The sequence below is a fragment of the Verrucomicrobiia bacterium genome (assembly GCA_036405135.1).
Classification (GTDB): domain Bacteria; phylum Verrucomicrobiota; class Verrucomicrobiia; order Limisphaerales; family JAEYXS01; genus JAEYXS01.
This window is the reverse complement of record DASWYF010000035.1, coordinates 115343-206502: the sequence shown is the minus strand read 5'-3', so window position 1 is coordinate 206502 and position 91160 is coordinate 115343. Positions and strand designations below refer to the sequence as shown.

The 91160-nt window shown below is 57.0% G+C and carries 59 protein-coding genes (1 of these 59 cut by a window edge); 26 read left to right on the top strand and 33 right to left on the bottom strand.

What is annotated here, in order from left to right; translation table 11 throughout:
* Positions 1-29: 29 nt before the first annotated feature.
* On the bottom strand, positions 30-1103 hold the full coding sequence (locus VGH19_17390) for an ISL3 family transposase (GenBank protein ID HEY1173147.1): 1074 nt from the start codon (positions 1101-1103) through the stop codon (positions 30-32).
* On the opposite strand from VGH19_17390, the gene VGH19_17385 reads away from it, so the two are divergent.
* The 3 genes from VGH19_17385 (at position 1017) to VGH19_17375 (ending at position 6027) form a co-directional block, all read left to right on the top strand.
* Positions 1017-1262 (top strand): hypothetical protein, encoded by a 246-nt coding sequence (locus VGH19_17385; GenBank protein HEY1173146.1) that lies wholly within the window; start codon positions 1017-1019, stop codon positions 1260-1262. The genes VGH19_17390 and VGH19_17385 overlap by 87 nt on opposite strands.
* Before the next feature lie 619 nt (positions 1263-1881).
* Entirely contained in the window at positions 1882-4716 is a 2835-nt protein-coding gene (locus tag VGH19_17380; GenBank protein ID HEY1173145.1) for a DUF1553 domain-containing protein, read from the top strand.
* A gap of 9 nt (positions 4717-4725) precedes the next feature.
* Positions 4726-6027 carry a DUF1501 domain-containing protein gene (locus VGH19_17375; protein HEY1173144.1) on the top strand — a complete coding sequence of 434 codons (1302 nt, stop codon included), beginning with the start codon at positions 4726-4728 and terminating at the stop codon, positions 6025-6027.
* Here VGH19_17375 and VGH19_17370 read toward each other — a convergent pair.
* From VGH19_17370 to VGH19_17360, 3 genes are read right to left on the bottom strand one after another with little or no spacing between them, the layout of a single operon-like run.
* Entirely contained in the window at positions 6016-8280 is a 2265-nt protein-coding gene (locus VGH19_17370; GenBank protein HEY1173143.1) for a PQQ-binding-like beta-propeller repeat protein, read from the bottom strand. The genes VGH19_17375 and VGH19_17370 overlap by 12 nt on opposite strands.
* 10 nt (positions 8281-8290) lie before the next feature.
* Positions 8291-9754, bottom strand: coding sequence for a DUF1501 domain-containing protein (locus tag VGH19_17365; protein HEY1173142.1), 1464 nt, complete (start codon positions 9752-9754; stop codon positions 8291-8293).
* Positions 9747-12836, bottom strand: a complete 3090-nt coding sequence (locus VGH19_17360; GenBank protein HEY1173141.1) for a PSD1 and planctomycete cytochrome C domain-containing protein — start codon at positions 12834-12836, stop codon at positions 9747-9749. The genes VGH19_17365 and VGH19_17360 overlap by 8 nt, the downstream gene beginning before the upstream one ends.
* A gap of 72 nt (positions 12837-12908) precedes the next feature.
* On the opposite strand from VGH19_17360, the gene VGH19_17355 reads away from it, so the two are divergent.
* Complete coding sequence (locus VGH19_17355; GenBank protein ID HEY1173140.1) at positions 12909-13781, top strand: AraC family transcriptional regulator; 873 nt, start codon at positions 12909-12911, stop codon at positions 13779-13781.
* Positions 13782-13792: 11 nt separating this feature from the next.
* Here the strand turns inward: VGH19_17355 and VGH19_17350 are convergent, their stop codons facing one another.
* Positions 13793-16321: a discoidin domain-containing protein gene (locus VGH19_17350; GenBank protein ID HEY1173139.1), complete on the bottom strand. Its 2529-nt coding sequence runs from the start codon at positions 16319-16321 to the stop codon at positions 13793-13795.
* Between the two features lie 240 nt (positions 16322-16561).
* On the opposite strand from VGH19_17350, the gene VGH19_17345 reads away from it, so the two are divergent.
* On the top strand, positions 16562-16963 hold the full coding sequence (locus VGH19_17345) for a response regulator (protein HEY1173138.1): 402 nt from the start codon (positions 16562-16564) through the stop codon (positions 16961-16963).
* A 255-nt stretch (positions 16964-17218) separates the two neighbouring features.
* Here the strand turns inward: VGH19_17345 and VGH19_17340 are convergent, their stop codons facing one another.
* From VGH19_17340 to VGH19_17310, 7 genes are all read right to left on the bottom strand, one after another.
* The gene (locus VGH19_17340) at positions 17219-17686 is read right to left on the bottom strand and encodes a response regulator (protein ID HEY1173137.1); all 468 of its coding nucleotides are present in this window, start codon (positions 17684-17686) and stop codon (positions 17219-17221) included.
* 4 nt (positions 17687-17690) lie between these two features.
* Entirely contained in the window at positions 17691-19274 is a 1584-nt protein-coding gene (locus VGH19_17335) for a methyl-accepting chemotaxis protein (protein ID HEY1173136.1), read from the bottom strand.
* Positions 19275-19300: 26 nt separating this feature from the next.
* Positions 19301-19852 (bottom strand): hypothetical protein, encoded by a 552-nt coding sequence (locus tag VGH19_17330; GenBank protein HEY1173135.1) that lies wholly within the window; start codon positions 19850-19852, stop codon positions 19301-19303.
* A gap of 176 nt (positions 19853-20028) precedes the next feature.
* Positions 20029-21498: an alginate export family protein gene (locus VGH19_17325; GenBank protein ID HEY1173134.1), complete on the bottom strand. Its 1470-nt coding sequence runs from the start codon at positions 21496-21498 to the stop codon at positions 20029-20031.
* A 43-nt stretch (positions 21499-21541) separates the two neighbouring features.
* Complete coding sequence (locus VGH19_17320) at positions 21542-23158, bottom strand: methyl-accepting chemotaxis protein (protein ID HEY1173133.1); 1617 nt, start codon at positions 23156-23158, stop codon at positions 21542-21544.
* A gap of 23 nt (positions 23159-23181) precedes the next feature.
* Entirely contained in the window at positions 23182-23994 is an 813-nt protein-coding gene (locus tag VGH19_17315) for a transporter (protein ID HEY1173132.1), read from the bottom strand.
* A 178-nt stretch (positions 23995-24172) separates the two neighbouring features.
* Positions 24173-29866: an Ig-like domain-containing protein gene (locus VGH19_17310; GenBank protein ID HEY1173131.1), complete on the bottom strand. Its 5694-nt coding sequence runs from the start codon at positions 29864-29866 to the stop codon at positions 24173-24175.
* A 108-nt stretch (positions 29867-29974) separates the two neighbouring features.
* On the opposite strand from VGH19_17310, the gene VGH19_17305 reads away from it, so the two are divergent.
* Positions 29975-30700 (top strand): ECF-type sigma factor, encoded by a 726-nt coding sequence (locus VGH19_17305; protein ID HEY1173130.1) that lies wholly within the window; start codon positions 29975-29977, stop codon positions 30698-30700.
* A 2-nt stretch (positions 30701-30702) separates the two neighbouring features.
* On the top strand, positions 30703-31479 hold the full coding sequence (locus tag VGH19_17300) for a hypothetical protein (GenBank protein ID HEY1173129.1): 777 nt from the start codon (positions 30703-30705) through the stop codon (positions 31477-31479).
* A 12-nt stretch (positions 31480-31491) separates the two neighbouring features.
* On the opposite strand, the gene VGH19_17295 is transcribed toward VGH19_17300, so the two are convergent.
* The 8 genes from VGH19_17295 to VGH19_17260 all read right to left on the bottom strand — a co-directional run bounded on the left by VGH19_17295 (position 31492) and on the right by VGH19_17260 (position 44603).
* Entirely contained in the window at positions 31492-32607 is a 1116-nt protein-coding gene (locus VGH19_17295) for a twin-arginine translocation signal domain-containing protein (GenBank protein HEY1173128.1), read from the bottom strand.
* Between the two features lie 195 nt (positions 32608-32802).
* The gene (locus VGH19_17290; GenBank protein HEY1173127.1) at positions 32803-35745 is read right to left on the bottom strand and encodes an ankyrin repeat domain-containing protein; all 2943 of its coding nucleotides are present in this window, start codon (positions 35743-35745) and stop codon (positions 32803-32805) included.
* A gap of 195 nt (positions 35746-35940) precedes the next feature.
* A complete protein-coding gene (locus VGH19_17285; GenBank protein HEY1173126.1) occupies positions 35941-36687 on the bottom strand; it encodes a response regulator transcription factor in 747 nt (248 codons plus the stop codon).
* Positions 36688-36827: 140 nt separating this feature from the next.
* Positions 36828-38819: an ATP-binding protein gene (locus VGH19_17280; GenBank protein ID HEY1173125.1), complete on the bottom strand. Its 1992-nt coding sequence runs from the start codon at positions 38817-38819 to the stop codon at positions 36828-36830.
* 156 nt (positions 38820-38975) lie between these two features.
* Positions 38976-41072 carry an FAD-dependent oxidoreductase gene (locus VGH19_17275; GenBank protein HEY1173124.1) on the bottom strand — a complete coding sequence of 699 codons (2097 nt, stop codon included), beginning with the start codon at positions 41070-41072 and terminating at the stop codon, positions 38976-38978.
* Between the two features lie 277 nt (positions 41073-41349).
* Positions 41350-41745: a hypothetical protein gene (locus VGH19_17270; GenBank protein HEY1173123.1), complete on the bottom strand. Its 396-nt coding sequence runs from the start codon at positions 41743-41745 to the stop codon at positions 41350-41352.
* 71 nt (positions 41746-41816) lie between these two features.
* Positions 41817-42446 carry a response regulator transcription factor gene (locus tag VGH19_17265; protein ID HEY1173122.1) on the bottom strand — a complete coding sequence of 210 codons (630 nt, stop codon included), beginning with the start codon at positions 42444-42446 and terminating at the stop codon, positions 41817-41819.
* Positions 42447-42449: 3 nt separating this feature from the next.
* Positions 42450-44603: a histidine kinase gene (locus VGH19_17260; protein ID HEY1173121.1), complete on the bottom strand. Its 2154-nt coding sequence runs from the start codon at positions 44601-44603 to the stop codon at positions 42450-42452.
* Positions 44604-44810: 207 nt separating this feature from the next.
* Here VGH19_17260 and VGH19_17255 point away from each other — a divergent pair, with 207 nt between their 5' ends.
* Complete coding sequence (locus tag VGH19_17255; GenBank protein HEY1173120.1) at positions 44811-45878, top strand: alcohol dehydrogenase catalytic domain-containing protein; 1068 nt, start codon at positions 44811-44813, stop codon at positions 45876-45878.
* A 153-nt stretch (positions 45879-46031) separates the two neighbouring features.
* Here the strand turns inward: VGH19_17255 and pabC are convergent, their stop codons facing one another.
* Genes pabC through VGH19_17235 form a run of 4 tightly spaced genes read right to left on the bottom strand, consistent with a single transcriptional unit; the run spans position 46032 to position 50330 of the window.
* Entirely contained in the window at positions 46032-46877 is an 846-nt protein-coding gene (pabC, locus tag VGH19_17250) for an aminodeoxychorismate lyase (protein ID HEY1173119.1), read from the bottom strand.
* A complete protein-coding gene (pabB, locus tag VGH19_17245; GenBank protein ID HEY1173118.1) occupies positions 46874-48319 on the bottom strand; it encodes an aminodeoxychorismate synthase component I in 1446 nt (481 codons plus the stop codon). The genes pabC and pabB overlap by 4 nt, the downstream gene beginning before the upstream one ends.
* A 46-nt stretch (positions 48320-48365) precedes the next feature.
* Positions 48366-49628, bottom strand: coding sequence for a pitrilysin family protein (locus VGH19_17240; protein ID HEY1173117.1), 1263 nt, complete (start codon positions 49626-49628; stop codon positions 48366-48368).
* A 12-nt stretch (positions 49629-49640) separates the two neighbouring features.
* On the bottom strand, positions 49641-50330 hold the full coding sequence (locus tag VGH19_17235; protein ID HEY1173116.1) for a TIGR00730 family Rossman fold protein: 690 nt from the start codon (positions 50328-50330) through the stop codon (positions 49641-49643).
* A gap of 140 nt (positions 50331-50470) precedes the next feature.
* Here VGH19_17235 and VGH19_17230 point away from each other — a divergent pair, with 140 nt between their 5' ends.
* From VGH19_17230 to VGH19_17195, 8 genes are all read left to right on the top strand, one after another.
* A complete protein-coding gene (locus tag VGH19_17230) occupies positions 50471-51880 on the top strand; it encodes an O-antigen ligase family protein (protein ID HEY1173115.1) in 1410 nt (469 codons plus the stop codon).
* Between the two features lie 17 nt (positions 51881-51897).
* Positions 51898-52335 (top strand): type II 3-dehydroquinate dehydratase, encoded by a 438-nt coding sequence (aroQ, locus tag VGH19_17225; protein ID HEY1173114.1) that lies wholly within the window; start codon positions 51898-51900, stop codon positions 52333-52335.
* A 220-nt stretch (positions 52336-52555) separates the two neighbouring features.
* Positions 52556-53017, top strand: a complete 462-nt coding sequence (gene accB, locus VGH19_17220; GenBank protein ID HEY1173113.1) for an acetyl-CoA carboxylase biotin carboxyl carrier protein — start codon at positions 52556-52558, stop codon at positions 53015-53017.
* Positions 53018-53064: 47 nt separating this feature from the next.
* Positions 53065-54447, top strand: coding sequence for an acetyl-CoA carboxylase biotin carboxylase subunit (accC, locus tag VGH19_17215; GenBank protein HEY1173112.1), 1383 nt, complete (start codon positions 53065-53067; stop codon positions 54445-54447).
* 56 nt (positions 54448-54503) lie between these two features.
* A complete protein-coding gene (locus tag VGH19_17210; protein ID HEY1173111.1) occupies positions 54504-55586 on the top strand; it encodes an adenylate/guanylate cyclase domain-containing protein in 1083 nt (360 codons plus the stop codon).
* Between the two features lie 234 nt (positions 55587-55820).
* Positions 55821-58103, top strand: coding sequence for a response regulator (locus VGH19_17205; GenBank protein HEY1173110.1), 2283 nt, complete (start codon positions 55821-55823; stop codon positions 58101-58103).
* Positions 58104-58212: 109 nt separating this feature from the next.
* The gene (gene thiE / locus VGH19_17200; protein HEY1173109.1) at positions 58213-58863 is read left to right on the top strand and encodes a thiamine phosphate synthase; all 651 of its coding nucleotides are present in this window, start codon (positions 58213-58215) and stop codon (positions 58861-58863) included.
* A 12-nt stretch (positions 58864-58875) separates the two neighbouring features.
* Positions 58876-59775 (top strand): PfkB family carbohydrate kinase, encoded by a 900-nt coding sequence (locus VGH19_17195; GenBank protein ID HEY1173108.1) that lies wholly within the window; start codon positions 58876-58878, stop codon positions 59773-59775.
* 73 nt (positions 59776-59848) lie between these two features.
* On the opposite strand, the gene VGH19_17190 is transcribed toward VGH19_17195, so the two are convergent.
* On the bottom strand, positions 59849-60355 hold the full coding sequence (locus VGH19_17190) for a DUF456 domain-containing protein (GenBank protein ID HEY1173107.1): 507 nt from the start codon (positions 60353-60355) through the stop codon (positions 59849-59851).
* Between the two features lie 83 nt (positions 60356-60438).
* Between VGH19_17190 and VGH19_17185 the strand changes: the two genes are divergently transcribed.
* The 7 genes from VGH19_17185 to VGH19_17155 all read left to right on the top strand — a co-directional run bounded on the left by VGH19_17185 (position 60439) and on the right by VGH19_17155 (position 73375).
* Positions 60439-60702, top strand: coding sequence for a hypothetical protein (locus VGH19_17185; protein ID HEY1173106.1), 264 nt, complete (start codon positions 60439-60441; stop codon positions 60700-60702).
* Positions 60703-60902: 200 nt separating this feature from the next.
* Complete coding sequence (locus VGH19_17180; protein HEY1173105.1) at positions 60903-63914, top strand: DUF4132 domain-containing protein; 3012 nt, start codon at positions 60903-60905, stop codon at positions 63912-63914.
* Positions 63915-63921: 7 nt separating this feature from the next.
* Complete coding sequence (locus VGH19_17175; GenBank protein HEY1173104.1) at positions 63922-66570, top strand: DUF4132 domain-containing protein; 2649 nt, start codon at positions 63922-63924, stop codon at positions 66568-66570.
* 16 nt (positions 66571-66586) lie between these two features.
* A complete protein-coding gene (locus VGH19_17170; protein HEY1173103.1) occupies positions 66587-67738 on the top strand; it encodes an AAA family ATPase in 1152 nt (383 codons plus the stop codon).
* A complete protein-coding gene (locus VGH19_17165; protein HEY1173102.1) occupies positions 67723-70212 on the top strand; it encodes a DUF5682 family protein in 2490 nt (829 codons plus the stop codon). Before VGH19_17170 ends, VGH19_17165 begins: the two co-directional genes overlap by 16 nt.
* Positions 70209-71330 (top strand): VWA domain-containing protein, encoded by a 1122-nt coding sequence (locus VGH19_17160; protein HEY1173101.1) that lies wholly within the window; start codon positions 70209-70211, stop codon positions 71328-71330. The genes VGH19_17165 and VGH19_17160 overlap by 4 nt, the downstream gene beginning before the upstream one ends.
* On the top strand, positions 71327-73375 hold the full coding sequence (locus VGH19_17155) for a hypothetical protein (protein HEY1173100.1): 2049 nt from the start codon (positions 71327-71329) through the stop codon (positions 73373-73375). The genes VGH19_17160 and VGH19_17155 overlap by 4 nt, the downstream gene beginning before the upstream one ends.
* A 19-nt stretch (positions 73376-73394) precedes the next feature.
* Here VGH19_17155 and VGH19_17150 read toward each other — a convergent pair whose 3' ends face one another.
* The 5 genes from VGH19_17150 to VGH19_17130 form a co-directional block, all read right to left on the bottom strand.
* Positions 73395-74348: an RluA family pseudouridine synthase gene (locus tag VGH19_17150; protein HEY1173099.1), complete on the bottom strand. Its 954-nt coding sequence runs from the start codon at positions 74346-74348 to the stop codon at positions 73395-73397.
* A gap of 2 nt (positions 74349-74350) precedes the next feature.
* Complete coding sequence (lgt, locus tag VGH19_17145; protein HEY1173098.1) at positions 74351-75166, bottom strand: prolipoprotein diacylglyceryl transferase; 816 nt, start codon at positions 75164-75166, stop codon at positions 74351-74353.
* 12 nt (positions 75167-75178) lie between these two features.
* Positions 75179-78121, bottom strand: coding sequence for a fused MFS/spermidine synthase (locus tag VGH19_17140; protein ID HEY1173097.1), 2943 nt, complete (start codon positions 78119-78121; stop codon positions 75179-75181).
* Between the two features lie 1632 nt (positions 78122-79753).
* Positions 79754-85162 carry a M56 family metallopeptidase gene (locus VGH19_17135; GenBank protein HEY1173096.1) on the bottom strand — a complete coding sequence of 1803 codons (5409 nt, stop codon included), beginning with the start codon at positions 85160-85162 and terminating at the stop codon, positions 79754-79756.
* Entirely contained in the window at positions 85159-85545 is a 387-nt protein-coding gene (locus VGH19_17130) for a BlaI/MecI/CopY family transcriptional regulator (GenBank protein HEY1173095.1), read from the bottom strand. The genes VGH19_17135 and VGH19_17130 overlap by 4 nt, the downstream gene beginning before the upstream one ends.
* Before the next feature lie 319 nt (positions 85546-85864).
* Here VGH19_17130 and VGH19_17125 point away from each other — a divergent pair, with 319 nt between their 5' ends.
* Genes VGH19_17125 through VGH19_17115 form a run of 3 tightly spaced genes read left to right on the top strand, consistent with a single transcriptional unit; the run spans position 85865 to position 89260 of the window.
* Positions 85865-87133 (top strand): hypothetical protein, encoded by a 1269-nt coding sequence (locus VGH19_17125; protein ID HEY1173094.1) that lies wholly within the window; start codon positions 85865-85867, stop codon positions 87131-87133.
* A 34-nt stretch (positions 87134-87167) separates the two neighbouring features.
* A complete protein-coding gene (locus VGH19_17120; GenBank protein ID HEY1173093.1) occupies positions 87168-88232 on the top strand; it encodes a putative zinc-binding metallopeptidase in 1065 nt (354 codons plus the stop codon).
* Positions 88229-89260, top strand: a complete 1032-nt coding sequence (locus VGH19_17115; GenBank protein HEY1173092.1) for a D-alanine--D-alanine ligase — start codon at positions 88229-88231, stop codon at positions 89258-89260. The genes VGH19_17120 and VGH19_17115 overlap by 4 nt, the downstream gene beginning before the upstream one ends.
* A 195-nt stretch (positions 89261-89455) precedes the next feature.
* On the opposite strand, the gene VGH19_17110 is transcribed toward VGH19_17115, so the two are convergent.
* The 3 genes in view from VGH19_17110 to VGH19_17100 are tightly spaced (at most 51 nt apart) and all read right to left on the bottom strand, a layout consistent with a single transcriptional unit that may run on beyond the window.
* Positions 89456-90229, bottom strand: a complete 774-nt coding sequence (locus VGH19_17110; protein HEY1173091.1) for a succinate dehydrogenase/fumarate reductase iron-sulfur subunit — start codon at positions 90227-90229, stop codon at positions 89456-89458.
* 26 nt (positions 90230-90255) lie between these two features.
* Positions 90256-90615 carry a four helix bundle protein gene (locus VGH19_17105; protein ID HEY1173090.1) on the bottom strand — a complete coding sequence of 120 codons (360 nt, stop codon included), beginning with the start codon at positions 90613-90615 and terminating at the stop codon, positions 90256-90258.
* A gap of 51 nt (positions 90616-90666) precedes the next feature.
* Positions 90667-91160: the end of a fumarate reductase/succinate dehydrogenase flavoprotein subunit gene (locus VGH19_17100; protein HEY1173089.1), read on the bottom strand. Its footprint extends 1501 nt past the window's final position; the window shows 494 of its 1995 coding nt (coding positions 1502-1995); its start codon lies off the right edge, out of view; its stop codon occupies positions 90667-90669.

Below are 91160 nucleotides of genomic sequence, written 5' to 3'. Positions count from 1 at the left end.
GGTTCTTCGCTGTTTTCAGTGGAATGGGTTCAGTGCTGGGGCAGGCGGAGTTTGCCTGCGAGGAAGTAGAGCATGGTGATGAGGTAGGTGGAGGAGCGGTAACCACGCGCTTTGCGGCGGGTGGCGCTGAAGACGCTGTTCAAGCCTTCCATGAAGGCGTTGGTCAGGCCCCATTTCCAATGGGCGAGGATGCCCGGCAGATGGTTTTCCACCAGCTTGGCCAGCTTTAGCATTGGCGCAAACACGCGGTTTTTGACGTGGCGGGCCACCCAGCGGACCCACCGGCACCAGACGCGCAGCCGTGGTTTGGCCACGCTGGCTGAAGCACTCCGGTAAATGTCCTGCAAAACCAGCCGCAGCTGATAGGCCTTGGCGGTCCATAGGCTTTTCTGGTCGATGCCCGCCAGCCGCGCCTGCTCCTTGGGCGTCAGGTTCTCGGGATTCTTGCGCCACAACCAGCGGCTTTTCTGCAACGCCCGCCAGACGCCTGCCTCCCGTGTCGTCCGCACTTCGGCCCGGCGCACCTCATCCACCGCCGCGTTGGCGTTCTGCAGGACGTGGAACTTGTCGAACACGACTTGGGCATTGCGGCAATGCTCGGCCAACCCCGCCTGATAGGCCCGGCTCATGTCCATGCTGGCCTGTGTGATCGCATGCCGGTGGCCATGGTGTGCTTCCAGCGACGTGATAAAGCGCGTCCACGTCGTCTGGTCCTTGCCCTCCGTGGCAAAGAGCACCCGTCGTTTGACCAGATCGGCGAACACACTCACATACTCATGGCCCTTGCGTACCGCCAGTTCGTCCACGCCCACGCAGCAGACCTGGCTGAAGTCGGCCTCGGCGTAAGCCGCCGCCACCTGCCGGAAGAGCAATCGCCACAGCCGGGTGTCCGTTTCGCCCGTCAGGGCGGCCACCCGCTTGACGGGCATCTCCCGCAGCAACACCAGGGCAAACGCCTCGAACTCCTTGGTGAAGTGCGTGCTCAGCCCCTCCCACGGCGGGCGCACCCGGAAGACATGCCCGCACTGGCGGCACTTGCCTCGGGGCAGCCGGCAGGTGATCTGGCAGCGATGCTCGAACACATTGAGATGCCGCCACGTCAGTTCCTCGGTGTGGTCATAACAGAAGACCGCTCCGCCGTCCTGCGGACAGCGCTCCGCCGCCCACAACCCGGACGTCTCGGCCAGCTCCAGTTCGACCAATCCGTCGTCCCGGTCAAACCGGCTCGCCTTCACCTCCCAGTTCATCCCCAAGCCCAATAACTCATGAAACAGTCGCTCTGGTGTCATCTCCTCCTCCTACCAAATCCCCATTCCACTGAAAACAGCGAAGAACCTGTTTTCCACGCAAACCACAAATTATTTTCATACGATTTCAAGAAACACACACTTTGCATGTTGTTATAGCGCAATCTTTTTCATTAAAAGCGCAATTTATTTAAAATATCTATTGCAGTTTTTAAATTCTGCTGTATTTTCACCAGTGATGAGCAAGGAGGCGGTTATGACAGCAACAGGAAAAAGTGCGGAGACGCGCTCTCGGAAGATCATTTTCAGAATTTTACCAGCAGCTTGGCAGCAGGATCAGGAGATGTTCTGTGGAAAGGGTGTTTCAGGAGGATTACCCGAAAGTGGTAGTGAAGGCTCCCACCATTGCGTTCGTGACGGGAGGGAGATGTCCACTACACTGAATGAGTCACCGAAACTCATGGAACGTCTGAAACGTCATTTTAGCTGGATGGAAGAAATGGAAAGCCAAAAGGCATTCATCGGAAACATCCAACATCGAACATCGAACTCCGAACATCGAGAGGGAGGAATACGCCTCGGTATTCGTCTATCGTGGCTCTGGTGTTCGCTGGCATTGGGATGTTTGAATTTAATGGCGGCGGAACCGGTGCGGGTGGAGGTGATCACGGCGGGGGTGCCGGGGAATCGTGCGTGGCCGACGAATGAGTTGACGAAAGTGGAGGATAGCTACACTGAACCGGCGTTCGCATTTTTTCATCTGCCATGGGAATACACATCTACGGGTGTGCGGGCGGAGCGTGGTGGTCCTTTGCTCGTTCGGGCAACGGCGACGTTCAAGCTGCCTGCCGGAAAGTATGATCTGCTGCTGCGGGCGCGGAGTGGTGCGCGCTTGAGCGTGGATGGTAAAGCCGTGGTGTCCCTCCCCTTCCCCGCGCCCATCGCGGATGGGCATGATCTGGTGCGGACGAATTTCCTGAGCCTCGGTGCGTTCACGCGTCAGCGTGCGCCGGGTGATTATGAGGTGCTAACGAATTTTACGGCGACGGGCAAGGCGCAGACGTTTGCATTCGAGACGTTGCTGGGTGGATTACGCGGGAAGGATCTGATCCGCGTGGAACCGGGTGAGACGGTGATCGCTTTGTCACGAGCGGGAGCCAATGAATTTCACATCTTGTCACCGAAGCTCGATGTGCCGCTGACGGATGCGGGTTGGGTGGCGTATCGCGCAACGCGTGAGGCGGTGTATGATGAGATGGAATCGACGCGACGGGCGGAAGCGCGGGCGAAGCATGCGGATTACTGGAAGATGCGGCATGAGGCGGCGCGTGAATACGTGAAGGCGAATCCGGTGGCGCAACCGCCAATCACTTCTCTCGCGGCGAATAATGCGCTGGATCAATTCCTCAATGTGCGCATCGAGCGGGCGCAGGCGAGTGCGAAGGCGCAGATGGGCACGGTGCAGTTTCATCGCGATGTGTTGCCGATCTTGGAAAAGAATTGTCTCTCCTGCCATAGCGCGAAACCTAAGGGTGGCTTGCGCCTGGATAGCTTGAGCGCGGCGCTTAAGGGTGGTGATTCGGAGGAGGCGGGCATTGTGATCGGTCATCCGGAGAAGAGTCCGTTTATCCAACGACTGAATCCGAAGGATGCGGATGAGATCATGCCACCGAAGGGCGATCGCCTGACGGCGGCGCAGATCGAAATACTTGCGCGTTGGGTGAAGGAAGGCGCGGTGTGGCCGGAGGAAGCGCCGGTAGCGAAGCTCGAAGTGGCGGCCCTCACGACGGATGGGGAATTCATCCGGCGCGTGACGCTGGATACGATCGGGCTCTTTCCCACGGCGGATGAGGTGCGTGAATTCATCGCGGACAAGCGCAAGGATAAGCGCGCGCGGTTGATCGAGCGGTTGCTGGCGGACAAGCGCTGGGCGGATCATTGGGTGGGTTTCTGGCAGGATTTGCTGGGGGAAAATCCGAACCTGGTGAACGCGACACTGAACAACACGGGGCCGTTCCGTTGGTGGATCTATGAATCGTTCCGCGATAACAAGCCGATGGACATGTTCATCACGGAACTGGTGCGCATGGAAGGTGGCGCGTATGAGGGCGGACCGGCGGGCTTCTCGCTCGCGGCGTTTAATGATTCGCCGATGGTAGCGAAGGCGGGCATCATCAGTTCAGCACTGCTCGCCACCGAGATGAAATGTGCGAGGTGCCACGATGCGCCGTATCACCGCAGCACGCAGGCGGACTTATTCCACCTTGGCGCGATGCTGGCGAAGCAATCGGTGGAGGTGCCGAAGACGAGCACGGTGGCGCTGGATAAACTGCCGACGGGTCGCAAGCCGCTCATCCAAGTGACGCTAAAACCGGGTGAAAAGCTGGCACCGGAATGGACTCTGAAGAATCTGATGGATGAGGAATTGCCGGGCGGGTTTGTGGAGGCGAATGCGGATTCACGCACGCGTCTCGCGGCACTCATCACCACGCCTCAGAACGAGCGTTTCGCCGAGGTGATGGTGAACCGCGTGTGGCATCGCTATTTCGGGCGCGGGATCGTGGAGCCGCTGCATGATTGGGAGAACGCGAAGCCATCGCATCCAGAATTGCTGAAGTGGCTGGCGCGAGAATTCGTGAGCCATGATTACGATCTGAAACATATAGTTCGGCTCATCGTGAATTCACAGGCGTATCAACGGCAGTCTCGCACTGATGCGGATGCGAACCGTCTTTTCGCTGCGCCGATCAAACGGCGTTTGAGCGCGGAGCAGTTGGTGGATTCGCTGTTCTCAGCTTACGGAAAAGATTTCGATACAGGCTTGGTATGTATCGATGTGGACAGCGGACGCACACCGCGTCTGGCGCTGAACTTCGGCGAACCGAAACGCGCGTGGCAATTCGTTTACACGGCGAATGATCGCGACCGGCCTAGTTTGAATCTGCCACGGGCGCAAGTGATCACTGAGCTGATGACGGCGTTTGGATGGGATGGTAACCGGCAGGAGCCGATCTCGGTGCGTAAGAATGAAGCGAATCCGCTGCAACCGGCGTTGCTCGCCAACGGCACAGCGAGCTTGTGGCTCACGCGGCTTTCAGAAGATTCAGAGATGACGGAACTGGCGTTGAAGAAGCAGTCCGCCGAGAAACTGGTGGAGGAAGTTTTCTTGCGCGTTCTAGGGCGTTTACCGAAAGAAACAGAGCGCGCGAAATTCGTCAACTTGCTCAAGCCGGGATATGAGAAGCGCGTGTTATCGAAGGATTTCGCGCTCATCCCGCACGCGCCGAAACCTTACGTAAGCTGGGGAAATCATATCGTGCCAGAGGCGAATGTGTTGCGTCAGGTAGAAGAAAATGAAGCGAAGAGAGGACCAGCGCCCACGAGTCGACTGGAAGCTGATTGGCGCGCGCGCATGGAGGATTTTCTCTGGGCCTTGCTGAATGCGCCGGAAACGATTTATATTCCTTAACGAGCCATGATGTCTGGATTGAACAAAAACTTATCGCGTCGCGAATTCTTGGGATTGGGCGGAAAAGCGGCGGCGACGGCATCGATGATGAATCTGCTGCCGAACGTGATGGCGTCACCCTCGGCGAATTTCCCGAAAGGCAAGGCGGAGCATTGCATCTTCCTGTGGCTGGGCGGCGGGATGTCGCAGATCGATACGTTCGATCCAAAGAAGCGCGGTAATCCGAAGACGAAACAAGCGGGTACAGATTACAATGTGATTGATACCGCAGTGCCAGGCGTGAAGGTGACGGAGCATCTCTCGCATATGGCGAAGGTGATGGACCGATTCACGCTCTTGCGCACATGCACGCATTCCACGGTGGATGAACACGCAACGGCGACACACTTCGTGCACACGGCGCGGCCGTTCAGCGAGACGATCCGGTATCCGAGCATCGGCAGCATCGTGGCGCATGAGCTGGGGCAGACTTCGCCAGCGACACCAGGGTATGTGGTGATCGGCTACCCGAACACGTCACGTGATCCGGGATTTCTCGGGCCGAAGCATGGTTACCTGTATCTCACGGATACGGAGGCGGGACCGAATGGTTTCGTACGGCACTCGGGCGTGGATAATGTGCGGCAGGCGCGCCGGGAACAACTGCTCGCAGAGGTCCGCCAATCCACGCCAGATGATGCGGCCACTCGTCAATATAACGAAGTGATCGAGCAGAGCTTGAAACTGGCGGGACCGGATTTCATGCGGCTGTTTCAATTGAAGGAAGAGCGCGCGGAGTTGCGGAATCAATACGGCAGTGAGTTTGGCCAACGTTGTTTGCTGGCACGTCGATTGGTGGAGGCAGGAGTGCGATTCGTCGAGGTGTCGCACAATTTGAATTTCGTGAACGGCACAGGCTGGGATACGCACAACGAGGGGCAGCTCAAGCAATACATGCTCATCCAGGAACTGGATCGCGCACTGGCAACGCTGGCAATGGATCTGGAACAGCGCAAGATGCTGGATAAAACGCTCGTGGTGGTGGGCACGGAATTCGGGCGTCCGCCGGAATTCGATTCTGGTGGTGGGCGCGGACACCAATCGAAGTGCTTCACGCTGGTGATGGCGGGAGGCGGCTTGAAGCACGGGCGTGCATATGGCGAATCCGACGAACTCTCGAAAAAAGTTCTGACGAATCCCGTCACGATGCCGGACTTTCACGCGACGATTTGCGCTGCACTGGGGATCAATCCGGCCAAGGAACTCTACGACGCGAGCCGTCCAGTGCCGATCACGGATGGCGGCAAACCGGTGGCGGCGTTATTCGCCTGATGTGTTGAGCGCCACTTTCTTCGTGGCTCCATCGATGCAATAGAGTTTGGTATTAGTGCGGATGAAGAGCTGGCCTTGGGAGGCTACGACTACGGAACGGGTGTTGTTGTCTCCTGCTTCACCCATGGGAATCGTGCTGAGGATTTTGCCATCAGCAGCATTCACCACCGTTACATCGCCGAGGAAATTGATGATGTAGATTTTGCCATCCGCACCCGTAGGCGAACCTTCATGCTTAGAGCGGCCCGGAGTTGCTACGGTCCATTTCACCTTGCCGGTCTTGGGCTCGACGCGGGAGATGGAGGAAGTCACGTCGCTCAACACGAAGAAGTCACCTTCATAGAAAAGCGGTGTCGGCACATCGGAGGAAACTTCGCGCGCCTCACTTGTCCACAACCACGGGACGTTGCCGCTCGCACCCGCTTTCACCGCATACACCGGACTCTTCTTCGGTGCGCAACCGAGGATGACTCCATCTCCAGCCACGGGTGAAGGCACCAAGCGCCAATGTCCGATCTTTGTAGGATTCCATGAACCTGAGCGCCACAGTTCCTTCCCTGTCACTGGATCATGCCCCGTCAGACAATCACCACCCGCGATTAGCAATTCCTTCCTGCCATTGTTCGCGAACGGCACAGGCGTGGTGAATGCCTCCAACGATTCAGCCGCCGCATCCGATGGCCGGATGTGCTTCCAGATATCTTTCCCCGTCTGCGGATCAATCGCGAGGAGATAGGATTCAATACCGCTCGGCTTCGCACCACGACCATTCACCGGCACATCGCGCTGCAAGACCTGCATGTAGAGTTTACCTTCGAAGAGCAACGGACTTGTCGAGAAAGTCCATTGAAACGCAAAGTCACCGTTGTCCTTCTGCAGATTGCGTTGCCACAATTTCTTGCCTGAGAAATCAAAAGCAACGAGATCACCATTCCCGTAAAAGAACACCACCAGCTTGCCATCCGTAGCGGGAGAAGGTGCGGCATAATTGGACCGCTCATCGCGCGAATCCCCTGCCCCGACGGTGTGCTGCCAGAGCACCTTACCAGTTTTGCGATCAATCGCCATCGCCACCGTGGAGCGCGTGCGCTTATCCGTGGAAGAGACGAACACATGATCGTCCCACACGATCGGCGTTGCTGCGCCTGTGCCCGGCATATCCACACTCCAAGCCACCTTTTCCGTCTTAGACCATTGAGTCGGCAGATTTTTCTCCGTGGAGGAACCATTGAACTCTGGTCCACGGAACTGCGGCCAATTCGCAGCAAAAGCTGAAGAAGTTCCGAGCAATACACCCAAGGCAAGCAATGCGGATTTCATGGTGCGATACTTTAACCGCAATCGCGCAAATGCAAAGCCCTTAGTGACGAGAACGCTCATGGTTTTACTGCCTCCGCATAGCCACGCAACCGCAGCCAATCCAAAGCGCACCGGCCAATCCGTCGGCCCTGTTGCACCCTCACGCGGACGCATGCCGAAACCATGTCCTCCCTTTTCATAAATATGAATCTCCGCCGGTGTTTTACGATTGATCAAATCCAGACACAGCAATGTGCTGCCCTGTGGAAGAGAAGCCGTGTCATCTCCCGCTTGCGCGATGAACGTCGGCGGCAAACCGGCTTCCAGCTTGATATCTGCGCGCAAAGCTTTCGTCGCCTTGTCGTAAATCTGGTAAGGATAGATGAGCAGCAGGAAGTCCGGCTTCACGATTCCATTGGCACCCAGAAACCTCGGCTCATTTGTCGCCGCAATCAGCGCCACCTGTCCGCCCGCTGAAAATCCCAGCACACCAATCTTCTTCGCATCCACGCCGAACTCCGCCGCCAACTTCCGCACCTCGATCAACGCCTTCTGCACATCTTGCACTGGGCCTGCATGAGGCTCAGTCTGTTTGTTCGTGGGAGTGCGATACGCGAGTTGAAACGCCACGATGCCATTCTTCGCCAACCACTCGCACGCATCCGAGCCTTCATGCTCATCCGCCAATCTGCCGAAGCCACCGCCCGGCACCACGATCACGCCTGCTCCGCTCTTCTTAACACCCGCAGGCGGCTCATGCACAAAGAGACGCGGCTGCGAAACATTCGAGCGACGCGAGATACCATCTGGCCCCTTCACCACGGCTTCTGCCGGGTCGGTTGGTACAATAGGTTCCGGCATCCCTTGCGGCCACAGTTTGATTTCACGTTTTTCTGCCGCGCGAACCTGAACTACCACCATCAATAAAAGCACCCATGAAAGCAGTCGTTTCATAAGCATCTCCTCAAACTAATATATCTTTCACAATCTTCGCTGGCTCCACACCGGTCAGTTTGAAGTCCAGTCCCTGATGTCGATACGTGAGCCGTTCATGGTCAATGCCTAACAACTTCAGCACCGTCGCATGCAGATCATGCACGTGCACCGGCTTGTCCGCTACGTTGTAGCTGAAGTCATCCGTGGCTCCGTATGTGATGCCCGATTTCACACCGCCACCCGCAAGCCACATCGTGAAGCAGCGCGGATGATGATCGCGCCCGGCCTCGATGCTGTCCCACTTGCCCTGCCCCGCCACACCGCGACCGAATTCACCGCCCCAGATCACCAGCGTGTCATCGAGCATACCGCGCTGTTTCAAATCTTTGATCAAGGCCGCACTCGCCTGATCCGTATCCCGGCAACGCGCCAAGCACCACGATGGCAAGCGGCTGTGATGATCCCAATCTGGATGAAACAATTGGATGAAACGCACCCCACGTTCCGCCAACCTTCGTGCTTGGATACAATTCGCCGCATAACTCCCCGCCCGCCGCGAATCCGGACCATACAGTTCAAATGTCGATTCCGGTTCATCACTCAGATCCGTCAGTTCCGGGATGCTCGTCTGCATGCGATACGCCATCTCGTATTGCCGGATGCGTGTCGCGATCTCCGGGTCGCCCGTTTCCTTGAGCCGCATCTGATTCAGTTCGCCGAGGCCATCCAACATTCCACGCCGCACCTCACGCGGCAGCCCTTCTGGATCGCGCAAATACAGCACCGGATCCTTAGAGTTCCGCAGCTTCACACCTTGGAAACGCGACGGCAAAAACCCGCTGCCCCAGTAGTGATCATAGAGCGGCTGGTCGCTGGGTCGCTGCATCTTCGAGATCATCACCATGTAATCCGGCATGTTGCGATTCTCACTGCCGAGACCATAGCTCACCCAAGCGCCCATGCTCGGGCGACCCGCGAGTTGATTTCCCGTTAGAAACTGCGTCATCGCGGGCGCATGGTTGATTTGGTCCGTGTGCATGGACTTGATGAAACACAGATCATCCGCCACCTCGCGCAAGTGCGGCAACCACTCGCCGATCGTCGCGCCACTGCGTCCACACCGCTTGAACTCCGTGCGCGCTGGCATGACAAGCTGCTTCTGATTCGACGTCATCGTCGTCAGCCGTTGCCCATTGCGGATCGTGTCCGGCAATTCAATGCCCGCCCACTTCTTCAAGCCCGGCTTGTCATCGAACAACTCGATCTGCGAAGGCCCGCCCGATTGCGTCAGGAATATCACCCGCTTCGCCTTCGGTGCGAAGTGCGGCAAATCCGTCAATCCGCCGATGCTATTGCGCATAGGCTCCACCGCCATCGCCTGCTGGATCATCTGTCCTAGTGCCATCGCGCCCAATCCAAGGCCAGTGCATTGGCCCAAGAAATAACGGCGCGTCGTGAGCAGACCTGGATTGTTTACGTCTTGGTTATTCATGGGTGATAGCCTCATCAAGGTTCAGGATCATGCTCGCGACCACGGCGTAAGCTGCGACATCAGCTGCCGCCAAATTCGTTTCAATTTGCAACTGTCCACTCGCCACAAACTTCTTCGCATCCTCTGGATGCACCTTGTAATACGCCTGAGCCCTTTCCAGTTCGCGTTTCAATACGGCCGCTTCCTTGCTGGAAGGCGCGCGTGAGACCATCCGCTTCATCATGTCCGTGATTCGATCCTCTGGCTTGCCGGTCGCTTGCACCGCTTTGATCGCCAATGCGCGCCCTGCTTCCAGATAGCTTTGATCATTGAGCAACGTGAGTGCCTGCAACGGCGTATTCGTTCGAGGCGTCCTCACTTCACACACACGACGTTGCGCGGAATCGAACAGGAACGTTGGCGCGATGGAACGACGCCAAAACGCATAAAGCGTGCGTCGATACTGCGCCGCCCCTTCGCTCGGTTCATAACGGAAACGCCCCATGAAAATCTCCTCCCACACACCATCCGGCTGATATGGCCGCACGGGCGGACCACCGAGCGATTCATTCATCAAGCCACTGCCGCGAAGAGCCGCATCACGCAACATCCAGCTCGGCAGACGGAAGCGTGCACCACGCGCCAACAACTTGTTCTCCGGATCACGCGTGAGCATGTCTTCGTTCACCACGGAGCTTTGCCGATACGTCGTGCTCGTAGCCATCACCTCCAGCATGTGCTTCACATCCCAGCCGCTCTCCATGAATTCCACCGCCAGCCAGTCCAGTAATTCTGGATGCGTCGGCCGCTCACCCTGCAAACCGAAATCCTCCGGCGTCCGCACCAGTCCGGCACCGAATAGCATCTGCCACAGATTGTTCACCATCACGCGTGCCGTGAGTGGGTTGTCGCGGGAGACGAGCCAGTTCGCCAATCCTAGCCGCGTCTTCTCTTCGTTCGCGGGCCAGTCCGCCACTGCCGCTGGCACACCACGTTGCACTTTCTCGCCTTTGTTATCCCACACCCCGCGGATCAGCACATGCGTATCACGAGCTTCTTTGCGTTCGCCTAACACCATTACGTTAAGTTTACCTGCTGCGGATTTCACCTCGCTCAATTGTTTGTTCGCCCGCTCCAACAATTTCTTCTCCACCTGATACGGCGCATGGTCGGCAAGGAATTGCTCGAACAGTTTTTCCCGTAGCTTTACATCCAGTTTAGCAAGGTCATCCAATTTCGCCTTCGCCAATTGCTCCAAAGGCGCTGGCTCCACACTACGAACAGCCGAACCCGCCTGATCCGTCACCGACACGCGGAAGTAGCCGATGTTCGCATCACCCAGAGTCGAACGCTGTCGCAGCTCGAACACGATCTCCTCATCCGCTTCCAACACCAACGGCTCCGCGAGGGCGAATACCGCCGTGCGTGCCTCTTTCTGGTCTAGCCCCTTCGTCGTCCAGCCATTGCGCGGATCATCATCCAGCACACCTTTGATGCTGCCGTATTCGCGCGCCTGCTTTTGATCCGTCTCAGCGGATGCCACGGCTTCACCCACCAAGATGTCACGGATTTGCGAACTGCCCGTCCGACGCACCTGCACCTTGATATCCGTCAAAATGAACTCACCCGATTGCCCACGCGACACGCCACCGCTTGTATTCGAGGAGTGCGGCAACACTTCCAGTTTGATACCCGTCACTCGTGATAACTTTACCGGTGCCATGATGCGATAGTCGTCATGATTCGGATTCGGCCCGCTCGCCAGCACCGCCCCATTTGCCTCCTGCGCCAGCTTTGTGCCCTCGATGGATTCCAATTCCGTCGCTTTCAAGACATGCCAGGCATTGAAACCGTTCTTCACGAGTGCTGACTGATCCTTCAGCCATTTCGCGAACGGCTCTTCCGCTATCTTCTTCGACTGAGCTTCGCGAGGCTTGCGTGCATCTACTAGTTGTTGCGCCTCCTTCACCGCACGTTCGGCCATCGGTGATTGATACGCCAGATAAGGCTTCGCCGCTTTGCCCGCCTTGCCGTCCTCGTCGATGCTGTTGAAGAACGCGGTCAGTTGATAATAGTCAGCATGCGAGATGGGGTCATACTTGTGCGTGTGGCATTGCGTGCAGCCAAGTGTCAAGCCCAGCCACACCGTGCCGGTGGTGTTCACCCGATCCAACACGTAATCGACACGAGATTCTTCGGGATCACGACCACCTTCACCGTTCGTCATGTGATTGCGATGAAACGCCGTTGCAAGAATTTGCTCCGGCTTCGCGTTCGGCAACAGATCGCCCGCAAACTGCTCCCGCGTGAATTGGTCGAACGGCATGTTGCTATTGAACGCACCCACCACCCAATCACGCCAAGGCCAGTTCGTGCGCGTATCATCGGATTGAAAACCATCCGTGTCCGAATAACGCGCCGCATCCAGCCACCACATCGCCATGCGCTCACCGAAATGTTCCGAGGCCAAAAGCCGCTTCACCACTTTTTGGAACGCATCCGGTGAACGATCCTTCACGAACGCATCCACTTCTTCCGGCGTGGGAGGCAAGCCGGTCAGATCGAATGAGACACGACGGATCAACGTATGCTTCGCCGCCTCAGGAGAAGGCTTCACTTTTTGCGCCGCTAATTTTTGCAGCACGAAACCATCTACCGGATGTTTCGCTCCCTTGGGCGCCGCCGCTTTCACCGGTTTCTCGAGAGCCCAGTGCTTGCCCCACACCGCACCTTGCTCGATCCACCGTTCCAAGACCTTCACCTGCTCCGGCGTGAGTCGCGCCTTGTGAGAACTCGGCGGCGGCATCAGATCATCCTCATCCTTCGTGAGGATACGTGCGATCAGTTCGCTCTCCTTCACTTTCCCCGGCGTGATCGCAACTTCACCGGACTTCGCTGGCTTCGTCACGCTATCCCGTTGATCCAACCGTAAACCGCCCTTCGCCTGTGTCGCATCAGGCCCATGGCAGGCGAAGCATTTATCCGAGAGAATCGGAAGCACATCCCGGCTGAAGCTCACCGCTTCCGCCGCCTGTGCCGACGTGTGCGCACAACAGGTCCACAGCGCGAGCAAAGCAGCGATACGTTTACGGCGTGAATTCATCGTGTCCAATCTGACGTCCTGACATCGAAAAATAAATGGAGCGTCCCGTCGTTAAAGTTGTATTATCCAACTATGCGCTCCACACGGCGAAAAAGCAGCTTTCCCATATCTCTCTTCGCGACACCGAATCCGGTGCATCAGGATGTGTTTTATACCGTCCCTCGCGCCGGCCATCTCATCGGCGGACCAGACCACCGGATTCAGCGCAATCACTTCCCCGGTCATGAGCTTATCCTTTGTTTAAAGGGTCGAGGTTATGTTCGTGTGGCTGGCAATACGCACAGCGTAAAACCCAGCCAGTTCGTCTGGATCAACTGTCATCACCCTCATGAACATGGAGCCATGAAAGAAGACCCCTGGGAAGTTTACTGGGTGCGCATCGAAGGTCCCCGCCTCGCCCGGATGTGTGACATTCTCTCAGTGACGGAAGCTCCCGTTTTTTCCGGCTTTGACCTCAGAGCTGCTCAACCGCTCTATGAAGAAATCTTTCAGTTGATGCCCGACAATGCCCCAGAAGCTCCGGCTCTGGTCCACGCTGCTATCGGCCAGTTGATCGCCCTCGCCTTCTGTGCTCGCTTACGCGATCCCGAGCCTCAAACACCCAGTATCCCCCCGACACTGCGTGCTCCGGTGGAGCGCATGAAACTCTTCTACTTCGAGCGTCATCGGGTAGAAGAACTTGCGAAGCTCGCGGGCATGAGCGCTTCTCATTTCAGTCGCGTGTTTAAAGCCGCTTTCGGCACCAGCCCCATCGACTGGCTTCGCCGCGAACGCATCAACCAGGCGAAACGCCGTCTCGCAGAAACCACGGATGCGATAAAAGAGATCGCCGAGCAGGTCGGCTACGCCGACCGCTTCTTCTTCAGCAAAGATTTCAAGCAGCTCACCGGCGTGACTCCGCGGGAATTTCGCCACCGCGAATCCACCGGCTCGCACGAAGGGTGAAACAGATCACCTCACTCGAAGCCGCCGGTTTCTTTCTTGGCGGTCGCTTTGATTGTCTTCGGGCTCGGTGGTTCAAGGATATCCAGCTCGTGGATGCTCCAGAAAAGGCCCTTCACTTCACCCGTCTGGTCGATGCGGATGAACTTCGCCTTCGTTGGTTTAAACTCGATCTCCGTCATCGCTGTCGTCCCTTTGCCTGTCGCCACAGCTTTGCCCCATTCCTTCCCATCGAGCGAAACATGCACTTCGTAGCCACGCGGATAATCCCCCGCTGAACCGGCCGTATCCAGCACCAGTCCGGCGATATCCGTCTCCTTCGGCAATTCCACCTGAAGCCACATACCCGGCACTTGGAACGCACTCGTGTCCCAACGCGACGTGGGATTTCCGTCCAAAGCCTTGTCCAGATTTTTCACGTTATGGCTCGCCGTGAGCTTCCACTTGTTACGACCGCCTAAAGGCGCTTGCGGCAGGACGGCGTGCAATTCCTCGATCGTCCACGGCTCCATCCGCACCTTGGAGGCAGCGCGCACCTTCGCCACTTCCTGCGGCGTCACCGTGCTGGAACGATTGCCGAAACTGTTGCGCACATAGGATGCGATAGCCGCGATCCATTCGTCATCATTGCTCTCCATCGGCACCATGAGTGATTCATAAGTCTTGCCATTCACCGGCCCGGTCAACCCCTTCAACAACACATGGATCAATCCATCCTTATGCCCCGTGACCGTGCGTGAACCAGCCAACGGCGGGGCCATAGTCAGTCCTTGCTTGCCCTCGATCGGCGTGCCTTTGCCATCGGGATTATGGCAGGCGAAGCACAGTTCCTTGAATATCTCATCACCGCGCTCCAGTGACTTCTTCTGCGCGCCTGTATATTCATTGCCCCAGCTGCGCACTGGCGCGAGCATCTGGATAGCGATCTCCCGCAAGCCCGGCGTTGCATTCGTGCTCATCGCTGTCGACTGGACCATCGCTTTTGCTTCCGGATAGTTCAGCAACTTGGCCGTGCCAAGCGCCTGGATGGCCACCGTCGTATCCGCATCACGGAGCAATGCGGCGACATCTTTGTCCAAGGACTTTTCACCGGCCTTATACAAACCTTCACTCGCACGGATGGCTGCTGAACGCACCTGTGGATTGGTGTCCTTCAATTTCTCGCGCACCAGTTCCGGCGTGAGTGCATTCAAGCCCTCAAGCGTCCACAACGCATGGATACGCGCCAATGGATTCGTGCTTTCCTTCACCAGCTTGGTCAGTGCAGGCACCACGGACTTGTCATCCTTCAAGATGATCAGCTTCTGTGCCTGATCCCGCCACCATCCGTTCGGATGCGACAGATGCGCGACCAACTGCGCCGGCGTCTCCGAATACATCTTGGGCTGCGGTCCCGGCTTAAAATCCTTGTGCGTGATGCGCCAGACACGCCCCTTGCCGATGTTTTTTTCCAAGCCATGCTTGAGGATGGCTCCGCGTAAATAGCTCCCCTCCTTCGTCCAATCACCCTCCTGGATGATGCCGCGATACATATCCACCAGATACAGCGTGCCATCCGGCGCCGTGTTCGCATTGATCACGCGGAAGTTCGGATCCGAGGATCGAAGGAACTCAGACTTTGGATACGGATTGCTCAGATAAGTAAGACCATCCTTCACCTCGATCTTCGTGCTGCGAACCAAACGCCCAACCGGCTCGCCAAAGATAAGATTTCCGCGTATCTCTGCCGGCAATCGGTCACCCCGAAAGATCTCCTGCCCGCACGTGGCTGAAAAATGGTTCAGCGTATTATCTTCGGGACGGAACCGACCTTTCCCACCCTGCACATCCGCCAATCCCACCAACGGCCACACCGCCGCATAATCATCCACGAACTGGTTCTTCACCTCGAAATTCCCGTAGATGAAATGCGTCTGGAAATTCAGCGGTCCGCGTTCCCCTCCCGCATTCACAAACCACGCCTTGCCATTATCATCCTGGGTCAATCCCCATTGGCCGCCATTACCATAGGTGGACTCCTTCAGCGGCGGCTGGTCATAGCCCTGCCAGCGCAGACGCCAGTTGTTCACCGCCATGTACATCCAGTTATCCAGACCCCAGATCAGCCCGCTCTGCTGATGCTCCATGTTTCCCCCACGCGTCCCGCCCGCATACCACAGCTTCTTCTCATCCGCCACGCCGTCACCGTTCTTATCGCGATAGAGATAGATATCCTGCGTATGCGTCTCATTCACCAGCAGCTCACCCGGCCCCAACGGCAGTATCATGCGCGGCAAGAGCAGCTTGTCGATGAACACAGTGTGTTTGTCGAATTTCCCATCCCCTTTGCTCGACCAGTGCAATGAAATCTGGCTGATCGGATTATCTTTGCCCGTGGCATCAATATCCTGCATGTAGGACCGCATCTCCGCCACGAACATGCGCCCATTGCCATCAAAGGCCGCCACGACCGGCTCCTTGATATCCGGCTCGGACAGCACCAGCTCTATCTTGTACCCCTCGGGCAGTTGGACTGTCTTCAACACTCCGGCGGGTGAAAGCATAGGGACCGGTCCTGAAGCAGCTGGGGCATTTTGTGCCAAAACGGCCAAAACTAGGGACAGAAAGGCGGCTGTCTTTTTCATGAATTAGGCAGCCAGACTAAAACTTAAACACTCTCCGTCAAGCCGCCTCCGGCCTGGTACACATATTGCATTATTTTGCTAAAGCCATCTCCGTTAGTGCCGATAGAAGGACGGGGAAATCCTTTCCCATTACAGGCAAAGGCACGAATCGCAGACAGGATGAGCGCAGCAATCGAGAACAACGTAAGATCCATTTTGGTAGTCGACGATGATCCGACACTCCGACGCTCTTATGCGATCGCTTTGGCACGTGCAGGACATCAGGTGCAGGAAGCACCGTCTGGTGAAGCGGCCGTCCGGCTTTGTGAACAGCAGAAGTTTTCCCTGCTCATCACTGACATGATCATGCCGGATATGGACGGTCTCGAGACCATACGACGCGTGCGCGTGATACAACCGGAGATCAAGATCATCGCCATGTCTGGAGGAGGCCGCATGGAGGCGATCAACTATCTTATGCTCGCGGTCAAACTGGGCGCTCACCGCGCCATGCAAAAGCCGTTTGGTGTAAGCGAAATGCAGAACATGGTCGCGAACGTATTCACGGAACCCAATTTCTAGAGCGTCTCAAAAAATACTGTAGACGATTGCTTCGCTAATTTTTGGGCTCTGTCGAGGCTTTGGCGAAGGAGCAGGTTCCAATAAGACCCTGTGACTGAGCCGAAACGACCCCAGCCCCCCCAAAAAAAACTCCCGCTTCGCTCCCCAGACCATCGGCTACCGTATTTTTTGAACCGCTCTAGGCACCAAACTCTTGACCAAGTTCGCTAAGAGCCGATTCGCCAACTTCGCCAGAAAGGAAGTCAGCAGGTTTAGTTATTGCTCAACAACAGCTGGAGCGGCCTCGGCGGCGGGAACAGCCTCAACAGAAGGCGCCACGGGTTTAGACTTTTCAGACTGTATCTGAGCCTGCAACAGAGTCTCTTTTACATTCCTTACTTGCGTCAAAACGAGGGCCTCGGTGTAAGGTTTGACAATATAGTATTTCACCGCCAGGGCGGCAGCCTGAACTATCACATTGCGATCACTCACGGCGGTGCAAAGAATGACTGGAATCGCTTGCAGATGTTTATCAGCCCGCATTTTCTGAAGCAATTCGAGACCGCTCATGGCGGGCATCCTGATATCAAATATGCACAGATCGGGGAGTTTTGCCTCATTCAGGCAGGCCCATGCGTCCTCTCCGTTCATGGCTTCAACGACGCTGCAATCTGGCTCATTCCTTAGGATTCTGGCCAGCAGAACGCGTGAAGTGCGGTCATCGTCAGCGATCAATATTCTCATGCGTCTAGAAATCTTTAAAGGCATCTTCCATTGGAAGGGAAACATGATGTTTGCCATTATCGCCATTCTGAGCTGGCATCATGGGCTGAGACGCTGAAGATTTCGTTTTTGCAGCAGTTGCAGGGCGCAACACTTTTGCACCCGTGCTGTACGGAACCGTCTTGGGTTTGCTTGCTATTTCTGCCTCTGCTTTCGCACCGACCAATGCCTGCAACTGTTCCACGGCTCCCCTTAATGCCGCTGCTTGGGCGTGCAATTCTTCAGCAGCAGCCGCACTTTCCTCGGCGCTTGCGGCATTGCCTTGCGTCACTTTGTCCATCTGCGTCATAGCCTCATTGACCTGGCTGATGCCTGTGCTCTGCTCCCGCGAAGCTCCGGCAATCTCTCCTACCAGATCATCTACCTGACGGGCTTTCCCGACGATCTCGTCCAGGCTCTTGGACACCTTGCCGCTTAACTCCACGCCTTGCTGGCTTTTGCGGATCGCATCTGCAATCTTCTCCCCGGTTTCACGGGCGGCTGTAGCGCTTCTCTGTGCAAGATTGCGGACTTCGTCTGCCACCACCGCAAATCCCATGCCGGCCTCACCGGCTCGAGCAGCTTCCACAGCGGCGTTCAATGCCAGTATGTTAGTTTGAAATGCTATCTCGTCGATCGTCTTGATGATTGCAGCGATGTTGTCACTGGCTCCTTTGATGTCATCCATAGCACGGCTCATCGCTCCCATGTCCTCTGCAGCGATATCAGCAGCCAGTTTTGTTTGATTTGCGAGATCTTTCGCCCGTTGAGCATGTTCGGCATTCCTCTTGGTCATTGATGACATCTCTTCCAGGCTGGCGCTCGTCTCTTCCAAACTGGCCGCCTGCTGGCTCGCCCCTTCAGCCAGGCTTTGGCTTGATCCAGCTATTTGTTCCGAGGCCAGATCCACCTGCTTGCTCATCACTGCCATTTGCTCTGAGAGCCATTGCAAGGCACGTGTGATATGAGATTTGAGATTCCAGCCGAAAACCATCAACCCGATCATCACTGCGAAAGTGATGATTCCGCGGATATAAACTTTCCTATGAATCGCCTGTGATTGCGCCGCGAAATCCGTCGCCGCCAGTTCACGCGCCTTGTTCTGTGAATCTTCGAGTTCATTCAGCAAGCCCTCATAAACGGCACAAGTTTCACCAAGGAAAACTTCATTCGCATCGCTGTATTTGCCGAGCAGCAACGCATCCAGGGACTTCTGCTGCGCGATGACCAGTGTTTCATAAGATTGAGAAACTTTAGCCAGAACCTGTCCGTCGTCCTTGATCGTTTTGCGAACCTCAGCCCGCATGTCCTCAAGGAGTTTGATGCCTTTCTCGATATCGTCCGCGTCTTTCATGCGCAACAATCGCTGCAGCTGGCTTTGCCCCGAGCCCAGCACTTCGAGCAAGTGATAGCTGCGGTCGAATTCTTCAGTCGACTTGCTGACTGATCTTTCGGCATGGCCGAGAGAATCGCGCAGCAACACACCAAGCGCCGCACACAAAATGAGACTCACCGCGCCAAAAGCCACGATGAACACCATCATCTGGCGCGGGATGCTGAATTTTTTCATAAGTTTTCGAACCTGAAACAGGCCGCTTACTTCTCCAACTTGGAGAGCACCAAACCAACTACAAGAGAACCCGCTGGCTTGCCATCAGCGAGCACAGGCACGGAGACTTGGACTTGCTGCAGCCCAGTGGACTCATCCAGCTCGACCTTGCCCTGCCAAATTTTGCCAGTCATCGGAACTTCGTGTTTGGGGTTGCCTTTATGACTCCAGCTCGATGTCTTGGAGAGGAAACCGACCTTAAGACCGTTCGCATCCGAGATGAATGCTTCAGAAACGGTGTCCGTCTTTTTGGTTTTGAGGAATGCCCCGGCTTCATTCTTGGAGAAGGAACGGACGAAAGGGTCCAAGATCGTAGCCACCTTCCACTTATCCTGTGTCATGGCTGAATAATCCGCCGGAAGGGTGGCATTCTGGGCCGATACCGCTTTCACGATTGCGGGGTTGGAGGCCCATTGCTGAATGTCCATTACAGCAGCATCCACCCTGGCCTGAGCGGCCGGATCAAGCTGCGCCTGCGCTGTTAGCCGGGTGAAAAGCAAGATGAGAGTTGCGAACGTGATGCAGATCGGCTGGTTCATATTTTTATTTAAATCGGATTGGAGTGCATTCTCGGGAAACTCCCGAAGCCAGTATTGCCTAAATATCGGCAGTTATATCCTGGACTTTAGTGACAGGTTGTTACGGAGATGAGTCCATAAAACAGGCGCCCGGGAATGCACGCCCGGGCGCCTGCGGAGGAACGAACGGAGAAGCGTCAGAACTTGAATACCGTCTGGACGTAACCCCAGTCCGAATCGGCAGCGCGGTTGCCCGCGGCTGAAAGCGAATCTTTGATATAACTTCCCGCAAAGAAATGACCATAACCGAACTCGAGATTCCACCATGGCTTGATGGTGTAAGCTGCGGTCAGGTTGATCTCGGAACCGATGAACTTGCTGTATTGCGTATTGCGACCGTAACCGTTCGCAGCGCGTCCGCCACCCGATTGCGGGTAGAAGAAGTCGCGGTCATTCGCCAGCCAGAACATGTGGTAATCCAAGCTGACCTTCCACGCCTTCGCAGGCTTCAGGTTCAGGCTCAGCGTCGGGTTATGGGTGTTACGCAGACCCGTGAAATCCATCAGACCATAGAGGCCGTGATTCGTACCGAACAATGTCTCAAGCGTTTCGCTCTTGCCGTCCGTCGGGTTGTTGTCGCCTGAGGAATAGTTGTAGAGGAATCCGACACGAGGTTCGGCGAACACCTCCTTGAACGTATAACCGCCACCGAGTGAAGCGGCGAAGGCGTCTTGTTTGATGCGGCCTTGCGCACCACCGACATTCACGCTGCCGAATTGTTGGATGAATTCAGCGCTGTAATCCCAGCCCTTGAATTCACCGGGCAACGATTTCACGCGAAAGCCAAGGCTGTAGATGTCACGTGCGGAAGGACCGCCTGCGGTCGGAGCACCCGTCGTGGCCGTAGGAGAACCCACCGAGGCATTGCGGGAGAGGAAATAGACTTCCGTTTCCTGCTTGGGGATCAATGTCTTCGTGCCTGCGTAGACGCCGGAGAAAAGATCGTAATCATTCGATACGTTGAACTCGTTGTCATCCGTCAGCACGACACGGCTCATGAAAGCATCCACCCAGATATCCTTGGCTTCGTAGCGCAGTTTGAAGGCATCGAAAGAGCGATCCACGTTGCTCCAGTTCGACTGGCCGACGTAGCGCTGATCGCCGTAGGACAGAACCTGACGACCGATGCGTGCTGTCAGTGGGAATTCCTTCTTGTTACCCAAGTCCACGTAGGCTTGGAACACATCGACAAAATCCTCACCGGGATTCGCTGCCTGATCATCACCGCCGGTGGCGCTGTAACGCCCCTGCACATAGAAGCCCAGCCAATCCGCTGCCTTGTAGCCCAAGTGGACTTTCTGGCGGAAGTAGAGCACGGCGTCGTCGTTATCAATGCCATCGATAAAATGGCGCGAGACACCGGCAGCAGAGCTGTCCGTGCTCAAGCCGTTTTGGAACATCTCGTAGCGCAGACGGGTTTCAGCTCCGATATCGAAAGCCTTGAACGCATCATCCTGTTTGCGCAACCAGTCGTTGACCAGGCCAGCGCTTGCTGGAGCCTTTGCCGGTGCAGGCTTGGCCGGAGCCGTTTGCGCGAGGGCTGGAGTTACCGCGAGAGCCACACCGACCACGGCGGGCAGAACTTTGATGATGTTTTTCTGGTTCATGAAGAATCTTCGAAATAACTGTGTGCTGTATTAACTGCGGGTTTTAAAAGTCTTTGAAGGCCTCTTCCATGGGAAGCGGGTCTTGATGCTTGCCGTTGTGACCGTTGGCGCCATTGGTTGCCAAACTCGGCTTGGATGCGGAAGCTTTCGTGACAGTCGGGCGCAACACTTTGCTCCCACTTGCTGATTTCGCGACGGCTGCTGGTTTCGCGTGATTTACCGTAACGGCTGCTTCACCTTTCCCTCCCACCAGCGCCTGCAACTGCTCCACAGCTCCCTTCAGTGCGGCAGCCTGTGCGTGCAGTTCTTCCGCTGCCGCCGCACTCTCCTCGGCACTCGCCGCATTGCCCTGCGTCACTTTGTCCATCTGCGTCACCGCTTCGTTCACCTGGCTGATGCCCGTGCTCTGCTCTCGGGAAGCTCCGGCGATCTCCCCCACCAATTCATCCACTTGACGGGCCTTCCCTACGATCTCTTCCAAACTCTTCGCCACCTTCCCGCTCAACTCCACGCCTTGCTGGCTCTTGCGGATCGCATCGGCGATCTTCTCGCCCGTCTCACGCGCGGCAGTCGCACTTCGCTGCGCCAGGTTGCGGACTTCGTCCGCCACCACGGCGAAGCCCATGCCGGCTTCACCCGCTCGCGCGGCTTCCACCGCGGCGTTCAAAGCCAAAATATTCGTCTGGAAAGCAATCTCATCGATCGTCTTGATGATGGCCGCGATGTTATCACTGGCTCCCTTGATCTCATCCATTGCACGCGTCATCGCTCCCATGTCCGTCGCCCCAACATCCGCTGCTTGACGGGTCTGGTTCGCCAGATCTTTCGCCCGCTGCGCGTGCTCGGCATTGCGGCGGGTCATCGACGACATCTCTTCCAGACTCGCGCTCGTCTCCTCAAGACTCGCGGCCTGCTGGCTCGCTCCTTCGGCCAACCCTTGGCTGGCTCCGGCAATTTGACCTGAAGCCGTGTCCACTGCCCGGGCCATCTCCGCCATCTGATTGGTCAATGTCTGGAACGGTTTCGGAATGCTGCGAGCTACTGCGATCGCAACAACAATCAAAACGATCACACCCAGCACGACCGTGGCGATCAAGCGCGTATAAAAGGCCTGGCAGAGCTCTTCGTTCAATTTGGCATAGGCTTCACTGCCTGCCTCGATGACATCGCTCACCTTCTCCATCGCTTCTTCGAGATCAGTAAATGATTTCGTGAAAGCGGGCATCAATGCGTCAGCTTCGGCGGGATTCGCTCCACCTGCGGCGAGAACTTTTTCTGCCTGCTGGACATAGGCATCCAATGGACCGCTCACAGCTTTGATCGCACTGTGGGTTTCCTCGGTCAGGCTCATCGCATCGTTTTCTTTGAAACGATTCCGGATAGTTTGGGAATGATCGGTGAGAGCAGCCTTTGCCTGTTGCAATTCCGCTGCCTCCTTCCGGCTGCTGGCGCGCAAGGCGGCGAGCACATCCGAGCGGATGGCATCGTGCATCATGTCCGCCTCCAGTTGATTGCGCAGGGCGGAGTTGGCCTCGCTCATCTTTTCCTGGTTCGCGATCATCTGTCGCAGCTGGTGCACAGCACCGGCACCGACGATGAAGATAAGCAGTGCACCCACCGCACTGATGCTCAACACTTTTGTCCGCAGGCTGATTTGCATGATTAAACGTCGAAAAAATTGAATTAGTAGCGGAAGGTGAAGCCGAGGAACGGATTCATGTCTTCAGCAGCGCGGGTGACGCCGAAGTTGATGCCGCAATCGAGCTGCATGTTCTTGGTGATCCCCCACGTGATACCGCAATCCACCGTGCCGATCCACGGTGTGCCGCGTTCCGCACTCACCGCACTGAAGAATTCCAGATACGCCGAGACTTCACCGAAAATGGGACGGCTCACCGTGATGCTGTTGATGAACTCTGGATGATAACCGGAACTGGCGGTGTCCTTGATGATGTCGAACTCCGTCATCAGACCGAGGCTCCAATTTTCTGAAAGAGCGATGCCCAGAGGGACAATCAAGCCGCCTTCGTAATCTTTATTGCCCAAGGCATCGGTATTCGAAGGAAACTTCACGAACGGCATCACGGCGAGAGCTGTATCACCGCTGTCATTGCCCCAGAGATTTACCTTCAGGCGAGCCACGAGGTCACCGAAACCAGATTGCTTTGTGAGCGTTCCAGCCACTTGATCATCCGTGCGAACATGGTTCCAGCTTGGCACGACCAACTGCAGATCCGAACGGTTGTTGAGCCCAACCTTGAGATTCAACGTTCCCAGCGACCAGCTACGCGTGCGGATGTCTGCTCCCGCAGCGGTGTCGTGGTCGTAGGAAAAATTCGCGATATCCGACTCCACCTGAAAATGGCCGGCATCCACGGTGTAGGGACTTTCCGTCTTGTCCGGACGATCCGTGCTCATCTCACGCATCTGCTCCGACGGCGTGGGGTTGAACAGATGATAGCTGCTTTTATTTGCAACGGATTCCGCTGCGTTCAAAGCAGTTACAGTGGCAAAACATGACAGACCAAGTATCAGGATTCGTTTCATTGAAATCACGCAAGGGAAGTCATTGCCATCCCCTGCTCGCCTTCCTATCGGCAGATACTTGCTGGTCCTTAAACAAAAATTGCCCGCCATCCGGTGTGGATGACGGGCAATGTAACAAAGCATGAGTTTATGGTGTCTCACTAGATAATCTGAAACGAAGAAATCCACGACTCGAACCGCTCACTGGAGCTGGCCAACGGAAGCTCGCCCACTGATAACCAAGAGGTGGCGTTGGCAAGTTCTCAAGATTGGCGATGCCTATTGGTGCGAGTTCCCACCAGTCGAGATCTTCACTGCCCGTCACCTCATAAATCGCTCCAGCATTCGCGTAGGCGGTGGAGTTCGTCACACCACCAATCAAACGCAGATGCGATAGCACCAGCCATGTTTGCCCGGCATCTGTGTAGGTGGAGGTCACAATCGCTGGAGCATCACCCGCATCGGCAGGATTAGTGCCGCCCAACGCCCACTCAGCAAAGTTCGATTGCCCGTCCCCATCCGCATCCGCTAACGGATTCGCGACAACCCCCGCCGAGCTGGCGAACAACGCGAACGGCTTGGCACCACCCGGCAAGGCAGTGATGAAGGGCACATTCACACCATCGCCCAAAGTCGAATTCAACGCAGTGCCACTCAGCCAACGCGTCTCCCCATTCAATGGAACATTCAGCAAGGCCTGTTCGCTCAAGCCATCCGGTGGACGTTGGAACCGGAAGTAGTCCGCATCAACTACTAGATCGGGATTCGCCGCATAACCATTGGCAGTGCTGATGACATTGCGATTGTGATGATACGCAGTTTGATAATCGAAACGTTGCGTGAGGAAACCACCGGCCACCGCATTCGCATGATCCGTGAAACCGAACAATCCCACCTGCACTGTCGCAGGCATGTCTGGCCGCGTATGCCGTTCGGTGACGATCCATTCGCCGCCATCATGACGGCGCAGCAGCATAATGGTGTTTCCGATACGCACCGCTTGGAATGTGACCCAACTGCTGCTTAGCGGCACATCGTTCGTGCTCCAGCTTATTGATGTCTCACCATTCACCGTGGACCGCGAGCTCACCGCCCATTGATTCGGATTCGGATTCATCCAGTTGTAAGGAGAGCCCAGCGAGATGCCGATGTCGTTCTCACCATCGGGCGTCCAATCCGTCGCATAGCCCGCTGGCGGCCATGCAAGGCGTGTATTCAATGGTGCTGAAGGTGAAGGTCCGGCTGCAGTGATATTACGCGGCGTGCGGATCATCAACCCACCGAAGGACCATGAGGTTTCCGGCCGCCCCGGCAGGCCATTGCGACGCTGCACTTGCAGACGTAGTGTCGCCACGAAATCCCCCGTGATCTCCTTATACACCAGCGGCCCTTGATTGTTCATGTACCACGACACCGTGTGCGGCATGAACCGCATGTGCCCTGCGCGCGTCGCATTCACATCCAACGCTTCCAATTGATTCACACCCCAACCTTCTGTCTGGTTCAGGCTGTGCCAGTTCGTCAGGGAACTCGTGTGATCAAACTCATCGCTCAGAGTCACGAGATCATCCACCAACGGCTGCCATTGCACCGCAACCAAGGGGCTGACTGCATTGGCAATGCCCGCTCCATCCTGCACCGCTCCCGTCAGCACTTGCAGTTGAATGACACCGCTCTTCAACATATCCGCGATCTCCACGCGATAGCTGCGACCCGGATTCAACTCCACCAACGTCAACGCCTGAGCCCCCGTGGTGCCGCTCAAAGCCAAGTCAGCAACCGTCAATCCGCTTACCGGCCGACTAAACTGTAGATTGTAACGCACCGGTGTTTGCTGGCTGAATCCGTTTTGCAAAGCATCGATCGGCGCTTGCAACGTGATGGCTGGCGGCGCTGCAGGACCATTCTCCACCAGGCTGCCATCCAGTTCGCGCAAGTAAGCAAGCAGTTGCGCACGCTCCTGAGCCGTCAGCGATTGCACCTGGCGATGCGCGTGTGCTTGCTGCAAGTGATTCGTCGTGGATACGAGCATTTCATCCACGCTCAAGGTAGAGAACCCGGAAGTAACAAGCTCCACGACATTGTTTTCTCCTGCGAACAACGCAACACCTTCAACTCGCTGCGTCATCCACACCGTATGCCTCCATACCGGATAATTCCCTACGAAGGGAAGATTCACCACCTGATCGACGCCATTCACGCGAAGGGTCAACGGCACTGGACTGCTGTTGCTGTAGCGGATCTCGATCGCTCCCACGCCACCTGTGCCACCATCGACCTGATCGAAACGTAACGAACTGTTTTGCACCAGCGTCACCATCGCACGCCCACGCACCGTGGCGTCATAGTTGTTCGCGATATCGCCTGCGTTGGAATGCAGCTCAGCCTGACCGCCACGCACGCCTGTCTCCGCCGGATACATCCGGCCACCAGCGACGCTGAATACATCTTCCAACGTCGGCGCAGAACCATCATGCAGATACGGCGCATTCGCCCAAAGCCCTCGAAGTGTCGGTGTCTCAATCCCCGTCAGCGGCAAACCCAGACGGCGACCCGATGTAGCGCGCAATGTTCCAACATTGTGAAATGCCTCATCGGTCATCGTCGGCCCAGCATGGCAGGAGTTGCAATTCAGTGTGGTGAACACAGCACGACCGGCCAAGCCATCCGCAGTATGTGAACCATTGCTCATGCGATACGGACTGCGCGGCAATTGCTGATTGCCCAAGCTGGCCACATACGCAGCCAACGCATCGAGGTCTTCGTTCAATCCCGCCTTGCTCGCGCCCAACGGATCGTTCGTCTGGAAGAACTGTTCATTCGTCAGGAAGCCGGAACCGCCGAAGGCATTGCGGATATCGTGTTCGAAATCCTGAATCTCATCGAAGTTACCGCTCCAGTGAACGTTTCCATGCGCCATACCAGAACGACCGCGCAACGTGATCGTACGGCGCAGACCTTCGCCGCGCCCGGTGAAATCCCACACCTGCCCATCCTGCCCGCCATCATTATGGCACGTCGCACAGGAGATGTAGCCCTCAGCACTCATGCGCGTATCCGAGGCATCGTAGAAGAGCTGCTTGCCACGTAGCACAGCGGGAGACAACGCTTCCGTGACAATCGTCTGAACCGTATTCGTCGGAATATTCAACGCACCCGTGGCAAGAAACTGATCCACCTCCAGTACCGATACCGAACGCGCCATGAAATTACTCACAAAAGCACGACGCGTGACGGGATCAACAGCGACACCTTGCGGCGCACGCCCCACACCATGACGCGTGATCAAACCGCCTAGACCCGCTTCACTGTTCACCGCCAGGCGATCAAAGATGGCAACTTCATTATTTCCCTGCAAGGTGACGAAAAAGTAATCGCCCAACGGCGAGAACGTGACGGCGCTCGAGGAATCGCTGTTATCAATGTCGAGCGAATCCGTCACCTGCCCACTTGCCGTATTCATCACCACCACGATATTGCGCACGGTGTTATCTTGAGTGAGTTCAGAGTCTGTAAGCACGCCGCGATCCGTGTTCATCTTGTTGCCGGTGATGAAGAGTTGCGTGCCATCAGGCGAAAGCGCGATGCCGGCCAAAGTGTTCGCGATGCCCTTGCCTTCCGCCGTGCCATCGCGATGTGATTCCCCGCCGAACTTGGGAATTGCCAGAGTGCGATTCACTGACATCGCACCCGTCGTATCCACCGCCCACACTTCCCCGCGATGCCGTGGCGAGATGAATCGCGTGACATAAAGACGGCTGCCATCAGCGTTCAAAGCCATCGCGCGTGGAGTCGGTCCCACTGAAAGAACGCCCGATGAAGTGCGCGTGCCCGTATTGAAGCGCATCACTTGCCCGCTGCCATGCAAGGAAACGTAAGCGATCAACCCATCCGAACTCATCACAATGCCGAAAGGCGCGCTGCCGTAGAGCAAGGGAATCGTCTGAAAAGCACCAGCAGGACTGATAATATCGATGCGATCCGCATCATGGCACGTAACCCAGGCATTACCATTGGCATCAACCGCCACATTGCGTGGATCAGCACCCACAGTGATCTCAGGTCCAGCCACCAGCGTGTCTGCATGGAAGGAGCGCACGGAATTATTATCCGGATTCACCGTCCAGACTGTGCGACGTGCCGTATCAACCACGACCTGCGAACTGTGTGTGGGACGATTGCCCGCAGGAAGTTCCGGCATCACGGTCACAGTTGTCGCACGGGTGGTGATGACACCCGAGTTATCGCGCACTTGCACCTTCGCCTGGTAGTGACCGGCATTCGCGTAGGAATGTGTCGCAGTCGTCACTCCACTCCAATCTGTCCTCACCGAACCATCACCGAAATCAAAACGATAGGACAACGCATTGCCTTCTGGATCGCTGCCTGCGGCTTGAAAAGAAATCTCCATCAACGGCTGTGCGGGATACGGCGTGGCGGTGAAACTTGTGACCGTTGGCGGTAGATTGCCATTCACGCTGTTACCCGTTGAGAATGTGAACGAGTAACCTTCAATGCCATTGCCCGCCGCATCACGAATGCCACCTGCGGGAATGACCACTTCATACGTGGTGTCGGCTTGCAGCGGCTGATTGGGCGTGAATGTCAGGATGTCATCAAATGCAAACGTCACCGTTCCTGAGATGCTTGCTCCACCAACTGGCCGCACGATGAAGTTTTCACCCACCGTGATCGTGTGCGTTTCCAACGTTTCATGGATCAACAAGGTGATTGGCAGACCGGCGGGATAATTCGTCTGTCCTGCGCGTGGAATATGATAGCCGACGGACGGCCCACGCGTATCCGGTGCCGCTTGATGTGCCCAGATGGCCATGCCTTGAAATTCACCCACGCCACCGGTCACGAGCAGATTGCCCAAAGGCAACGCGAACTGGCTCGCATCCACGCCTTGTGCAGCCGTATTGAAGGTCAGCACGGATTGCAGCGAACGCATGTCCACCTTGTGACTGCCGATGAAGGCGTATTCATCTTGGAATTGCGCATACATCGGCTCATCACCGGGCAACGGCACATCTGCGAGAAAACGGAGATTCGCCGGATCAGTCACATCCACCACGCGCATGCCGCGACCATTCTCGCGATAGGGAAACACGACGTAGAGCTTGCCATCACCACCCCACAACTCCGGCCAGTAACCGCCGGGCCCACCGGTTTTCAATACATCCAGCAAACGCGGATTCGCCGGATCGCTGATGTCATACGTGGCCACGCCCGTGCGGCTTTGATCGGAGGCGAAGATGAGCAGATTTCCCACGATGAACGGATGACCGATCACGCCCGTAAGTCCAAGGTGATCCCAGCTCGAAAGCACCTGACCGCGCAACGACAACTCCGCATTCCCCTCCACCGCGTTGTAGCTCCAGTAAGTCGGACCGATGAACCACGGATAGAAGAGCGAACCGCGCACCCCCACATTGCCCAAACCCGCCATCGGCCCGCGCTCATTCACACCGGGTGAAGCCGCACGAAATGTCCAGCTGCTGCCCGCGTTATTCGGACCGAGCACGAGACGGTCGCCGACATTGAAATAGCCATGGGCATTCACCGCTTGCGGCGAGACACCCAGCACTTCCTCCACATAAACATTCCCTAGGTTCGAGATATTCCAGCGTCGTGCCTGAATGTCCGAACCGGCCAAGCTGTCCGGCGATTCTGGCGAGGTGTAGAGCCAGCCATTGTGATAGGCGATAATCGCCATGCGCCCGTTATTCGTTCCTACCAAGGGAGTTAGACGTGCTCCCGCCGTTTGCGGAACATTCGGAAAACCCTGTCCAAGACCGCTTTGGGCCAGCAAAAGCCCCAGCACAACAACCACCATCATTACGACTCTATTTTTCATCTCACCCTCTACTTGCCGGTTTTTTGACACCGGTTGCAGAAAAAGTGATTTTTCTTTTGGCCGCTGATTTGCTGGGGCAAAATTGTTCCAATGGTTGAGGAGCCGAACAGCAATGCCGCCTTTGTGACCACGCGCTGGAGCGTGGTGGCGCAAGCGCGTGGTGACGACCCCACAGCGCACCAGGCGCTGGAGGAGTTGTGCCGGGCGTACTGGTTTCCGCTGTATGCGTTTGCCCGTCGATCGGGTTTTGCTTCGGCAGATGCGAAAGACCTCGTGCAAGGTTTCTTCATCCAAGTGCTGGAGAAAGACCTGTTCAGTCGCGCCGATGCGGAAAAAGGCAAGTTGCGCACCTTTCTGCTCACGGCGTTCAAGCGGCACATCGGCCACGAGGCGCGGCGTGAATCTTCGCAGAAACGCGGTGGCGGCACGGAGGCGGTTTCCTTTGATGTCATCGAGGCCGAAAGCTGGTATGCGGAGCAGCTCATCACTGGTGAATCGGCGGACAAGATGTATGACCGTCAATGGGCGTTGACGCTCTTGGAGAACGTCATCACTGACCTCGGCAAAGATTGGGCTGAAAAAGAGCGTGGCGATATTTTCGATGTCCTGCGTCCTTATCTCACCTCCCAACCGGAGACGGACGACTACGCTCGTGCAGAAGAAGCGCTGAACATGAGCCGCCCCGCGATCAAATCCGCCGTACACCGCCTGCGCACGCAATACCGCGACAAGCTCATCCGCAAAGTGCGTGAGACGCAGCTCGACGAGAACGATTTTCAGGACGAGATCCGGCTCTTGCTGGAAGCCGTGGGCTGAACATGTCTCAAGACCAGAAACCAACGTCACGGCGTCCCGTCCTGAAAGGACTGGATGCCAAAGCGTTGCTCGCCGCTGGTCTTGAAGACATTGAAACTCCAAAGCCAGCACCACCTCCGCCTCCATCATCATCTCCCTCTCGCTACTCAAAACTCTTCCTCCTCTTCGTCTCCGGCGGCATCCTATTTGCCGCTCTCATCATGTGGTTTTTCTCCGCTCCACCACAGTCTCCCGAGTGGACCAACCTCATCGCCACCACTGATCCCGCTACCGCGCTTCATCGTGGCGACTGGGAAAAATCCGCCGGTTCACTCACCTCACTTCATGATGCCCAGTCCGCGCTGCTCGCCATTCCCGTAAAAAATCTCGGCACCAGTTACGATATCCGCGTTGCCCTCACCCGTCTCGGTGGCACCCAATCCATCGCGCTCTTTTTCCGCACCACTCAAGGCATGGGCGCGCTGGAATTCGATGCCTGGGAACATCCCGGCCTCAGCGGCGTGCAGATGTTCGATGGTCAAGACCTCCGTTCTCAAGGCTCATTCCATTTCCCCCTCGTGAATGGTCAAAATTACGAATTCCTGCTCCAAGTCCGTCCCAACGTCATTCACGTTTATCATCAGGACAAACTTCTCCAAACCTACCCGCTCACCGGGCGGCACTTGGAGATCACGCCGCCCTGGGACTGGTCCGGTGATTGGACCAATACCCACCTCACCCTCGCCTCCTGGCGTTCCCCCACCCGCTTCACCAAACTGGAAGTGAAGCAGGTGCGTTAACCTGGTTCACACTCACCCCACCTTGCGCAACAGCGTGATGCGCCCCGTGTTCACCCATTCCGCCACCAAAATATTTCCTTTCGCATCAAAGCACGCATCGTGCGGATGCAGGAACTTCCCGCTCACCCAGCTCTTACCATCGGCTTCCGCCCGCATCGCGCGATTATTCGCCATCACCGCTTTTCGCCACTCCGGATCTTCCCCCAGATGCACGATCACCTTGTCGTCCTTGTCCAGCAACGTGATGCGCGCGCTCAAGTCCGGCACCAGCAACACATCCTTGTAAGTATCCACATTCGCCGGCATGTAAAAGCCCGTCATCGTCTTGATATGCTTTCCGTCCAGCGTCATCCATTGAAGACGTGCGTTCGAGCGATCGCAGATCACCAATGACTTCTCGCGACCGACGCGATTATCGAAACAGATTCCGTGCGGCAGATTGAATTGCCCATCCGCCTTGCCCGGTGCACCGAACATGCTCCTCCAGTTCGCATCCTTGTCATACTTGTGGATGCGATACGAGCCATACCCGTCCGCCAGATAAAAGCTCCCATCTGGCATGAATGCAAAATTTGTCGGCAGGAACGCATCCAATCCCCAGCGCTTTATCGGTTTGGTATCCTCATCCTTCAGATAAACGCCCGACTCCATCGGCGCACGCTTCTCCCACACCATTTCGCCCTTCAACGTCAGCTTCGCAAAACTCTTCACCTGCTGATACGCTGTCACATACACGAACTGCTCCTTGCCCTCCGTGATGATCTCCAACCCATGTCCGCCACCCTGAAATTGTTTACCAAACGCCCGGATGAATTTTCCCTTCTCATCGAAAACAAAAATCGATGGATGATCCTTCTGATCCTCACGCCCCTCATGGATCACATAGATGTTCCCGTCCTTGTCCACCGCCACATTATGCGTCGTCTGCCACGTATACTTGTCCGGCAACTGCACATGATTATGGATCACCTCATACGTATGCTCCCCACTGCCCACCGTCGGGCGTTTGGCGTCCGATTTCTGCGCCGTCAACACTCGCGGCATGGCAAGCGCGGCAGTGGCGATGGCAGTAGTCTGGAGAAAACGACGACGGGATGACGTGACTGGGGTACGAGATGGCTTATTCATGCGCACAACGTTTTGCGTTAGGGATTCCCAGATATTTACCTGCTCAATCCCTCCTGCGCAACCCCTCATGTGCTTTCTCTCCATCATCACACTCCTCTTCATAACCTTCCTTCCAATCAATCCACCGAGCTCAAGTCCATTTTCTTCTTTCACTCCCATTCATAATTCATAACTCATAATTCATCCTTTCCCCTCTTACTCCTTCTCCGGCACCTCGATCACATCCCCATCCCGCAGCCACAGGTCGTTCGGTGTGTTTTGGATCTCACCGACATTATACAGCATTTCTTTTTTCTCCCCCGACTTGGACACTGCCCGCGTCACCTTCACCCGTTTGGGATCCGAGCTGGCCAGCAACGCCTTGGAATCGAAAACCACACTGCTCAACCTCATGCTGCCCAGGTTCGTATACACCACCGTCCTCATTGGCGGAATAGCAGCTCCCGGCGGAACTGTCCCCGGCATCAGCGGCACTCCTGGTGGGACAAGAAAATGGAGCATCGGTTTCAAGGTCAGCCCATAGGTGTTCCCTTTCACCGTCAGAACCACTTTCCGCTGGTTGCAAGTGACCAGCGTATTCCGTAATGACGCTGGCAATCCCCCCCAGGGTTCCGTCAGGTTATGATCCGCTTCCGGTATCTCGACGATATCTCCCCATTCCAGCCAGAGATCTCCTGCGCAATCTCCACTCTCCAGCGCCGAGGCGATGTTCACCGTCCGGTTTTTCACTCCGCTTCCTTCAAGTCGGCTGATCGTGATGCGGGTGAAATCCGGAAATACCAGCCGGTTGAAAGGGCTGGAGTACTGGGTAGCCAGCAACTCGTACAAACTATAACGGTTGATACCAGCAGCATCCTTCCGGAAGATTGGTTCGGCCGTTTCCAAGTTTCGTCCCACGGCGATCACCGCCCGCCGCCGGAAAAACTCATCCCCACCATGCTCCACCAGCAGCTTCACGATTTGCTCAAACCCCGCCTTGATCTCGCTCTCGCTCAGCCTCCCGCCGAAAGGCTGCGTGGAACTTCTGATCGCACTGGGCACATTAGGAGACGTTGGCCGTCCTGCCGTTTTGTTCGGGTTGTCCAGATCCACGATCCTCCCCGCCTGTGCCAATGTCATCGGCGTTTCCCCACTGCCCGGATGCACCGCATTCGGATCGGCCTTGTGCTTCACCAGCAACTCCACCATCGGCCCATTCATCGTCGCCACTGCGTAATGCAACGAAGTATACCCCTTGTCATTCGTCACGGACAGGTCCACCCCCCGGTCGAGCAACACTTGCATTATCTCGATCTCGTCGTGCTTCGCGGCAGCCACCACCGGGTGCTGCCAGACCGGTGCCTCCGGTAACCTTACCGCTTTCGCCCCGTTGGTCAGCAGCAGCCGCACCATGTCCGCATTTTTTGCCGAGATGGCGAGCATCAATGGTGTCATGGCGTGCTGTGACATAACATTCGGTTCCGCCCCATTCTTCAACAACAACTCCACCACTTCCAGTTTCCCCGCCCCCACGGCAGCGGCTAATGGCGTCCACCCCTCCCTTCCCTTACCGTTCACGTCCGCTCCCGCCTTCACCACTTCCCTGACCAGTTCTGGCGTCGTGTATTTCCCGATGTAGTGCAACACCGAACTCCCATCGATGTTCCTCGCCGCCACATCCGCCTTGGCCTCGATAAGTCTCTTCAATATCTCCACATTACCCTGCGAGAACGCCCCGAACAAAGGCGTTTGCCCGATGGCATCTCTCGCCTTCACATCCGCTCCAGCCGCCAGCAGCGCGTCGATCAAAACCAGGCTGTTCGTTCTCGCCGCCAGATGCAGGGCGGTTGCCTTATCCCCCGATCTGCCAGCCCACGTTTTATCTCCCAGCTTCAATCCCGGATCCGCTTTCGCCTTCAGCAATTGTCTGGCCATCTCATGATCTCCGGCCATCGCCGCATAATGCAGCGCCGTATACCCCCCGCCATCCTGCGCATTGACGTTCGCCCCCGCTTCGATCAACTCGCCCACCACTGCCCGATAGCCTTTGCTGGCGGCTGCGATCAATGGCGTCACCTTCTGTGTGTCCATCGCCTCCTTGTCCGCCCCTTGCTTCAGCAGCAGTTCCACCATCCCTTTGTGTCCGTTGTAAGCCGCGGCAAGCAAAGGCGTCCATACCATCCCATCAGACTTTTTATTGATGTCCGCTCCATTCTTGACGAGAAATTCCGCCACTGCCGTCTGCCCCAACCCCGCCGCCTTGTGCAAAGGTATCTGCTGCCCCTCCACCTTCGCATTGATCAGATCCGGGCTGTTCTTCAGCATCGCCCGCAAGCGCTCGATCTCCACCTGTTCCTCCACAGGTATCGCGGGCTCCACAGTTCCGGCAGAGACTCGTAAGGGCCTTGTCGGAATACTTCGCGTGGTATTCGCCACCGTCGTCCCATTCACCTGCTCACCCAACAACCTGACCCGCTCCTCCATCTGCCCCATGATGATCCCCACCAGTTCAGCTATCATCCTGTCGTTCTCTTTTAATGCCGCATCAGACCGCACGATCTCCGGATGCTCCGGTGAAAGGTCTTTCAGTTTCACCGCCCGTTGCAACCTCAGTTCATCGCCAGATTTCAACAGGCTGTTCAATTGGTCATTGTACTGCCATTGCATCAAAGCCATCGGCAAACTCTCTGCCTTCAGCTTCTTCAAGGAAGCCAGTTGCGCCTCTCGCATTCTCAATTCGCTCAACAGCAGTTTCCGCTGCGCATCATCGCCAGGACTGGTCGTCGTTACCGACGCTGGCACCGCTGCCCTCCCAAAATCCGCCTGCATCTGCTTCATCGCCGCGCCCGCCAGTGCTGACTGGTCGGCGAACTCGAACAACACCCGCTCATACTGCGCCCGCGCCTCATTCGTCCGCCCCAGCTTGCGATACGTCTCCCCCAGGCGGAACACCGCCGTCGCCGCCGCCTGCCGATTCGTATCATACACCGCCACCGCCGCCTGATACGCCTTCAACGCCGTGGCATAATCCCGGTGCACCTCCTCCGCCAGCAATCCCTTCTGCAATTGCAGGCTAAGCTCATCCGCCGCCCGCACCTGCCCTGACCAAGCCAGCGTCAGGGCCAGCCCCACCACCAGCACCTTCAAAATTAAGCTCATCTGAAAATTCTTTTTCATACATTCCATCTCCCCGGCGTCTGCCGCCATTTCATTTAACACCTTCACTCTGCCAAAATCTCTCAGCTCCAATTGTCACACTTTTGTCATAACTCAAAGTGCTGCCGGAATCTTGCCGGCAGTCCTTCACTTGGCGGACACCTCCGCCACTAACCCTCCCCGTTGGACGTTGTATGTTCAATGTTTCCCCATCTTTGGCCCGCCGGTGCAACCGGCTTCGTCATTGGTCATTTTCAACCGGTATCCCACCCCATGCACCGTCTTGATCCACTGCGGCATTTCCGGATTCACCTCCACCTTCACCCGCAAAGCTGCGATGTGATTATCCACCGTTCGCGTCGTCGGAAATGCCCCATACCCCCACACCACATCCAGAAACCTCTCCCGCGTCACCGGCTCACCTTCCGCCTCCGCCAGCAATCGCAACATCGCGAACTCTCTCGCCGACATCTCCACCACCTTGCGCCCCTTCACTGCCGTCTGTTTGATCAAATCCACCTGCACCGGTCCAAGCCGCAACAGCGTCACTCCCTTCGCTTTTCGCTGCACGCGACGCAACAAAGCCCGCACTCGCGCCAGTAATTCCTCCGTGCTGAACGGCTTCACCAGATAATCATCCGCGCCCACATCCAACCCGTTCACACGATCCTCCACCAGTCCCTTCGCCGTCAGCATCAGCACCGGCGTGTCCACCCCTGTGCGACGCAACTCCGCGCACACCGCGTAGCCATCCCGCTTCGGCATCATCACATCCAGCAGCACCAGATCTGGCTTCTCCTCCAATATCCGTTTCAACCCCTCCTCCCCATCCGCCGCCGCGATCACCCGATACCCCTCCGCCCGCAGGCAATCCTCCAGCCCGCGCCGCATCGCATACTCATCCTCCACGATGAGCACCCGCTCCTTCATTTCATCCTTTTTCATGCATCCTCGTCGTCGTCCTCGATTTCCTCATTCCTATCTTCGCGCCCTTGGTGCCCTTCTGTAAAAAAAACTGCCCCTCTCGCTGTCCGACGTCTTCACATCTCCTTTGGAGTTTTGATTCGGAGTTTCTTCATCTGTGTCTATCTATGTTCATCTGTGGTTAACTTTCCCTTCTTCATCGGCAATACGATCACAAAAAAACTCCCCGGCGACTTCGTCTCCGCCACCGTCACACTCCCCTCATGTGCCTCGACCACATGCTTCACGATGCTCAACCCGATCCCCACCCCCTGCGTCTCCCGTCGCAACTCTTGCCCGCTCCGGTAAAACCGCTCGAAGATCCGTTCCCGTTCCCACCGCGGAATCCCAGGTCCCTCATCTCGAACCCCGACGCACAGAAACTTCCCGTCAAACTCCATCGACACCCGCACCTCTTTGTTCTCCGGTGAATACTTCACCGCATTATCGATGAGATTGATCATCGCCTGCTGCATCGCCTGCCCGTCCATCTCCATCTCCGGCACCTCGCCCTCGATCGCCAGCTTCAGCGTCACCTTCCGCTCCGCCGCATACGCCTCCATCCCCTTCACCGTATGCTGCATCAGCATCACCACATCCGTCGGCTCCATCTGATACTGCTTCCGCCCCTGGTCCATCCGCGCGAAATCCAGCACATTCTCGATCAACGCCGTCAACCGCCGGCACTCCCGCCCGATCAATTGAAAATACTCCTGCCGCTTCTCCTCCCCTGGCACCTTCCCCCGCTCCAGGCTCTCCGCCATCAATCGCACCGAAGCCAGCGGTGCCCGCAATTCATGCGACACGCTCGAAACGAAATTGCTCTTCATCTCCGAGAGCTGCCACTGCTGCTGGAACGTCCGCCATGCCGAGATCAATCCCACCAGCGCTGCCACCACCGCCAAAGCGATCACTCCGCCCAACGTCCAAATTCGCTGATCCTGTTTTGCCTGGTAAGCGGTGTGTTTCCACAGATAGGTCGTCACCTCTACCGCCAGACCTTTCTCTGTCGTTGCCGAGATGGCCAGGACTTCCGTTTCAGCCGGCATATTGATCCGATGCCTCTCCGATATCTCACTATCCAGAAAAGCATCCAGCAACACCTTGTCAGCAACTTTGACCTGATAAACCATGGACCGTGCCGTCACATAACTGAACGCCATTTCCTCGCGCAGTTGCTTTTGTATTGTCTTCCAGGAAATACCGACGACCTTGCCTCCTTCTTTTCGCTGCAACAAAAACCAGTTGTCCCATTCAGCTTCCACCCACTTCGCCTCCCGCCCTTGCCCCTCCGTATCCTTGGAAACCCATAAGTTTGGATAGCTCGCATGAATCTTCCGGACCACCTCATCTCGTCGCCATTCTCTCATCCAATGTGTTACCCTCGTCGGCACCGCTTGTTTGAACTGCAAAGTCCCGGCCACCAAGTCCGGTGTCAAAACGCTTGGATAAGCCACCGCATTGGAGCAAAACAAATCCACCATCTCTCCCGTCACCAGATTGCTGTTCATCTGCATCCACCGCCATTGCGCGATCGGCACCAGCGGCAACCCGCTCTCTAGCTGCACCCTTACTGGCTTCATGAAAACCTCCTTTAACAATCCTGAAGCTTCTTCCGGCTTCTGCTCCACGAGGGTCAGCGCCAGATGATACTGCGCCAGTGCCCGCCACTCCTCCACTGGTGCCTTCGCCAGAAACGCTCCCCACGCATTCGAGCGCACCGTCATCGTGTCGCCCGCTTCCGCCTCCATCGCCTGCTCCCACAGCTTGCGCAGGTCCGCATTCAGGCTGGTGATGGGATAAGGCCGCGGCACCGGCAATCGGTCACGTGGCTCCGGCGAAAGCAACCGGCCATCCTCCGTAAGTGTGAATTCGATCCGCTCCTTCACCTCATTGCTGCGTCCCGGCTCAGAAAGATGGACCAACCGCTCCTGAATCCGCCGCACACTCTCCTTGCTCGAAAGCTTCGCCACTTCCCGTGCCGATTCCAGCACCGTCAATCGGTCCTGTCGCAACCATAGCACCGCCATCGCCGTCAGCAGGACCAGCGGTAGCAACACCAGCACGCCATGGACCAAAAACCGGCGCCCGGGAGTGACCCTCACCTCGCTCATCTCAGCCACATCCTACCAAACCCCACCCCCACAATTGTCACACTTTTGTCATAAGTGCAGACTCGCCCTCGAATCCGTAGCCGCCGTCGTGAGACGGCGCTAACTCATTCGTCCCATTAGCCCCAGAAGTCCTATTCCCGCTGAAAACTCATCACCTCACTTCTTCTCCACGATTTGAATGGCATCAATGATCACATACCCATCCGTCTCCTTGTTCGAGATCTCCACGCTATACTCGGCGCCCGCCTTGAACTCGAACTGCCCCACCGGCTGCCAGATCTTGTCGATCTCCGCCACCTTCTTCTGGTTCAGTTTGATGTCTGCCGTGCCACTCGCGTGCACGATCTTCACCGGCACATTCGTTGCGCGATTCGCATTCTGCGTATACGCGATCCGAACCTCATACTTACCGTCTTTCGGTACCTTCACCGGGAACACCGCGCTCTGCTGCCCCTTCTCTTCGTTTGCATCATGGCGATAACCCGTAGCCACATACGGCGAGATCGTATGGCCCGTCATGCCAAAACCCTCCAGCTTCGCCTGTTCATCATCGATGATCACGCCTTCCAGAGACTTCGGATCAAGCCCTGCCGCACCACCATGTTCCGCTGAGCGCTTCGGCCCCGTCCACACCAGCACCTGCTTGTCCGCCGCCAGCTTGTCATGCAGCTTCTGATAATCGATCTCCTGCACGGACTTCTTCTCATCGATGGCATGCGCCGCTGCCGTCGCTGCCGATTGACCGAGCACCATGAACACCGGTTCCATGCGGATCGACCCATAAGCGATATGCGTCGCCGAGAGACAGATCGGCACCAAAAGATTCGCGCACTGCTTCGCCGATGGCACGATGGACTTGTAGCTGATCGGATACGGCGAGAACCCGCCCACCTGAACATCGCCCTCGTTCCGCACGTGACCGTTCGCATCCACATAACGCTGCTGATTATGTGAATCCATCGTGTACGCTGCCAGGCCCACCGGATCCTTCGGCTCCGTCTTGCCCTGACAATCGCTCTGCGCCATCACGTAATCGCTCACCATGCGACGCGCCTCGCGCACATAGATCTGCTCCTGCCAGCCATTGCCTTCCACGAATTCATCCTTGCTCATACCCCAGCGCGAGACTTCCTTGCGCACATTCTCCGGCACGCGCGGGTGATTCGCCAGCGTCCACATCAAGCCCTGCTGATACAGGCGATGCTCCGCCACGATCTTCTCGCGCTCCGCATAAGACGCCTCGGGATACGCATAATTCTGCCCGATGAAATCTGTGGAGAAACCCAACTTGTTGTTCGTATCTGTCTTGCGATTCGGCATGGAAGAATTGATCCATGGCACCCCTCGCTCGCCCGCCTCGAAATTGCGGAACAAAACCTCATACCACAGCTCGTTGTAACCATCTGGCTTGTGGAACGGGATGCGATTCTCCGGATGATCCGTCAGGCACATACGGAAGCAATACGCCTGCACGCGCTTATCCGCGCCACCTTCCTCGCCCGGCCCCTTCGGATCGATATGCGGCAGCAACCCGCTGCTCGCCTCACCCTTCTTCACATACGGATCGATGCCCTTGAAAAGCTGGTGCGACTTCGCCTGCTTAACCTGCACACCATTCAACGTCTCGCCATACTGCGCATTCGCTTCACGCCCCACCGTGTAACTCACATTCGCCACCGCCATCAGATCTCCCTCATACGTCGCATCGATGAACATCTTCCCCTTGAACGTCTTCCCCGACTCCATCTTGATCGACATGATCCGCCACGGAATCGACTTCGTCATCGCCGCACCCGCCTTGCGATCCAACCGCTCGCCATAAACCACCTCGATGTTGTTCGCCTTCACCCAATCATTGAACACCCCCAACGCCGCGCTCGGCTCGAACGTCCACATCGCCGGTTCACCCTCTGCCGTGCGCGTCTGGCCATCGTCCTTGTAGATCTTGCGCTCCTGCCACTTCCACGCCGTCGGCTCATTGTAGTGCTTGCGGATGCCCTGATAAAATTCCAACGCGATCCCCCCGATCGCCGCCTTGTTGCCAATGTCAGTCTGCCCCAAGCCACCACTGCTCAACCCGCCCAATCGCTTCGTCGGCTCGATCACCACCACCGTCTTCCCCATCCGCTTCGCCTGCACCGCCGCGGCCACGCCTGCGGAGGAGCCGCCATAAACCACCAGATCATACTCCTCCGCCGCCCGCAAAGAGCCGACGCAAAACACACTGAGAGCCAGTAAGGATAAAATTTTCATGCCGCGCATAGGGTTCAATGACATTGTTCCAAAACAAACCACCTGAGCAAGCGCCATGTGGTTCATCACTAAAGTCCTGTTGATACGATTTTGGACATTCCTTCGTTCCATTTAGCAGCCGCCGACGTCAGTCTGCGCTGCCTCTCCTTCCTTTCTGCACCCATGCTACTCCTCCACCTCCGCCCCGCATAATATTACTTTCCGATATCACTTATCGTTTTTTCCGATAATGCCATTACGCTCCCACAGGACAAGGGATGCCTGCCCAATTCTCAACTCACTGATTATTAGTCCTATTCACCCAAACAGGCGGCTTATCCATGGCAACCGTTGTCAGATCGAACCTGACTGCCACATAACAATTTGTTCCATAATACAGAACGGCCACTTCGGTCACCACCGCAACTTCATTGGTAGTAGCCGCATCATACAACTGCCAGTCCGGATTCAATAGCAGACGTTTATCTACCCCATGCATTTTCAACGAATCTGGATTCTCCCGCTTCACGATAACCAATGCCTCACCTAAGTTACTCGCCTTCTTTTCAAACTTGATTTGCGATACATGTCCAAGTAGCTGCCGCATCTTGTTCTTATTCGCTTCATACTGCATTGCAGGCTCGCTCCTTCGACATCCGACCATTGAAACGAGCATCACCACCAGCAATGACACGGACAGCCTCATTATATTTAGGTCATTGCTCATTCCTTCGTCATTCGGATTTCGTCATTGGTCATTCCACCTCAATCGAGATGAATAAACCCCCTCCGGATCGCCTCCGCCGTCGCCTGCGCCCGATCATTCACCTTCAGCTTCACGAACAGATTGCTGATATGCCGCTTCACCGTGTCCTCGGAGATAAACAGCTTGGCCCCGATCTCCTTATTACTCAGCCCCCGCCCCAATAGCTGAAGAATCTCCAGCTCCCGCGGACTCAGATCCGGCCCCGCCACCCGCGCCGCCAGGCGCGATGAGATCGCCGCCGTCATATACCGCTCCCCCTTCGCCAATGCCCGGATCGCTGCCAACAATTCCTCACGCGGCGATGACTTCAACAGATACCCGAACGCCCCCGCCTGCGTCGCCCGATAGATATCCTCATCCCCATCATACGTCGTAAAAATCAAAACCCGTGCCCCCGGAAACTCCTTCGTCAGCAAAGCCGTCGTCTCAATGCCATTCTTCCCCGGCAACCGCAGGTCCATGATCACCACGTCCGGCTTCTTTTCGCGATACAGCGTCAGCGATTGCTCGCCCGTCTCCGCCTCCGCGACCACTTCCAGATCATCCTCCAGCGCCAGCGACGCCACCACGCCACTCCGCACCACGAAGTGATCATCCACCACCAGCAACCGGATCCGTTTATTGCTCATGCGTCATCCTTTGACTCCCAGCGGCGCGATAAATTCGACCGCTGTTCCCTTGCCGATCTCACTGCCCAACCGCAATTCCCCGCCCGCCTTCTTCGCCCGCTCCTGCATCCCCTGCAGGCCAAAATGCCCCGGCTTCGCCGCACTCCCCTTGTTCACATCGAACCCTTTACCATCATCCTTCACCACCAATCGCACTCGCGTATCTTGCACCTCGATCAAAACAGCAACCGCCTTTGCCTCCGCATGCTTCACCGCATTCGCCATCGCCTCCTGCGCGATTCGTAAAACCGGATGCGCCAAACTCTGCGGAATCCGCGCCAAGTCCCCTTGCACTTCCACAAAGATTTTCACGCCGCCATCCGATTGCCCACCGGCACAGGATGCTTGAGCGTTACCATCCTTCTCCCCTCGGAGGGGAGAAGGACTAAGGATGAGGGGTGCCCCTTCCCCTGAAATGTCCGCTGCACTCCTCTCCAATAATTGCCTCAGCAACGCCGGGTCCACCTCCGACCCGCGCAAGTTCCACACAAACTCCCTCGCCTCCACTTGCAATCTCCCCACCAGCTTCCGCGTTGATTCCACCAAACCCCGCGCCTTCGGTTCCTCCACGCGCGGCACCACCGCATCCAATCGCAATGAAAGCCCCACCAATTCCTGCTCCAACGTATCATGAAACTCGCGCGCAATCCGCTGCCGCTCCTCCAGCGCCGCTGCCTTCTCCACGCCTTGCCGGATGACCTCCGTCTGCACTTTCACCCGCGCATTCAACTGCAACGCCCACATCAACGCGAGGAACGCCAGCAACAACACAATGCCCACCGCATACGCCAGCCGCTGCGGCGTCCACCATGGCGGCTGCGTCAGCACCACCACATCCGCCGGTGAACGTAATAACAGCTCGAACGTCCGCGGACTGCTGTTGAAATTCATCGAGAACGAATTCACCTGTTCCGTCAGGCAAACCCCCGTGGCTTTGATCTTCGTCCCCGCTTCCAAAGACAAAGACTCCTCTCCCTCAGTCCGCTCCAACCGTGCGCGAAACACCTCGTTACTGCTCTGCAACACCAGCCCGATCTCCGTGCGCCCCGCGAGAAATTCCAACACCGTCGCCTCAATTGAAACCAAGTTCGCGTCCAGCGTCCCGCGCATGATCTGCCTTACATTCGTCACCACTGGCTCCGGCGCATTCGTCCGCGCCACGCGCCGATACACCGCATCCTCCAGCACCGCGCTGAACGTCCCCATCGCCGGAAACCCCGCCACCTCCACCACATCTCCCGGCTCCAACCTCCGCACATCCCTCGCCAGCACGCGCAACCCCCGATCCTCATCCCGCAGATAAAGCGCGTTCCCCGTCTCACTCGCCGTCACCACGCCCTGCACCTTCACGCGATGCCCGTTGAACCCATCCGGCGTGAACCGCAGCAAGGAATTCAACGGCGACAACATGCGCTCAAACGGATCCTTCGGAGCCGCCTCCAGCACCTCGATATCCTCCATGCGCTGGATGCGGATATGCGGTGCCACCAGTTGCCGCTTGTCATTGATGAACCCTGCCGCCAAGCCCTGCACCTTCACCCGCGCATCCACCAGTTTCTCATGCGCCGCATTCATCGGCTCCGCCGCCTGCACCTCGATCCGGCGCCCACCCACCGCGAGCAATAATGTCGTGCGATCCTTCGGCACACCCACCACCTGACGCCCTATACCCTCCAGCTCCACCCATTCGTAATTAAACCGCCCCGCCGCCAGATCATCGAAGCTCACCTTGCGCGGCTTCGGCAACACCCCGCGCTCTAGTACATCCACGTGATCCGCATCGATGCCTGGCACATACAATCCCGGAAACGTCTTCCCCCGCACCCTGATCCGCAACCCCGGTTGCAACCCCGAACTCGTCGCAGCTCCTTTGAAAAAAGTCCCGCCCGTCTCATCCTGCAAAAACACTGTGCGCCCGAAATCCACCAACGTCACCACGCCCACGACCTCTACGGGAACTCCATTCGTCGCCACCTCCGCCGATACCCGCCGCACCTCGATTGCCGTCCGCAACACCGGCATCTCCTGCGCCCCCAACTCGCCTAACCCAAGACAAAGCACCACCGCCATCACCCAAGCATGGATGACTGCCACACCGCTCTGTCTCCGCCAAATCATGTGAACCCACCACCATTAAAACGCCCACGCACAAATTGCGAGGCAATCTACGCTCGCGCTCATCTTCTCTCCGTCATCCTTAATCTTCTTCCTAACCCGTGGCCGCCTAGGAAAACCCGGCTCCAACTTTTCCAGATCGAAAGAACATTATCACCCCATCGCCACGAAGATTTGAAACCTTTCCCGTTTTCCAGTATCTCCAATGCTGTGACTGACAAATTGCCGAAGACGATGCGCGCCGTAGTCTATCGCGGAGTGAAAGACCTCCGGGTGGAAGAAGTCCCCGTGCCCAGCATCGGCGCGAATGAGATTCTCGTGAAGGTCGCCGTCTGCGGTGTCTGCCCCACGGACATCAAGAAGATCCATTACGGCACCGTACCGCCGCCGCGCATCTTCGGTCATGAGACGGCAGGGACCATTGTGAAAGCAGGCGCAAGCGTGCGCGGCCTGAAGGTCGGCGACCGGGTAGCTTTGCATCATCATGTGCCATGCTTGAAATGCCATGCCTGCCGTCATCAAGCCTTTGCGCAATGCCCGCAATACAAACGCACCGGCATCACCGCCGGTTTCGAACCCGCTGGCGGCGGCTACGCCGAATACGTCCGTGTGATGTCCTTCTGCCTGCCGGGTGTCGTGAAGATTCCAGCGAAGAATACTTTCGAAGAAGGCGCGATGCTGGAACCCGTGAACACTGTGCTGAAAGGTGTGAAACGCCTGAACCTCTTGAAAGGTGATGCCGTGCTCGTCGCCGGGCAAGGTCCCATCGGCCTTATGTTCACCCGCCTCCTCGCCTTGCGCGGTATCAATGTCGTAGCCACCGATCTGCTGGATACTCGTCTGAAGCTCGCTAAAAAACTCGGTGCCAAACTGGCCATCCGTGGAGATGCCGCTGACATGGCTAATCAAGTGGCCAAGCTCACCAAATCACGTGGCCTAGATGCCGCCGTCATTGCTACTCCGGTGGATGCCGTCCTGAAACAAGCCATGGGATTACTGCGCGGTGCCGGCCAGGTTCTTTTGTTCGCGCACACCAAGCGAGGCGCGCTTACGGACATTGATCTCTCAACGGTTTGCGTGGATGAAAAGGATTTGATCGGCAGCTATTCCTCCGATGTGACTCTGCAACCAGAAGTGGCCAAGCTGGTGTTCTCGCGCAAGCTGGATGTGCGTGGTTTGATCACGCACCGCTATCCATTGGCACAAACTGCAGAAGCAGTGGAACTGGCAGCTAAGCCAACGCCGGAGTCATTGAAGGTAGTGGTAACGCAACTCTGACGGAGCGCGGGTCTCCGACCCGCAGCAAAGTGAAATGCTGCAAGCGGCTTCCAGAAATTTGAACAAGTGGGAAATCAATTCACACTTCAGACTTGGTGCGAGACTAACCCGTCTTTGCTTACGCCAGTTGCTGCGATTCGGAGAGTCGCGCTCCTACGATCTCGTCTCCCGCTCTAACACTTCGCGATACACGTCCTGCAAAGCTTTTACGAGCGATGAGGTCGGCAGGGCAAATCCGTCCAGATGCGTGGCTTCCACGATGCCCAGCGTACTCAGAGTAAGAAATATGCCACGGCACTCTCGTAATTGCTCAGGGAAGACACTTCGCTCCTGACAGTCGAAATCCAGTTCGCGACAGAGTTCAAAGACCAGGGATCGCGTCACTCCGCCTAATGCACCACTCACCAGCGGCGGCGTGCAGATGTGATTTGCTTGGATAAAAAAGAGGTTTGCACTCGCAGCTTCCACGACTTCGCCAGCAGTGTTCAGCAGCATTGCTTCGTCCGCCCCCTGCTCTTGCGCCTCCTGCTTGGCCAGCACGTGAAGCAGACGGTTCGCATGCTTGTATTGCGTCAGCGGACTTCCAATCGGCAGCCGATGCGATGATGTGGCCAACTGCCAGCGTGGCGGCACTTTGAAATCATTCGTCACCGGATGCGTGGTGAGGATTAACACCGGCTTGTCCGCGCCTCTGGGAGAGTAACCGCGTGTGCCCACCCCACGTGAAAGATGCAAGCGCAACACGCCTTCCCTCATTCCATTCCGCTGGATCAGCTCTTCCGCTTGGGACAGCAACGCTGTGGAGACAAAAGGAATCGCCATCTTCAATGCCCCAGCACCTAGTGACAATCTCTCCCAGTGATGTGCCCAGCGGAACACCTTCCCGTTGTGCACGCGCATCGTCTCGAACAACCCGTCACCGTAGAGAAAGCTGCGGTCGGACACCGAGACTTTCGCCTCCGCTTCCGGCACAAACTCGCCATTGAGAAAAATAATCATGATGCGCTCGTAGTGGCGGGACGATACTCCGATTGCGCCTGAAGCTGCAATGCGGTGAGAAACCCACCCGCCTTCGCCAGTGTCTCATCATACTCCGCTGCGGGGATGGAATCCGCTACAATGCCCGCTCCCACATGGAAGTGAACCTTGTCCCCTTGGCACACTGCCGTGCGGATGGTGATGTTCAACTGGCTTTCGCGATTGAATCCCAGATAGCCGATGCAGCCCGTGTAAGGTCCACGTGCGACATTCTCCAGTTCATCGATGATCTCCATCGCGCGGATCTTCGGCGCACCGGTGATACTGCCGCCTGGAAAGCACGAGGCGAACGCCGCGAAGTGTGTGACATCCTCGCGCAAGCGCCCTTCCACCGTAGAGACGAGATGTTGCACTTGCGCGTAGCGCTCCAATCGAACGAGTTCAGGCACTTGCACGGAGCCGTATTCGCACACGCGCCCAAGATCGTTGCGCAAAAGGTCCGTGATCATCACCAGTTCCGCCATTTCCTTCGGACTGGTCTGCAGCTCGTAAGTAAGCTGAGCATCACGCACCGGATCGTGCGCACGCGGGCGTGTGCCTTTGATAGGACGCGTGGTGATGTGCGAACCGCTCAGGCGCAAAAACAATTCAGGCGAAGAAGAGGCCAGGGCGAAATCGCCGCAGTCGATATACGCTGCGAACGGTGCGGGTGAAACTTCCGCCAAACGCTCAAAGAAATTCCAAGGCGTATCATTGAGCGGCGCACTGAGCCGCTGAGCGAGATTCACCTGATAAATATCCCCGCTCCAGATGTAGCGTTGCGCACGCTCCACTTTCGCGATGAATTGTTCGCGGGTGAAACAGGAGGTGACGCTGGCTGTTAGATGTTGTTTTTCAGATGCAGGATTAACCTGCTCTTCAGATGCCGCCCCCAGTTTCTCTTGCCACCAGATTGCTGATTCATTGGCGGATTCTTCACTGCGCGAACCATCCACATTCAGCCCGGTGACAATGAGCCAGGCCTTGCCGAGACGATGATCGAAGACCACGACGCTGTCGTAGAAACCCACGTGGCAATCGGGCAGCTCCAGATCATTGACCGCATTGCGGGTGAGCTTGGGCTCCACGAAATTCTTGAGGTCATAACCCCAGTAGCCAAAGCAACCACCGACAGGAAAAGGAAGATCGAGTTCATCCAGCAGCTCGTAGCGCGACATCAGCGAATCCAGCGTATGCCACGGATTGCCGAAGACTTCTTGCAAACCATTCTGCGAACGCAGTTCACAGCGGGAACCGTAGGAACGGAAAGTCAGAAATGGTTTCGCAGTGACGAAGGAATAGCGTGATTGCGATGAATCCGGCATGCCGCTCCGCAAAAGCACCACACCCGGCTCATGACACAGCGAAGCCGCGAGGCTCGCGGGCGTATGCTGTGTCGTGATTTCGGTGATGAGCGGACGCATCTGCCCACAGTTTGCCGCCTTGTCTCTGCCCAGTCAAATGTCAGACTCAAGCCACCAACAATTCCTTCAGCCCGCGATCACTCTTCATCGGGCTCACCATCGCGAGGCTCATGCGTTCCGGCTGGAAGAATTCACGGGCAACGGCGCGGATATCCGAGGGCTTCACTTCTGCCAGACGACGCTTTGTCTCCTCCGGCTTGGTGATGCGACCATAGCTCAACAATTGTTCGCCCAGCCACATCATCTGGTTCTCCGTGCTTTCCAGGCTGAGATCCATCTGGCCGAGCAGATAATCGCGGGCTTCGCGCAATTCCGTCGCGCTCACTAGTTTCTCGCGAATGCGTTTCAGCTCTTGCGCGATGAGTTTGATGGCTGGCTTGGTCTTTTCCGTATCCACACCGGCGGTGACGATAAGTGCGCCGGTGTCATCAAATGAGTTCTGTCCGCTCTGGATCGAGTAAGCGAGGCCATGCTCCTCACGCACCACTTGGAACAGGCGCGAGCTCATGTTCTCGCCCAAAATCACATTCAGGAGACGTAGCGCAAAGCGTCGCTCGTCATGCCGCGAACAGGAGCGCAAGCCGAGCGCGAGATGCGTCTGCTCGATGTCTTTCGTGAACAGCTTGATGCGCGGTTCCTTCTGGATAGGACTCACCGGCTGGAATGTGGCGCGTCTGCCTTTGGCGAAAGTCTTGGAGAGCTTCTTCGCCAACTCCACGACTTCCTTGTGCTTGATACGACCAGCTACCGTCAGCAACGAACCCGGAGCGACGTAGTGTGATTGCAGATAGGCGACGAGCTCTTCGCGCCGCAACCCATCCAATGTTTCCAAGGTGCCCGTGAGCGGACGCCCCAGCGGATGCTCCGGCCAGAGAGTTTCATTCAGCAGCTCCATCACGTGGGAGGAGGGCTGGTCGAGGTACATCGCCACCTCTTCTTTGATGACACTCCGCTCCTTGTCGATCTCCACCGTGTCGAAGCGCGAGTGCAGCACCATGTCGAACAAGACATCGAGCAAGTTGCCGAGCTTGTCATGCGGCGCCCGCGCGTAGAAGCACGTCTGCTCCTCGCTGGTGAAGGCGTTCAGATACCCGCCCACACCTTCCACCGCTTGCGAGATCTGCTTGGCGTTCCGGCGTTTCGTGCCTTTGAAAAGCATGTGCTCGATGAAATGGCACACGCCGTTCAGCGGAGCATTTTCATAACGGCCACCCACGCCCACCCATAATCCCGCGCTCACGCCAGCCATGTGGGGCATGGTGGCAGTGGCGATGGTGAACCCGTTCTCCAGCTTGGTAAGCTCGTACATCGTGCTCGTTTCTTACTTGAAGGCTGGCGGCACGTCTTCCGGCGGACCTACGCGACGACGGTAATCCAGGATGATGTTTACGGCTTCATCCACGTTATCCGTGAGGTTGGTCAGTTCGATGTCACCCGGGCTGATGAGACGGCGGCCTTCAAGCGTGGTGCGCATCCACTTGATCAAACCGCCCCAGTAATCCGTGCCATAAAGGATCAGCGGAAAGCGGGAAATCTTTTGCGTCTGCACCAGGGTCGCAACCTCGAAAAACTCATCCAGCGTACCGAAGCCGCCGGGCATGAACACAAAGCCCATGCTGTATTTCACGAAGCAGACTTTACGCGCGAAGAAGTAATGAAAATCGATGGGCACATTCGCGTAAGGGTTGCCGCTCTGTTCGTGAGGCAGCTTGATGTTTAACCCCACGGACTTGCCTTTGCCCTGATAGGCGCCTTTGTTCGCCGCCTCCATGATGCCAGGACCGCCACCTGTGATGACCGCTATGTGGTGTTTGGCCAGCGCCTTGCCGAGGGCGACGGAAGCCTTGTAATACTGGTCCGCAGGCTTCGTGCGCGCGGAACCGAAAACCGTCACCGCAGGACCGACCTTCGACATGGTATCAAAGGACTCCACGAACTCCGCCATGATGCGAAAGACGCGCCAGGGATCCTCCTGCAAATGCGAACCGCTCGAATGCTGATGATGGTGCATGGGTGTGAGGATAGTAAGGAGGAGGCAGGTTGTCTAATGCCAAAGATTTACTGAGTGACATCACCTCACGATAAGCAATTTTGGATAGCACTCGGAGTTTGCAGGGGAGCATCTCTCTATGGCAAAGGTAACGCACACAGATGAGCACGAAGCCGAATCAGAGCGCCGGAATGGCAGGTGAATGGAACCAAAGACTGGCCTTGGTGGCCGGATTGCTGGCCGCCCTGTGCTTCTTGAAGTTCGGCGTCCCCGTAGTATTACCCCAGGCACATACTACACCCGATGTGCTGAACGAATGGGTGTCAGACCAATGGCCTTTGCCTATCGGATACCTCGTCTTGGGCGCAGTACTGGTTTACGGCTTTCTCTATTCGCGAGTGCCCCGTGACATACCCAGATGGTTGCTCTGGGCTCCAGTGGCGTGGCTGGGATGGCAGGTATTGTCCACCCTCACCTCCCGTTCTTCCGGCACAGCCACCACGGTTTTGCTCCATTTTGGAGGGCTGGTCGGTTGTTACTACCTGGGGTTGCTGGCATTGAGCCAGATAAGAGACGGCAGAAAATTTTGGATCCCCGTGGGCATCGCCCTGCTCATCGTACTGGGAAAAGGGTTCGGCCAGCAATACGGAGGCATGACTTCGACAGCGGAATTCATCGAGAGCAATGAAGCCACCGGCTGGACCAATCTGCCGCCCGACGAACTGAACGACTTGATAAAAAACAACGTCGTGGTGAAGACGAACGACACTTATTCCGTGGTGCCTGAGGTTCTTAAACGCGTGCGGGGCGGGCGCATCTCCGGAACCTTGGTCTATGCCAATGCTCTGGCGGGTATCATCCTTCTGTCACTCCCGGCCATCCTTGTCACCATCTGGAACATCTCGGAGAAACTGCCGAAAATAGGGCGAATGGTCTTATTTGGGACGTTCTTCTACATGGGGGCAGCCTGTCTGGTATGGTCGGGATCGAAAGCCGGCTGGCTGGTGGCCATGGCCATGGGATTGGCATGGGTGCTCGCCCAACCGTTGCCCAGACAATGGAAGATCGGGATTTTGGCTCTAGTTTTGATAGGCGGCGCAGGTGGCTTTTGGTTCAAATACTCCGAAAAACTCAAAAACCCCACCAGCGTCGCTGCCCGGTTCGATTACTGGTCAGCCGCCTTGAAATTGACTGCGGAGAGGCCGATTTTAGGCCATGGACCAGGAACTTTCGGCAGCGGTTATACCCGGATTAAAAAACCGGAATCAGAGCCCACCAAGCTGGTGCATAATGATTATCTCGAACAGGCGTGCGATTCCGGCCTGCCAGGGTTTGCCTTTTTCTTGGCATGGATCGGCGGGTGTATGTGTCTGGTATGGAAAAAGGCGATGAATCCCGGAGCGAATGCCCTGATTCAAGCGATGGCTTTGGGGCTGATCGGGTGGGCGCTGCAATCCTTTGTCGAATTCGGTCTTTACGTTCCAGCGATCGCATGGACGGCCATGCTGATGCTGGGATGGTTGACCGGACTAAGCCCTGTGCAATCGGCATCGACAGGCAGCAAGCCCTAACATACCCTCGCCAAGTCATGAAACTGCTCGTGCTTAACGGACCCAATTTGAATCTCCTCGGCCAGAGGGAACCGGAGGTCTATGGCCGCACGACGCTCGCAGACATTGAACAAGCAGTACGGGATTTGGCCGGAAAACACGGGGCAACAGTGGACTTTCGCCAGAGCAATCTGGAAGGTGAACTGGTTACTTGGATTCAGCAGGCCAAAGGCACAGCGGATGTGATTCTCCTCAATGCCGGAGCCTACACACACACTAGCGTGGCTTTGCGTGACGCCATTTCCGCCGTGGGTATACCCACGATCGAGATACATCTTTCCAATATCCATGCCCGTGAAGAATTCCGTCACAAATCACTCATTGCAGCGGTCTGCAAGGGACAGATTTGCGGTTTCGGAGCGACTTCATACCTCCTCGGAGTGCATGCCTCGCTATCGTTAACGCCTAAAAAATAAAGACGTTTTCAAGTGAAAAATGGTATTCTGGCCGTTTTTGCACATTTTGAGGCCTCTTAAAAACTAGGCCTTGACGCTACCCCTCTCCATCATTAGTGTCGTCGCCAATTCGTAACAGAAAGGATAAGCAGTGTCCGAATAAGTCACTGCTTATTTTATTTAATACGCATCGTGCGTAACCCGTTTTGCAGTTAACGGTAACTTTCAACCAGGAGCACCTGTGGATTTGAAGGATATCAAGGCGGTCATCGATTTGATGAAGAAAAACGCCATCTCGGAGTTTGAGTTAGAAAAACAAGAATTTAAGATAAAGCTGAAGCGCGGCGGCAATGTTGGCCCCGTCATGGCAGCTTACGACGAACAACCGCAGGTTCTCATCTCGGGCGCCCCCGTAGCTGCCCTGCCTGCACCAACCACTGCCGCTCCGGCAGCGGCATCGAACGATGCCGATATCAAGTCCCCCATGATCGGTACGTTCTACCGAGCCCCATCGCCTGAGTCCGCCCACTATGTGGAAGTGGGCACTGAAGTGAACCCGGATTCCGTGGTTTGCATCATTGAGGCCATGAAGGTCATGAATGAAATCAAGGCTGAGGCGCGCGGCGTCATCACCCAGATTTGCGTGGATAACGCCAAACCTGTTGAGTTTGGTCAACCGCTGTTCAAGATTCGTCCGCTGTAAACGGCGTTTTTGAGCCAAATTTCAACAGCCGACATCGTTAACGTAACATGTTTGAGAAGATTCTTGTCGCGAATCGCGGAGAGATTGCCGTTCGTATCATCCGCGCCTGCAAAGAACTGAATGTCCGCACGGTAGCCGTATATTCCGAGGCAGATGCCAGTTCCATGCACGTTCAGATGGCCGACGAGGCTATCTGTATCGGTAAAGGTCCCAGCAATGAGAGCTATCTGAAGATAGATCGGCTCATTAGTGCTGCGGAAATCGCTGATGTAGACGCTATCCATCCAGGTTACGGCTTCCTTTCCGAGAACGCCCACTTCGCTGATGTCTGCGAAAGCTGCAACATCCGCTTCATCGGGCCGAGCTCACGGGCGATGAATGCCCTCGAAGACAAGGCCGTTAGCCGTAACCTTGCCAAAAAGGCCGGTGTCCCTACCCCTCCTGGTTCCGAAGGCTTGGTCATCAATGAACAGGAAGCATTGTCGGTAGCCAAGCGCATCGGTTACCCCGTCATGATCAAGGCTATCGCCGGTGGCGGTGGTCGCGGCATGCGCGTGGCCCATAACGACATCAGCTTGGTGAAGGGCTATCACACCGCCCGCATGGAAGCTGAGAAGGCTTTCGGCAACTCCGGCGTCTACATCGAGAAGTTCATTGAAAACCCGCACCATATCGAGTTCCAGATCTTGGGCGATAACCGCGGGCATATCATCCATTTGAACGAGCGCGATTGCTCCATCCAGCGCCGCAATCAAAAAATCATCGAGGAAACCCCCTCCCCGCTGATCGAGAACAAGTTCAAGGATCTCCGCAAGAAGATGGGCAAGGCGGCCGTCCGTATCGCCGAGGTGGCGAACTATACGAACGCCGGCACCGTCGAGTTCATCGTGGATGACAAGGGTAACTTCTACTTCTTGGAAGTGAACAAACGCATCCAGGTGGAGCACCCGATCACTGAAGAGGTCACGGGCATCGACTTGGTGAAATACCAGATCATGATCGCGATGGGTGAACCCTTGCGTCATTCCCAGAGCGATATCCAGTTGAAGGGCAGCGCCATCGAGTGCCGCATCAACGCGGAAGATCCGTTTGATGATTTCCGCCCGTCACCGGGTCGTATCGAGATGTATTACGCTCCTGGCGGTCGTGGTGTGCGTGTGGACAGCCATGCGTACGCAGGCTATTCCATTCCGCCGCATTATGACTCCATGATCGGCAAGCTCATCACCTACGGCAAGGACCGTCGTGAAGCCATGGACCTCATGAGTCGCGCGCTCAGCGAATACATGATCACGGGCATCAAGACCACGATTCCGTTCGAGCAGGCCATCCTGCAGGATCCGAATTTCCGCCGTGGTGTTTACTCCACGCACTTCGTTGCTGAACTGCTGGGTGGTGGGCGGCGTGAACTGATCGAGGAAAAGGCATAATCGCCGCATCGCCTTGCCAAGCGGCTTGGGTTGGGCGATTTTCAGGGTGCCGCAATATGAGCCAGAAAATCCCCTCTTATCGGGGACATATTCTCGTCGTAGACGACGACCGGCTAAACCGCCAACTGCTCGGTGATTGTCTGGGTCGTGAAGGATACAGCTTCGAGCAAGCTGAGAATGGCTTCATTGCTCTTCAACATATCGGCACCTCGGACTTTGATGTGATCCTGCTGGACATCGACATGCCGGAGATGAACGGCATCGAAGTCCTGCACACCTTGAAAAGTGACCTCCAATTGCGTCACCTGCCGGTGATCGTCATATCTGCCTCCTCCGAGATGGACCGGGCGCTGCAATGCATCGAGATCGGCGCGGATGATTATCTTCCGAAACCCTTCAATCCACTGCTCCTCCGCACGCGCCTGAACGCTGCGCTCCAGCGCAAACGCTGGCACGACCAGGAACAATCTTACCTGCAGCAATTGGAGGGAGAACGCGCCAAGTCAGATGCACTGCTGCTAAATGTATTGCCTGTCTCCATCGCCGACCGCCTGAAAAATGGCGAAAACACGATTGCGGACAGCTTTCCGGAAGCCACTGTTCTTTTTGCAGACATCGTTGGTTTCACCAACCTGTCCACTGTCGTCTCACCGAGTGAGATCGTTTTTTTGCTGAACGAGATTTTCAGCGCCTTCGATCAATTGGCTGCACAACTCGGGCTGGAAAAGATCAAAACCATTGGTGATTGCTATATGGTCGTCGGAGGTTTGCCCGAACCCAAGGCTGATCACGCCGAAGCCATCGCCACGATGGCTCTGGCCATGCTGCAAACCATCCAAAAGCTGAACACAGATTATAAAACCTCACTTCGCTTGCGCATTGGCATCAATACCGGTCCCGTCGTAGCTGGTGTCATTGGACGGAGTAAATTCATCTACGATCTCTGGGGAGATGCGGTGAACACCGCGAGCAGAATGGAATCCCACGGACAGCCAGACCGCATCCAGGTTTCCGCCAGCACCTGCGAGCAAGTTAAACAAAAGTTCGTCACGGAACCCAGAGGGGAAATTGAGGTGAAAGGAAAAGGTAAAATGCAAACTTGGTGGCTGATCAGCCATAAAAATCCAACAGACCGTTGAAAGTATTTGACTCAGGGGCTCCCTCTGCCTTAGGAACTTCCGCGAATTCGTCCCCGTACCAGTGTAGATGCCAAGAGTCGTTTGATTGGGTTCCGTGAAGCAGTTTGCTGGTATGGGTTTTTTCTTGGTCTTTGCCGTCATTCAAAGGCGTCTCTTACGGCCAAAGCAGATGTATCGCTACGCTAACAGGATTTGGCCGTGCTGTTGTTTTCTGAAGAAGTACCAAAATCGGGCATGAACAAATTGCGGGTGCTATTGGTGGAAGACTCGACGATGGACTCGGCGCTCACCACGCTGGTCCTGCAGCGGTCTGGCCTTCCTCACACCCTGCAAGTCGTCACGAACCGCGCCGAATTTCTCCAGAACATCCACGCTGGCTGGGATTTGGTCATCTCGGATTTCCATCTGCCCGACGCTACCGCTCTGGACTTACTTCAATACATCCGGAGCAACAAACTCGACCTTCCGGTAGTAGTCCTGTCTGGAGCTTTCTCCGAAGAGATGTTTGCAGCAACGATGGCCGCTGGTGCTGACGATTGCCTCGCGAAAGAGTCCATCACCCGCCTCCCGCTGATCGTCAAACGCGAGTTGCGCGAATATGCCGAACATACAGCCCGCCGCAAAGCAGAAGCGGCGCGTTCCGAGACGGAAGAACTTTTCCGAGTCCTCTTTGAATCGTCACCTGAATCCATTTTCCTCGTCGATCCGCACGCAAAGGATGCTGTTTGGCCAATTATCGCCTGCAACGAAGTCGCTTGCCGCGAGAACGGCTATACACGTGATGAACTTATCGGCAAACCGGTGGGGCTAGTAGTTCCGCGCGCACAAAAGCGTGACCTGCTGGATAAGCATCTCGAGCGACTTCGCCAAAAAAGCGCGGACCGCTATGAGACACAGCACCGCCGTAAAGATGGCACTCTATTTCCGGTAGAAGTCTCCACTCGTCTCGTGCAAATCGGTGGACGGGAACTGGTATTGGGCTTGGATCGCGACATCACGGAACGTAAGCTGGCGCATTCAGAGATTGAGAAACTCGCCGCCTTCCCGCGCTTCAATCCGAATCCGGTTTTTGAATTTAATGCCGAGGGTCAGCTCACTTACTTCAACGCCGCCGCATTAGATCTCGCACGTAAGATTGGCCACGAATCTCCGCAACCCATCTTGCCCGTCACCACTCGCGAAGTGGTGAAAGAATGCCTGCGCACCGGTCAAAATCGGCTGCGCATGGAAACGCAAGTGGCAGGGAGAACGATTTCCTGGTCTTTCTTCCCGATCCCCAGCATCGGCGTGGTTCACACGTATGCGGGTGACATCACGGATCGTTTGAGTCTCGAGTGGCAGTTTCGCCAGGCGCAGAAGATGGAAGCGGTGGGCCAGCTCGCCGGCGGCATCGCGCATGATTTCAATAATATCCTCACGCTGATCCGTGGTTATGCCGATCTCGCGCTGACCAACCGCATGCTGCCCACCAAGACGCATGGGCATCTGGAGCAGATCCTCCAGGCGGCGGACATGGCCACGCATTTCACACGGCAACTGCTCACCTTCAGCCGTAAGCAGGTCATCCAGTTCAAGCCCATTGAGCTAAATGAACTCGTGCAGCATTTCGCGCGGATGCTGGAACGCATCCTCGGTGAACAGATCACGCTGCAGCTCAATCTCAGCCAGAACATCCTGCCCATCAATGCGGATGTCAGCATGATCGAGCAGATACTTGTGAACTTGGCCATCAACTCGCGCGATGCCATGTCGCGCGGCGGCAAGCTCATCGTGGAGACATCCATGTTCGAGGTGGATGAACGCTACTGCGCCGCTCATCCGGGTGCACGAGCGGGTGATTTCGTCTGTCTCACGGTTTCCGATTCCGGCACGGGCATGCCGCCGGATGTCATGGCCAAGATTTTCGAACCGTTCTTCACCACGAAGGAAGCGGGCAAAGGCACTGGCCTCGGCCTGTCCACAGTTTACGGCATCGTGAAGCAGCATGATGGCTGGTTGAACGTTTACAGCGAGATCGACCGTGGCACCACGTTCCGCATCTTTTTCCCGCTCTGCACGGAATCGCCGGAAGCAACCGTGAAGCAATTGCAGATGAGCCGCATCCGGGGTGGTAGCGAAACCATTTTGCTCGTGGAAGACGATCCGGCCTTGCGCGGCTTGGCCAAAACCGGTCTGCAAAATTTTGGTTATAAAGTACTCGAAGCGGCATCTGGTCCCGATGCGCTTGCCATCTGGGCGGAAACGGAAAACCCGATCGACCTCTTGCTGACAGACCTCGTGATGCCCGGCGGCATGAGCGGCAAGGATCTCGCGGCCCGATTGCTCCAGCGCAAACCCAATTTGCATGTGCTTTTCACCAGCGGTTACAGCGTGGATCTGGTGCAAGCGGACATCCCGCTGAAAGAAGGTGTGAATTTCCTGCCCAAACCTTTCAGCACTTCAAGCCTCGCCTCCATCGTGCGCAAGAGTTTGGACCAGCAAGTCGGACGGGAAAGCGATTCCATGAGCGGGAAGTAATCCTTGGAGTGCTGCGGCTTGACGCCGCTTTCCACCTGAGGCGGATTGCCGCCTCGGCTTCCACCACCAACTGCTTGCCTTCCCTGCTCCGCTGAATTCAACTTCTCCCATGAAATCGCTGGCGGATTGCCGCCTCTACACATTCGTCGATACCGGTTATCTGCATGGCCGCAATCCTGCCACGCTGGCTCAACAGCTTTGCGATGGCGGCTCTGACCTCATCCAGCTGCGTGCGAAAAATGAGAGCTTAGATGAAATTCGTCGGATGGCCGAAGCGATACTTCCGGTGACCGAACGCAATGGTGTGCGATTGGTCATCAATGATCACTACCAAATGGCCGCGGAACTCGGCGCGCCCATCGCACATGTCGGTCAGGAAGATTTCTTCGATAACGGTCATCAACATGTTCGTGAATTGAAACCGGCCAATGGCAAATTGGAGATCGGCCTCAGCACGCATGCTCCGGCGCAAGCACAACGGGCGGTCGATGCGGGGGCGGATTACGTCGCCATCGGCCCTATCTATCCCACGGGTACGAAGCCGACCGCCAAGCCAGTGACCTTGGAATATGTACGGTGGGCTTCGCAGAATGTGAAGGTGCCGTGGTTTGCGATCGGTGGTATCAATCTGCAAAATCTCGATGATGTCCTCGCTGCGGGGGCCGTTCGCATCTGTGTCGTCTCCGCCATCCTCAATGCTGCGGACGTTGCCAAGGCTTGTCAGGACTTCAAGATGCGCCTACCGTCCCCGACACGTTAATCTATTACTAAAATGAGCGTTCTGATTGTTGGCACTACGGCACTGGATTCCATCAAAACTCCGACAGCGGAAAACCCCCGTCTGCTGGGCGGCTCCGCGAGCCATGCGGCCGTCGCGGCCAGCTTCTTTTCCCCCGTCCGCCTCGTGGGTATCGTGGGCAATGACTTTCCGAAGCGTTACGTCGATCTCTACAAAAAGCACAACATCTGCCTGGAAGGTCTGCAGCAGGTCAAAGGCGAGACGTTTCACTGGGCGGGCGAATACGAAGTGAACATGAACAAGCGCCGCACGCTCAACACCGTGCTTGGCGTGATCGAGACGTTCAGCCCGAAGCTGCCAGAGAACTATGCGAACACGCCTTACGTGCTGCTCGCCAACATCTCCCCCGGCCTCCAGCATCACGTACTGGACCAGATGAAGAAGCCGAAGTTCGTCATCGCGGATACGATGGACCTGTGGCTGAACATCGCCTTGCCGGAAGTGCTGAAACTGCTCAAGCGCGTGGATGCCATCGTGATGAATGACAGCGAAGCGAGCCAGCTTACGAAGACGGATAACATCGTGGCGGCCATCCCGAAAATCCATAAGCTCGGCCCGAAATACGTCATCGTGAAAAAGGGCGAGCACGGCGCGATTCTCTCCGGTCCGAAAGGCATGTTCGTGGCTCCGGCATATCCGCTGAACAAGGTCGTCGACCCGACGGGTGCCGGTGATTCCTTCGTCGGTGGTATGATCGGCTATCTCGCCACGAGCAAGGGCTCGGTGGACACGAACCTCCGCAAGGCGATCATCCACGGTAGCGTGGTGGCGTCCTTCTGCTGCGAAGGTTTCGGCGTGAAGAAGACCACGACGGTGACGAAGAAACAGATCGCCGATCGCGTGAAGGAACTGGAGAAGCTGGTGAAGTTCTAAGGTTTCCTTATCTTTTTTTAGAAATGAAAACGCGCTCCAGATCGGAGCGCGTTTTGTTTTAAAGAGAAACAGCTTACGAAGCACTCAAACTGCGATACAGCACATTAACGACGAACATACCGATCATCGCAATGCAGCACGCCAGTTTCCCTATCGCACCTGCGAACAAGCCGAGCGTCGCGCCCGCACCCGCTTTCGCCGCTTCACGAGTCTCGCGCCCACCGCTCATCTCAAACGCGAACGCACCGATGAAGGGGCCGAGAATCAATCCTGGCAGATTAAAGAAGATTCCGACCAGCGCACCAATCATCGCGCCGATGACACCACGTTTGGTCGCTCCCAATTTCTTAGCACCATACATCGTGGCCAGATAATCCATGACCATGGAGAGCAGCATCACACCCAGCATGAGCGTGAGCACGATGCCGCCCGGACCGGTGTCCTTGAAATAAAGCCGATGACCGACCGCCGCCAAGAACACGATGGGTGTGCTCGGCAATCCTGGTAGAATACTGCCCAGCATGCCGATGGCCATGATGACCAGCGCCAGTGCCAAACCCGCCATTTGCTCCATACTCATGCCGGTAATTTAACATCTTTTCGGCAAGTGCCCCTTACAAATTGTTGGTTCCTTTGGAGAAATACGGCATGTTGTCTTCAGTCATGAAAGACCTGACGAGCCCCTTCTGGATCAAGTTCAAAGGCATTCTGTTTCTCCTCGTCGGCATCTTCTCCGCCGTGCTGCTCTGGCTGGAACATCCCACGTGGAAAACCGCGCTCTTCCTTGTGCTCACTATCTGGTGCTTCTGCCGCTTCTACTACTTCGCCTTCTACGTCATCGAGAAGTATGTGGATGGGAAGTATCGCTTTGCTGGTCTCTGGGATTTCTTCTGCTATATGATGCGAGGCAAGCCCAAGGATTCGTAACTTTCTTCCCCCAAGCACCGTCACCGCCTTCCCGCAATCCTCTAAAAAAACTCATCTGGAGCTGGAACCGCAAACCTGGCTTTTCTCCTATGCTTAAAAATTAACCAATCCTTCATCACTTAGTTGTCGCGCCGTAAACTGATTGCTGGTATTTCAAAACAGAAATCGCATCACACAAAAGGCAGGAAGGTCTTTATCTTATGGCAGCGATCATCAAGGCATTGGATGAACTGGCAACCAAGGCGTGGCACAAGGAGTGGGCGAACCCGGCATGGAAACAATTCATTCTTTCAGGCGATGAATCCCACCTGAAGAAAATCCCGAAACTTGAGACCACAGCGTGGCTTCCCGGAGAACTTCTGCTTGCGCTTGGCCATCCGGCGACGCTCGATGAATCGGGCAAACGTTTTCTCACTGCCTGCCTGAAGCTTGATCACCCGGGCGCGATCGGCAGTTGGATCGGCCACGTCACCACCCACAACCCTGCCGATGCCGAGGTATTCCACCGGGCTCAAGCTGTGGCGGTTGAATTGGGCTGTCCCTCTAAACGGCTCGCCTCCGAACTTATCCGGCATGTCCGTCTGCTAGACCTGACAGACCGCTCCACCACCGCTGCCGGACGTCATCTGCTCCAGGTGGACGACGGCGTTCTGGAACATCTACTCAGGGATCACTGCACCAACGGTATTGATTCGTCGGTGATCGCACTGCTCTTTTCAACCCACGCACCGAACCGGTGGTTGCAACAGCTCGAACGATTGAAGACAGCCGATGTTTTCCCAGAGTTGCATTTCAATGTTTGGATCTGGCCGATGGAGCTCGCGCCATCGATGTTTCTTGAAGTCTCCGCCACTGCCTTTGAGAGACTGACTCTTTGGGATTCCCGTTTTGAGATCGGCAAACGGTTGCACACTGCCGCTCCGGAACGGTTCGTGGCCGCGATGGAAAAGCTGGCTGTCACCCAATTGGTGGCCGTTGATTCACGCAGACAGGTCAATCTAGGAGAACAATCCCGCCAATCGGGCGCATGGCTCGCCCGACATCGCGCCCGCGCCCAGTTCCCATTACTCCAGAGATACTTCGCCCTGGAACTCAGCGGTGCATGGCATATCCGTTTCCAAAGCGACTACAAGATCGAGAACCTGGAGATCGCCGTCCAAACCTTAGGACGCGATGCCATCCCTCTGCTGGATTCGTGTTTCGCCACCTCACAACCAGAAGTGCAATTGAAGGCACTGAAATTCTGGGCAGGAATCAAGTCCTCCGAAGACACCGAAGCAATCGCCAAGAACTTACGGATTCTGTTTGCCGAGGAGGACGGCTCGGTCTTGTCCCGGGCGGTTCGCTTGAGCGGAGACATCGCGCTCGAAGCGATGGAAAACGATCTCTGGCCCTTGCTGGCCCACAAATCAAAGCCGGTGCGCGAAGCGGCGGCCGTGACGCTGGCGAAACTGGGTGAATCCCGCCTGCCGAAGACCAAGGAATTGTGGGCGATTCGCCGGGCAGATGCGCGGATCGCAGCCGTGGCATGGTTAAAGGCGATCGGAACACCCGCGGCGGCAGCGGCGTTGAAGACGCGGTTAGATACTGAAGAGGATGACAACGTCCGGGACGCGATCCTGCTCGCGCTGGAAAAATTACAAGGCGGGACAGTGGCCCTGAGCCCGAAGGAGTTTGCGGAACGGATCCAAAAAACCCTCCAGAAGGTCAAGGATTCTCCGGTGCCATGGCTGGACCCAAAGAAGCTGCCCATGCCGCGTCTGCGCGACGGCTCGACCCTGCCGGTGGATTCGCTGCTGTATCTGCTGTACCGGCAATCACGCGTGAAGGAGATGCGCGCAGACATCGAGGCCAAGCCGCTCTACCAGCAGATCGATCGCAAGACCTCGGGGGACCTAGCCCTCGCGGTGGTACAAGCCTTCTTCGCCTCAAAAGGAGATGCGGATGACCGCTGGACGATGGCCTTCGCAGCGATCGTCGGCGATGACCGCCTCGTGCCCGTCCTCACCCGCCAGACCAAGGAATGGGCGGACAACATGCGGGGCAAGCTCGCCGAGTATGCCGTGCAATCCCTCGCCTTGATGGGTTCGGATTCCGCACTGCTTGCCGTGGACGCCATGGCCATCCGGTATCGCGCCAAGAACAAGAATATCGGCAAGGCGGCCAGCGAAGCGTTCGCCGAGGCGGCCCAGGCCCGAGGCCTGACCGTTGAGGAATTGGGCGATCTGGTCGTGCCCTGGCTGGGGTTCCCACCGGGACAGCCCCGACTCATCGCGACCGGGAAGGCGACCGTGGAGGTGCGCATCACCGAGGATTTCAAACTCGCCTTTCGCGATGTGGCGACGAACAAGAAGGTCGCCAAGCTGCCGGACAGCATCCCGGCGGAATTGAAGGCGGAGTTCAAGGAGATGACGGCCAGCCTGAAGGAAGCGGTGAAATCGCAGTTGCTGCGGATGGAGACCCTGATGGTGCGCCAATTCCGCTGGCCGATGAAACGCTGGCAGGAGCTTTACCTCCAGCATCCCCTGCTACTGCCCTTCGCACAAAGGCTCGTGTGGGCGACGTATGATGACACCGGCAAACTCACCGGCACGTTCCGCATCCTGGAGGATCATTCGGCGACAGACGCCCAGGATGAAGCGGTGAAGCTGCCCAACGGCGGCCAGGTGGGTGTGGTGCATCCGCTCGAACTCGACGCCGCACTGCGCCAGCAATGGATCACGCACCTGGCGGACTATGAGGTGGTCCCGCCCTTTGCGCAGATGGAACGGCCTGTCATCAAGGTCGCGACCGGCACAGAGAAAACCAAATTCGGCGATGAAGTGCTCAACACCAAACTGAACGGCATCACGTTCAAGGGCCGCGCCGAACGCCTTGGCTGGGCGCGCGGCTCCGTCTGCGATGCGGGTTGCATCAATTACTATCTGAAAAGTTTTCCGGCGACGGGCGTGGATGTGTTCGTGGAAACGGAAGGGATGTACGTGGGCATCGATATGTACTCAGAGATCACTCTCGGCAAGGTCTTCTTCGTGAAGCACGGCAGCGTGCAAATCGGCAGCTATGTTTATGACGAGCCCAGCGATGCAGACGACGCCCGCCTGCTAGCCTATCAGGACGTGCCCGTGATCGCCTTCTCGGAAGCGATGGGAGATCTCGCAAAGATCGCCGGAAAATCAACCTCAGCCGTCGAGGCGGACGATTCCACCAACTAAATGCATTATGGAAACATCATGCGAACTTTGCGAAACCCCGCTGGGACCGGAGACCGAAAAGGCTTGGGCCGAGCTTTTCCACCGACTCGCCCCCATCATCGCTGCCATTCCCCGACACTTTGAAGGGAAGCCGCTCAAGCAAGCGACGGCGGAAGATATCGTCCGGGGATTTCAGATGTTGCGCGGTGAAATCCAGGCGTTGCCGGTCTTTCCCTGCTACTTCTACCTGGGGCTTGATTCCCGGTGCAAAGCCCCCCTGTGCCTTTTCTGGGAGCGCGCCGAGTTGCGGCCTGTGCACCTGATGCGTTTTTTTGTCCTGACCGGAGCGCTGTATAGCAGCAGTTCTCAATTATGGTTTGAAGGCTCACTGGCCCAGACGCTCATCCCGCTTTTCCGGCGCACGCGACCCGATGTAGGATTGAAAGAATTGGGCGAGGGTCTGGCCGAGGCTGGGAGGCCCTCCGACCTGGTGGGGAAAGGAATGCTGGCAACTTTTCGTGACACGTCCCGGCCATTCGGGATGTCTGAGCGGCTGATCTGGCCATATTGGGCGAACCACCTCGACTTGCTGGTGGGGGCCTTGCAGCCGTCCTCCGGAGATTCCATCGATCGTTGGTATCAAAAGCGCAACCGGCAACGCGCCTTTCAAGCAGCGGCCGCTTTCCCGGTCCCACCCGCAGAACTGGTGCCGTTGTTATGGGATCTTGCACTGGGTCCCAAAAGTGAACGTGCAGCCTCCCAAAGTTGCCTGGAAAATCTGCCGGATAAAACGGCCCGTTTGATCGAAGCCTTGAAATCGGGCACAGCCGAGTCGCGCCAGGCAGCGGCCGACTGGCTGGGACGCTGCCAAGACCCGCAAGCCGTGCCCCCGTTGACGGCGGCGTTGAAGAAGGAGAAGAACGAACCCGCGAAGGGTGCGATGATGGGTGCGCTGGAACAGCTCGGAGTGGCCGTAGAACAATTCCTCGACCGCGATGGACTCTTAAAGGAGGCCCTGGCTGGTTTGAAGAAAGGGATTCCAGAAGCGTTGCAGTGGTTTCCATTTGCCCAGCTTCCGGCCGTGCACTGGGCCGACAACGGCCAGACGGTCGAGCCCGAGGTTTTGCAGTGGTGGCTGGTGCAGGGATTGAAACTCAAGAGCCCCGAACCCACCGCGTTATTGCGCACGTATTGTTCCAAGTTCAACCCCATGGAACGTGAGCGGCTGGGCCAGTTCGTCTTGGAAGCCTGGCTCGCGGAGGACGTCGCGCCCATTTCGCGGGAAAAGGCCGAAGAAGAGGCCCGTGAACAGGCAAAATCGTGGGCGCATTGGTGCCAGATGCCAGGCTGGAGCCAGGCCAAGAAAACCGAGGATGAATTCTTCGCCGAGTTTCTGCCCTCATTTCTCTCGCGACCCAAGGGATCGGCGGTGGCGAGCAAGGGAATCCTTGGGGTGGCGGGCGCGTGTGTTGGAGGCGCTGCGGTCCCCGTAGTCAACCGATACCTGAAGCAATGGTATGGCAACCGGGCCGCGCAATGCCGTGCCCTGCTCCAGATGCTCGCCTGGGTGGAACACAAGACCGCCACGCAATTGCTGCTCGCGGTCGGCAGCCGCTTCCGCACCAAGAGCATCCAGGAAGAGGCGGCGTTGCAGGTGCAACTGTTGGCCGAGCGCAAGAACTGGACGCTGGCCGAACTGGCGGATCGCACCATCCCCAGCGCCGGTCTGGAAGAAGATGGCGTGCTCACGCTCGATTTCGGTCCCCGCCAGTTCAAGGCGACCTTGAATGACGACCTGGAGTTTGTCCTCCACGATGGCGAGGGCAAAGTTTTGAAGGCATTGCCCGATCCTCGCCAGGATGATGATGAAGCCAAGTCCGCTGAAGCAAAAAAGGTTTTCTCCGCCGCGAAAAAGGAACTCAAGACAGTCCTCTCCATGCAGCGCGAACGGCTCTACGAGGCGATGTGCACGCAACGGGCGTGGCCCGTGGATGACTGGCAAACCTACCTGAACCGTCACCCGATCGCGCGGCATCTCTGCCAGCTCGCCGTGTGGTCCGCGACGCGGAATGACAACAAGACCGTGCTGTTCCGTCCGCTGCCAGACGGCTCCCTGACGGACCTGGAAGATGCGCCAGTCACATTGCAACCGGAGGACACCATCCGGCTGGCGCACGAATGCCACGTGACCCCCGCCCAATCCACCGGCTGGCGTGAGCATCTCAAGGACTACGACGTGGAACCGTTGTTTGAACAGTTCGGCCGCCCCGCATTCAGCTTGAAACAGGAGCAGGATGATGAGCTGGCTGATTTCCAAGGCCACCTGCTTGAAGCCTTCAAGTTGCGTGGTCGCGCTGGCAAGCTCGGTTACAACCGCGGCCAGACGCAGGATGGCGGCTGGTTTTACGACTACCGCAAACGTTTCCCCACGCTCGGACTGGAAGCCGTGCTGGAATTCAGCGGCAACAGCCTGCCCGAGGAGAACAACACCGTAGCCCTGAAGAGTTATTACTTTGAGCAGTTCTCGTCCGACGGCGAGACCGGCACGACGGGCTCCAAGGTCAGTTTTGGCTCCGTACCGCCCGTGTTACTGGGCGAATGCTGGAACGATCTCCGCCACATCGCCGCCGAGGGAAGCGGCTTCGATCCGGAATGGGAACAAAAAGTAAGACTTTAATTTTTGCACCGAACCCATGAGCAAACCTGAACCGAAACAACCCGGACCGCGCATGGTGCGGCCGCCCGCAGAGATCGTTTACGCGGAGGAACTGGCCGCGCTCGCCACCAGCGATACGGCCAAGCGTCCGGCAAACTGGAAACTGTCCCCGCGCGCCGTCCGTGATTTCATCGTGGGCGGCACCGCGCCGGTGACGCACACCTGGCAAGGGGGGAAGAAGAAAACGGTCATCACGCAGAAATTCTTCGGCGACGACGCACTGGTGGAGCGGTGCATTGTGACATTGCTCGGCAACCGGGGCCTGCTGCTCGTGGGCGAGCCAGGCACCGCGAAATCGATGCTGTCCGAACTGCTCTCCGCCGCCATCTCCGGGAATTCGCTGCTTACCATCCAAGGCACGGCGGGCACCACGGATGACCAGATCAAATATTCGTGGAATTACGCACTGCTGCTCGCCGAAGGCCCCACGCCCCGGGCGCTCGTCCCCTCTCCGCTCTACAGCGGCATGCGCGATGGCGCGCTGGTGCGGTTCGAGGAGATCACCCGCTGCCAGCCGGAGATCCAGGACACGCTGGTGAGCCTGCTCTCGGACAAATGCATCCAGGTGCCGGAATTGCCGGGCGAAAACGCCGTCCGCTTTGCCGAGAAGGGTTTCAACATCATCGCCACTGCGAACCTGCGGGACCGCGGCGTGCATGAGATGTCGAGCGCGTTGAAACGGCGCTTCAATTTCGAGACCGTCGCGCCGCTGGCGGACAAGGCCATGGAACTGCGGCTGGTGAAGGAGCAGACGGCGGCGTTGCTCGCGGAATCGGCCATCGAAGTCGAATGTCCGGCTGAAGTACTGGAGCTGCTGGTCACCACCTTCAATGATCTGCGGCACGGCCGCACGGAGGAAGGCACCGCCCTGGAGAAACCCTCGACCGTGATGTCCACCGCCGAGGCCGTGGCCGTGAGCCATTCGGCAGCGCTGGATGCGGCGTACTTCGGCAACGCGCGGCTGGAGAGCAGCCACGTCGCCCGCCAGTTGCTCGGCACCGTGCTCAAGGACAATCCCGACGACCTGAAAAAACTGAAACACTACTTCGACGTGGTGGTGAAGGCGCGGAGCAAAGGAAGCAAGACGTGGCAGGAGTTCTACGAGGCAAAGAAATGGTTGCGGGGCTGACCGCCGAGCCGGTCGCGGCACTGCTGCCGGGCTTGATCACGGAACGGGTGACGTATTTCCCGATCCGTCATCATAGTCCCGCGTGCGCGCATCACCTGGAGCGGCTCATCCGTGAGCGACGGCCGGATGCGATACTCGTCGAAGGCCCAGCCAGTTTCACCCCGTTGATCCCGCTCATCTTGCATCCCAAGACGAAGGCGCCTTTTGCGGTGTACACCAGCTTTGTGGAAGAACCGGAGGAGACGCCCGGCACCTCGCCCCTGGCACGACTGACCGGCCCGCCGCGTCATGCCGCCTACTATCCTTTCTGCGATTACTCGCCGGAACTGGTGGCGTTGCGCACCGGGGCACAGACTGGCGCGTCCTTGCGTTTCATCGATCTCGATTATCCGGGCCAGGTGCGGGCAGAGAAATCTACTGCGGAAAAGCAAGGGGCGCCGCGCGTGGAGTCGCTTCAGGAGGAACGGCACTTCAAGCGAAGCCGTTACCTGCAAGCTCTCGCCCGCCGCGCGGGGTGTCGCGATCACAACGATCTCTGGGATCACCTCTTCGAAACACGCATGGAAGGCGAGCTGGACCTGGACAAATTCATCCATGACGTCGCCGCATGGTGCTACTACGCGCGCGCGGATGCGTCGCCGCCCGAACTCGAGGCCGATGGCACGACCGCACGGGAAGCGGCCATGGCCGCGGCCATCCAGGAGGAACTGGAACAGGGACACCGTGTGCTCGTGGTGACCGGCGGCTTTCACACCGTCGCCCTGCCCGCACTGGTCGAAACCACGCGCACGCAGAAAACGCCCCCGCCCAAGTTTCCCGAAAGCGTCGTCTGCCTGATCCGTTACAGCTTCGAGCAGCTCGACGCGTTGAACGGCTATGCCGCTGGCATGCCTGCGCCTTACTATTACGACCAGATATGGCAGGCGGCGACCCGCGCCAAATCCAAGGGCGCCTACACCGATGTGGCTGCGAGATTTCTGGTGGAGCTGGGCCAGTTGACGCGGCAGAAGAAACTGGCGATCGCGCTGTCACCGGCGGACGAGATCGCAGCCTTGGAGCAATCATCGCGGCTCGCGGCATTGCGGGCGCATCCCGGTCCCACGCGCGAAGACCTGCTGGACGGCATCCGGAGCTGCTTCGTGAAAGGGGCGATGGATGCCGAGGGCGCAGTAGTGCTCGGCCTCGCGCGGCATGCGCTGGGCGGAACGAGGATCGGTGAAGTCCCGGCTGAAGCGGGCTCTCCGCCCATCGTCGGGGATTTTCATGCCACCGCGCTCAAGCTGCGGCTGAACATCCGCGAGACCGTGCGGCGCAAGACATCTTTGGACCTGTACCGGAAAGTGTCCCATCGTCAGACGAGCCGTTTCCTGCACAGTCTCGCATTTCTCAACGTGCCCTTTGGCACGCTCACAGCGGGGCCTGATTTCGTGAATGGCAGCGGGCTCGAACGGCTCTTCGAACACTGGAACTATCAGTGGTCGCCGCAAACGGAGAGCCATCTGATCGAGGCGGGCATCTTCGGAGCCACCGTCGAGGAAGCCGCCACGAACCGGCTCGCCCTCGCGATCGCTGAACTGGAGAAGAATGGTCAGGGCCGTTGCGCAGCCGAGGCGGTGAAGATGCTGATCCACGCGTGTCGCATGGGCCTGCACCGGCACACCGAACGCTTGCTCGGCCTGGTGCGAACGCAGATCGATGGCGACCCGGCGCTGGGTTCGCTCGTGGGTGCCTTAAACCAGCTCATACTGCTCTGGGAATCCCGCGAACCGCTGGAGGCGCATCGGCTGACGGAAGTGCCCTCACTGATCCAGACCGCCTATCAGCGCGCGTGTTATCTGCTGCACAATCTGGCAGTCACTCCGGCCGAGGCAGCCGAAGAGACGTTGAGCCAGGTGCTGGCCTTGCGCGATCTTTTGCATTCCAGGGTGGCAGAGCATCTGGGACTGGATGCCGGGCTCTGCTACGCACCATTGCGAAAAACGTTTCTCCAGCCTACGTGCCCGCCCCTCCTCAGTGGCGGGATGGCGGGTGTGTTGCATGGTGAAGGGCATCTGCCGGAGGATGGATTGATGCGGCTCCTCGCCGGCTCGCTTAACGCGGCCTCAAGCCAGCCAGGCGAACAGACGGCCTTCCTCACCGGCCTGTTGCGCGCCTGCCGCGAGCTCGCATGGCGCCAGCGTGAATTGATCGTGGCAGTGGAAAAACTTTTGTCGGCCTGGAGCGAGGAGGAGTTCGTCCAGCGCATCCCGCATCTGCGGATGGCCTTCGCCGAGCTGACGCCGGCAGAGACTGACCGCGTGGCGGGCGTGGTCGCGGAGGTCACCGGTGGTGAGCGAATCGATACCCGTCACACCTCAAACGAAACAGAGGCTGACCTCCTTATGGCCGTGCGCGTCAATGCGCTGGTGCAAAAGACCCTCGCTGACGACGGTCTCAGCGGATGGCTGGCGGAAACCCCGGAGGTGCCTTCATGAGCAACACACATACACGGTGGCGTCTCGTCCTCGGCCGGTTCGCGCAGAACCAGCTATCGGAGCCGCTCTCCGCCCGTGATGCGCGCATGGAGGCGGCGTTGGATTACCTGTATTCACGCGAATACAAAGGACGCGGCGTGCGTGACCGGCAGCAGGCCGGCTCGCTGGATCCTTCCCAGCTCACGGTCCCCGGATGGCTTGGCGAGGTGCGCGAGCTGTTCCCGCGCGAGGTAGTGGAGGTGATCGAGAAACATGCGCTCGACCGTTACGGGATGAAGGAGCTCCTGACCGATCCGCAGACGCTGGAGAAGCTCGAGCCGAACATGGACTTGCTGAAGACGCTCCTGACCTTCCGCGGCCACCTGCAGGGCGAGGTACTCGAAACGGCGCGCCGGATCATCCGCCAGGTGATCGAAGAGATCAAACGCAAGCTCGAGCCCGACGTACGCCGCGCCCTCGCCGGACGCATGAACCGCTGGCGGCACAGCCCGCAGAAAGCGGCGCAAAACTTCGACTGGCGCGACACGATCAAGCGCAACCTCAAGCACTATGACGCGAAACGCGGCCAGATCGTGCTACAAGACCCGCGCTTCTTCGCGCGCAACACCCGTCAGTTGCCCTGGCAGGTGATCCTCTGTGTGGACCAGAGCGGCAGCATGGCGGACTCCGTGATCCACAGCGCGGTGATGGCGGGCATCCTGGCCGGTCTGCCGCTCGTCCGTGTGCGGCTTGTGGTCTTCGACACGCAGGTGGTGGACCTGAGCGATCATGTGGACGACCCGGTGGAAGTCCTGATGAGTGTGCAACTGGGCGGCGGAACGAATATCGGCCAGGCGCTTCAATACTGTGAGTCGCTGGTAGAAAATCCGCATCGCACCGTGCTCGCCTTGGTGAGCGATTTCTGCGAAGGCGCCGCCCCCGCCGTGATGCTGGGCACCTGCCGCCGCCTGCGCGAGAGCGGCGTCAAGCTGATGGGTCTCGCCTCACTCGACCAGGGTGCCGCGCCGATCTATGACCATCACATGGCCGAGCGGCTGGCGGAAACCGGCATGGAGATCGCCGCGCTCACGCCCAAACATTTCGCCGCGTGGCTGGCCAAGGTCATCAATTCGCGATGATGAGCACCCTCGAATCCAAACTCCGCCGCCTCGCCGCCGCGCTCGACGCGACCGCGCTGGAAGCGTTGGCGAGCAAGGGCCTTCTGCGCCGGGCGCAAAAGGATCTCGAACGTCAGGTATCGCTGAGCGTGACGGGTGAAAAAGACGGGCGGCTCGAAGTCCAAGTGGAGCATTTCACGGTGCGGATACCAGAATCCGGTCCCGCCACCGCCACCTGTTCATGCCCGGCCTCCGGTGTCTGCCAGCACATCGTCACCGCTACGCTCTTCTTGCAGCGAGGCGTCGCGACAGCGGAGATGATTCCCAGTGAACCAGCTGCTGACGTGACCACATCAGAGCCTGCTCCCGAAACCGATCTTATGGCGCTCACACCAGAGATGGTGGAGCGTTGGGCGGGCAAGGCCGTGTTCCGTGCCGGACAGAAGCTCGCCGTTCTGTTCCCCGCCCAGGTCAGCCATGAACGCGGCTTGCGCGTGCATTTCCCGGCCTTGAACGCGGGCGTCCATCTCGTCAGCGGCGGAAATCTCGACGGCATGATCGTCGCTGGTGGAAAAGGCGATGGGCGTGACCTGATCGTCGCCGCCGTGATCGCTTTTCAACGCGCCCACGGCAAGGAATGGGTGTTGCCGACCGAGGCGGAATCGCCGTCTGCTTCCAGTGGAGCTCCGCGCACGCGCGCCGAGGTGCTCGGTTCGTGTCACGGCTTGCTGGCTGAGACCTTGGTCAATGGCCTTTCGCGCATCACGGATGCAAACCGGCAACGATGGCTGACGCTGGCCGTATCAGCGCTGGGCGTGAATCTGCCCCGTCTGGCGCTTTCGTTGCGGGGCATCGGAGATGAGGCCGCTTTGACAGTGGCCCGTGATGCACGGAGCGATCTGACCCGCCTGCTCGGTCGCCTGGCCCAAGCGCACGCGCTTTGCACCGCCTTGGAAAATGGCGGAGAAAATCCGCGGGCCGATCTGGTCGGGCTGCACCGCACCCGCTATGACGAGATCGGCCACGTGGACCTTTTGGGAGCAGCGGCCTGGCCATGGCGCACAGCCTCCGGCTATGAAGGTCTCACCATCCTGTTTTGGGATCCTTCTGCCAAGCAATGGAATTCCTGGAGCGAATCACGGCCCGCGCATCAGCTCGGTGATTTCAAACCGGCGGCGAGATTTACCCAGCCAGGTCCGTGGGAAGGAACCGAATCACCGCAACAACTGGCCCGTAGCGCCTTCCGACTGATGAATGCCCGGCGCAATCCTGCCAACCGGCTGTCCAGTTCCACCAAAAGCCGGGTCTTGGTGACCGGCGTGGCAGCACTCGAAAACCAGAGCCTGTTACCCGTCAAACAATGGTCTCATCTGGAGCAACAGTTCAAACACCGGGCGGCCATCGGTTTGAAGGAATCGAATCCGTTGGATTTTATCTTCGCGCTCAAACCAGCAACCTGGCGTGAACGTCATTTTGAAACTGTGGCCCAGCAGTTTTCCTGGGCCTTGGAAGATTCGCAGGGAGAGATGATGGCTCTCGAAATCCCCTACGATGAACTCAACCGGCCTGGCATCGAGTTTCTGGAAAGTATCGCGGCTGATTCCTTGCAAGGAGCAATGGTGATCGGGCGCATTCAGCATGGGCTTACGGGACTCGCCCTTTTTCCCTATACGTTCCATCTCGCCAACGGAAAAATTCTGCACCTCTATCTTGACCAGGCAAAAACAACCGCACTGGAGAAAAGTGAGGAAGTGGAGGAACCCACCGAGTTGTTCGGGATGGATGAGGAAATCGACAATCTCGAATCAGCCAGCCCCACCATCGCCCGCTTGCTGGCGGAGGTGGATGACGGTTTGCTCACCATGGCTGAATCCGGCCTGGGGGCATTGAACCACTTGCACCTGGAGAGAATCCGACAAACGGCCAGCCGCGTGGCGCGCATGGGGTTGACGCGCTTGAGCATCAGCTTGACCCAGTTCGCGCATCATCCGCAAAGCGATTCCCTGTTGCGGTGTGCTTATATCAGTCTGACCTGCCGGCGCGCCATGGCCCTCACCGCGAGTTGATCAGCCCGGACGTCACACGTCACTTCTGGATCTTCCGCAATACCGCGAGCGCCTGCTGAAAATCCTCCGGCCACGGCGCTTCACACTTCACCAATTTCTTCGTTTTCGGATGGGTGAACTCCAGTTTGCTCGCGTGCAACATCTGGCGCGGAGCCGCGTAGCCCGTCAATTCCTTCAGTTTGGCATTCTGTCGCTTGCCATACAGCTCGTCCCCAATCACCGGATGTCCCAGATACTGCATGTGCACGCGGATCTGGTGCGTCCTCCCCGTATGTAACGTATTCTCCACTAGAGTGGCTGCCTTCATGCGTTCCAGCACGCGATATGAAGTCCATGACTCCCGCCCATCGCCGTCATCGAGAGCGGCCATGCGCTTGCGATGTGTCGGGTGCCTTGCGATCGCCGCGCGTATCTCGCCACCATCCCGCGGGATCACACTGCACACCAGCGCGTGGTAAATCTTGTCGAGCGAACGGTTCTTGAACTGATCCTGCAGGCCGATGTGCGTCACATCATTCTTCGCCACCACAAGGCAACCGCTCGTATCCTTATCCAACCGGTGTACGATACCCGGCCTCGCCACGCCGCCGATGCCGCTCAACTGTCCCGCGCAATGATGCAGCAGTGCATTCACCAGCGTGTGCTCCTCATGACCATTCGATGGATGCACCACCAACCCCGGCGGTTTGTTCAACACGATCAGATCTGCATCCTCGAACAACACTTCCAGCGGGATATCCTCCGGTTTCGTCTCCATCGTGCGCGCTTCAGGCCAGCGGATATCGATCTTCTCCCCTGCTTTTGGGGCATGCGTCGTTTTCACTTTCGAGCCATCCACTTTGATGTCTCCTTCCTCGATGAGTTTCTGCAAATATCCTCGTGAAACCATCGGGAACTGTTCGCGCAAGAATACATCCAGCCGCTCCTTCGGCAGGGATTTCTCCACTACTATGCTCTCGGTCCGGTCCGCCATATCTACTTTTTATCTGCTGTCACCACGATTTCCCTGGCCGTCATCCCGTTCGTCTTTTGCCAGGCATACAGGAGGATGCCTGCGAGCAGAATCACTATGCTTACCTTGTGCGCCGGTGTCATCCAGCCTGCCGCATAATAGCTCTGTGGATAATCCCCACGGAACATCTCCACCGTGGAACGCACCACCGCATACCCCAGCAAATAAATGGCAAACACCTGTCCATCGAACTTCCGTTGCTTCCGGAACCACCACGCCAGCGCCAGATATAAAGCGAAGTTCAATAAGGATTCATAAATCTGAGTTGGATGGATGGGAATGGCCGCTTCACCCACCGGATGCGTTTCATGACCTACTGGGAATTTGATCGCCCACGGCAGGTCGCACGCCTTCCCATAGCAACATCCGTTCATCAAACATCCCAGTCGTCCGATTGCATGCCCCAACGCCACACTCGGCGCCAGCACATCGGCGAACTTCCACAACGGAATCTTGTTCAACCGGCAGAACAGCACACACGCCGCTGAAGCCCCGAACAATCCTCCATAGAACACCAATCCGCCCTGCCATACCGCGAACACATGCCAGAAAGGCTTTCCCTCGAAACTCTGCGGATACGAGACCACATAAACCAGCCGTGCACCGATGATCGTTCCGATGATCAGCCACGGTCCCACATCTGCCACCTTCTCCGGAGACACACCCACGAGCACTGCCCGTCTGCTCGCCGTCCATAAGGCCGCGATAAACCCCAGCGCCATCAGCGCCCCGTACCATGTCACCGTAAATCTTCCCGCTTGAAACAATATCTGGTCCACGATGCCTCCACCCTACTTCCCTTGTTGCGGATTCACAAGCAGCAGTGGCACTGCTGTTGCAGATTTTCCCGGAGCCGCCACTGCCACGATGCGTTTCAGATAGCGCATCTCCCGCGTTTCCTCCACATACTTCTCCAGTTCCAGTAACTGCTGCGCCCGGAGGAAATCGCGGTTCGCCAGCGCAGTCTTCACTGCCAGACAGAGGAAATGATCCGGTTTCCAACGCAAGCCTTCCCGGGTCGGCTTGGCTCCCAATTCATTGATCGTCTTCTCAATGATCTCCACATTCTCCCGCCATTTTTCCGGACTTGTCAGTATTTGAGCTTCAGCTGCTAGCATTATCTTGTGCTCTTGCGTCGCATCTGCTGGAAGATTCGGCAGACCTCCGTAGCCTTCATACGTTTGTAGTATGAACGGTATCGGACTGTGTTCAGCAAATACCGGCACCAGAGCTGCGTTATCCGCCCCTGCGATCCGCCGCTTCAAGTAACTCGTAAGCACCGGGTTTACCGAATAATCATCCTGGAATATCCCTTTAAGATCAGCCGCCGTCAGCTCTCTTAAAATCCGTTGTTTTTCCGCAGTTGCGAGCGAGCTTTGCCAGGTCCGTTCATCGAACTGCAAAAACTTCTCCGCCCGATGTCCCAGGAAAAAAGCTCTTGGCGCCTCGTACTCCAGCACTGGAAACGCGTCAGACTGGATCGCCGTCCCATCGGGGATGGCAAACGCAGTCCGACCGGAAGCCATCTGGCGCAAGAAAACATGCTCCGGCTTCGCAAGCCCGATCCTCGCGAAATCCTCCCGCACCAGCGGTCGTTCCATCACCTTGCTTACTTGCGATAGAGACATCGTCCACGGCTTGGTGGAGCCGATCATGATGAAATCACCCTGTCCCGGATCCCATATCTCCATATAAGGGAATACGGAAGAAAACGTCTTCGTCACCAGATCCACCACGCCATCATGCATCTCATACACGTGGAACCACTGCACCACTACGCCATTTTCCTTCAATTGACTGGCCGCCAATTCGTAGAACTCCCGGCTGAACACACTGCCCACACCGGCAAGCCATGGATTCGATGGTTCACACACGATCACATCGTAACTCCTCTTCCCCAGCTTTAGCACTGTGCGCGCATCCTCAAAGACCACCTTCACCCTTTGATCCTTCATCACCCCACGATTCCATTTCTCGAAAAATGCTGCGGATTCCACGACCGGTTTGCAGTTCTCCGCCACCACGATCTCCTTCAAAGGATGAGCCAGTGCTGCTCCCGCCGAGATACCGCTGCCCAGGCCAAAAATGAACATGCTCTCTGCTTCCGGCCGTGCGAAAAGGCCCAGATGTCCGAGCAGCAACTGCGTGGAAAGATCCACATGACTGGAAGCGTCCGTTTTGCCATTGATGCGCAGGGATATCCGGTCCTCACCCTCGCGCTTTACCCTTTCCACGGAGACGGTTGCGTCTGGAGCATCTTTGTAAAAAACGATTTTCACCTCCTCCTTCCTTCTTGGCAGGTACTCGTAGTCCACCTCAGTCTCACGCAACCTGAACACGCCCGAGCTCATGACATGCCGCCAGGACTCACCGCCCGTCACCAACGTGAACAGCAGGAACCCTCCCACCGCGCACGAACCCATGAACGCCCCCTGCAACCGGTGCTTCGATGCTACCACCGCCCCCCCCACGCTTAGGGCGATCGCCAACAGGCAGAACGCCGCCCTCACCCCAAACACCGGCATCAGCACAAAACCCGTCACCAACACCCCCACCACCGCCCCCACCGTGTTCCATGTCAGCAACCTCCCCACATGCTCCGCCAGCCCGCTCATCCCCCCCTTCACCGACCGGATCCACAACGGCAGCACCGCTCCCAACATCGCCGCCGGAACTCCCAGCACCACGATCGCTATCATCACATTCAACAGCAGTTGCAGCTGATACCCTGTCGCCGTCCTCGCCACCGCCGTCCGCAACTCCCGATACACGTTCACCATCGCCTCCGCGTTCCAGATGAACATCCCGATCCACAGCGCCGCTCCCAACAGCAAGATGATCGTCGTCAACTCACGCCTCACCCACTGCCGCTTCGGCGACGCGATCATACCCGCTCCAAATCCTATCCCCAAGATGAACGCCACCAGCACCAGCGCAAACGATTGCAACGACGCCCCAAACACCAGCACCAATGACCTCGCTGCCAACACCTCCAAACCCATCGACACTCCCCCGGTCAACATCACCAGCCCGATCGCCAGTTTCAACTGCTTCGCCGTCGACTCATCCAGCGGTGTGCTTGGGACAGCTTCTGTCTGCTTCGTCTCCGCGACCGCTTCCGCTTTCCCCCGACGCGATAGAACCACCGCTGCTCCACCCACCACCAGGTTCACCAGTGCCGCCGCCTGCAGCGTCGCCACCATCCCCAACGCCTGCACCAGAAAGAAACCTGCCACCAGCGACCCCGTCACCGCTCCCAGGCTGTTGATCGAGTAAAACCTCGCCGACACACGGCTCGCATCCGTCTCATTCCTCTGCAACCACGCCGCCACCAGCGGCAACGTACCCCCCATCAGCACCGTCGGGATGATCAACAGCCCCGTCGCCACCACTCCCTTCCACACCAGCAGCAGGAATTCCTGCTCCAGCATCCCCGCACCCACACCCACAAACACCTTGTCCGCCAGCTTATGCAGAAAATCGAAGAAAAACGCATACACACCTATCCCCATCTCCACATACCCATACGCTCCCAACGGCTGCTTCAGCAGATCCGCCCGGCGACCGAATATCCTGTTCCCCAGCGCCAACCCGCCCATGAACACCGCCAGCACCACCGTCTGCGCATAGATCGTGCTCCCGAAGATCAGCGCCAAATACTTCGACCACACCACCTCATACACCAGCGCCGTGGCGCCCGAGCAAAAGAACAGCAGCAGGATTAAAATTGGCATAAACGCGAACCAGCAACTTTGTTGCCGCGCGCGAAGTTTCCGCCACGCCACAACCGGATGACAAGCGTATAAAGAAGCGTTGCGATAGTTACCGGACATGCTCGACCACCAAAAACTAAGATATGAAACGAGAGGCTCCACCTCCCTCGCCCCTTGTGGGAAGCCGAACTTCGGCAGGGGAGAGGGCTGGGGGTGAGGGGTGCCCCCAAAGAACGTCATGCTGCTGAACCAGCCATTTGCAGCGCTTTTGCAATTTCTCGCATGGGTGGAAAAAGGAGGGGGCCCTCCGGCCCCCGCTCCGCCACGTAGGAAGCTCCGAAGGAGCAGCAGCGAAGTGATACCGATGTAACCCTCACCCCTACCTTTGTCAACCACCACATCACCCATTAGTCCCATCGACCTATACGCCCCATTCCCAACTTTGAACGTTCAACGTTCAAAGTTGGAAGTTGGACGTTTTTCCCTTTCTACATTCTGAACTCTTAATTCTACATTTCCTCGAAATGACCTACTGCTCAGTTTGTTCAGCCCGGCAACCCGTTCAAGGCATCCTGTGCTACGGCACTCTAGCCTCCGGCCTCAACCTCCCAAACCCAACCCTCGCCAGCCACCCCACAAAGAAATGCAAAACCCAAATCCCGGTAGGGCGGTGGTGCTCCGCCGCCCTAACCTTTTCCGTCAGGGCACTCACGAAAACACCACCCACCACCGCCGAAGCCCGTAACCCTCTTCTCCCTCTCCTCTCTCAACGAGGAGAGGGCCGGGGTGAGGAGTGAGCGAGCCAACCGATATAAAAATCACCCAGCGCCCGCCTCCCACCCGGAAGTCGAACTTCGACCGGCCTCTGCATTTCCTTAAAAGGAAACTATGTCAAAGAGCAATGAAACCACCCGACCCCTGCGAGCTATCGTTTCCTCCGTCCCTACGATTGGAACTTCAGATTCAGCGTATGTCTGATGACCCGGCTGGTTCCGCAGTGGCTACTCAGGATTCCCCGGTTTTATTCTTCACCGACGTCCCTTTCCCCCTCCAGCTTACGAGCCCCAATCCACACGCCCGATACACCCACAGATCCTAGATGATGTTGGGTTGCTTCGTGTTCTCGTTTTGCCACCAGTGCAACCGGCTGAAAACTGAACACTGAAAACTTTCCCACTCCATCATCTGATGATGGCTCCATAAGGATTGCCAAAACGATTCCATCGAATCACTCAGCGGGGATTTCAGCCTTTCGCGTGTTCCCAACTCGAAACTTCAAACTAGAAACACGTAACCGGCTTGCAGCCCTTCCTTTACCAACAACGAGTTGTCAGCAATCCCACTATCCACCTTTACAACCACTCAAACCACCGAAATCTATTATCCCACAGCGACATTTCTCCCAACCCATTCCCACAGAACAAATTCCACCCCAACTTTTCTCCCTTTTTCGCGTTTTTAGAGGGCCGCCATCCTCCCAATTTTTAACTGGGTAAAAGAAACGCACATTTCCATCCCGTCCATCCCGTCCATCCCGTCCATCCCGTCCATCCTGTCCATCCTGTCTAAATTTCCCTTCCCCCAATTCGTGCCAATCAGTGAAATTTGTGTCTTCTCCCTCTGTGGCGAACATCGGCCTCTCGTGCAACCGGCCTAATATCCCAACTCTTTGTCCGAGTTCACAAAATTCCCCGCTGGATCAATGATGCGCGGCGTCAACATCACCACCACATGCTTGATCTCCGTTTTAGGTCCGCTACGGAACAAACCCTTTTGCTGCCCCTTCTTCATTTCCGATGTACCACAGCCAATCAGCAATGTTTGTCCGTCCATGAGCACGCTCGTGTTAGTCACCTGCCGCACCCGGAAACGCGGCAGCGGCACCTCCTTGTCCGCTCCTTTGGCGGGTTTGTCGTAGCCTACGAATTGCGTCAGATTCACCCCCCATGTCATTTGCAGAGCCTTTCCATCCGGCATCACCTTTGGAACGATATCCAGCGTTGGCCCCGTCGCGACTTTATGCTCTTCCTTCACCCCGACCTCTATCTTCATTTGATCCAGCACGGAGATCTGCGCCTGCCTCCCGCTGACCGTCGTCACCTTGGGTCCCGTCAGGATATCGACCCCTTCGCCCGACAATAATTTTTGGATCAAATCTTTTGTCTGTTTGGGAGATAGCACACTAACGAAGTTAGGGAGCACGGGAGCCTCTAATCTCACATTAGGGCCGGTCGGAATTGTGGGATTCAACAACTTTGCGACCTTCAACGAATTGGTACTGCTCAAGGCCCCGCTCGTGAACCAGTTCAACCCCATCTTCTTTGCCACCTCATCCGACACCTCGATATAGCGCACCTCGATCTGCACCTGTGGTGGGATCATATTCAGCACTTCAATGGCAGACTGGATCACCTCCAGATCTCTCAACGATGCTCGCACCATCAACACTCCTGTTTTTTCATTATAAAAAACCTGACTGGCCGGAGTGCTATTTGTATCCGTCTTCACCCCTGCGTGCCGGATGAACTCCCGCCACAGATCCTGTAGATTCGTGGATGAATTCGCCGGCATCCCACTGCTCGCCCACACCTGCTGCAACCCATGATTAAAAGTATTCGGCTCCACCTTGAAAATCCGCGTGAACAACTGCGGCGGCTCGATCACCCGTTCCCGGAACACCACCGCATAATCCTCCACCTTGTAGTCCAGCCCATGCTTGCCCACGTGCGCCGTCACATTCGTGATCGCGTTCAACATCTCCCGCATCGTCAGATTCTTCAGTGGTGGATTGATCTTCACCAACACCACGCTCAGGTCCAACGCAGCTGGTGCTGGTGCCAAAGGAGCACCCAACGGGTCAGTCAAATTCTTGCCCACATTCCCTTGTAAACCCGACTGCTCATCCAGACGGGAGTTCATCATGAAGTTGATACCCAACTGCTCCGCATCCAATTTGACCGACTCATTGCGTAGATACCTTACAACCTCAGAAAGCGGCAACCCGTCAAAGAACACCTCCTTCACCACCATCTTATCCAGCTTCTCCTCGATCCGCTGTCTGGCTTTTGTAATGGTTAGGGAAGAATTCGTCCGCACATAAGGATTCGGCGTAGGCAATCCATCTCTAGCCTTCGGCACCCCACCTGGAAACACAACGTCAGAACGTTGCGCAATATCCCGCTTGCGTGCCAATTCCCCATTCCGCGCCTCCTGCACCAAGTTCATATAGTAATATGCAGCAGGATTCTTCGGATCACGCTTGATGGCTTCCTGCAACTTCTTCTCCGCCTCATCCAGCCGCCGCAGTTCATAAAGCAGCTTCGCATCCTGCACGAGAATGGATATCTCCTCCTTTACCGCAATCGTTTCCGTTACTGCCGCTGTTTGGGGTGGCACAGTCTTGGCCGTCACTTGGTTAGTCGCCCGGCCCAAAAGCAAGACCATTTCGGCAAGTTTTCCAGCTTCCACGATCTTCTGGCTGCTCTTGCGAAAAACGTCCAACTCCGCCGCCGTTGCCCAAGCGACCGCCCATTTCGCCTCATCCCCCGGCTTCTGGGGTGCGATCAACCCGAAATTACCTGCCGATAAATCAGCCCCTTGAGACTTCAAGAACTCCCGCGTGAGCAGCTCTATCTGATGCCATTGCACCTGATGCTTGTTCGTCATGCCTCTCCCGCCATTCACCTGCGCAGCCAAATCCACCGCCGACATCTCCTCCACTTTTTTCCCGGTCAACTTTTCCACTCCCATCACATAATCCGCCCCATCAAATTTATAGCTCCAAACAGCTGACGTTGACGATGTCGCTGATACCGCCGCAGAAGCTACCGTATCAGGAAAAGCCGCCAGCACCTCCAATGCGCTGGCGATGATCTCCAAATCCAGCAAAGAAGCCCGCACCATTAGCGCACCAGTCCGATCATTGAAGAAAATCTGTGTTTCGGGCGACTCATTAGAGCTCACGTTCACACCACATTTCGCGAAGAACTGGCGGGCCATGGTTTGAAGCTGTTGCGTACGAGCCACCGAATTATTTGTCGTCACCACCATCCCACTTGAAGCCGTCGGGCTTTGAAGCAGATTGGTCGGACTCGCAACCGTCAGATTCGTCGTCAGCGGCACAAGTTTCTGCCCCGTTTGCGCTTCTAAACCTTTAATCAATTTTTCTTTGTCCACCTTGAAAATCCGCGTGAACAACTGCTTCGGCTCATTCACCCGCTGCCGGAACACCACCGCATAATCCTCCACCATGAAGGTCAAACCAACCCCATCGATCGGCGTCGCCACCTTCGTGATCGCATCCAAAGCATCGATCATCCGCAGATTCTTCAACGCCGGATTGATCCTGATAATCATCTTCTCCAAATCCACCGCCTTGGGTGATGCCTGCGCCTTCAGTTCAGACTTGCCCTCCGTATTCAGCCCTCGATTTGCTGGCTGGTCATCCAGATTCGAATTGATGATAAAATTGACACCCATCTTCTCCGGATCCAGCTTCACCGATTCCTCCTGTAAAATCCTCACCACCTCCACCAAAGGCCATCCGTCAAAGAAAACCTCCTTCATCACCATCTGATCCAGCAGAGCCAGCTTACGTTGCCGCGCTTTTGTCATCGTTTGTGATCCATTCGTCCGCACATACGGATTCGGCATCGGCAATCGATTCGTCCCGGCCGGTATATCCCAACTCTTTTCTACCTGAACAATGCGTGCCCGTTGCTCCTCATCCCGCTTCTTCGCCAGATCCCCATATCGCGCCTCTTGTATCAGATTCAGGTAATAAAACGCGACCGTGTTGGCGGGATCGAATTTGATAGCTTCCTTGAACTTTATCTCCGCTTCTGCCAGCCGTTGCTGCTCGTACCATACTCTCCCGCTCTGGATCAATGCCGCCACCTCCGCCTCAACTGGCTTCGCCACTGTCTTGGCCTGAAATACCACCTTGTTTCCCTGCGATTGATACTGGTACTGCAACGGATACACCGCCCCTTTGCACACCGCATCCAACGCCTGCCGCAAAGAATCCCCATGCTCAATTTCAGCACTGCACATAACTAACCCAAGCTCAATATTCCCCATCGTCGTCGCCATCTTGCCCTCCATCTCCACCTTTAAACCCTTGAATGGAGTACTGCTGATCAACCGTTTTACCGCCTCCTCCAGCGTCACATTTTTGAGCGACACCTTGGAAAACCTGATGCCATCCAAACGAGACTCTCTTTCTTCGGCTTCAACCATTCGATCCAATCTTTCACGCTCCACCTCACGCATTCGATCCAATCTTTTAATATCTCCCTCATGCCTCGATAGTTTTCCATCTTTATCATAGCTGAAGGCAGTGTTCGTTGCTTGCACTGCCCCTTCAATTTTTCCTCCGCTCACATCCAACTTGGCGATCACATCCTCCACATTTCCCATGTCACCCTTCACCACAGAGACCAGCAACTTCTTCGCCCGGTCATCCGCCACTATTTTCCCCCGCGAATCCGTTATGGCAGTCCCCACCGCAGTAACGATTTCCGTCGGCAATGCAATTTTCAGATTGAACACCTTGGTGACCAGCGGCTCCAAAGCCTTCTCCGCGCGTCCATCGCTCTCAACCGTCGATTTCTCTGCCTGAGCAACCACTAACACTGGTCTCGGTTCCCGCCTGATATCCGCCTCCTCAGTCTTCAGAATCCCCGACATCATGTTCCACGCCCCACTAATCAACCCCGACCACGGCGCACTCTGATCCCGCCTCACCCACCCCGACCCAACGAGCAACACCCCCACCAACAAAACAGGCATCCCCACCTTCACCATCCGCGTCCGCCAAGCCGCTGGACGTGACACCATCTCCGCAGAAAGCTCCAACAACCGCTCCACTCGTTGTCCCAACCGCGAACGAAAACCGCTCCCCTCAATGCCGATGGACTCCAGCGATCCCTTCCCTGTCATCTCCTGCGCGATCGTCACCAGGCACTCCGCCAGCGTCTCCGGTCCGTGCTTCGCCAGTACACACGCCTCATCCGCCGCCATCTCGCTCGCCACCTGCAAGCGCGCCCGTGCCACCCACACCAGCGGATGCCACCACAGCACTGATACCAGCGCATCCGCCAGCAGATACCACAATGGATCACGCGCCGCCAGATGCGCTAGTTCATGCGCCAAGATCGCCTCCTGCTGCTTCCGCCCAAACTTCTCCGCAAATCCCGACGGCAACGCGATCGTCAACCGGACCAAGCCGAACACCACCGGCGTCTGGATGCGCCCCGTCTCCAACACCTGCACTGACTGCTTCAAACCCAGCTTCCGCGCGATCCCCTGCACGCGCTCAAACAACTGCCTGTCGAATATTGACGGGCGCATGCGGGCGCTGCCCCCGATCGCCAGGAGCTGAGGAGAGCACCGCAACGCTTCATCTCCCTCGCCCCTCGGAGGGGAGAGGGACGGGGTGAGGGGTGCCCGCCTGCCAGTTTTGCTTTCCCGCCCCCAATCTCCATCCCCTTCACCCGCCACCACCCGGCTCCGCGCACAAAACCGCAGCAACAAAAACCTCCCCACTAACAAACGCGCCCCCAGCACCAACGTCCCCACCACCCAAACCAAAAGCACCAACGCCAGCACCAAAGGAAACTTCCTTGCCGAATCAACCTGCTCCTCCACCTTGGCCGCCGAAACCTCCGCGATCGTATCCACCTTCACCGCCAAATCTTCAACCCTTGGAGCAGTCGCCACCGGCTCCACCAAGTTCACCGCAGGCAAAGGCTCTGTCGGCACAGGAACACTCAACTCCGTCGCAGTGATTTCTATGGGCGCATGAAAAGGCGTTCCGGACTCCACCACTTCCGGTTTCACCTCCACTACAGGCGCATCCACTCGAACTTCTTTACGAGCGAACACCGGCGTCAACGCCGCGAACTCCACCACCAACACCCCCGTCAGCGCGATCAACCCCGCCTGCCACAACGTCCGCTGCCAGATGACCGACCGCATCCGCCACGTCACCAGCAGTGAGAGCACAACCACCAGCGCCACCTCCACCGCCAGCCACCCCACCATATGCCACGGCGCGCTCATAGTTTCTTCTTCCTTTCCTCGATGAGCTTTTGCATCCGCGCCAGTTCCTCCTTGCTCACCTCACGGGAGGTCAGCAGATGGTTCATCGCCTCCGCCAGGCTCCCTTCAAAAAAACGGTCCACGAGGTCATTGAGCGCGCCTTTCGTAACTTCATGCTCCGCGACCATCGCCGCGTAAATGAACGTCCTCCCCTCCGTCCGATGTTTCACCAACCCCCGCGCCTCCATCTTTCTCAACATGGTGGCGATGGTCGTATAGGCAAAATCATCCTCCGCACTCAACGCCTCGTGAACCTCTCCAACCGTCCCTTCGCGCTTCCCCCAAAGCACTTTCAGGATCCGCAGTTGAAGCTCCCCTAACCGATGCACCTTGGCCGTCTTCATGGTAAAAATCTCGGGTTAACGACCACAGTAATACTACCAAGGTAGTAATAAGTCAAGCCCTCCAATAATGTGCTGCCGGATTCCAGCCGGCAGTCCCTTCCCCGGCGGACACCTCCGCCGCCAACCTTCCATGCCCGATGTCCCACCATCAATGGCCCGCCGTTGCAACCGGCCATTCGTTTGACCCCATTCGGTTGATTCGTTTTCCCATTTGGATGTTCAGAGTTCGATGTTTCCCTCTTGGACATTAGTCATTGCTCATTCCTTCGTCATTCAGGCTTGGTCATTCGTCATTCCCCTGCTATCAATCCTCCAGCCCATGAAATCGAGCCATATTCTCTCCCTCGCTTTTGCGCTCACGTCTCTGTTGAGCACATCCGTTGCCTCCGCCCAGGAAGCCCGCTGGTGGAAAGGCAACCTCCACACCCACACCCTCTGGAGTGATGGCGATGACTATCCCGAGATGGTCGGCTCCTGGTACAAGACCAATGGCTGGAACTTCCTCATGCTCACGGACCATAACGTCCTCGCCCAAGGCGAACGCTGGCTCGTGGCCACCAATCGCGGTGGCGGCAAGGTGCTGGATAAATACATCGCTGCTTACGGCAAAGATTGGGTGAACCAGCGCACCAATGACAAAAACCAGCCCGAAGTCCGCCTCAAAACATTCGAAGAATTCAGCAAGAAGCTCAATGAATCCGGCAAATTCATCATGATCCCTGGCGAGGAGATCAGCGATAAATACAAGACCGCCCCCATCCACATCAACTTCACCAACCCTCGTAAAGTCATCCAGCCTCAAGGCGGTGATAGCGTGTTGGAAGTCATCCAGCGCAACTTCGATGCCGCCGCCGCCCAGCGCGCTGAGACCGGCCAGCCGATGTACACGCATCTTAATCATCCGAACTTCCGCTGGGGCGTGACCGCCGAGGAGATGATGCCCGTGCGTGGCATGAAATTCTTCGAGGTCTATAACGGCCATCCCTCAGTTTACAATGAAGGTGATAGCATCCATGCTGGTGTAGAAAAGGTCTGGGACATCTGCCTCGCCCATCGCCTCACCTCCTTGAATCTCGGCGTCCTCTACGGTCTCGGTACCGATGACTCGCACAATTATCAAGACATGGCCGTAGGCAAGAGCAACAGCGGTCGCGGTTGGGTCATGGTCCGCTCCAAGGATCTCAGCATCAACTCCCTCATCGCCGCTCTTGAAGCCGGTGATTTCTACGCCTCCAGCGGCGTCACCTTGAAAGACGTTCAACGCAAAGGCGATGAACTCAGCCTCGAGATTGCCCCGCAGTCCGGCATCGAATACACCATCGAATTCATCGGCACCAAACGCGGCTTCAATGCCAAGAGCGAACCCGTTCTGGCACCAAATGGCGAAGCCATCCGCGTAACCCGCCGTTACAGCGATGACATCGGCCAGGTCCTCTCCACCGTCAAAGGCACCAAAGCCACCTACAAACTGAAAGGTGATGAGATCTACGTCCGCGCCCGCATCACCTCCACAAAAGTAAAAGCCAACCCCTATCGCGCCGGAGAATTCGAACAAGCCTGGACCCAACCCCTCGTGAACACCAAATAACCCGACGAAACACGATGCCCGTGCTGCCGGCATCTTGCCGGCAGGACAAGCGCGCACGACGAATCACAAAACCCTTCGATTGAAACCCGTCATCAATCTCAACCGCCTGAACGAGGAACAACTCCTCGACCTGCGCCTCTGTGATCTGCCCCTGCGCATCACCGGCTCACCCCTCGCGGTCCTGATTGATCGCCTCTACGCCGAGCTCGCTGAACGCGGCATCGATTTCCAACCGCCCTGCTGGCTTGCGGAAGAATGGTTCTCGCCCGATGCCGTTCCCGGCATCGCCATCCCCTTCTTCCTCGCCCATCCGCGCCTCGCTGCGCTGGAAAAGAAATTCATGCTCGAGGTAGAAGGCGGCACTGATCACCAATGCATGCGCATCCTGCGCCATGAAGCCGGGCATGCGCTCGACACCGCCTATCGCCTGCACCGCCGCAAAGAATGGCGGGAGATGTTCGGCTCCTTCGCCACACCGTATCCGAACAGCTACCAACCACGCCCCAATAGCCGCCGCTACGTGCTGCACTTGGATGCCTGGTATGCCCAGGCGCATCCCGCCGAAGATTTCGCCGAGACCTTCGCCGTCTGGCTCACACCCAATTCCCGCTGGCGTACGCGTTACGCCGGTTGGGACGCCCTGGAGAAACTCGAGTTCGTGGATGAACTGATGGAAGACATCTCCGGAGCTGCGCCTGCAAATCGCAAACGCAAGCCCGTCGAACCGCTCAAGGAATGCAAGACCACCTTGCGCGAACATTACCGCCATAAGACCGAGTATTATCAGACGGAAGGCAGCTCTCGCTACGATCGCATTCTGCTGCGTGTCTTCTCCAATCACGAACGCTATCACGGCAATGAAGCCGCCTCCGCTTACTTACGCCGCATTCAGAAGGAACTCGTGCCCTTAGTCTCACACGGTACAGGCGTTCATGCCTACACCATCCGCCATGTCGTCTTGCAGTTGATTCGTCGCTGTCAGGAGTTAAAACTGCGTGTAGCAGGCTCGCATCGCCGTGCGTGGATGAACTCCCTCGTCATGCTCACCACGCAGTCCATGAACGCTTTGCACACAGGTCACTATCGTTTTGCCGTATGAGTTTCACGGTCAAAAAACCGTTACGCGTGCTGGTCCTCTGCCACGAGGACCTGGTGCCGCCTGATTCCATCGAGGGCCTGAGTGATAAGGAAATCCAGCCGTGGAAAACGGAGTATGATGTGATCCACGCGTTGCGCACCATGGGCCATGAAGTTTTCCCCATCGGCCTCTACAGCGATCTGAACGTCATCCGCCAGGCCATCGAAGCACATCAACCGCACATCGCTTTCAACCTGCTCGAAGAATTTCACGGCGATGCCCTCTTCGATCAGCATGTCGTCAGCTATCTCGAACTGCGCCAGCTCCCCTACACCGGCTGCAATCCGCGCGGCCTCACGCTCGCTCATGATAAGGCGCTCTCGAAAAAGATTCTCGCCTATCACCGCATCCCGGTGCCGCAATTCATCGTGGTGCCCGTGAACCGCAAGCCACATCGCCCCAAGCGACTTAAGTTCCCCCTCTTCGTGAAGTCGCTGGTGGATGAAGGCTCCGTCGGCATCTCCCAAGCCTCCATCGTGCATGACGACGCCAAGCTCGCCGAACGCGTCACCTTCATCCATGAGAAGACGAAGAACCCCGCGATCGTGGAAGAATTCATCGAAGGTCGTGAACTCTACATCGCCATGATGGGCAACGAACGCCTGCAATCATTCACCCCTTGGGAACTGCTCATCGAGCGATTGCCGGAAGGCGCGCCCGTCATCGCCACCAGCAAGCTCAAGTGGGATTATCGCTATCAGGAAAAAGTCGGCGTGAAGACTGCCGCCGCTGAACTCACACCTGAGTTGCGCAAGAAAGTGGAGCACCTCTCCAAACGTATCTACCGCCTGCTCTATCTCAGCGGCTGCGCCCGCCTCGACTTTCGCATGACTCCGGAAGGCGAATTCTATCTGCTGGAAGCCAATCCAAATCCGAACATCTCCTTCGGCGAAGACTTCACCGAAGCCGCCGAGCACTGCGGCATCCACTACGAAGAAGTCCTCCAAAAGCTCATCACCCTGGGCCTAAGCTACCGCCGAATGGCCTAACCAGAGGAGCGCGGCTTTCAAGCCGCTTCAACATTCGCAACTCAGCCGGTCCTTATCTCACAACGGCGCCCACTCTCATTCGTCATTTCCTCATTCCTTCGTCATTGAGATTTGGTCATTCGTCATTTTGCGACAGCAAAAAAGCGCCAGCGTGCATGCTGGCGCTTTCCGTATCTCGCTTGAGGATAAAACTGCTTAAGCTCCGCCGCCCGCGATCGGTTTCGGATCACCCTTCAACAAAGCGACCGCGTAATCGCGATTCATCATCGCGATGAAATCCAAGGTGATGCTCTTCGGGCAAACGGCCTCGCAGGAACCCGTCACCGAGCAACTGCCGAAGCCTTCCTTGTCCATCTGATCCACCATCGCCTTCACGCGCTTGAAACGTTCCGGCTGGCCTTGCGGCAGCAGACCGAGATGCGACACCTTGGCCGCCACGAACAGCATCGCGCTCGCGTTCTTGCACGCGGCCACGCACGCACCGCAACCGATGCATTGCGCCGCATCCATCGCCATATCGGAATCATCTTTCGGCACCGGAATGGAGTTCGCATCCGGCGCCGCACCCGTGCGCACCGTGATGAAGCCACCGGCCTGCTGGATGCGATCAAACGGCTTACGGTCGCAAACCAAATCTTTGATGATCTCAAACGGCTTCGCGCGGAACGGCTCCACGTAGATTTCGTCGCCGTCCTGGAAGCTGCGCATGTATGTCTGGCACGTCGCGATGCCCTGATGCGGGCCGTGCGGCTTGCCATCGATCACCAGTGAGCACGTGCCGCAGATACCCTCACGGCAGTCGTGATCGAACGCGATCGGCTCCTCGCCCTTGTTCGCCAGCTCTTCGTTCACCACGTCGAGCATCTCGAGGAACGACATATTCGCGTTCAGCACCGGCGTCTGGTAAGTCTTGAACTCACCGGGCGTGCTCGCGTTCTTCTGACGCCAAACTTTCAATGTAACTTTCATGGAATTTACGATTTGGGATTTACGATTTACGAGCCACCAGCACTTCGGCTCCTCTTGATTGAGGCAACCGTGATAGCCAGCAACTCGTCCCCTTCTATCATCAACTGTCCAAGTTTATTTTCGGGCATCACACCCGCTTCCACCATCAACTCCATCCAATAAAGCGATTCATCACACTCTTCTTCGACGATCTTCAACTTGTTGACGAAATCCGCAGAAGACTTTGCCCGGCAAGCTGCGCGATAATTGGCACCCACTGAAGTGCCTGACCGCAACAGTTGCTTCCCCAGCACATTGGCAACTCTTTCATGAGGAAGAGCTTCTACCGCTTTGATAACCCTCAAAGCGTAGTTTTTCGTGCGCTGTTTAAGCTCAATCTTGTCCATAGACGCACTGCGTAAAAGCAGGCTCGTAAATCGTCATTCCAAAATCGTAAATCACTTATAGGAGCGGGTGCTCATATGAACCTCCTCATAGATCAGAGGTTCTTTGTTCAAGATCGGTTTTTTGCCCACACCGGTGAATTCCCAGCCGGAAACAAACGCGAACTCATCATCGCGACGTTTCACATCACCCGGATTCACGAGGCCTTTCTTCGTTTCCTCGTCATTCGCCGTGTACTGATATTCTTCGCGGAAGTGACCGCCACAGCTCTCTTCGCGCGTAAGCGCATCGAGGCACGTCAGTTCACCCAGTTCGATGAAGTCGGCCACGCGACCGGCCTGTTCGAGGGATTGGTTCCATTCGTTCCCTTCGCCCAGCACTTTGACGTTCTGCCAAAACTCCTCGCGCAGGGCCGGCAGCAACTGCAGTGCTTTTTCTAGGCCCGCCTTCGTGCGCGCCATGCCGCAGTAATCCCACATGATCTTGCCAAGCTCCTTGTGGAAGCTCTGCGGTGTGCGCTTGCCCTTCGATTCCAGGAAGAACTTCG

Bases quoted from the DNA above. Each gene is read 5' to 3' on its own strand.
- VGH19_17385 (HEY1173146.1), top strand. From the start codon at position 1,017: ATGCCCGCACTGGCGGCACTTGCCTCGGGGCAGCCGGCAGGTGATCTG.
- VGH19_17380 (HEY1173145.1), top strand. From the start codon at position 1,882: ATGGCGGCGGAACCGGTGCGGGTGGAGGTGATCACGGCGGGGGTGCCG.
- VGH19_17375 (HEY1173144.1), top strand. From the start codon at position 4,726: ATGTCTGGATTGAACAAAAACTTATCGCGTCGCGAATTCTTGGGATTG.
- VGH19_17370 (HEY1173143.1), bottom strand. From the start codon at position 8,280: ATGAAACGACTGCTTTCATGGGTGCTTTTATTGATGGTGGTAGTTCAG.
- VGH19_17365 (HEY1173142.1), bottom strand. From the start codon at position 9,754: ATGAATAACCAAGACGTAAACAATCCAGGTCTGCTCACGACGCGCCGT.
- VGH19_17360 (HEY1173141.1), bottom strand. From the start codon at position 12,836: ATGAATTCACGCCGTAAACGTATCGCTGCTTTGCTCGCGCTGTGGACC.
- VGH19_17355 (HEY1173140.1), top strand. From the start codon at position 12,909: ATGCGCTCCACACGGCGAAAAAGCAGCTTTCCCATATCTCTCTTCGCG.
- VGH19_17350 (HEY1173139.1), bottom strand. From the start codon at position 16,321: ATGCTTTCACCCGCCGGAGTGTTGAAGACAGTCCAACTGCCCGAGGGG.
- VGH19_17345 (HEY1173138.1), top strand. From the start codon at position 16,562: ATGAGCGCAGCAATCGAGAACAACGTAAGATCCATTTTGGTAGTCGAC.
- VGH19_17340 (HEY1173137.1), bottom strand. From the start codon at position 17,686: ATGAGAATATTGATCGCTGACGATGACCGCACTTCACGCGTTCTGCTG.
- VGH19_17335 (HEY1173136.1), bottom strand. From the start codon at position 19,274: ATGAAAAAATTCAGCATCCCGCGCCAGATGATGGTGTTCATCGTGGCT.
- VGH19_17330 (HEY1173135.1), bottom strand. From the start codon at position 19,852: ATGAACCAGCCGATCTGCATCACGTTCGCAACTCTCATCTTGCTTTTC.
- VGH19_17325 (HEY1173134.1), bottom strand. From the start codon at position 21,498: ATGAACCAGAAAAACATCATCAAAGTTCTGCCCGCCGTGGTCGGTGTG.
- VGH19_17320 (HEY1173133.1), bottom strand. From the start codon at position 23,158: ATGCAAATCAGCCTGCGGACAAAAGTGTTGAGCATCAGTGCGGTGGGT.
- VGH19_17310 (HEY1173131.1), bottom strand. From the start codon at position 29,866: ATGATGGTGGTTGTTGTGCTGGGGCTTTTGCTGGCCCAAAGCGGTCTT.
- VGH19_17305 (HEY1173130.1), top strand. From the start codon at position 29,975: ATGGTTGAGGAGCCGAACAGCAATGCCGCCTTTGTGACCACGCGCTGG.
- VGH19_17300 (HEY1173129.1), top strand. From the start codon at position 30,703: ATGTCTCAAGACCAGAAACCAACGTCACGGCGTCCCGTCCTGAAAGGA.
- VGH19_17295 (HEY1173128.1), bottom strand. From the start codon at position 32,607: ATGAATAAGCCATCTCGTACCCCAGTCACGTCATCCCGTCGTCGTTTT.
- VGH19_17290 (HEY1173127.1), bottom strand. From the start codon at position 35,745: ATGAGCTTAATTTTGAAGGTGCTGGTGGTGGGGCTGGCCCTGACGCTG.
- VGH19_17285 (HEY1173126.1), bottom strand. From the start codon at position 36,687: ATGAAAAAGGATGAAATGAAGGAGCGGGTGCTCATCGTGGAGGATGAG.
- VGH19_17280 (HEY1173125.1), bottom strand. From the start codon at position 38,819: ATGAGCGAGGTGAGGGTCACTCCCGGGCGCCGGTTTTTGGTCCATGGC.
- VGH19_17275 (HEY1173124.1), bottom strand. From the start codon at position 41,072: ATGAAAATTTTATCCTTACTGGCTCTCAGTGTGTTTTGCGTCGGCTCT.
- VGH19_17265 (HEY1173122.1), bottom strand. From the start codon at position 42,446: ATGAGCAATAAACGGATCCGGTTGCTGGTGGTGGATGATCACTTCGTG.
- VGH19_17260 (HEY1173121.1), bottom strand. From the start codon at position 44,603: ATGATTTGGCGGAGACAGAGCGGTGTGGCAGTCATCCATGCTTGGGTG.
- pabC (HEY1173119.1), bottom strand. From the start codon at position 46,877: ATGATTATTTTTCTCAATGGCGAGTTTGTGCCGGAAGCGGAGGCGAAA.
- pabB (HEY1173118.1), bottom strand. From the start codon at position 48,319: ATGCGTCCGCTCATCACCGAAATCACGACACAGCATACGCCCGCGAGC.
- VGH19_17240 (HEY1173117.1), bottom strand. From the start codon at position 49,628: ATGTACGAGCTTACCAAGCTGGAGAACGGGTTCACCATCGCCACTGCC.
- VGH19_17235 (HEY1173116.1), bottom strand. From the start codon at position 50,330: ATGCACCATCATCAGCATTCGAGCGGTTCGCATTTGCAGGAGGATCCC.
- VGH19_17230 (HEY1173115.1), top strand. From the start codon at position 50,471: ATGAGCACGAAGCCGAATCAGAGCGCCGGAATGGCAGGTGAATGGAAC.
- aroQ (HEY1173114.1), top strand. From the start codon at position 51,898: ATGAAACTGCTCGTGCTTAACGGACCCAATTTGAATCTCCTCGGCCAG.
- accC (HEY1173112.1), top strand. From the start codon at position 53,065: ATGTTTGAGAAGATTCTTGTCGCGAATCGCGGAGAGATTGCCGTTCGT.
- VGH19_17210 (HEY1173111.1), top strand. From the start codon at position 54,504: ATGAGCCAGAAAATCCCCTCTTATCGGGGACATATTCTCGTCGTAGAC.
- VGH19_17205 (HEY1173110.1), top strand. From the start codon at position 55,821: ATGAACAAATTGCGGGTGCTATTGGTGGAAGACTCGACGATGGACTCG.
- thiE (HEY1173109.1), top strand. From the start codon at position 58,213: ATGAAATCGCTGGCGGATTGCCGCCTCTACACATTCGTCGATACCGGT.
- VGH19_17195 (HEY1173108.1), top strand. From the start codon at position 58,876: ATGAGCGTTCTGATTGTTGGCACTACGGCACTGGATTCCATCAAAACT.
- VGH19_17190 (HEY1173107.1), bottom strand. From the start codon at position 60,355: ATGAGTATGGAGCAAATGGCGGGTTTGGCACTGGCGCTGGTCATCATG.
- VGH19_17185 (HEY1173106.1), top strand. From the start codon at position 60,439: ATGAAAGACCTGACGAGCCCCTTCTGGATCAAGTTCAAAGGCATTCTG.
- VGH19_17180 (HEY1173105.1), top strand. From the start codon at position 60,903: ATGGCAGCGATCATCAAGGCATTGGATGAACTGGCAACCAAGGCGTGG.
- VGH19_17175 (HEY1173104.1), top strand. From the start codon at position 63,922: ATGGAAACATCATGCGAACTTTGCGAAACCCCGCTGGGACCGGAGACC.
- VGH19_17170 (HEY1173103.1), top strand. From the start codon at position 66,587: ATGAGCAAACCTGAACCGAAACAACCCGGACCGCGCATGGTGCGGCCG.
- VGH19_17165 (HEY1173102.1), top strand. From the start codon at position 67,723: ATGGTTGCGGGGCTGACCGCCGAGCCGGTCGCGGCACTGCTGCCGGGC.
- VGH19_17160 (HEY1173101.1), top strand. From the start codon at position 70,209: ATGAGCAACACACATACACGGTGGCGTCTCGTCCTCGGCCGGTTCGCG.
- VGH19_17155 (HEY1173100.1), top strand. From the start codon at position 71,327: ATGATGAGCACCCTCGAATCCAAACTCCGCCGCCTCGCCGCCGCGCTC.
- VGH19_17150 (HEY1173099.1), bottom strand. From the start codon at position 74,348: ATGGCGGACCGGACCGAGAGCATAGTAGTGGAGAAATCCCTGCCGAAG.
- VGH19_17140 (HEY1173097.1), bottom strand. From the start codon at position 78,121: ATGCCAATTTTAATCCTGCTGCTGTTCTTTTGCTCGGGCGCCACGGCG.
- VGH19_17135 (HEY1173096.1), bottom strand. From the start codon at position 85,162: ATGAGCGCGCCGTGGCATATGGTGGGGTGGCTGGCGGTGGAGGTGGCG.
- VGH19_17130 (HEY1173095.1), bottom strand. From the start codon at position 85,545: ATGAAGACGGCCAAGGTGCATCGGTTAGGGGAGCTTCAACTGCGGATC.
- VGH19_17125 (HEY1173094.1), top strand. From the start codon at position 85,865: ATGAAATCGAGCCATATTCTCTCCCTCGCTTTTGCGCTCACGTCTCTG.
- VGH19_17115 (HEY1173092.1), top strand. From the start codon at position 88,229: ATGAGTTTCACGGTCAAAAAACCGTTACGCGTGCTGGTCCTCTGCCAC.
- VGH19_17110 (HEY1173091.1), bottom strand. From the start codon at position 90,229: ATGAAAGTTACATTGAAAGTTTGGCGTCAGAAGAACGCGAGCACGCCC.
- VGH19_17105 (HEY1173090.1), bottom strand. From the start codon at position 90,615: ATGGACAAGATTGAGCTTAAACAGCGCACGAAAAACTACGCTTTGAGG.